The 115,343-nt window shown below is 60.7% G+C and carries 103 protein-coding genes, 1 tRNA gene, 1 pseudogene and 1 riboswitch (2 of these 106 cut by a window edge); of the genes and pseudogenes, 40 read left to right on the top strand and 65 right to left on the bottom strand.

Features of this window, described 5'->3' with window-relative positions; all coding sequences use genetic code 11:
* The 3 genes from V6N02_RS01020 to V6N02_RS01010 all read right to left on the bottom strand — a co-directional run.
* On the bottom strand, positions 1-102 hold the beginning of the coding sequence (locus V6N02_RS01020; RefSeq protein WP_371223411.1) for a hypothetical protein. Its footprint begins 213 nt before the window's first position; 102 of the gene's 315 nt are visible here — the first part of the coding sequence; it begins with the start codon at positions 100-102; the stop codon falls past the left edge of the window.
* On the bottom strand, positions 99-8,411 hold the full coding sequence (locus V6N02_RS01015; RefSeq protein ID WP_371223409.1) for a SpvB/TcaC N-terminal domain-containing protein: 8,313 nt from the start codon (positions 8,409-8,411) through the stop codon (positions 99-101). The genes V6N02_RS01020 and V6N02_RS01015 overlap by 4 nt, the downstream gene beginning before the upstream one ends.
* Before the next feature lie 304 nt (positions 8,412-8,715).
* The gene (locus tag V6N02_RS01010) at positions 8,716-10,404 is read right to left on the bottom strand and encodes a chloride channel protein (RefSeq protein ID WP_371223406.1); all 1,689 of its coding nucleotides are present in this window, start codon (positions 10,402-10,404) and stop codon (positions 8,716-8,718) included.
* Positions 10,405-10,492: 88 nt separating this feature from the next.
* Between V6N02_RS01010 and V6N02_RS01005 the strand changes: the two genes are divergently transcribed.
* Positions 10,493-11,869, top strand: a complete 1,377-nt coding sequence (locus tag V6N02_RS01005; RefSeq protein ID WP_371223404.1) for an FAD-binding oxidoreductase — start codon at positions 10,493-10,495, stop codon at positions 11,867-11,869.
* A 43-nt stretch (positions 11,870-11,912) separates the two neighbouring features.
* Here the strand turns inward: V6N02_RS01005 and recN are convergent, their stop codons facing one another.
* The 16 genes from recN to V6N02_RS00925 form a co-directional block, all read right to left on the bottom strand.
* Positions 11,913-13,562 (bottom strand): DNA repair protein RecN, encoded by a 1,650-nt coding sequence (recN, locus tag V6N02_RS01000; RefSeq protein ID WP_371223402.1) that lies wholly within the window; start codon positions 13,560-13,562, stop codon positions 11,913-11,915.
* 20 nt (positions 13,563-13,582) lie between these two features.
* Complete coding sequence (locus V6N02_RS00995) at positions 13,583-14,545, bottom strand: outer membrane protein assembly factor BamD (protein ID WP_371223400.1); 963 nt, start codon at positions 14,543-14,545, stop codon at positions 13,583-13,585.
* 139 nt (positions 14,546-14,684) lie between these two features.
* The gene (gene lpxC, locus V6N02_RS00990) at positions 14,685-15,605 is read right to left on the bottom strand and encodes a UDP-3-O-acyl-N-acetylglucosamine deacetylase (RefSeq protein WP_371223398.1); all 921 of its coding nucleotides are present in this window, start codon (positions 15,603-15,605) and stop codon (positions 14,685-14,687) included.
* A gap of 228 nt (positions 15,606-15,833) precedes the next feature.
* Positions 15,834-17,468 (bottom strand): cell division protein FtsZ, encoded by a 1,635-nt coding sequence (gene ftsZ, locus V6N02_RS00985; protein WP_371223396.1) that lies wholly within the window; start codon positions 17,466-17,468, stop codon positions 15,834-15,836.
* Between the two features lie 173 nt (positions 17,469-17,641).
* Complete coding sequence (gene ftsA, locus V6N02_RS00980; RefSeq protein WP_371223394.1) at positions 17,642-18,976, bottom strand: cell division protein FtsA; 1,335 nt, start codon at positions 18,974-18,976, stop codon at positions 17,642-17,644.
* Positions 18,973-19,869, bottom strand: coding sequence for a cell division protein FtsQ/DivIB (locus V6N02_RS00975; RefSeq protein ID WP_371223392.1), 897 nt, complete (start codon positions 19,867-19,869; stop codon positions 18,973-18,975). The genes ftsA and V6N02_RS00975 overlap by 4 nt, the downstream gene beginning before the upstream one ends.
* Entirely contained in the window at positions 19,857-20,747 is an 891-nt protein-coding gene (locus V6N02_RS00970; RefSeq protein WP_371223390.1) for a D-alanine--D-alanine ligase, read from the bottom strand. The genes V6N02_RS00975 and V6N02_RS00970 overlap by 13 nt, the downstream gene beginning before the upstream one ends.
* A 97-nt stretch (positions 20,748-20,844) precedes the next feature.
* Entirely contained in the window at positions 20,845-21,768 is a 924-nt protein-coding gene (gene murB / locus V6N02_RS00965; RefSeq protein ID WP_371223388.1) for a UDP-N-acetylmuramate dehydrogenase, read from the bottom strand.
* Positions 21,769-21,778: 10 nt separating this feature from the next.
* Positions 21,779-22,072 carry a hypothetical protein gene (locus tag V6N02_RS00960; RefSeq protein WP_371223386.1) on the bottom strand — a complete coding sequence of 98 codons (294 nt, stop codon included), beginning with the start codon at positions 22,070-22,072 and terminating at the stop codon, positions 21,779-21,781.
* 38 nt (positions 22,073-22,110) lie between these two features.
* On the bottom strand, positions 22,111-22,404 hold the full coding sequence (locus V6N02_RS00955; RefSeq protein WP_371223384.1) for a hypothetical protein: 294 nt from the start codon (positions 22,402-22,404) through the stop codon (positions 22,111-22,113).
* Positions 22,401-22,661, bottom strand: a complete 261-nt coding sequence (locus V6N02_RS00950) for a DUF2484 family protein (RefSeq protein WP_371223382.1) — start codon at positions 22,659-22,661, stop codon at positions 22,401-22,403. Before V6N02_RS00950 ends, V6N02_RS00955 begins: the two co-directional genes overlap by 4 nt.
* On the bottom strand, positions 22,658-22,909 hold the full coding sequence (locus V6N02_RS00945; protein WP_371223379.1) for a DUF2484 family protein: 252 nt from the start codon (positions 22,907-22,909) through the stop codon (positions 22,658-22,660). The genes V6N02_RS00950 and V6N02_RS00945 overlap by 4 nt, the downstream gene beginning before the upstream one ends.
* Positions 22,906-24,309, bottom strand: a complete 1,404-nt coding sequence (gene murC / locus V6N02_RS00940; protein WP_371223377.1) for a UDP-N-acetylmuramate--L-alanine ligase — start codon at positions 24,307-24,309, stop codon at positions 22,906-22,908. Before murC ends, V6N02_RS00945 begins: the two co-directional genes overlap by 4 nt.
* 78 nt (positions 24,310-24,387) lie before the next feature.
* On the bottom strand, positions 24,388-25,452 hold the full coding sequence (locus tag V6N02_RS00935; RefSeq protein ID WP_371223375.1) for a UDP-N-acetylglucosamine--N-acetylmuramyl-(pentapeptide) pyrophosphoryl-undecaprenol N-acetylglucosamine transferase: 1,065 nt from the start codon (positions 25,450-25,452) through the stop codon (positions 24,388-24,390).
* Between the two features lie 50 nt (positions 25,453-25,502).
* Positions 25,503-26,669, bottom strand: coding sequence for a putative lipid II flippase FtsW (gene ftsW, locus V6N02_RS00930; RefSeq protein ID WP_371223372.1), 1,167 nt, complete (start codon positions 26,667-26,669; stop codon positions 25,503-25,505).
* Between the two features lie 105 nt (positions 26,670-26,774).
* A complete protein-coding gene (locus V6N02_RS00925; protein ID WP_371223370.1) occupies positions 26,775-27,299 on the bottom strand; it encodes a redoxin domain-containing protein in 525 nt (174 codons plus the stop codon).
* Between the two features lie 110 nt (positions 27,300-27,409).
* On the opposite strand from V6N02_RS00925, the gene V6N02_RS00920 reads away from it, so the two are divergent.
* Entirely contained in the window at positions 27,410-28,615 is a 1,206-nt protein-coding gene (locus V6N02_RS00920) for a BaiN/RdsA family NAD(P)/FAD-dependent oxidoreductase (protein ID WP_371223368.1), read from the top strand.
* 317 nt (positions 28,616-28,932) lie between these two features.
* On the opposite strand, the gene V6N02_RS00915 is transcribed toward V6N02_RS00920, so the two are convergent.
* Positions 28,933-29,739, bottom strand: coding sequence for a phytanoyl-CoA dioxygenase family protein (locus V6N02_RS00915; protein ID WP_371223366.1), 807 nt, complete (start codon positions 29,737-29,739; stop codon positions 28,933-28,935).
* Positions 29,740-30,178: 439 nt separating this feature from the next.
* Positions 30,179-30,628 (bottom strand): nucleoside deaminase, encoded by a 450-nt coding sequence (locus V6N02_RS00910; RefSeq protein WP_371223364.1) that lies wholly within the window; start codon positions 30,626-30,628, stop codon positions 30,179-30,181.
* Positions 30,629-30,691: 63 nt separating this feature from the next.
* Here V6N02_RS00910 and V6N02_RS00905 point away from each other — a divergent pair, with 63 nt between their 5' ends.
* Positions 30,692-31,525: a pseudouridine synthase gene (locus V6N02_RS00905; protein WP_371223362.1), complete on the top strand. Its 834-nt coding sequence runs from the start codon at positions 30,692-30,694 to the stop codon at positions 31,523-31,525.
* Here the strand turns inward: V6N02_RS00905 and V6N02_RS00900 are convergent.
* Positions 31,522-32,541, bottom strand: coding sequence for a GlxA family transcriptional regulator (locus V6N02_RS00900; RefSeq protein ID WP_371223360.1), 1,020 nt, complete (start codon positions 32,539-32,541; stop codon positions 31,522-31,524). The two genes, V6N02_RS00905 and V6N02_RS00900, sit on opposite strands and share 4 nt — an antisense overlap.
* A gap of 287 nt (positions 32,542-32,828) precedes the next feature.
* On the opposite strand from V6N02_RS00900, the gene V6N02_RS00895 reads away from it, so the two are divergent.
* The 7 genes and pseudogenes from V6N02_RS00895 to V6N02_RS00865 all read left to right on the top strand — a co-directional run bounded on the left by V6N02_RS00895 (position 32,829) and on the right by V6N02_RS00865 (position 39,355).
* The gene (locus V6N02_RS00895) at positions 32,829-33,713 is read left to right on the top strand and encodes a 5-bromo-4-chloroindolyl phosphate hydrolysis family protein (protein WP_371223358.1); all 885 of its coding nucleotides are present in this window, start codon (positions 32,829-32,831) and stop codon (positions 33,711-33,713) included.
* A gap of 17 nt (positions 33,714-33,730) precedes the next feature.
* A complete protein-coding gene (locus tag V6N02_RS00890; RefSeq protein WP_371223356.1) occupies positions 33,731-34,930 on the top strand; it encodes a toxic anion resistance protein in 1,200 nt (399 codons plus the stop codon).
* A gap of 8 nt (positions 34,931-34,938) precedes the next feature.
* A complete protein-coding gene (locus V6N02_RS00885; RefSeq protein ID WP_371223354.1) occupies positions 34,939-35,901 on the top strand; it encodes a DUF2927 domain-containing protein in 963 nt (320 codons plus the stop codon).
* A gap of 20 nt (positions 35,902-35,921) precedes the next feature.
* On the top strand, positions 35,922-37,025 hold the full coding sequence (locus V6N02_RS00880) for an SPFH domain-containing protein (RefSeq protein WP_371223352.1): 1,104 nt from the start codon (positions 35,922-35,924) through the stop codon (positions 37,023-37,025).
* A gap of 21 nt (positions 37,026-37,046) precedes the next feature.
* Positions 37,047-37,526: a protein tyrosine phosphatase family protein gene (locus tag V6N02_RS00875; RefSeq protein WP_371223350.1), complete on the top strand. Its 480-nt coding sequence runs from the start codon at positions 37,047-37,049 to the stop codon at positions 37,524-37,526.
* Between the two features lie 39 nt (positions 37,527-37,565).
* Positions 37,566-38,681 carry a TFIIB-type zinc finger domain-containing protein gene (locus tag V6N02_RS00870; protein ID WP_371223348.1) on the top strand — a complete coding sequence of 372 codons (1,116 nt, stop codon included), beginning with the start codon at positions 37,566-37,568 and terminating at the stop codon, positions 38,679-38,681.
* Positions 38,681-39,355 (top strand): annotated as a pseudogene (locus V6N02_RS00865) (nitroreductase). The gene V6N02_RS00870 and the pseudogene V6N02_RS00865 overlap by 1 nt, the downstream one beginning before the upstream one ends.
* 5 nt (positions 39,356-39,360) lie before the next feature.
* On the opposite strand, the gene V6N02_RS00860 reads toward V6N02_RS00865, so the two are convergent.
* The gene (locus V6N02_RS00860; protein ID WP_371223346.1) at positions 39,361-39,777 is read right to left on the bottom strand and encodes an Hsp20/alpha crystallin family protein; all 417 of its coding nucleotides are present in this window, start codon (positions 39,775-39,777) and stop codon (positions 39,361-39,363) included.
* A gap of 115 nt (positions 39,778-39,892) precedes the next feature.
* Here V6N02_RS00860 and dtd point away from each other — a divergent pair, with 115 nt between their 5' ends.
* Positions 39,893-40,330 (top strand): D-aminoacyl-tRNA deacylase, encoded by a 438-nt coding sequence (gene dtd / locus V6N02_RS00855; RefSeq protein ID WP_371223344.1) that lies wholly within the window; start codon positions 39,893-39,895, stop codon positions 40,328-40,330.
* 75 nt (positions 40,331-40,405) lie between these two features.
* Here dtd and V6N02_RS00850 read toward each other — a convergent pair whose 3' ends face one another.
* The 4 genes from V6N02_RS00850 to V6N02_RS00835 all read right to left on the bottom strand — a co-directional run bounded on the left by V6N02_RS00850 (position 40,406) and on the right by V6N02_RS00835 (position 48,443).
* On the bottom strand, positions 40,406-41,593 hold the full coding sequence (locus tag V6N02_RS00850; RefSeq protein ID WP_371223342.1) for an HlyD family type I secretion periplasmic adaptor subunit: 1,188 nt from the start codon (positions 41,591-41,593) through the stop codon (positions 40,406-40,408).
* 1 nt (position 41,594) lies between these two features.
* Positions 41,595-43,823 carry an ATP-binding cassette domain-containing protein gene (locus V6N02_RS00845; protein ID WP_371223340.1) on the bottom strand — a complete coding sequence of 743 codons (2,229 nt, stop codon included), beginning with the start codon at positions 43,821-43,823 and terminating at the stop codon, positions 41,595-41,597.
* A complete protein-coding gene (locus V6N02_RS00840) occupies positions 43,820-45,145 on the bottom strand; it encodes a TolC family protein (protein ID WP_371223338.1) in 1,326 nt (441 codons plus the stop codon). The genes V6N02_RS00845 and V6N02_RS00840 overlap by 4 nt, the downstream gene beginning before the upstream one ends.
* 79 nt (positions 45,146-45,224) lie before the next feature.
* Entirely contained in the window at positions 45,225-48,443 is a 3,219-nt protein-coding gene (locus V6N02_RS00835) for an Ig-like domain-containing protein (RefSeq protein ID WP_371223336.1), read from the bottom strand.
* 302 nt (positions 48,444-48,745) lie between these two features.
* Here V6N02_RS00835 and argE point away from each other — a divergent pair, with 302 nt between their 5' ends.
* Complete coding sequence (gene argE / locus V6N02_RS00830; protein WP_371223333.1) at positions 48,746-49,903, top strand: acetylornithine deacetylase; 1,158 nt, start codon at positions 48,746-48,748, stop codon at positions 49,901-49,903.
* A gap of 1 nt (position 49,904) precedes the next feature.
* On the opposite strand, the gene trmB is transcribed toward argE, so the two are convergent.
* The 10 genes from trmB to miaB form a co-directional block, all read right to left on the bottom strand.
* Positions 49,905-50,618, bottom strand: coding sequence for a tRNA (guanosine(46)-N7)-methyltransferase TrmB (gene trmB, locus V6N02_RS00825; protein WP_371223331.1), 714 nt, complete (start codon positions 50,616-50,618; stop codon positions 49,905-49,907).
* A 482-nt stretch (positions 50,619-51,100) separates the two neighbouring features.
* The gene (locus V6N02_RS00820; RefSeq protein ID WP_371223329.1) at positions 51,101-52,798 is read right to left on the bottom strand and encodes a pilus assembly protein TadG-related protein; all 1,698 of its coding nucleotides are present in this window, start codon (positions 52,796-52,798) and stop codon (positions 51,101-51,103) included.
* A 335-nt stretch (positions 52,799-53,133) separates the two neighbouring features.
* Positions 53,134-54,309 (bottom strand): methionine adenosyltransferase, encoded by a 1,176-nt coding sequence (metK, locus tag V6N02_RS00815; RefSeq protein ID WP_371223327.1) that lies wholly within the window; start codon positions 54,307-54,309, stop codon positions 53,134-53,136.
* A 4-nt stretch (positions 54,310-54,313) separates the two neighbouring features.
* A riboswitch (SAM-SAH riboswitch) is annotated at positions 54,314-54,361 on the bottom strand.
* 42 nt (positions 54,362-54,403) lie between these two features.
* Positions 54,404-55,915 carry an apolipoprotein N-acyltransferase gene (gene lnt / locus V6N02_RS00810; protein ID WP_371223325.1) on the bottom strand — a complete coding sequence of 504 codons (1,512 nt, stop codon included), beginning with the start codon at positions 55,913-55,915 and terminating at the stop codon, positions 54,404-54,406.
* Positions 55,912-56,823, bottom strand: a complete 912-nt coding sequence (locus V6N02_RS00805; protein ID WP_371223323.1) for a transporter associated domain-containing protein — start codon at positions 56,821-56,823, stop codon at positions 55,912-55,914. The genes lnt and V6N02_RS00805 overlap by 4 nt, the downstream gene beginning before the upstream one ends.
* Before the next feature lie 39 nt (positions 56,824-56,862).
* Positions 56,863-57,348 (bottom strand): rRNA maturation RNase YbeY, encoded by a 486-nt coding sequence (gene ybeY / locus V6N02_RS00800; protein ID WP_371223320.1) that lies wholly within the window; start codon positions 57,346-57,348, stop codon positions 56,863-56,865.
* 330 nt (positions 57,349-57,678) lie between these two features.
* Positions 57,679-58,677, bottom strand: coding sequence for a PhoH family protein (locus tag V6N02_RS00795; protein WP_371223318.1), 999 nt, complete (start codon positions 58,675-58,677; stop codon positions 57,679-57,681).
* A gap of 166 nt (positions 58,678-58,843) precedes the next feature.
* Positions 58,844-59,152: a hypothetical protein gene (locus tag V6N02_RS00790; RefSeq protein ID WP_371223316.1), complete on the bottom strand. Its 309-nt coding sequence runs from the start codon at positions 59,150-59,152 to the stop codon at positions 58,844-58,846.
* A gap of 17 nt (positions 59,153-59,169) precedes the next feature.
* The gene (locus V6N02_RS00785; RefSeq protein ID WP_371224554.1) at positions 59,170-59,670 is read right to left on the bottom strand and encodes an OmpA family protein; all 501 of its coding nucleotides are present in this window, start codon (positions 59,668-59,670) and stop codon (positions 59,170-59,172) included.
* 295 nt (positions 59,671-59,965) lie between these two features.
* Positions 59,966-61,291, bottom strand: a complete 1,326-nt coding sequence (gene miaB / locus V6N02_RS00780) for a tRNA (N6-isopentenyl adenosine(37)-C2)-methylthiotransferase MiaB (RefSeq protein WP_371223314.1) — start codon at positions 61,289-61,291, stop codon at positions 59,966-59,968.
* A 109-nt stretch (positions 61,292-61,400) separates the two neighbouring features.
* Between miaB and V6N02_RS00775 the strand changes: the two genes are divergently transcribed.
* Both V6N02_RS00775 and V6N02_RS00770 read left to right on the top strand, forming a co-directional pair.
* On the top strand, positions 61,401-62,270 hold the full coding sequence (locus V6N02_RS00775) for a glycosyltransferase family 2 protein (RefSeq protein WP_371223312.1): 870 nt from the start codon (positions 61,401-61,403) through the stop codon (positions 62,268-62,270).
* Positions 62,271-62,443: 173 nt separating this feature from the next.
* Entirely contained in the window at positions 62,444-63,343 is a 900-nt protein-coding gene (locus V6N02_RS00770) for a hypothetical protein (RefSeq protein WP_371223310.1), read from the top strand.
* A 100-nt stretch (positions 63,344-63,443) separates the two neighbouring features.
* On the opposite strand, the gene V6N02_RS00765 is transcribed toward V6N02_RS00770, so the two are convergent.
* From V6N02_RS00765 to V6N02_RS00750, 4 genes are all read right to left on the bottom strand, one after another.
* Positions 63,444-63,692, bottom strand: coding sequence for a DnaJ-like cysteine-rich domain-containing protein (locus V6N02_RS00765; RefSeq protein WP_371223308.1), 249 nt, complete (start codon positions 63,690-63,692; stop codon positions 63,444-63,446).
* A 66-nt stretch (positions 63,693-63,758) separates the two neighbouring features.
* On the bottom strand, positions 63,759-64,031 hold the full coding sequence (locus V6N02_RS00760; protein ID WP_371223306.1) for a hypothetical protein: 273 nt from the start codon (positions 64,029-64,031) through the stop codon (positions 63,759-63,761).
* Positions 64,032-64,105: 74 nt separating this feature from the next.
* Positions 64,106-64,897: an enoyl-ACP reductase FabI gene (locus V6N02_RS00755; RefSeq protein WP_371223304.1), complete on the bottom strand. Its 792-nt coding sequence runs from the start codon at positions 64,895-64,897 to the stop codon at positions 64,106-64,108.
* A 6-nt stretch (positions 64,898-64,903) separates the two neighbouring features.
* A complete protein-coding gene (locus V6N02_RS00750) occupies positions 64,904-66,133 on the bottom strand; it encodes a beta-ketoacyl synthase N-terminal-like domain-containing protein (protein WP_371223302.1) in 1,230 nt (409 codons plus the stop codon).
* A 135-nt stretch (positions 66,134-66,268) separates the two neighbouring features.
* On the opposite strand from V6N02_RS00750, the gene V6N02_RS00745 reads away from it, so the two are divergent.
* From V6N02_RS00745 to V6N02_RS00735, 3 genes are read left to right on the top strand one after another with little or no spacing between them, the layout of a single operon-like run.
* Complete coding sequence (locus V6N02_RS00745) at positions 66,269-67,096, top strand: hypothetical protein (RefSeq protein WP_371223300.1); 828 nt, start codon at positions 66,269-66,271, stop codon at positions 67,094-67,096.
* Between the two features lie 15 nt (positions 67,097-67,111).
* Positions 67,112-67,408: a hypothetical protein gene (locus tag V6N02_RS00740; protein ID WP_371223298.1), complete on the top strand. Its 297-nt coding sequence runs from the start codon at positions 67,112-67,114 to the stop codon at positions 67,406-67,408.
* Positions 67,409-67,434: 26 nt separating this feature from the next.
* On the top strand, positions 67,435-68,187 hold the full coding sequence (locus tag V6N02_RS00735) for an SDR family NAD(P)-dependent oxidoreductase (protein ID WP_371223296.1): 753 nt from the start codon (positions 67,435-67,437) through the stop codon (positions 68,185-68,187).
* Between the two features lie 276 nt (positions 68,188-68,463).
* On the opposite strand, the gene V6N02_RS00730 is transcribed toward V6N02_RS00735, so the two are convergent.
* The gene (locus V6N02_RS00730) at positions 68,464-69,690 is read right to left on the bottom strand and encodes an NAD(P)/FAD-dependent oxidoreductase (RefSeq protein WP_371223294.1); all 1,227 of its coding nucleotides are present in this window, start codon (positions 69,688-69,690) and stop codon (positions 68,464-68,466) included.
* A 213-nt stretch (positions 69,691-69,903) separates the two neighbouring features.
* On the bottom strand, positions 69,904-70,413 hold the full coding sequence (gene fabA / locus V6N02_RS00725) for a bifunctional 3-hydroxydecanoyl-ACP dehydratase/trans-2-decenoyl-ACP isomerase (RefSeq protein WP_371223292.1): 510 nt from the start codon (positions 70,411-70,413) through the stop codon (positions 69,904-69,906).
* A 183-nt stretch (positions 70,414-70,596) separates the two neighbouring features.
* On the opposite strand from fabA, the gene irrA reads away from it, so the two are divergent.
* Genes irrA through V6N02_RS00710 form a run of 3 tightly spaced genes read left to right on the top strand, consistent with a single transcriptional unit; the run spans position 70,597 to position 72,832 of the window.
* On the top strand, positions 70,597-71,013 hold the full coding sequence (gene irrA / locus V6N02_RS00720) for an iron response transcriptional regulator IrrA (RefSeq protein WP_371223290.1): 417 nt from the start codon (positions 70,597-70,599) through the stop codon (positions 71,011-71,013).
* A 25-nt stretch (positions 71,014-71,038) separates the two neighbouring features.
* Positions 71,039-71,824, top strand: a complete 786-nt coding sequence (locus V6N02_RS00715) for a phosphodiesterase (RefSeq protein ID WP_371224553.1) — start codon at positions 71,039-71,041, stop codon at positions 71,822-71,824.
* A 21-nt stretch (positions 71,825-71,845) separates the two neighbouring features.
* Positions 71,846-72,832: an NADPH:quinone reductase gene (locus V6N02_RS00710; RefSeq protein ID WP_371223288.1), complete on the top strand. Its 987-nt coding sequence runs from the start codon at positions 71,846-71,848 to the stop codon at positions 72,830-72,832.
* 6 nt (positions 72,833-72,838) lie between these two features.
* Here V6N02_RS00710 and V6N02_RS00705 read toward each other — a convergent pair whose 3' ends face one another.
* A complete protein-coding gene (locus V6N02_RS00705; protein ID WP_371223286.1) occupies positions 72,839-73,267 on the bottom strand; it encodes an FKBP-type peptidyl-prolyl cis-trans isomerase in 429 nt (142 codons plus the stop codon).
* Positions 73,268-73,465: 198 nt separating this feature from the next.
* Here V6N02_RS00705 and V6N02_RS00700 point away from each other — a divergent pair, with 198 nt between their 5' ends.
* From V6N02_RS00700 to V6N02_RS00650, 11 genes are all read left to right on the top strand, one after another.
* The gene (locus V6N02_RS00700; RefSeq protein WP_371223284.1) at positions 73,466-74,149 is read left to right on the top strand and encodes a haloacid dehalogenase type II; all 684 of its coding nucleotides are present in this window, start codon (positions 73,466-73,468) and stop codon (positions 74,147-74,149) included.
* Entirely contained in the window at positions 74,149-74,982 is an 834-nt protein-coding gene (locus V6N02_RS00695; RefSeq protein ID WP_371223282.1) for an alpha/beta fold hydrolase, read from the top strand. The genes V6N02_RS00700 and V6N02_RS00695 overlap by 1 nt, the downstream gene beginning before the upstream one ends.
* The gene (locus V6N02_RS00690) at positions 74,979-75,956 is read left to right on the top strand and encodes a threonine ammonia-lyase (RefSeq protein ID WP_371223280.1); all 978 of its coding nucleotides are present in this window, start codon (positions 74,979-74,981) and stop codon (positions 75,954-75,956) included. Before V6N02_RS00695 ends, V6N02_RS00690 begins: the two co-directional genes overlap by 4 nt.
* Positions 75,957-76,375: 419 nt before the next feature.
* Positions 76,376-77,596 (top strand): endonuclease/exonuclease/phosphatase family protein, encoded by a 1,221-nt coding sequence (locus V6N02_RS00685; protein ID WP_371223278.1) that lies wholly within the window; start codon positions 76,376-76,378, stop codon positions 77,594-77,596.
* Between the two features lie 130 nt (positions 77,597-77,726).
* A complete protein-coding gene (locus V6N02_RS00680; protein ID WP_371223276.1) occupies positions 77,727-78,050 on the top strand; it encodes a 5-aminolevulinate synthase in 324 nt (107 codons plus the stop codon).
* Between the two features lie 21 nt (positions 78,051-78,071).
* Positions 78,072-78,863, top strand: a complete 792-nt coding sequence (gene pcaD, locus V6N02_RS00675; RefSeq protein ID WP_371223274.1) for a 3-oxoadipate enol-lactonase — start codon at positions 78,072-78,074, stop codon at positions 78,861-78,863.
* 87 nt (positions 78,864-78,950) lie between these two features.
* Entirely contained in the window at positions 78,951-79,856 is a 906-nt protein-coding gene (locus V6N02_RS00670) for a DMT family transporter (RefSeq protein WP_371223272.1), read from the top strand.
* 64 nt (positions 79,857-79,920) lie between these two features.
* Positions 79,921-81,141 carry a TCR/Tet family MFS transporter gene (locus V6N02_RS00665; RefSeq protein WP_371223270.1) on the top strand — a complete coding sequence of 407 codons (1,221 nt, stop codon included), beginning with the start codon at positions 79,921-79,923 and terminating at the stop codon, positions 81,139-81,141.
* A gap of 72 nt (positions 81,142-81,213) precedes the next feature.
* On the top strand, positions 81,214-82,299 hold the full coding sequence (locus V6N02_RS00660; RefSeq protein ID WP_371223268.1) for a zinc-binding dehydrogenase: 1,086 nt from the start codon (positions 81,214-81,216) through the stop codon (positions 82,297-82,299).
* Positions 82,300-82,308: 9 nt separating this feature from the next.
* A complete protein-coding gene (locus V6N02_RS00655; RefSeq protein ID WP_371223266.1) occupies positions 82,309-83,745 on the top strand; it encodes an amidase in 1,437 nt (478 codons plus the stop codon).
* A gap of 15 nt (positions 83,746-83,760) precedes the next feature.
* Positions 83,761-84,990 carry a mandelate racemase/muconate lactonizing enzyme family protein gene (locus V6N02_RS00650; RefSeq protein WP_371223264.1) on the top strand — a complete coding sequence of 410 codons (1,230 nt, stop codon included), beginning with the start codon at positions 83,761-83,763 and terminating at the stop codon, positions 84,988-84,990.
* On the opposite strand, the gene V6N02_RS00645 is transcribed toward V6N02_RS00650, so the two are convergent.
* The 4 genes from V6N02_RS00645 to msrB form a co-directional block, all read right to left on the bottom strand.
* Positions 84,963-85,262 carry a hypothetical protein gene (locus V6N02_RS00645; RefSeq protein WP_371223262.1) on the bottom strand — a complete coding sequence of 100 codons (300 nt, stop codon included), beginning with the start codon at positions 85,260-85,262 and terminating at the stop codon, positions 84,963-84,965. The genes V6N02_RS00650 and V6N02_RS00645 overlap by 28 nt on opposite strands.
* A gap of 151 nt (positions 85,263-85,413) precedes the next feature.
* Positions 85,414-85,560 (bottom strand): hypothetical protein, encoded by a 147-nt coding sequence (locus V6N02_RS00640; RefSeq protein WP_371223260.1) that lies wholly within the window; start codon positions 85,558-85,560, stop codon positions 85,414-85,416.
* 286 nt (positions 85,561-85,846) lie between these two features.
* Entirely contained in the window at positions 85,847-86,353 is a 507-nt protein-coding gene (gene msrA, locus V6N02_RS00635) for a peptide-methionine (S)-S-oxide reductase MsrA (RefSeq protein WP_371223258.1), read from the bottom strand.
* Entirely contained in the window at positions 86,350-86,799 is a 450-nt protein-coding gene (gene msrB, locus V6N02_RS00630) for a peptide-methionine (R)-S-oxide reductase MsrB (RefSeq protein ID WP_371223256.1), read from the bottom strand. Before msrB ends, msrA begins: the two co-directional genes overlap by 4 nt.
* Positions 86,800-86,943: 144 nt before the next feature.
* Between msrB and V6N02_RS00625 the strand changes: the two genes are divergently transcribed.
* Positions 86,944-87,462 carry a glutathione peroxidase gene (locus V6N02_RS00625; protein ID WP_371223254.1) on the top strand — a complete coding sequence of 173 codons (519 nt, stop codon included), beginning with the start codon at positions 86,944-86,946 and terminating at the stop codon, positions 87,460-87,462.
* Between the two features lie 363 nt (positions 87,463-87,825).
* On the opposite strand, the gene V6N02_RS00620 is transcribed toward V6N02_RS00625, so the two are convergent.
* From V6N02_RS00620 to V6N02_RS00600, 5 genes are read right to left on the bottom strand one after another with little or no spacing between them, the layout of a single operon-like run.
* Positions 87,826-88,824, bottom strand: coding sequence for a helix-turn-helix domain-containing protein (locus V6N02_RS00620; protein WP_371223252.1), 999 nt, complete (start codon positions 88,822-88,824; stop codon positions 87,826-87,828).
* Between the two features lie 56 nt (positions 88,825-88,880).
* Complete coding sequence (locus V6N02_RS00615) at positions 88,881-89,450, bottom strand: sarcosine oxidase subunit gamma (RefSeq protein WP_371223250.1); 570 nt, start codon at positions 89,448-89,450, stop codon at positions 88,881-88,883.
* Positions 89,443-92,382 carry a sarcosine oxidase subunit alpha family protein gene (locus tag V6N02_RS00610; RefSeq protein ID WP_371223248.1) on the bottom strand — a complete coding sequence of 980 codons (2,940 nt, stop codon included), beginning with the start codon at positions 92,380-92,382 and terminating at the stop codon, positions 89,443-89,445. The genes V6N02_RS00615 and V6N02_RS00610 overlap by 8 nt, the downstream gene beginning before the upstream one ends.
* Positions 92,379-92,666, bottom strand: a complete 288-nt coding sequence (locus tag V6N02_RS00605; RefSeq protein WP_371223246.1) for a sarcosine oxidase subunit delta — start codon at positions 92,664-92,666, stop codon at positions 92,379-92,381. The genes V6N02_RS00610 and V6N02_RS00605 overlap by 4 nt, the downstream gene beginning before the upstream one ends.
* Positions 92,667-92,679: 13 nt before the next feature.
* On the bottom strand, positions 92,680-93,930 hold the full coding sequence (locus V6N02_RS00600) for a sarcosine oxidase subunit beta family protein (RefSeq protein ID WP_371224552.1): 1,251 nt from the start codon (positions 93,928-93,930) through the stop codon (positions 92,680-92,682).
* Positions 93,931-94,020: 90 nt separating this feature from the next.
* Here V6N02_RS00600 and V6N02_RS00595 point away from each other — a divergent pair, with 90 nt between their 5' ends.
* Both V6N02_RS00595 and V6N02_RS00590 read left to right on the top strand, forming a co-directional pair.
* Complete coding sequence (locus tag V6N02_RS00595; protein ID WP_371223244.1) at positions 94,021-94,977, top strand: GlxA family transcriptional regulator; 957 nt, start codon at positions 94,021-94,023, stop codon at positions 94,975-94,977.
* A 9-nt stretch (positions 94,978-94,986) separates the two neighbouring features.
* A complete protein-coding gene (locus V6N02_RS00590) occupies positions 94,987-96,525 on the top strand; it encodes a phospholipase D-like domain-containing protein (RefSeq protein ID WP_371223242.1) in 1,539 nt (512 codons plus the stop codon).
* Here the strand turns inward: V6N02_RS00590 and V6N02_RS00585 are convergent.
* Complete coding sequence (locus V6N02_RS00585; RefSeq protein ID WP_371223240.1) at positions 96,522-97,976, bottom strand: hypothetical protein; 1,455 nt, start codon at positions 97,974-97,976, stop codon at positions 96,522-96,524. The two genes, V6N02_RS00590 and V6N02_RS00585, sit on opposite strands and share 4 nt — an antisense overlap.
* Before the next feature lie 69 nt (positions 97,977-98,045).
* Between V6N02_RS00585 and V6N02_RS00580 the strand changes: the two genes are divergently transcribed.
* The gene (locus V6N02_RS00580) at positions 98,046-98,768 is read left to right on the top strand and encodes a type 1 glutamine amidotransferase (protein ID WP_371223238.1); all 723 of its coding nucleotides are present in this window, start codon (positions 98,046-98,048) and stop codon (positions 98,766-98,768) included.
* A 103-nt stretch (positions 98,769-98,871) separates the two neighbouring features.
* Here the strand turns inward: V6N02_RS00580 and V6N02_RS00575 are convergent, their stop codons facing one another.
* Together V6N02_RS00575 and V6N02_RS00570 are read right to left on the bottom strand one after the other, a co-directional pair.
* Complete coding sequence (locus tag V6N02_RS00575; RefSeq protein ID WP_371223236.1) at positions 98,872-100,470, bottom strand: ABC transporter substrate-binding protein; 1,599 nt, start codon at positions 100,468-100,470, stop codon at positions 98,872-98,874.
* Between the two features lie 143 nt (positions 100,471-100,613).
* Positions 100,614-101,519 carry a LysR substrate-binding domain-containing protein gene (locus V6N02_RS00570; protein WP_371223234.1) on the bottom strand — a complete coding sequence of 302 codons (906 nt, stop codon included), beginning with the start codon at positions 101,517-101,519 and terminating at the stop codon, positions 100,614-100,616.
* A gap of 139 nt (positions 101,520-101,658) precedes the next feature.
* Here V6N02_RS00570 and V6N02_RS00565 point away from each other — a divergent pair, with 139 nt between their 5' ends.
* The 3 genes from V6N02_RS00565 to V6N02_RS00555 are packed head-to-tail and all read left to right on the top strand — an operon-like array spanning position 101,659 to position 104,997.
* A complete protein-coding gene (locus tag V6N02_RS00565; RefSeq protein ID WP_371223232.1) occupies positions 101,659-103,221 on the top strand; it encodes a zinc-binding metallopeptidase family protein in 1,563 nt (520 codons plus the stop codon).
* Between the two features lie 24 nt (positions 103,222-103,245).
* Positions 103,246-104,169, top strand: coding sequence for a dimethylarginine dimethylaminohydrolase family protein (locus tag V6N02_RS00560; RefSeq protein ID WP_371223230.1), 924 nt, complete (start codon positions 103,246-103,248; stop codon positions 104,167-104,169).
* A 33-nt stretch (positions 104,170-104,202) separates the two neighbouring features.
* Entirely contained in the window at positions 104,203-104,997 is a 795-nt protein-coding gene (locus V6N02_RS00555) for a dimethylarginine dimethylaminohydrolase family protein (protein WP_371223228.1), read from the top strand.
* Between the two features lie 8 nt (positions 104,998-105,005).
* Here V6N02_RS00555 and V6N02_RS00550 read toward each other — a convergent pair whose 3' ends face one another.
* The 8 genes from V6N02_RS00550 to V6N02_RS00515 form a co-directional block, all read right to left on the bottom strand.
* Positions 105,006-106,631 carry a choline dehydrogenase gene (locus tag V6N02_RS00550; protein ID WP_371223226.1) on the bottom strand — a complete coding sequence of 542 codons (1,626 nt, stop codon included), beginning with the start codon at positions 106,629-106,631 and terminating at the stop codon, positions 105,006-105,008.
* Between the two features lie 252 nt (positions 106,632-106,883).
* Positions 106,884-107,813, bottom strand: coding sequence for an AEC family transporter (locus V6N02_RS00545; RefSeq protein WP_371223224.1), 930 nt, complete (start codon positions 107,811-107,813; stop codon positions 106,884-106,886).
* A 1-nt stretch (position 107,814) separates the two neighbouring features.
* The gene (locus tag V6N02_RS00540) at positions 107,815-108,612 is read right to left on the bottom strand and encodes an MBL fold metallo-hydrolase (protein ID WP_371223223.1); all 798 of its coding nucleotides are present in this window, start codon (positions 108,610-108,612) and stop codon (positions 107,815-107,817) included.
* Positions 108,609-109,415: a TatD family hydrolase gene (locus tag V6N02_RS00535; RefSeq protein WP_371223221.1), complete on the bottom strand. Its 807-nt coding sequence runs from the start codon at positions 109,413-109,415 to the stop codon at positions 108,609-108,611. Before V6N02_RS00535 ends, V6N02_RS00540 begins: the two co-directional genes overlap by 4 nt.
* Before the next feature lie 4 nt (positions 109,416-109,419).
* Positions 109,420-110,535 (bottom strand): DNA polymerase III subunit delta', encoded by a 1,116-nt coding sequence (locus tag V6N02_RS00530; protein WP_371223219.1) that lies wholly within the window; start codon positions 110,533-110,535, stop codon positions 109,420-109,422.
* Positions 110,532-111,173 (bottom strand): dTMP kinase, encoded by a 642-nt coding sequence (tmk, locus tag V6N02_RS00525; protein ID WP_371223217.1) that lies wholly within the window; start codon positions 111,171-111,173, stop codon positions 110,532-110,534. Before tmk ends, V6N02_RS00530 begins: the two co-directional genes overlap by 4 nt.
* A complete protein-coding gene (locus V6N02_RS00520; protein ID WP_371223215.1) occupies positions 111,170-112,348 on the bottom strand; it encodes a D-alanyl-D-alanine carboxypeptidase family protein in 1,179 nt (392 codons plus the stop codon). Before V6N02_RS00520 ends, tmk begins: the two co-directional genes overlap by 4 nt.
* Before the next feature lie 13 nt (positions 112,349-112,361).
* Complete coding sequence (locus V6N02_RS00515) at positions 112,362-113,240, bottom strand: SPOR domain-containing protein (protein ID WP_371223213.1); 879 nt, start codon at positions 113,238-113,240, stop codon at positions 112,362-112,364.
* Between the two features lie 204 nt (positions 113,241-113,444).
* Between V6N02_RS00515 and V6N02_RS00510 the strand changes: the two genes are divergently transcribed.
* Positions 113,445-113,534, top strand: a tRNA-Ser gene (locus V6N02_RS00510).
* Between the two features lie 301 nt (positions 113,535-113,835).
* On the opposite strand, the gene V6N02_RS00505 is transcribed toward V6N02_RS00510, so the two are convergent.
* A complete protein-coding gene (locus tag V6N02_RS00505) occupies positions 113,836-114,681 on the bottom strand; it encodes a glycosyl hydrolase (RefSeq protein ID WP_371223211.1) in 846 nt (281 codons plus the stop codon).
* A 639-nt stretch (positions 114,682-115,320) separates the two neighbouring features.
* On the opposite strand from V6N02_RS00505, the gene V6N02_RS00500 reads away from it, so the two are divergent.
* On the top strand, positions 115,321-115,343 hold the 5' portion of the coding sequence (locus tag V6N02_RS00500; RefSeq protein WP_371223209.1) for a UDP-glucuronic acid decarboxylase family protein. It continues 1,018 nt past the right edge of the window; only the first 23 of its 1,041 coding nucleotides appear in the window; it begins with the start codon at positions 115,321-115,323; the stop codon falls past the right edge of the window.

Raw genomic sequence — 115,343 nt, 5'->3', positions numbered from 1 at the left:
CATCACTTGGTCGAGCCGGACCAAGCGACCAACGGTGTCGAGGGCGGCCAAACGGGCGGCTTGGGCCGCGTTGCCGAGGGTATCAGGACCCGGGGCGCTCATGGTCCGGATCCACTTTCGGCGGGCTCTTCTTCGCCGCCGGTCAGATAACGGTAGGCCCCGTAAGCCACGCCACCAAGACCCGCCATCCCGGCAGCTGTCCAGCCCATCGCCCTGCGCGCCATGGTCTGGCCGCCCATTTGGAAGTAAAGCATATAGGTTGAATGCAGCGCGTTCATCGGAACCATCGGCAGGGCATGCAAGCGCCCCGACGCCAATCGACCCATTGTATAGGCAGCCATCTCGTCCAACTGGCTGAGGACCGCAAAGACCGGTTGCCCTTTCGGCGTTCTCCAGATCAGTTGTTTGACTGGCCAAGCCACCAGGTTGGTAAAGGCGTGCACGCTTTCATGAACAAGCCCGTCAATCTTGTTTGGCAACCGCGTGGCCGTGTTGGTGATAGCGGATCGCATATAGGGCCAGAACCCAAGAAACTTGCCACCCACTGTTGGCACTGCCGAGGCACCGGGCGTCATCCCATAGAGAAGCCAGCGTCCGACCGAACTGTTGGCCATCGCTGCACGCCAGCCGCCTTTGCCAATCGCCCAGTGGTAGAGGCGGCTCTGAAGCATGTAATCGCCAGCAACCCACCTGAAAACGTTATCTGCATAAATACTCATCTGTCGAGCACCGCGGATCGACAGTTGCCTTAGTCCCTTGACCGACAGGGTTTGGGCGGCTTTACGTCCCAGCGTTGTCAGCGCCCTCATACCAGCCTTCAACGCCAGTTTCAGTCCCGCCTTGATCGCCGCCAATCCGCCCAATGTGACCACGGTCAACACGATGTCCACAACGGTCAACGCCACATAGAGCCCTTGCCCCCAGGCGCCCAGGTTCAGGCTGCCCATGCCGCCGGGGATGCCCCCGGATTCTCCGTTCGCGTCGTCATTGCCGAATTCGAGGTTCCAATACCCGGCATAGCGCACAACCGTGTCCATCACCGTGGCGGGTTGCTGTGCATTGCCGCCTTCGCCACCCGCGCCGCCCTGGCCGGGTTGGGAGTTGCCATTGCCATCGCCCGTGGCCTCGCCCGAACCCGAGCTGCCGCCGCTTTGTGCGCCGCGATTGCCGTTACCGCTGCTACGTTCACCACCGGTGCCATCGTCCGGCCCACCGCCCGGACTGCCCGTGGCGCTGCCGTTCATGCTGCCTTCAAGCGACCCCTCGATGTGGCCGCCTGCGGTGCCGCCTTCCTGGCCTCCGGCCTGACCGCCCGGCGTATTGCCACTGCCGCCTCTGATCCCATCAGGGTTGGTGCCATTGGCATCCGGGTCGGTGCCGGTGCCACTGCCCCGCCCGCCTTTCTTGCCGTCCGGACCGCCGCCCGGCTTGGTGCCTGCGCTCACGCCGGACCCGGTACCACCGGGGCGGGTATGTTCGCCGCCCGAGCCAGCACCGGTTCTGTTTGGATCACCGGCGCCCGCGCCCCGGCCCGTGCCCTGATCCCCCAAACCGCGGGCATTCGGATCGGTAGAGGTGCCGCCACCGCCATCCCCTGTCCCGGTCGAGACGGGGTTGCTGCCAGTGCCGTCCTCGCTGCCTTCATCATCGCCGGTCGTGGTGCCTTCACCATCCGCACCAGTACCCTCGTCCCCGGTGCCGCTTGAGTCGGTCGCGTCCCCTTCACCGGCGCTGTTCGTGGAATCCGTTCCGGTCTCAGTGCCAGTCTCATCGGTCTCCCCGGTCACACTTTGATGAAGAGAGACCTCGGCGTCTTCGTTGTCCTCCTCGGCATCGGGGTCTCCGCCACCGCCTTCCCCCTCCTCTGCGTCGGAACTGTTTGCCACGCTTGCCACTTTCACGTCGTTACCGGCGGCCAGATCGGCTTCGGCCAGGGCGATCATGTCGGGCACGCTGCCCAGATGCACAACGCCGTCATAGTCAATGTAGTAGGTGAAGTTATTGGCCGCATGCAGCGCCTGAAGTTGCGCAAATCGTGTCGGATCGGAGGCCCGTGTTGCATTGATCGCGTCGATCACCTCTTGGGGAACTTCGGACAAAGTCACCCGTGAGGTCTGACCACGCTGGTTGCCGCCGGTGGTTTGTAACCCGGTGGGGTCAAGATACGTGACCGGATTACATTGCGCATAGATGTAAAGGTTGGGACCATCCTCGTCCCCGGCCGGATCAGGTGAAATCCAGCGACAGAGCCAACTAGCATAATACCGCTGTCCGATATGGTGCAAGCCCGTGGCATCATCGCGTTCTCGCCCGATAAACCCGAAGGTTTTCAGCGCCACTTCGCGGGCGTCATCCCCGGCCATAAACGCACGCTGGCCATAGGGCAGGTATTCTTCATAAGAGATGATATTCGCCGTCTCATCCAGCCGCAAAGTCGCCGAGCCAAGATGATCGCCCAGCGTATAGCGCAGGCGCGTTGCCGCGATATTGTCGGTTTCGCGCGCGGTGCTGTCCTGCGTCCAGCGGTAGAGCTCGGCCACATCCGACAGCCCGTCAGACAGGCGCGTGGTAAACCGCTCAAGGATCATCTGATCATCGCGGAAAATGCGGCGGCGCTGGCCACCGGCGAAGTAGGTCACCTCGATCCGCTCGACGATGCCACCCGCCAGCATCCGGCGGGTGATGCGGCGCATCCGGTTGCCCCCGCCGTCATAGACGTAAATCTCGTCATCATCCGGCAGACCCTGGCCCGAGCGATCGATCACCACGGCACGCGCCAGCCGTTGATCATGGCGCCATTCCAGTCGCGCGATATGATCCATCTGCCGCATCTCACCGGCCGCCGCGAAATCGGCCCCGGGATTGGGATAGGCCAAACCATCCGCACCCAGCGCAGGGCGCGAGCGGTTACTGGCCCCATCGACCCAGAAATCCTGCGTGAAATTCGCCGCGCCGCCCATATGGCGCAACTGGGTCAGGTTGCCCGACAGATCATAGGTATATGTTTGGGTGAAACGTTCGGTTGCGCTGCCATCGGACAGGCCAAAACCGGGACGTGGACCCGCAGTGGCGGTGAGCGCAGAATGCGCCCGCCCCTCGCACCCGGTCAGGCGATAGAAGGGATCATAGCTGTAAAAACGCGCCGCATTGACCGCCGGCGCGGTGCGGAAGAAAGCAGATGCCGCACCGCCAGCAGGATCATGGGCCAGGTCTTCACAGGCGGTGATATTGCCCACCGGATCATAGGTATAGCGCAGGTCCTGCAACAGCCGCACGCGCGGACCGGCCGCAGGCCGACGCGCCTCGATCCGGCGCACGAGAAGCGTGTCGGCATCATAGCTGCGTGACAGTTCCACGCCGTTGCCCAGCCGGGCAAATTCACGCTGCCCATGCACCGAGTAACGCGCCGCACCGATCACCTCGGTTTCAGCCACCTGTCCATCCAGAGTGGCAACCGACACCGCGCTCAGATGCCCGCCATCGGTGTATCGGGCACGCACCCGCGAACCATCGGGGCGATCCTCGCTGACCGGGCGGCCAAAGGCATCATGAACCATGCGCGACGTGAAGACATCTCCCTCCAGCGCAACGGCCCCGGACCAATCCGGGATCACCTCGGCATCGGCGATCAACTGCGTGGAGCTGCGCATCGGTTGCCCTGTCGGAAGCGCATCCAGCAGACGATGTTCGCCCGCCTCATCCCGCGTGGTCACCGCCTGTCCCAGAAGGTTGCGCGCCAGAGTGTCGGCATCTGCAGGATCATCGGCATAAGTGATCGTCTCGATACGTTCGGGCCCGCCCCCGGTATCCACATCCACCGCCACGATCCGGTCGGTGGCATCAAACTGTACCATCCGGGTGGTGCCATTGGCCTGGGTCAGTTCAACAGCATTGTCACGTGCGTCAAACAGCGCCTGAGTCTGTGCTGAATCCGCCAGCCATTCAATGATCTTGCGGCCCTTCATGTCATACACATGGCGCGAGGTGTCGACACCGCGTGCGTCAACAACCCGGACCGGATCGCCATAGTGATCAAACACGCTGCGCACCTCACGCAGGCCAGAAGCTCCACCATCCTCGCGCAGCCGCACCTGCGCACCGATACTGTCAAAAATACGCTCAACCGGGGTGCCCGCATGGGGTAAACTGCCCGTCAGCGCGCGCCGCTCTGGATGGGCCGCTGGCAGGATTTCCCGCGACAGCCGCCAGGCGGATTGATCAACCGTGTCATTGGCATCGAAATGCCGCTCGCTCCAGGTGCCAAACTCGGCCCGCTCCATCGCCCCGCCCGGCAACAAGCGACGGATCACCCGGCCAAAGGCGTCAAAGAACTGTTCCGTTACCCGCCCAAAGCTTTGCAGAACGGCATCGGGTTCGTAGTCGGGGCGATCCGAGAAATAGGGCTCAAACGCGCGGATCGGTTCGCCTTTCCGGTTGCGCGCGACCCAGCCGCTGGTGCTCCACCGTACCGCAGCGTCTTGCAAATCCGGCGTACCATCCGGAGCCAACACGATATTACCCGCCCCGTCGCGGTGAATGGCCGGTCCGGCCTCGGTGCGTTGCTTCGCACTCAGCAGTTCGCCGTAGCCATCATGATACAGCAGTTCGACACGCAGATGTCCGTTGGCCTGCGCACCACCCTGCCCGTCATTGGGCAAATCCCCCGCCAGGATCGACAGCTGCACGGGCGGCGCCCCGTCGCGCTCAAACGCCTCAAGATCATAGACCATCACCTGAGAGGCCCCGCCAAGTGCTGCTGCAGGGTCGGCAAGCGCCGCGGCCAGCGTCAGGGCCGGGCCTGCAACAGGCGGATCAAAGCCCCAGGGTTGCTCGGTATCGGTTGCATCCATCACTGTCCCGCCATGGCTTGCGCGCACGGGGATGCCCAACGAATCGAAGACAGTTTCGCTCCACGCGCCGGTCGGGCTTTCGCTACGTCCAATGGCCAGCGCGACATAGTCGATCACACTGCGTGCCACCGCCCCGAAAGGATCGGTCACGGACACGGCAAAAAGATGCGCGTCGTCATAGGCGGCGCTGACCGTCCGGCCATCGGGCAGAATGTGACCCGTGCTGCGGAAGAAACCGGGCGCGCCCAGATAGGTCAGCGTTTCGGTGGCGTGCCACCAATGCCCGTCCTGCAGCCAATGATCCAGCGCCGTCAGTCGCGCGCCAATTCCGGCGCCGTAGTGAGTGGTGGCAAACAGATCCGAGAATACGGCCGTTTCCGCATGATGCAGCCGGGGCGGTTGTGCGATTGTGGCGGGCGCGGCAAAATCCGCCGCCTGCCCTGCTCCGTCGTAATAGATCTGACGGCTCCAGTTGCTGCGCAGGGCGCGGCCAGCCGCCGGAGGGGCCGCGAAGTCGAGCGGGTTGGCAAGCGCGCCATCAATCGCCGCTGATATCTCGTCAAACCGGAACCATCCGCGCGCTGGCGCGGCAAGGCCCGGCAACGCAAACTCCTCCTGTTCGCGCAGCAGGTTCAGAGACAGGACCGCATCGCTGTCCTCGTGATAGAGTGTCTTGCGTTTGATCTCGCAATGCAGGGTGGTCTGTCCTGTGTCCTCAACAGGTTGTCCAGCCCTGCGCGGGTAATGCAGTGTTGCTGCCAGGGTCGCAGCCCCGTGGGCATCGTAGCTCAGGACAAACCCGTGCGACTGGCGCGGATCGTCGGCCACGCCGCCGTAAAGCGCCGCACTGCTTTCGCGATCAAAACAGGCAAGCACCGCGCGCTCTTGCGGGCGGCGCCGGTTGCGCAACAGCGCCGTGGCGGCTGGCGGCTGTTCGATACGCACCGAAAAGCCCGATTGGTTGACCGATTGCGGCACTGACTCGGGACCGTCAGGGCCAACGGCATAAAACTCTTCCCGCACGACACGCCCGCGCAGGCATTTGCGCGCATCCTGAAGCGTTTCAGGATCGGGTACCGGTGCGCCCGGTGCACGCTCAAGCGTGAAAGCAGGCACCTTGATTTCCGCCGGGTCGCCCTGCCAATAACGGGCTTGCTGCGGATCGCCCTGCCCGTGATCGAAAAACCCGCGCGACAGCAAAGGTTCACTGACCGGGACGGCGCTACCGTCTTCCTGCAGGAACTCGGCATTGAGCAGATCCACCTCGCCAAACCCGGCAAAGCTGCGCGTGCGCCCATCATAGGCTCCGTTGCGATAACGCATCTCGGTTTCGTACTGCGCACCATTGATCAGGTCTTCGTTGACGATGCGGTCCACCGTGATCAGATGCGAAGGCAGCAAGGTGTCCCACGCCCGATCCGTCCCCTGATCGCGCAGGTAATGCGCGGCCGAGTGACCATAGTGCAGGCTGTCACGACGGCCCATTCCATTGGTCACCTCACGGATCAACCCCGGTGGCACCGACCCTGAGAGCGCAAGACTTTGCCAGGTGGCAATACGGCCCGAACGCTGTTCGGACCAGACCAGCGCAAGGCGGCCATCGGCCATGATATCGGCAATCTCGACCGTGCTTTGCGTGTCGATCATCGGCAGACCGGACAGCACGCGCGGCGCGCTCCAGCCATTGCCGGCCTGATTGGTCCAGATGCGCAATTCGCCCTCACCCAGCTGGATCAGATCGGCGGCGCCAGAGCCATCCAGATCAGCCAGCAGAATGCGATCAATGGCAAAGCCGCCACCGGTGTCCAGCACCGGCGCATTTTCCATCACCACAGGCGCGCCGAACCGGCCGCCACCATGGCTGGGCCAATAGGCCACCATGCCGCTGCGGATCATCACCTGATCTTGCAAACCGTCCCCGGTCATATCGGCGAAAAGATAATCCGTGGCCGCATCATTGGTCAGTGGCGGACCACCTGCGGGGCCTTGGGCGGCACCTTCGCTCATCCTTGTCCGACGCGCCTCGGCGGCATATCCGGCACTGCCGCGGGATTCATAATAGCGCAGGCCGTCGCCATCACGCATCACCAGATCGGCGCGCCCATCCCCGGTCAGATCAAGCCGCTGCACCCCCGCCAGATTGGACAAGGCGGGCATTTCATCGAACAGGTTAAAGGCGCTCCATTCCCCCTGTTCGCGGTCAAACCGGTAATGACCTGCCCCCTGCCCGGCATAGGCCACGGCGTCCATGTTGCCGTCGCCATCAAAATCCCCGATGGAGATCGCAGCAAGGCTGTGCGCCGGACGACTTTGGACGCAAACCGGCGGGGCAAAGTGGCCTCCTCCCAGGTTGCGTTGAAAAAACCAGCCCGCCGGATCGTCCTGCAAAAGCCCGGGCAACCCTTCGCCATAAAGATCAGCCAACAAAGTTTTCGCGTTGGACACACCACCCGGTGCAGAGGCCTGCAACGGCGCGGGTACGGCGGCGAATGTGTCGGCAATCGAGGGCTGGGTATAGTCAAACCGCAACGGGGGCATCGCGCGGCTGTCGCCGTCGCGCCAGCCGGTTTTGGTGATGCTTTGCAACAACGACCCATCCTGGCGCGCGTCATATTCAAAGCTGATGGTGCGCGTCAGAACCGGTTGCGGACCCAAATCATCGAACTGGTGAAACAACAACGTCCGCCGGCACAGCCGCCAACTGCGCACGTCGAACCCTGCCGAACCGGTCGAGAACGGATCAACCCGCACCGCCCAGTCGCGATCCGGCGCAGGCGTTGGGTCAACGAGGTCATGATCCCCGTAATCCAGCACCAGATGGAACGCCCACTGGCTGCTGGCCGGGTCGAAAGCATCGACATCCTGTGCGGGGTCCGTGTTCACCCAATGCACAGATTTCAGATATCGTTGCGCCAAAGCGTCGCGCCGCGAGCGATCGGCCAGACGCGTTCCGGCTCCGCCGCGCAAATCTTCGGCCTGATACTGATACCAGACCGCATCGCCGCGCGCGTTCACCGTCAGTTCAGGCAGCCATTGATAGATGCGTCTCGGGTCGGTGAGATCGGCGATACGGGCTTGCCCCGCAGGATCGCGCCCATAAACCGTGACAGCATTGGTGGTATCGCGACTGCGCCAATGCACCTGCCCCGTGGCTGTTTCGATCCAACGCTCAAACCGAATGCGGCTGGCATTGTCCTGACCGAGAAACCGTTCGACCCTAAACCCTGGTACGTCACGGGATATCGCCCGCCCGGCCGTATCGCGTTGGGGTATAAGTGCTCCGCCGATCGTACTGGCATAGCCATCGCTCTGATCGTAGCGCGGCAACGCCTCGCTGCTGTCGACGCTGATCACCGGCAGCCCCCTCAGGGCCCAGCCCCGCCCAAACGGACCCTGCATGCGAGAGGACGTGTACATCAGCCCAAGACCCGGCTGCAGATCGTTGCGTCCTGCAGGCAGGTCAAAATCGGCGCTGACTTGTGCAGACCCAGTGAACCGATCCGCCGAGACTTGGTACGACAGCGTCAGGTCAGATGGAGAAAAATTTGAGGAATCAGACATAGGGATCCCGGAAAAGACGTGGCAGAAAAATTGATAGGCGACAAAAAAGAACGAAAATCGAGTTAGAGAAATATGCAACCTAGGGTAGCTAGGCGATTTCCAAACGGTCAATGCGTTTGTTGCGCATCGGTCAATTTCCGCGCAGACGATTTGAGTCTGTTTTTAGAAATCCCATAAACAGGATCAAGCGTTAAAGTGCAAAATAGTAATTAATAATAATATGTTGAATCCCAAAGATTCATCGAAACATCAACGTCCCGCCCACAGGCCAAATCCCGCCGAACCAATCAGTTCACCCCGAAAATCAGCTGTGTTCTTCTTCCGAGACAGCTGCCAGCGCCCGGTTGTAAGTCTTGAGGGCGTCCACATGAAACAACGCACCCCACAGCTCGGGGGGCTGACCTTCACCCGCCAGGGTGACCACCGGTATGAACGGCACCGCCGCGCGATCAAAGATCGGCATCGCGGCCTCAAGCGTGGCGTTTCCATCGATGTAAATGCCGTCCTCAATCAGCTCCCAACAGCGATCTTCATCTGCAGCGCGCGGATCGTCCGGGCCGCGCATCAGCTTGGCTACCCGGAACATCGACAGCACGTAAGCATGCGGCCCTGCGGCCAGTTGCGTGCCCCGGCGATCCAATTGCGCTAGGAAGAACGAGCGTTGCACCATCCGTGACCCCAAGGCCGTCGAGGTGGATACTGCAACCATCACCGCCAACCCGGTCTGCCAGTCGCCGGTCAGTTCGAACACGATCAGCGTGGTGGAAATCGGCGCGCCCAGCACCGCGGCAGACACCGCCCCCATCCCGGCCAGCGCATAAAGTGTGTGCGCGCCTGACACGTCCGGCAGGATCGCCGTGGCAATCAAACCAAAGGCCAGACCGGTCAGAGCGCCCACCATCAGCGAAGGCGAGAACACGCCCCCGCCCATGCGCCCGCCCAATGTAATTGCCACTGCAACCACCTTGAGCGCGGCAAAGACAATTGCCTCATGCAAAAGCAATTCACCGGTCAGCGCCGCGGATGTTGTCTCGTACCCCACCCCGATGATGTGTGGGAACCAGATCGCCAATGCGCCCAACATCAACCCCGCCACAGCCGGGCGCAGCCATCGGGGCAGTTTGGCGCGGATCTGCAGATGGCTGGCGATGTCCTCGGCCAGGAAGATCGAGCGCATCATCGCCGTGGCCACCATGCCGCAGACAAGGCCAAGGATCAGGAAGGCGGGCAGTTCCACGTAAAACTCCAGCGCGCTGGCGGTGGGCAGAACGAATTCTGTCACGTCGCCGAATTCCAAACGGTTGATCACCGTCCCTGCCACGCTGGCGATCACGATGGGGGCAAACGCGTGTACGGCGAAATGGCGTAACACCACCTCAAGCGCAAAGAGCGCCCCCGCAATCGGTGCATTGAACGAGGCAGACACAGCCGCCGCCACAGCGCACCCCATCAGGTCGCGCCCGGTGATCCCATCTGCATTGATCCTGTTGCTGACCCAACTGGAAATCACCCCCGCCATATGCACAACAGGGCCTTCCCGCCCGGATGATCCCCCGGTGCCCAATGTGATCAACGAGGCCAGCGCAGAAGCGACCCCGGCCCGCTTTTCAACACGGCCTTCATGCAAGGCCGCCCCTTCGATCACATCCGCGACCGAGCGGGCGCGCCCATCCGGTGTGAAATGGTGCAATATCAATCCCACCACCAGCCCGCCCAGGGTGGGCACGATCAAAAGCCAGCACCACGGCAGATCGGCCGCCCAGGAATGGATAAGGCTTGTATCCTCCGCTCCGTAAACAACGCCTTGCAACGCATTGATACCTTTTCGGAAAAACAATGCGGCAAATCCGGCAGCGATACCGATCATCAACGCAATCAGCCAGAACTGAAACTGGCTGGGGCCACGCAGCAACAACACCTGCCAGCCATTACGCAAACCGGTCTTGGCGTCCTGCCAAATCTGTGCGCGCATTGATTTTCTCGGCTCGGCCATTCAGGTCCTTTTCACACAAAACAGCGATCTTTTCCAAAGCGGCTGCTTCGCATAGTCTCGCTCCGGTAACAGGAACACAAGGTCACGTATGAGTATTCAAGATGCAATCGCAGAACTTTCTGATCTTCTGGGTACGCGGCTGACGTGCTCGAAGTCTGATCTTGATCTGCACGGGCGCAGCGAAACCCATTTCCCCCTGACCCCGCCGGACGCGGTGGCCTATCCTGAAAGCACCGAGGAAGTGGCGAAACTGGTGCAGATTTGCGCCCGGCACAGCTGTCCGATGGTGGGTTGGGGCGCGGGGACGTCTCTGGAGGGACAGGCACAGGCGATTCATGGCGGAATCAGTGTTGATTTCAGCCGGATGAACCAGATCCTCGGCATTCGTCAGGCTGATATGGACGTAACCCTGCAACCCGGCGTCACCCGCGAGGCACTGAACGAAGACCTGCGCGCCACCGGTCTGTTCTTTCCGGTCGACCCCGGGGCCAATGCGTCGATCGGCGGAATGGTTTCAACCCGGGCCAGCGGGACGACGGCAGTACGCTATGGCACAATGCGCGAAAACGTTCTGGGCCTTGAAGTGGTCACCGCCTCGGGCGAGGTGATCCGTACCGGCACCCGCGCGCGCAAAAGCAGCTCTGGCTATGACCTGACCGGGCTTTTTGTCGGGTCAGAAGGTACTTTGGGCCTGATCACCGAGGTAACCTTGCGCCTGCAGGGGCAACCCGATGCGGTAGCCAGCGCGGTCTGCGCCTTTGACACCGTGCCTGCCGCGGTGGCGGCAGTGATCGACACGATCCAGATGGGCCTGCCCTTGGCGCGGATCGAGTTGATGGACAGTGACAGCGTGGCCGCCGTCAACGCCTATGCAGGCAGCGGAATGCCCGAAACGCCTCATCTGTTGTTGGAGTTTCACGGCTCGCAAGACAGCGTGGCCGAGCAGTCGGAAACCTTTGGTGCCATTGCCGAAGAGCATGGAGGGTCAGATTTCAACTGGGCCACCAGGGCCGAAGACCGCTCTGCGCTTTGGGCGATGCGCCACAACGCCTACCACGCAATCCTGCAGATCCGCCCAGGTGCACGCGCCATTGTCACCGATATCTGCGTCCCCATTTCAGCGCTGGCCGAGGCAATTGATGACACTCGCGCCGATCTGGCCGAGGCTGGTTTGCAAGGACCCATCCTCGGCCATGTGGGTGATGGCAATTTCCATGCTATCCTGTTGATTGATGAGGACAATCCAGAGGAAGTCAAGCGTGCCAAGGCGGCCTCGCACAGAATGGTCGAACGTTCACTGGCGCTGGGTGGAACGGCCACCGGCGAGCACGGGATCGGCATTGGCAAACTGGATTACATGACCGCCGAACATGGTGGGGCCTGGGCTTTGATGGGGACCGTGAAACAGGCGCTTGATCCGGACAATATCATGAACCCCGGCAAGCTGGTGCCGCCGCGCAACTGATTGTTGCAAGTGTTTTCCAAGCGGATCAGACATCGCATTGCAGTTATTCAGCGATCAACGCCTCGGCCGCTGCACGGGCTTCGTCCGTAATCCGGTCACCTGACAACATGCGTGCGATCTCGTCCCGGCGTTCCTCGGCATTCAGCGGCGCGACACTCGACAAGGTTTGCCCCTTCTCCACCCGTTTTTCGACGCGCCAGTGATGTCCGCCCCTAGCTGCCACTTGCGGGGAGTGCGTGACCACAAGCACCTGACCACCTTCTGAAATCTGCGCCAAACGGCGTCCCACCGCATCGGCCGTGGCCCCGCCGACCCCCCGGTCGATCTCGTCGAAGATCAGCGTCAGACCACTTTCGATGCCAGTCAGACAAACTTTGAGGGCCAGAAGAAACCGGCTCAGCTCACCACCCGAGGCGATTTTGTTCAACGGTCCAGCCGGGGCACCGGGATTGGTGGCGACGGTAAAGATCACCTCGTCGCGCCCATCAGGTCCGGGCTGTATCTCGTTGACTTGCGTGGAAAAAACCGCCCGCTCCATCTTTAGCGGAGCCAGTTCGGCCATCATCGCCTTGTCCAGTTTCCTCGCCGCCTTGCGACGCTTCTCGCCAAGCTTTTCAGCGGCCTTGTCATACGCCGCCCGCGCGCCGTCCAGTGCCGCGCGCAGTTGGGCCAGATCGTCAGACCCGTGATCCAATGCGCTCAGTTTCTCGCGCAAACCGTCGGCAAATGCACTCAGATCATCCGGCCCGACGTCATGTTTGCGTGCCAGCGCCCGAATTGCAAACAGGCGTTCTTCGGCCTCTTCCAATTCGTGCGGATTGAAGGTGAGAGACTCCAGCGCCTGCGTCACACCACCAGCCGCCTCATCCAGTTCAACCAACGCCCGGCCCAGGGCCGCTAAAGGCGCATCCAACTGCCCATCTGTTTGATCTGCAACGCTTTCCAGCCAGCGCAGCGCATCCGTCGCCGCCCCTTCGGCACCGTCCGGGCCAAGCGCCTGCGCCGCCTTTGCGATATCCTCGCGGACACGCTCTGCGCCTTGCATCAACCTGCGACGGCTGTCCAACGTGGCCTCCTCACCCGGTTCGGGGGCCAAGGCATCCAATTCACCCACGGCATGGCGCAGAAACTCTTCGTCCGCGCGCATCTTCTCCAACATCGCTTCGGCCTGCTCCAACGCCTTGCGTCGTATTGAAACCTCGCGCCAGGCAGCCCGCACCTGGTGCCGGGCCGTATCCAAACCGCCATAGATATCCAGCAACTCGCGATGCCCCGCCGGGTTCAGCAAACCACGATCATCATGCTGGCCATGCAGTTCGATCAGCGTATCCGACAGGCGCCGCAACACCTCGCCCGAGCAGCGACGATCATTCACCCAAGCAGTCTTGCGCCCATCGCTGGAATTCACCCGCCGCAGCAAAAGCGCGTCATCAATCGGCAATCCGGCCTGTTCCAGAACCTCAAAGGCAGCATGTCCCTCGGGCAAATCAAACTCGGCCATCACCTCGCCCTGATCCGCTCCTTGGCGGACCAGTTCGGCCCGACCTCGCCAGCCCAGAACAAAACCCAGGCTATCCAGCAGGATGGATTTGCCCGCCCCGGTTTCACCGGTCAGAACATTCAACCCGGGCTGAAAATCCAGCTCGAGGTGATCAATGATCAGCATATTTCGGATGTGGAGGCTTCTGAGCACCCTGCCCTCTCAGCCCGCGATCAGAGCCAGCGGCCCTGCACCATCTGCCGGTAAATCTGACGCAGCCAGTTGTCGCCCTGTGCCTGCAAGGTCAGGCCCTGCCCGGTCAGCAGTTTATAGCTGTCCTCGTACCAATCGGTGCTTTGGAAATTGTATCCCAAAATGGCCCCCGCGGTCTGGGCCTCGTCCGTCAGACCAAGCGACAGATAGCTTTCTACCAAGCGGTGAAGCGCCTCGGCGGTATGGGTCGTGGTCTGGAAATCCTCGACCACGACGCGGAACCGGTTGATCGCAGCGGTAAAATGATCCCGCTTGAGATAATAGCGCCCGATCTCCATCTCTTTCGAGGCCAGATGGTCAAACGCCAGATCGAATTTCAGCACTGACGAGCGTGCATATTCGGTATCCGGATAGCGTTCGATCACTTCGCGCAAAGACTGCAGCGCTTGAAAGGTCAGCCCCTGATCGCGTCCGACTTCGTCGATCTGATCATAATAGCTGAGCGCCAGAAGATACTGCGCATAGGCGGCATCTTCATCGGTCGGGTAGAAATCAATGAACCGCTGAGCTGCGCTGCGCGAGTTCTCGTAGTCTTCAGCCTGGTGATAGGCAAAGGCCTGCATGATCACGGCGCGTTTGGCCCATTCGGAATAGGGATAAAGGCGCTCAATCTCGCCGAACACCTGTGCCGCCAGTTCCGGGTTCTTCTGCTCCAGATCATATTCGGCGCGCTCAAAAATCTGCTCGGCCGTGTATTGCTCGTAATCGACGTTGCCCCGCTCAACCGACTGTTGGTTGCCGCAGCCCGCCAAGGCCACACCAAGAACCAACGCCCCGACAAGCGGCGCACGGGATCTGGAAATCAAGGCAAAAGGCAAGGCTGTCTTATCGTCGCAATTCAGATGAACCGGCGCGGCATCTGAATGGCGCGCAGGTTTCACACAAGCTGATCGGCTCAGGTTCAGCGCGAAACGCTTAATCATGCTCGAACTCACCTTCATTGCGGTTTTGCAGGGGGTTACCCTCAGTACTGGTATGGTCCTAGCACAGAAATTTCCGGTGCAAAACGCCTTTGGTGCGATTTCCTGCAAGCATTTTCGAGGGGTGTCCCCGATCCATCGATCAGGCAACGTCAGGGATTTCTTCCCAATGAACATCCGCGCCCGGAAGACGCGCCGTCATATCCGCGTCACACGTCACCAGCTCAAATGCATTCGGCGTCGCGAGTAGCGCCCTCAGCAGGTCGTTGGTCAGGGCATGGCCCGCTCGGAAGCCCTGATAATGACCAAGGATTGGCATTCCAGCCAGACCAAGATCGCCCAAAGCGTCCAGCATCTTGTGACGTACAGCCTCATCCGCATGGCGCAACCCGCCGGGGCTAAGGACATCTTCGCCATCCACCACCACCGCATTTTCCAACGTGCCGCCAAGGGCCAGACCGTTAGCGCGCATCGCATCCACATCCGCCTTACGGCAGAAGGTGCGGCTGTTGCTAAGCTCACGGACAAAGCTGCCGTTCGACATGTTCAGCAGCTTGCGCTGTTCGCCGATGGCTGCATCTTCAAACTCGATCTTGAATTCGATCAGCAGCGTATCATGAGGCACAAAACGGGCCCAGGCCTCGCCCTTTTCAACGCTGACCGGCTTGATCACGCGCAGGGCGGTCAGCGGGGCCGCAAATTTGCGAATACCTTTGGACAGAATACCACGGACAAATGCCGCCGAACTGCCATCGAGGATCGGAACTTCGGGGCCGTCGACTTCAACCGTTGCGTTGTGAATACCACACCCCACCAGGGCTGCCATCACATGCTCAACCGTCGAGATCGAGACATCATGCTCGTTCACCAGTTTCGTGCAAAGCGGTGATTGATGAACTAAATCCCACCGCGCGGGAATCTCACCCTGGCCTGCAGGCACATCGGTGCGGCGAAAAACTATTCCGTGACCGGGCATCGCAGGCAAAATGCGCAGCACGGCCCGCACGCCGGAGTGCAACCCGACGCCGGTAAAGTCTATCTGCGATTGAATCGTTGTCTGCACGAAAGCCCCTCGGCATTGGTCTTTTCTTACCAACGTCTTAACGCCGGTGGGCAAGGTTTAGTTGCCCGCGGCGCAGGGCTCAATTCAATCTTTGTAACGGTCTGAAACATGCCATTTCACAGACGGGCGGATAATTGCCCACCCCTGTTTTACGGGCGGTAACCCCATGATCAAAAACAGAAAAAGCCGCACAAGGCGGCTTTCTCAATCTCACGAAATCGGCGGTTTTCAGTTAGCCTGACGGCGAAGGAATGCCGGGATTTCAATCTGATCTTCTTCGGCATCGGCCGATTCCACCGGTGCCGGTTGCGCCTGTTGGCCGCTTACGGGGGGCTGCTGACGCACCGGACGCGCCGCCGCAGGGGCGTCACCATCGCCTGCGTGACCGGTCATCCGGTTGATCAGCGAGTTGATCCCGAAGCGAGGTTTTTCACCTGCATCCGCAGCGGGTTGTGTCGGCACTGCGGCCGGGGCATCACTCCGGCTCGGCACTTTGCTGACCGCGGCGTTCAAACGCGCCAGCGCTTCCGGCGATGGTGTTCCGGCACCAGGAGCGCGCGGAGCGACGAACCCGTCAAGGTCGTCTTCCCCAGATGCCGCGACAGGCGCAGCTTCTTCTACGCGCGGAGTGTAGGCCGGGGGCGGTACGTCGTCAGATGCAGTTTCAATCTCCGGCTCGGCGCGGCGGACCGTTTCAGGCTCGAAAATGTCTTCCATCTGATCTTCTGCTGCGGCGCGCTCGGCGTCGATTTCACCAAACAGTGACGGCTCGCTGCGTGTTTCAGCGGCGACAGGCTGCGCGGCTTCCTCAGCGGCAGGGGCTTCTTCTTCCACTGTGGAGGGTTGCAGCGGCTGCGCCAGCGAGCGACGCGGCACGGGAATGTCATGCTGTACCTCGGAGGCGTCAATGCCAGTGGCCACAACGCTCACCCGCATGGAACCTTCCATATTGGCGTCCAGAGTCGAGCCGACAATGATGTTGGCGTCCTGATCCACTTCTTCGCGGATCCGGTTGGCGGCTTCGTCCAGCTCGAACAGGGTCAGGTCGTGCCCGCCGGTGATGTTGATCAGAACACCCTTGGCGCCGCGCAGGCTGATTTCGTCCAGAAGCGGGTTGGCGATGGCCTTTTCGGCGGCCTGGATCGCGCGATCTTCGCCCGCATCCTCGCCGGTGCCCATCATGGCCTTGCCCATTTCGTCCATGACGGCGCGCACATCGGCAAAGTCAAGGTTGATCAGACCGGGACGAACCATCAGGTCGGTCACGCCCTTAACCCCTTGATAAAGAACGTCATCTGCCATTGAGAAGGCTTCGGTGAACGTGGTCTTTTCGTTGGCCAGACGGAACAGGTTCTGGTTGGGAATGATGATCAGTGTATCGACCATCTTCTGCAGGGACTCCACACCGTCTTCGGCCTGCTTCATCCGCTTGCCGCCCTCGAATTGGAACGGCTTGGTGACAACACCTACGGTCAGAACGCCAAGCTCACGGGCGGCTTGCGCAATGATCGGCGCAGCCCCGGTACCGGTGCCGCCACCCATACCGGCGGTGATAAAGCACATATGCGCACCCGCCAGATGATCGACGATCTGCTCGATATTTTCCTCGGCTGCGGCGGCGCCAACACTGGCCCGCGCCCCGGCGCCCAACCCTTCGGTCACTTTCACGCCCAGCTGGATGCGGCTTGAGGCGTTGCTTTGCTGCAAGGCCTGCGCATCCGTGTTCGCCACGACGAAATCGACGCCATCCAGCTCTTTTTCGATCATGTTGTTAACCGCGTTGCCACCGGCCCCACCGACACCGAAAACGGTGATCCTCGGCTTGAGCTCTTCGTGACCGGGCATGGTGAGGTTCAATGTCATATCTCTGTCCGCCTGCTGCTAAGCCCACATTCGCGGGCGTTTTCTGCCTAATCCGCCTTAATCTTAACGATTTGGCGTTCCTGCGTCACCATAAAACTGTCATTTTACCACAAAATATGGCAGTTTTTTGGCCTCGATACGCGGTATTTCGCCAATCTGTCCACATATTGCGGTTACCAGTTGTCTTTGAACCATTTAACCGCTCGTTTAAGCGACCGTGCCGGGTAACGATCAACGGGAATCTCGAAGTCCCACCATTCGTCCTGGGGATTCGCTGCGAAACAGCACAACCCCACCGCCGAGGCAAAACCCGCCCCTGTCGCCGCCTGTGGCAACCCATGCACCCGCAAGGGCCGCCCCAGCCGCACTTGTTGCCCCAAAATCTTGCTGGCCAGACCATCAAGGCCCGGTATCTGACTGCCCCCACCGGTCAGCACGATCTGCTGGCTGGGCAAATGATCAAACCCGGCAGCGTCAAGCCGCGCGCGCACCTCTTCAAGGATTTCCTCGACGCGGGGGCGCATGATGCCGATCAACTCGGCCCGGCTGACATTGCGCCGGTCGTGATGCCAGTCGCCCGTGTCGCTTCCGATCTCGATCATCTCGCGGTCGTCCATGCCGGTCGCGACAACGCCGCCGTAAAATGTTTTGATCCGCTCGGCCATTGCGGTGGGAATTTGCAGGCCCATCGAGATGTCCGACGTGACGTGATCCCCGCCAATCCGAACGGAATCGGTATAGATCATGTGTTTTTTCATGAAGATCGAAATCCCGGCGCTGCCCCCGCCCAGATCGATACAGGCAGCCCCCAGTTCCTGTTCATCCTCAACCAGCGCTGCGATACCCGACACATAGGCCGAACTGGCCAGACCGGCGAGTTCCAGATCACAGCGTTTCACACAATGGGCGAGGTTCTGAACGGCGGTGCCATCGACGGTCAGCATATGCAGATCGGTGGACAGCGTCTGGCCGATCTGGCCGCGCGGATCGTTGAGACCGCTGCGATGATCCAGTGCGAAGTTCACCGGTTGCGCATGCAGCACTTCACGCCCATCGCCGTAATCCGGAACATCACAGGCACTGAGCACGCGGCTGACATCCTGCTCGGACACCACCTGCCCTTCCAGATCGACCATCCCGGCAAGCCCATAGCTGCGCGGATCGGCACCCGAGAAACAGGCAATCACATGATCCACCCGAATGTTGGCCATCTTCTGAGCCGCCTGAATGGCGGTGCGGATGGCACGCTCGGTTTCCTGCATCGCCTCGACTTCGCCATAACGCACCCCGCGCGAGCGTGTCGTGGCCGCGCCAATCACCCGGAACCCTGCCTGCCCTGCCATCGCGCCGATGCCATCTGCTTCGGCTAGGCGGTCGGTGCCATCAAAGCGCAGCACCAGACAGGCTATTTTTGAGGTCCCCACATCCAGCACCGCAATCACGCCGCGCTGCATCGCCGCTTCGCGCATCTTTCGCATCGCCCGTTGGGATTCATATAGCTCGATCATTGTTCTTCAGCCTCTGCGCTCAGCTTGATCACCCGCCACCATTCTTCCATGGCCGCCTCGGTCATTCTTATTGTTGGCCTTTCAGCCAGCCGCATATCCACCACCGCCAGATCACGTTCCAGCATGTCCTGCACCTGGTTCAGCACGATCACGCGCTCAAGTGCACGTACCGGGCCGATCTCGGGCAAAAGAATGCGTTGGTCGCGATCCAACACCACGTCCCAACGCCGCTCGCCCATCCGGACAAGACCCTTCACACGTTCGCCCAGCGGGACGGCGGCCTGCAGGATATCCAGCGCCTCGGGCAACACCGCTTCGGCCCCCTCGCCTGCCACGATGGGCAGGTCAGCCCGCTCGGCGCGGGCGGCGATCCAGCGGATCACGACGCCATCGATGTCGACAATGCCCAGCCCGGCGTGACTGCGCCACAAGGCAACCGGCTGCCGTTCGACCACCTCGGCCACCAGAACGCCGCCCTGTCGAATGCGCACCGACGCATCGGCAACGGCGGGCAGGTCTTTGATCACTTTATGGATCAGATCCAGTTCCAGATCGAAGGAACTGGCCGGGAACTTATAGGGGAAGATGTCGCGGATACGCGCCTCGGTGATCTGGCTGGCACCCTCGACCGCCAGAAGCTTGACCGTGAATTCAGGGCGGGACTCGATTTGCTGGCGCATGTCGGCGATGGCCAGAACCAGTTTCTCCTGCCGATCATTATCGGCCAGATACATCGTGCCCAGCACAAAGGCCAGGCACATCGGCACGCCAACTTTCAGCACCTTGCGGAAGATCGGGGTCAGCATCAGCCGCTCAAACCGATACGCCCAACGGGACGGCGCGGGATCAGAGCGCGGCGTTTGCGAAACCTGAGCTTTGTTCACCGGTTGCATGAGGCGTCCTCCACCATCCAGGCACAAAGATCAGGGAAGGACATGCCGCAATGGGCCGCCTGTTCCGGGGCCAGCGACGTGGGCGTCAGGCCGGGCTGTGTATTGGTTTCCAGCAGGATCAACCCGTCAAGGCCGCGAGTTTCATCCCAGCGATAATCGGTTCGGGTCAGACCACGGCACCCCAAGGCATCATGGGCGCACACGGCATACTCCATGCATGCGTCAAAAATTTCGGACGGGATATCGGCCGGAATCTCGTGCCGCGATCCCCCTTCGGCATACTTCGCATGATAATCATACCAGCCATCGGTGATGATATCCGTGACGGTCAGCGCACGATCGCCCAGCACCGTCGTGGTCAGCTCGCGCCCCGGCGCATAGGTTTCCACCATGACCGTCTCAGGCATCTCGCGGGCCAGTTGCGGTGGGCCATTGGGGTTTTTGCCGACGATGTAGACGCCAACGGACGAGCCCTCGTTGAACGGCTTGACCACATAAGGCGGCTCCAGCACATGGGCCGCTTCGACTTCGTCACTGGTGGCAATGACTGAGTGCATGAACGGCAGGCCATGAGCCGCGTAGACATCTTTGGTGCGTTGCTTGTCCATCGTCAGGGACGACGCATAAACACCCGAATGGGTATAGGGGATCTGCAACCATTCCAGCAGACCCTGCACACAGCCATCTTCGCCCCAGCGGCCATGCAGGGCATTGAACACAACATCGGGAGAAATCTCAGCCAGGCGCGCGGGTAGGTCGAGGCCTGCATCGACCTCAACCACCTCATAGCCTGCTTCCCTCAATGCGGCGGCGCATTCCTGACCTGACGAGAGAGACACTTCGCGCTCAGCCGAAGGGCCACCCATAATCACCGCCACTTTCGGGGTTCTTCTGCTCGAACGACCCACCAGTGCCTCAATATGCCTGACCGTTGACCGGTCTGTTGCTTTTAGTTTCGATCCGCCTCACGGATGCTCAAGGGGTTGTTTCGCCAACCCTCATGATTTCCCAGTTTAACTCTATTCCACTGGTTTGGAAAACCTTTTTTCGCACTTCCTCGCCCAAACCTTCCAGATCGGCCGCCGTTGCGTCCCCGGTGTTGATCAGAAAGTTGGAATGCTTCTCGCTCATCTGCGCTCCGCCGCGCCGCGCACCGCGCATTCCGGCGTCATCAATCACCTTCCAGGCCTTGAGATCATGGACATCATCGGCCCTGCCGGTCGAGCTGAACCCGGCGGGGTTGCGAAAGGTGCTGCCGGCGCTGCGGTCCTTCGTGGGTTGGGTTTCATCGCGCTTTTTCAGTTGCGCGTCCATCCGCGCAGACAGCTCGGCGGGGTCGCCCTTCGGCCCTTCCAGAACCGCATGGGTGATCACCCAACCCTCAGGCAGATTGGTTTGACGATACTGAAATTGCAGGTCGTCCGCAGTCAGGGTGACAACTTCCCCGGCCCGCGTCACGGCACCCGCCTCAACAAACACATCCGCCGTATAACTGCCATAACAGCCCGCATTCATACGCACGGCCCCACCAATGGCTCCAGGAATGGTGCGCAGAAAGGTCAGGTCAATCCCCGCCTCCGCCGCCTTGCGGGCCACATGAGCATCCAGCGCAGCAGCCCCGGCGGTGACGCGATTGCCGGCAATCTCGATGCTGTTAAAGCCCCGCCCCATGCGGATCACGACAGCACGCAAGCCGCCATCCCGCACGATCAGGTTACTGCCCACCCCCATCGGGAAAACCGGGACGGACGGGTCAAGATCGCGCAGGAACGCAGCCAGATCGGCCTCGTCCTCGGGCTGAAACAGGTAATCGGCAGGCCCGCCCACGCGCAACCACGTGAGCTCCGATAGCATCCGGTTTGGGATCAGTTTTCCGCGTGGTGTGGGCATCTGTGTCATGACGCCCCTGCTAATCGCGGGGCCCATCAACTGCAAGAGATTTGGCACGCCGCTTGCGCCACCAGCCAATCGCGCGCCCCACAAGCGTGCCCAAGGCCGCCGGGGCCGCCATCAGGATCGCGGCAATTGCATATCCAATTCCGTCCCAGCCCTGCGCCTGTTGGCCCTTCCAGATGGCCCAGACCATCAGAGTCGCAAATCCCAACGCCAGCACTGGCACGGCCCAGCCAATTCCCTGACGCACGGCGAAAAGGCCTGCAATCAGCGGCACAACAAAACACAGGATTGGAATGATAAACTGCATAACGTCAGTTTGCGTGGGGAAGGCCTAGCCTGTCCAGATCAGGAATCCGAGCGCCGCGCCAATGCCCGCGCGCCAAACCATCCCAGAACCGCCCCCAACAGCGCCGGAAAGGCCCCGCCCGTCAGCGCCACGAAGGGGGCAAAGGCCTGCTCCTCGGCACCCGGGCCGACCATGGCCAGACGCACAAGCAAGCCCAGGATAATGACCACAAACGCGCCGAGAGCCCAAAAGCTGGCGCGCGGCGTGGCGTAAAGCCCAAGCACACCACCAGCCAGACCGCCTGCCACCAACGCGCCCAGTGGCGCAAAGGCTATCAATGTGACCATGCTCATCCGCCTTGCTCCTCGCCGAAAAACCGCCGTATCCAGCGGCCCAGATAGATCACAGGCCAACGCAGAACACTCATTCCCGCCGCCAGTACGAGCATGCCAACCCAAGGCCCATTTTCGTACGTGACGTAGCCCAGTAAAGGAATACCAATTGCGATCAGAATATATGCATTACGCCAGTGATTGTCACGACTGGGCAGCATGGCGAGCACATTGGCCACCACCGCCCAAACACAGGCCAAGATCAATGACAGGCTCATTTCGGCACCTCCGGGGTTTGACCCATTGCCCGCAAGGCAAAATAGCGCAGCGGTTTGCGAAACATCGAGATCACGGCCAGCAGGCCCAGTGCAGCAGGCAGCAGGCCGTAGTCACCAGCCAGCAACCAGATCAGCACGCCTGCTCCGATCAGCAGGGCAATGCCCGGCACATATTGAAAACGCAGGGGCAAAAACGCCACCGCGGTCGCCGCCAGGACCCAGGCAATGCATAATCCAATCAGCGTCATGACGCGCCTTTCAACCGGTCCGGCAGGCCCGTGGCCCAGGTACTGATCGAGCCGGCGCCAAGACAGACCACCATATCGCCGGGCCGAGCCTGTTCACGCACCAGCCGTTCAAGGTCCGCTTCATCATGGATCGCACGGGCATGACGATGGCCATGAGCAATCAGCCCGGCCACCAGATCATCACGCGATGCGCCCTCGATCGGCTCTTCGCCCGCGGCAAACACATCTGCAATGGCGACCACATCGGCCTCGTTGAAACAGGTGCAGAAATCTTCGAACAGCGATTGCAGGCGGGTATATCGGTGCGGCTGATGGACGGCGATCACGCGGCCCTCGGTGGCTTGCCGCGCTGCTTTCAGTACGGCGGCAATCTCAACCGGGTGGTGGCCGTAATCGTCGATAATGGTCACGCCGTCCACTTCGCCAACGCGGGTAAAGCGGCGATTCACACCCCCGAATTCGGCCAGTGCTGCGCGGATTTCGTCCAGCTTCATACCCAGATGGCGCGCCACGGCCACAGCACTCAGCGCATTGCTGACGTTATGATCGCCGGGCATCGGCAGGGTGCAGCCCTTAATGATCTTGTCCTCGGCCCGCAGTTCGACATCAAAATGCGCCACGCCGTTCTTGTAGGTCAGGTTGGTGGCGCGCACATCGGCCTGGGCATTAAAGCCGAAAGTTACAACCCGGCGGTCGGTGATCCGGCCCACCAGCGTTTGTACCTCGGGATGATCGGTGCAGCACACGGCCAGACCGTAAAACGGAATGTTGCTGACAAATTCATAGAAGCCCTCGCGCAGCGTGTCGAAATCGCCCCAATGATCCATGTGTTCAGGGTCGATATTGGTGACAATCGCGATGGTGGCGGGCAGCCGGGTAAAGGTGCCATCGGATTCATCCGCCTCAACCACCATCCATTCGCCCTGCCCGACCCGCGCATTCGATCCATAGGCGTGGATGATCCCGCCATTGATCACTGTGGGGTCATAGTTGCCATGATCCAACAACGCCGCCACCATCGTGGTGGTGGTGGTTTTGCCATGAGTGCCGCCCACCGCAATGTTGGATTTCAGGCGCATCAATTCAGCCAGCATCTCGGCACGGTGCAGCACCGGCAGGCCGCGGGTGCGGGCCTCGTCCAGTTCGGGATTGCCCGGCTTGATCGCGGTCGAGATCACCACCACTTCAGCATTCTCAAGGTTCCCGGCCACCTGGCCTTCAAAGATCGTTGCGCCGTTGGCCTCAAGCCGGTCGGTGATTTTTGAGCGTTTGAGGTCCGAACCCTGAACAGTATAGCCATGGTTCAGCAGAACTTCGGCAATGCCCGACATGCCAATACCGCCAATCCCGACGAAATGGATCGGGCCCACATCGCCCGGTAGCTTGGTGGCTGCGTTCATGGGAAGCGCTCCTTCACTGCCAAAATCCCTCATGTCTCGTCGTCCTTTCCGGCGGGCCTTTCTGGGCACGCTCTTGTTTTACGTCTGCTCGTTGCGTTGCGGCGGGTGCCCTGCAAGTGTTGCGACCATATCGGCCAATGTCTGGGGCGCATCCGGTGCGGAAACGCCGAGGGCCGCCTGCGCCATTAGCTGCGCTGCCTCGGGATTGGTCAGAACGCTGGCCATATGCTTTGAAAGCGCGTCGACCTCAAGCCTATTTTCAGGGATCAGGATCGCAGCCTGTGCATCAACCAGCCCACGGGCATTCGCGGTTTGGTGATCTCCCGCAGCTGCGGCATAGGGGATCAGGATCGACGGGCGACCAATCACGCTGATGTCAGCCACCGAGGACGCCCCCGAGCGGCTGATCACCAATTGCGCCTCACTCATCCGGGCGGGCACATCGCGGAAGAACGGCTCAACCTCGGCATTGATACCATGCTCGGTATAAAAAGCCGCCACGCGTTCCCCATCCTCGTCACGGGCCTGGTGCGATACACGGAGATTGCGCAGCAATTCCATCGGGAGGGCGGCAATGGCGGGCGGGACGACATCGCTGAGGATGCGCGCGCCCTGTGAGCCGCCAATCACCAGCACCGACATCGGGTAATCACCCGGCGGGATGTAAGCGGCCCCTGCCCGCTCCAACACAGCGGCGCGCACCGGATTGCCCACATGCACGCCTTCGACGCCATCGGGCAGCGCGGTAGGCCATGTGCCGCAGGCCACATGGTCGACGCGTTTTGAGAAAATCTGGTTCACCCGCCCCAGCACACCGTTTTGTTCATGTACCATCCGCGGTTTGCGCAACAGCCAGGCCGCGCCCAGCGCCGGTATCGTCGGATAGCCGCCAAAACCGACCACCACGTCCGGCTTGTCGCGCATCATCCGCAAGGTCGCACCGATCACGCCACCCAGCACTCGAAACGGTACCAACAGCTTGGTCAAAGCCCCGCCACGCGCGAATGTAGCACTGGCGATTTGCTCAACAGCCACCGAATGGGGGAATCCGCCTGTATAACGCGCCCCGCGCGCATCCGTGCTCAGCTTCACCTTCCAGCCCCGGCGCAACATCACCTCGGCCAGCGACTGGGCTGGAAACATGTGTCCCCCCGTCCCGCCAGCCGCGATAATAAGAAGAGGCTGTTTCTGGCTCACCGCACATGCCCCCGCAGAATATCCCGGATTTCCCCCTGTGGACGTGAGCGGGTGAAGGCAAACAGCATCCCCACCGCGATGCCCCCCGCGATCAGGGACGACCCGCCATAGCTGACGAATGGCAGGGTCATACCTTTGGCGGGCAACAACCTTACGGCCACACCCATGTTGATCATCGCCTGCACACCGAACATGGCAATCAACCCGGTGCCTGCAAGGCGGATAAACGTGTCACGTTCCTTCATCAGGCGCAAAAGCGAGCGCACGACGATGATGGCGTAAAGCGCGATGATGCACAGGACCAGAACCAGCCCGTATTCCTCAGCGGCCACGGCAATGATGAAATCGGTATGGGCATCCGGCAGCGACCACTTGACCTCACCCTCGCCCACACCAACACCAAAGAACCCGCCTTCGCGAATGGCGTTGGTGGCAAAGCCGAGCTGTGTGGTGGGGTCGACATCGGGCGACAGAAAACCATCTATCCGGCGCGCGAAATGTTCAGAATTGGCATAGGCAAAGCTGCCCGCCAGCAGAACCAGCCCCGCCATGATCAACAACAGGATGATCGGCGCACCGGCCACAAAATACATCACGCCCCAGCCGAACAGCACCAGACAAGCCTGTCCAAAATCGGGCTGCATGGCGAGGAAGGTCACGATCACCACGGCCAGCAAAAACGACCAGCTGATACCCGGCGGGCCGTTCACATCCTGACTGGCCGCCATCATCCAGGCCGCCACGACGACAAAACCGGGCTTGAGAAACTCGGACGGCTGGACCGACGCAAAGCCAAGCGAATACCACCGCACCGCGCCTTTGCCGAAATCGGTGCCAAAGAAAGGCAACAAAATCAGGGCAACAAACGCAGCCAGAAAACCGACAACCGCCAGTCTGCGCACCAATTGCGGACTCATCATCGAGGTCAGGAACATGGTGGTCAGCGCGAGGCCGCCAAAAAACGCCTGCCGTTGCACGTAATGAAAGGGATCAAACCCGTTCTTTTCCGCCAGGGGGGGTGAGGCCGCCAGCCCCAGCAAAATGCCGATGCCAAACAGCATCAAAACGCACGATACCGACCATTTGTCGATTGTGCGCCACCACTTGGGCAAAATGGGTTCCCCGTCCCGTGCCGGGACCGCCCCATAGACCATCTCTGTCATCGTAACCGCCGATTACTGCCTCAAATATCGCCCCTTTTCGGGGTCTATTGGCGCACCATAGCAGGTCCGGGGCGCTCTGGGAAGCACTCAGACGAGGGGCGGCAATCAGCCCTGCCAGGTGCCACGGATCGGGTAGTCATTGGCACGGATCCAGTCCAACCCACCGGCCAATGCCGCCAGATCAGGCCGCGCGAAGGGCGCATTGGAGATATCGACCAGTTGCAGTTCACCTTTTTCATTCACAATGAACAGACCGGGTTCCGGGAACGGCCGATCGGTTTCCTGCGGGCTGCGCGGATGCGAAATGTAAAGGCCAAGCGCCTGCATCTGATCTGTGCTGAGGTCGTACCCCACAGGGACAGAGACGCCAACTTCTTCGGCAAGGGCCCGCGCCTTCTCTTCCGGATCGCCCGACACAACCACGGTGTCGATCCCGTTGGCCGAAAGTTGTGGTGCAACCTCCTCCAGTGTCTTGAGATACTTTTTGCACAAGGGGCAATGCAGTCCGCGATAGACGATCACCATTTGCCAGTCGTGATCGCCTTGCGGTGCACCCAATTTCAGCGTTCCACCGCCCAGACGGCCCACGGTTTGTTTGGGAAAATCCTCTCCTGCGATGGGTGCCTGCATCAGTTTTGCTCCGAATAAAAATGCCCGTTCAGTCATGACGCGGCCTTGGCACCACCGCAATGCCCTCACAGAAACTTGACCCTGACCGGCCCATGCGGCATGGCCCCCTAATGCAAGTGAACACACTTATCCTTGGGGCCGGAGCGGCCGGTATGATGTGCGCGGCCCATGCCGGGCCGGGCGTGTTGGTGATTGATCATGCCAAGGCCCCGGGCGAGAAAATCCGCATCTCGGGCGGCGGGCGGTGTAACTTCACCAACATGTATGCGGGGCCTGAGAATTTCATTTCCGGCAATCCGCATTTCTGCAAATCCGCGCTCAGCCGCTATACCCAATGGGATTTCATCGACCTGTTGGCGCGCAATGGCATCACCTGGCACGAGAAAACGCTGGGACAGCTGTTTTGCGACGGCAAGTCAGGCCAGATCATTGCCCTGTTGCGCGCCGAAATGGAGTGTGCCGAGGCCGAACTGTGGCTTGAAACCTCTTTGGCCGACCTCTTCCATGACGGCACGCATTTTACGGCCATTCTGGAGCGAAACGGCAAACGCACCGCTGTCACAGCGCGACACTTGGTCGTGGCCACAGGGGGCAAATCCATTCCCAAGATGGGTGCCACCGGGCTGGCCTATGACATTGCCCGCCAGTTTGGTCATGTTGTGCGAGAGACGCGCCCTGCCCTTGTGCCTTTCACCTTTTCCGATCAACGTTTTGCGTCCATCTCGGGCACCGCCGCCCCGGCGCGGGTGTCAAATGCGAAGGCCAGTTTTGACGAGGCGGTGCTGTTCACCCATCGCGGATTGTCCGGGCCCGCGATCCTGCAAATCTCCAGCTATTGGCAGGAAGGTGAAGCGATTACGATTGACCTCGATCCGGATGGCACTTTGCTGAACGCCCTGCGCGATCAACGACAGACCTCGGGGCGCAAACACCTGTCCTCCGAACTGGCGCGGCACCTGCCCGCGCGACTGGTCGAGCATCTGAGCGCCGACATCCCGATGCACAGCAAGCTGGCCGATCATTCTGATGCCAAGCTGGCCGAGACTGTCGCGGCACTGCGTCACTGGTCGCTGACCCCCAGCGGATCAGAGGGCTATCGCACCGCCGAGGTTACGCTCGGCGGGATCGACACTGACGGGTTGTCCTCGAAAACCATGATGTCCAACACCGTGCCGGGACTCTATTTCATCGGCGAAGGTGTTGATGTCACCGGCTGGCTGGGCGGGTACAATTTCCAATGGGCATGGTCCTCGGGCTGGGCCGCCGGGCAAGCGATCCAGATGGCTGCAAACACCGGGGCGCATCAACTGTCCTAAGCCAATAAGAACGGGAGGCTGCTTTGAACCCGAAGCGCCATGGTTCAGCGAGTCAAACGCCACAGTTGGTAGAGCGCTACACCAGAGGTGAACACCGCCAGAGACAGCGATGCTACTCCTGACTGTTCCAAATGGACAACTCCGGAATCGCTGTCAAAACATCGACCTAACTCATTGAAACAGTTTTTTCTTTTGAAATAGAGGTCGTAATACGCAAAGAGGAACAGAGCCGAAAAGCCCGAAGACACAACAAGGACTGTTTTTCTGAGCCAGTTTTTCATCGTCCCAATCTACCACCATCAGGGCACTGCTTTGAACTAAAAACCAGACTGGAGAAGCACCGGGAATTCAGCCGCCTCCAGCGGGTCGCCATGTTTCAGGGCCACGTTCTCAAAGGGAGGCGAGCTGATAATCCCATCGCGACGCGCAAAGGTTGCGTCATCGCCTACCAATCGCAGGGAAAACGCGCGGCGCTGTGCCGACGGCGAGTTGTTCGCGGGTGCGCCATGGACCGTGCGATAGTCAAACGCCACCGCATCCCCCGGCTCCAGCGCCCAGCCGAGGATGTCATAATCGTCGCGATGGCCATCAATATCAGGCAGTTCCTCAAGCCCGTCATTTTCGTTCAACGCGGTACCATCAAAGCGTTGCGGGCGATAAAACTTGCCCCACTTATGCGACCCGGCCACAAACTCCAGCGTGCGGTCACGCGGCACCACGTCCAGAGGAATCCAGATGCTGACGGTCTGCGTGGCGTCGATACAGTAATAGGGCAGATCCTGATGCCAGGGTGTGGGCATACCGGTTTTGGCGGTCTTGACGATGACATGCTCATGAAACAGCCGTACCGAGGTACTGCCCATCAGCTCCGCCCCGATTTCGGCAGCCGGTGAGTTGAAAATGAAATCGCGATAGGCGTCGATCCGGTCCCAATTGCAATAATCCGACAGGAACCGCCCCCCTTCATCGGTCTTGTAATCCCGCGCATTGGGGGCCGGGTGCGCCATGTTGTAATCCACCCCGTCGCGCAGCGTGCCGATCCAGTCAGCAAACACACCTTTCAGAACGGTGGCCCCGTGCTGGTGAAATTCCTGAACAGTCTGGTGGCTCAGATGAGATGTCATGGGGGCCTCCGAGTGTTTCCGTCTAAACGTCATCCGGAGTGTCCACCTCAGCTCCAGAAATTGCAAATGTTAATACTGGCATCACAAGGCCACGCCAGCTTTCCCTGGTCAGGCTCACGAGGTGTCTCGGTATATATAACTTTGTGGGACGAAGCTGGCCTTTCCTCCGCGCGGAATCAAGGCCGCAGGCCACCGCGCGATCGCCAGACCGCCCGCAAGGGCTGGCGATTTGGTGAGGAAGGCGCATCGCTCTGATCTTTTAAGGACTTGGCTGCCATAAAGTGCACAGCAGAGATGTTGGATCGCCATCCTGCGGTCTGGCCATCGCGCAGCTTAGGTCAATGATCGCAAAGGACTCAAAGCCGTCACCTGAGACAGTAACTTGATCTGCAGCTTTCAAGCCTAAACTGGCAATTGGGCCACGGAGTCGATGGCAGGATTAGCGCAGCGCTTCAAAAAAACCTTTCAACAGCTTTTCCGCATCATCCGCCGCGATCCCATCATAGACCTCGGGCACATGGTGGCACTGGGAGTGCGAAAACACCCGCGCGCCGTGGGCCACGCCGCCGGATTTGGGATCGGCGGCGCCATAATAGAGCCGCGCGATCCGGGCACTGGCGATGGCCGTGGCGCACATCGCGCAGGGTTCCAGCGTGACATAAAGGTCATACCCGGGCAGCCGTTCGCTCGCCAATGCGGCACAGGCCTCGCGGATCACCAGCACCTCGGCATGCGCCGTCGGATCGCTTAACTCGCGCGTTCTGTTGCCTGCCTTCGCCACGATCTGCCCTTCGGGTGAGACCAGAACAGCCCCCACCGGCACCTCGCCGCGATCCGCAGCGGCGCGCGCCTGCTCCAGCGCAGCCTGCATATGGCTTTTGAACGTCATGGCCGGTCTTTGCCCGCTCATCACCGCTTTCGCAAGGGCGCTGATTGCGCTATGCGGCGCGGTATGAGTGAAAAAACCCCTCCTGGCGATCGGATCGCCAAGGTGATTGCCCGCGCGGGCGTGGCCAGTCGGCGCGAGGCCGAACGGATGATCGAAGCCGGGCGCGTCAGCGTGAATGGCACCGTGATCGACCGCGCGGCCCTGAACGTGACTGCGGCGGATAAGATCACGGTCGATGGCCGCGATCTGGCCGCGCCCGAACCAGCGCGCCTGTGGCTCTATCACAAGCCCACGGGGCTGGTGACCACCAACCGCGATGAAAAAGGTCGCACCACGATTTTTGAAGACCTGCCTGAGGATTTACCGCGCGTGATGAGTGTCGGGCGGCTGGACATCAATTCCGAAGGCTTGTTGCTGCTGACCAATGACGGCGGGTTGAAACGGCGACTTGAATTGCCCTCGACAGGCTGGGTGCGCAAATACCGCGTGCGGGTGAATGGCCGCCCTGCGGATGACACGTTTGAGCCGTTGCGCTCCGGGCTGACCCTGGATGGCGAGAAATTTCAACCGATGGTCGTCACCCTGGATCGTCAGAAAGGTGCAAACGCCTGGGCGACCGTGGCCATCCGCGAAGGCAAGAACCGCGAAATCCGCCGCGCGATGGAGGCGGTCGGGATGGTCGTGAACCGGCTGATCCGGGTGTCCTATGGGCCGTTTCAATTGGGACAGCTGAAGCCCGGCGAGGTGCAGGAAATCCGCCCCCGCGTGCTGCGCGATCAACTGGGGCTGGAAGCGCCAGACACCGCGCCAGCAGCCGGAAAGCCCGGTAAGAAGCCAACCCGCAAGCCCGGTGGCAAGCCGGGTCCGCGCAAAGTGACCCGACGTACGCGGCGCTAACCCCCGGCCAGCGCGGTCCAGCTTTTGCGATAGGCCCCCGGTGCGCGCCCATAACGTTTGCGAAACCGGTGCGAGAGCTGCGATGAACTGGCAAACCCGGTCGCAGCGGCGATCTCGGCCACGCTGAGGCTGGTTTCATTCAACAAGGCATGGGCCCGCGACACCCGCAAATCCATATAGAACTGGACCGGCGATTGCCCGACATGTTGTCGGAACAGGCGCTCCAACTGGCGGCGCGAGATATCAGTGCGCGCGGCGACCTCGTCGATATCAGCCGGGGTTTCCAATGTCTCGCTCATGAATTGGATCGCGGCCAGAAGATGGGGGTTGCGACTGGACAGCGCGCGGGAATGGGCGCTGCGTTGAGCCGTGTCAGGCGCGCCACTGCGTTGATGCAGACACATATCGGCGACGATCGCGGCCATCTCGGCCCCATGATCACCCTCAATCAGCGATAGCATCATATCGGTGGCCGCCGAGCCGCCCCCACAGGTCAGCAACCCGTCATCGTTCTCAAACAGCCGCCCCGTCGGGGGCAGGTCGAGATATTGTTCGACAAAGGCGGGCTGATTTTCCCAGTGAAGAGTGAACCTGCGCCCCTTCAGCATTCCGGCGCGGGCCAGGGCAAAGGCCCCGGTGCAGATACCACCCACCCGGCCGCCAAACGCCTTCTGGCGGCTGACCCAGGCCGCTATCCGCGCTGAATTATGCCGGGCAGGTTCGACCCCGGAGCAGACAAAGGCCCGCGCATCACGGGGCACATCCGACAAACCTGCATCAGGGGTCAGCGTGACACCGCAGGAACACCGCACCGGCGCACCATCCTCGGTCATCAAGTACCAGCGATAAAGCTCTTTGCCCGCGACCTGATTGGCGATCCTGAGCGGTTCAAGCGCCGCGCTGAACGCCAGCAAGGTCAGGCGCGGCACCAGCAGGAAATAGAAATCCCGGGGCGGGCCGTCATAGTCCACCCGCAAACTGGCCGCGCCACGCGGAACAAAATCATGATTTGTCATGTGAAGGTCGTATCAGAGCGATATCGCCCCTGTACAGGGATCGGTGCGCAGAGATCTCAGGGAGCGCGTTCGGGCCGCAAAAAACGGGCAAGAGCGCGCGATTTTGCGCTGTGAGCCTTTGCGCGCGATCTTCCCCCTAGTATGCCGCTCCGGCATCGCCTAAGTTTACAGAGGTTTAACAACGGGCCGATGGGAGGCCTTCATGTCCGAGACAGGTCTTCAAAAACTGGCATTTTTCGTGCTGGTCCTGCTGATCCTATTCGTATCGATCGCGGGGGGCGTCTGAGATGGCGCAACGTTTTGGAGGCAAGTTCAGCCCTGATGGGCAGGGTCCTGCAGATCAGGGCAGCTATCGTGGTGCTGTGCGCACCCGTGCCGGGGGCCGCGTCAATCTTCTGTTTCTTGCGCCCCTGCCCCTGATCTGGCGCGCCTTTACCGGCGGGCCAAGCGATCTGCTGCTGAACCTGATTGCCTTGGGCGTTTTGCTGTTGGCCGCATGGCTGACCCGCGAGGGCATTCAAGCGCAAGAGGCCTATGAGGCGCGCAAGGTGGCGCGCCGCCCGGGGTTGCCGCGCAAGATGCTGGCCTCTCTGCTGACCGGCATTGGTCTGGCCGTGGCCGGGTTTGCCGCCAGCGGTGGGCTGGTCGAGCCAATGATTTACGGCATTCTTGGTACCGTGCTGCACAGTTTTGCCTTCGGCTTTGACCCGCTGAAGGACAAGGGCATGGACGGAGTGGACCAGTTCCAGACCGACCGCGTGGCGCGGGCCGTGGACAAGGCGGAAAGCTATCTCACCGCGATGTCCGATGCGATCAAACGTGCGGGTGACCGGCAGGTTGAGGCGCGCGTGGAACGGTTTCAAAGCTCGGTGCGCGATATGCTGCGCACGGTCGAGGATGATCCGCGCGACCTGACCGCGGCCAAGAAATTCCTGTCGGTCTATTTGATGGGTGCGCGCGATGCGACCTCCAAGTTTGCCGATGTCTATGCGCGCAGCCGCGATGCGGGCGCGCGTTCAGATTACATGATGTTGCTGACCGATCTTGAGGAAAATTTTGTCGCCAAGACCCGGTCGCTTATGGACAATTCAAACACGGATTTAGAGGTGGAAATCAGCGTGCTGCGGGACCGCCTGCAGCGCGAAGGTGTGCGCCTGGACAATAACGCTTAACGTAAAGAGGACCCCCCATGTCAGACACTATCCGTCAAAAAGCCGAGGCTGCGCTTGCAGAAGTCGAAGAGGTCAGCGCCGCGATCCTGCCCGAGCCGGTCGATGCCAATGCCATCGTACCACTGGCTGAGGCCGACGCGCCCGTGGGGGCCGAGATCACCAAGCGCATGGCCGAAATCGACATGGGTGACACGCAGTCTATCGTCTCGTTCGGGTCCGCCGCGCAGGCCGAGTTGCAAGAGATTTCGCAATCCATGCTGCAAGGGGTGCGCAACAAGGATGTTGGGCCTGCGGGCGATTCTTTACGCAATATTGTCACCACGATCCGGGGCTTCTCCGTCTCCGAACTGGACGTGCGCCGCGAACGGACATGGTGGGAAAAGCTGTTGGGACGCGCAGCCCCCTTCGCCAAGTTCACCGCCAAGTTCGAAACCATTCAGGGCCAGATCGACAAGATCACCGACGACCTGCTGGGGCATGAGCATGTGCTGCTGAAAGACATCAAATCGCTGGACCTGCTCTATGAGAAAACACTGCAGTTCTATGACGAGCTGGCGCTCTATATCGCGGCGGGCGAAGAGAAACTGAACGTGCTCGACACCAAGGATATCCCTGCCAAAGAGGCCGAAGTGCAGGCCGCGCCCGAGGGCGACCAGGTGATGAAAGCGCAGGAATTGCGAGATCTGCGCGCCGCGCGCGACGATCTGGAACGCCGGGTGCATGACCTGAAACTGACCCGCCAGGTGACCATGCAATCTCTGCCCTCGATCCGGCTGGTGCAGGAAAACGACAAGTCGCTGGTCACCAAGATCAACTCGACCCTCGTCAACACCGTCCCGCTCTGGGAAACCCAATTGGCACAGGCCGTGACCATTCAACGTTCGGCCCAGGCCGCTGCCGCAGTGCGCGATGCCAATGACCTGACCAACGAGCTGCTGACCGCCAATGCCGAGAACCTGCGCGAAAGCAACAAGATGATCCGCGAGGAAATGGAACGCGGCGTGTTCGATATCGAAGCCGTCAAGCAGGCCAATGCCGACCTGATCGGCACCATCGAGGAAAGCCTGCAGATCGCCGACGAGGGCAAGGCCCGCCGTGCGGCTGCCGAGGAAGAGCTGAAGAAGATGGAAAAAGAGCTGCGCGACACGCTGGCCTCGGCCAAGGCGCGCAAGGATGGCGTGGGCGACAATGTCGGCACCGCCGCTTCGGCAAGCTGAGTGCAAGAGTGACTGGGCCACATCTGGCAAAACGGATTGGAGCGGGGCTGGCTGTGCTGGCCCTGACCGCCTGCGACGCCCTGCCACCTCAAAGTTCGGCCAAGCCCCAATCCCGCCCTGCAGGGCTGGCGGCACCCGCCGCAATGCCTGCCCCCGTAGCCCAGTCGCCCAAAAGCCGGGAATTGGCGGTCTATTACGCCCGTGTGCAATCGGATCTCTTGAATCGCGGGCTGCTGCGGGTAGACGGAGGTGGCGTCGACACGCCTTACGGTGTGCGCGAACTGGCCCGGAATTTCGAACGCATCGCCTTTTACGACGAATACAGACAGACGGGTGGTTTTGAACGCGCCGACGGCCCCGCCGGGGGCCTGCGCAAATGGACCAAGCCGGTCCGCATGGTGGTAGAGTTCGGTGCCTCCGTCCCGCAGGGCCAACGCCAGCCCGATGCAACCGTGGTAACGCAATATGCCAACCGTCTGGCGCGGATCACCAACCATCCCATTTCCGTCAACCCGACCAACCCGAATTTCCACGTTCTGATCGTGGGCGAGGATGACCGCGCCCGCCTGCTTGAGCGTATCCGCGAGATTGAACCCGGCGTGGATGCCGCCACGTTACAGATGATCCGCACCCTGCCCCGCTCGATCCATTGCGTGGTTGCCGCCTTCGCGGCGCGCGCCGACGGCAATGTCTATAACCGCGCGATTGCCGTGATCCGGGCCGAACACCCCGATCTGACGCGCAAGGCCTGCATCCATGAAGAACTGGCCCAGGGGCTTGGCCTGGCCAATGACAGCCCGCGTGCGCGCCCCTCGATCTTCAACGATGACGATGAATTCGCGTTGCTGACCTCGCATGACGAGGAACTGCTGCGCCTGCTTTACAACCCCGCCCTGACCCCCGGCATGAGCGCCGAGGCGGCCCGCCCCATTGTCCAGCAGTTGCTGGCCGGGCGGATGGGCCCCAGCTGATGTCAAAGGAGACCTGAACCATGGGTATTTTCGATTTTCTGAGTGGTGAGTTCATCGACGTGATCCACTGGGTGGATGACAGCCGTGACACCATGGTCTGGCGGTTTGAACGCGAGGGCCACGAGATCAAATACGGCGCCAAGCTGACCGTGCGCGAAGGTCAGGCCGCCGTGTTCGTGCACGAGGGGCAGTTGGCGGATGTGTTCACGCCCGGTCTTTACATGCTTGAGACCAACAACATGCCGATCATGACCACCCTGCAGCATTGGGATCATGGATTCAAAAGCCCCTTCAAATCCGAGATCTACTACGTCAACACCACGCGCTTCAACGATCTGAAATGGGGCACCAAGAACCCGATCATGCTGCGCGACCCCGAGTTCGGGCCGACCCGCATTCGCGCCTTTGGCACCTATTCGGTGCGGGTGAATGACCCGGCGCGCTTCCTGTCGGAAATCGTCGGCACCGACGGCGAATTCACCATGGACGAGATCAGCTATCAGATCCGCAACATCATCGTGCAAAGCTTTAGCCGCATCATCGCGGGTGCGGGCATTCCGGTTCTGGACATGGCCGCGAACACTGGCGATCTGGGCAAGCTGGTGGCGGCCGAGATTTCCAAAGTGGTCGCGGAATACGGCCTGATGATCCCGGAATTTTACATTGAAAACATATCCCTACCGCCCGCAGTTGAAGAGGCGCTGGACAAGCGCACCTCGATGGGGCTGGCCGGGGATCTGGGCAAATTCACCCAGTATTCCGCCGCCGAGGCGATGACCTCGGCCGCCTCCAACCCCAACGGGGGTGGCGGTATGGGTGCCGGCCTTGGCATGGGAATGGGCATGGCGATGGCCAACCAGATGACCCAGCAACAAGGGCCTTGGGGCGGCGCCCCTGCCGCAGCGCCGCCGCCACCGGTCGAACATGTCTGGCACATCGCCGAGAATGGCGAGACACACGGTCCTTACTCAAAAGCCGCCCTTGGCCGTATGGCAGCCGATGGCAAACTGACCCGCGACACCCATGTCTGGACTGCGGGGCAGGATGGCTGGATGTCTGCCGGAGATGTGCAAGAGCTGGCCCAATTGTTCACCATTCTGCCACCCCCGCCACCCGGCACCTGACACGCTGGATCAACTGCCACAATGACTCAGGATTTCAATGACATATTGAACTGGCGACAAATCAGCGACCGCGTCAGCCTTTCAGGCCAACCCAGCGCCGAACAGCTGGCGCGATTGGCGCAGGCTGGCGTGACCTGCGTCATCAACCTCGGCCCCCATGACAATGATGGTGCGTTGGAGGATGAGCCCGGCACGGTGACGGACCTGGGCATGGAGTACGTCTATATTCCCGTGGATTTCGACGCTCCGACCGAGGCGGACTATCTGGCGTTCTGCAAGGCAATGAAGGCCCATGCGGATGACCGCGTCCATGTCCATTGCATCTACAATGCCCGCGTTTCGGCTTTCATGCTGCGATACGCCCGCGACCATCACGGCGATACCATCGCAGCCGAAGCCTTGATGGAAGGTATCTGGCGTCCCGGCGGGGTCTGGGCAACATTCATCGGGCGGCAGGCAGATGCGACCTTGCCCAATCGGTACGCTGGCTATGAATACTGAGCTGGGCCTGATTTCCGCCGCATCGACAGGATCACTCGCGTGACAGAAACCGACATCGTCTCTCCGCTCGAAGAACACCGCTTTCCATGCGACAATTGCGGGGCCGATTTTCGGTTTGACCCGGAAGCGGGCAAACTGATCTGCGATCATTGCGGCAACGCAGAGGAGATTGCCGAGGTTGGCCCGTGGAAAGGTGCGATCTCGGAACTGGATTTCCGTCAGGCGATCCAGCAGCAACTGCCCGAGCAGGAGATCGAAGAAACCCGGGTGCTGAACTGCCCCAATTGCGCCGCGCAGGTCGAGTTTGACGCCGCCACCCATGCCGCCGAGTGCCCGTTCTGCGCCACGCCCGTGGTCACTGATACCGGCACGCACCGTCATATCAAACCCAAGGCACTGCTGCCCTTCGCGCTGGATGAAGGTGCTGCACGGCAAGCGATGAACACCTGGCTGGGCCGGTTGTGGTTTGCCCCCAATGGTCTGCAGGAATACGCGCGTAAAGGGCGGAAAATGCAGGGGATTTATGTGCCTTACTGGACTTTCGATGCGGATACGAAGTCCAGCTATTCGGGTGAGCGCGGCACGGTTTACTATGAAACCCGCTCGGTCATGCGCAATGGCAAGCGGGTCAATCAACGGGTGCAGAAAATCCGCTGGCGTGGGGTCACGGGGCGCGTCGCGCGGTGGTTTGACGATGTGCTGGTGCTGGCCTCACGATCCCTGCCCAAACGCTTTACCGATGCGCTGGAGCCCTGGGATTTATCCGAGCTGGAACCCTATAATCCTGAATTCCTCGCCGGGTTCCGCGCAGAAGGCTACACCGTGGAACTGGACGAGGGCTTTCAGGAGGCGCGCGCCCATATGGACCGGGTCATTCGCCGTGATGTGAAGTTCGACATTGGCGGGGACCGCCAGCGCATCCACGATGTTCAGACCCAGATCAGCGATGTGACCTTCAAACATGTGCTGCTGCCGGTTTGGCTGGCCGCCTACAAGTATCGTGGCGAAACCTATCGTTTCGTCGTCAACGGCCGCACCGGACGAGTGCAGGGCGAACGCCCCTATTCGGCCATCAAAATCGCCATTGCGGTCATTATCGTCGCGATCATCGCGGCCGGTATCGGCTATCTTTATGCCACGGGGGAAATGAGTTGATGCCAGACATCTTCCCGGCCCTCAGCACAATGCTGAACGCGCGGTACTCCTGTCGCGCCTTTCTTCCCGATCCGGTGCCGGAAGAAACGATCCAGAAAGTCATCCAAACCGCTGGCCGCGCGCCCTCCTGATGCAACGCACAGCCCTGGAAAGTGACCGTCACAAAAGGCGACGAGACCGCACGGTTCAGCGCGGCGCTGCTGGACGCCGTGAACACCACGGCCCCGGCCCCCGATCTACCCTGGCCCGAACGCTATACCGGCGCGCATCAGGAACGGCGGCGCATCTGCGGCTATCAGCTTTACGAAGCGGTGGGCATTGCCCGTGACGATCACGCGGCGCGCGCCAAGCAGAGCATGCGCAATTTCGAGTTCTTCGATGCCCCGCATGTGGCCATCATCCATTCCGGGGCTGAACTTGGGCCATACGGCGCGATGGATTGCGGCGTGTTCGTCACGGCCTTCATGCTTGCCGCGACTGCCCTTGGGGTAGGCTCCATCGCGCAAGCTTCGGTCGCGGCCTATCCGGACCTCATTCGCAGGCATTTCAACCTGTCCGAGGATCGCCTGATCCTCTGCGCCATCTCGTTTGGCTATGCCGATGCCACACACCCGGCCAATGCATTCCGTACCGCGCGGGCCGAGCTTGGGGACATATTTGACCCGCGCGGCTAAGCCCCTCAGCCCTTGGTGATCTTCACCTTCGTCGCCTCAGGGACCTCGGGTGTCCGGCGTGGCACTGACAGCATCAGAACGCCATCCTTAAGATGGCCCTCAATCTTGTCCCCCTGGGCATCGGCCGGCAGCCGAAATGACCGGCTGAACGATCCGAACTGGCGTTCCGAAAAGAACCATGTCTCGCCCTTTTCTTCCCGTTGGCTGGATTTCTCGCCTTTGACCGTCACGACCCCTTCGTTGACGGACACATCAATATCCTTCTCCTCGACTCCCGGCAGTTCTATCGAGATCCGGTAGGCCGCGTCATTCGCCGAGGCATCCGAGGCCGGGGCCAGCCAATCGGCGACGCGACTGCCGAAGTTGCGAAACGGTTCGTAGAAAGACGGCCACAGGCCTGCTGTATGTGATTTTTCAACCATGAGAGCTTTCTCCTTTCCATTGACAAGGGCACCTAGCCTGCCGGATGTGAAGGGGTCGCACATTGACGCCGGTCATGGCAGAATTCCGGTGGTCTGGTAAAATCAGGGGGGTTCTATGCGTGCCGTTTTGCAAAGAGTCAGTCACGCGTCGGTCAGCGTGGACAACAATGTCGTTGGCGAGACCGGCCCAGGCCTTTTGATCCTGGTTTGCGCCATGCAGGGCGACGTCGATGAAGACGCCGAACGACTGGCCACCAAGATCGCTAAGCTGCGCATTTTCAAGGACGAGGCGGGCAAGATGAACCGCTCGGTCGTGGATATCGGCGCCTCGGCCCTGGTGGTCAGCCAGTTCACCCTGGCCGCCGACACCTCGCGCGGCAATCGCCCCGGTTTCTCCACCGCCGCAGCACCGGATGAAGGCAAGCGGCTGTATCTCTATTTCGCCCATCGTCTGCGCGAGGAAAACGTTCCGGTTCAGACCGGTCAGTTTGGCGCTGATATGGCCGTCAGCCTGACCAATGACGGCCCGGTAACGATCTGGATGGAAAGTTAGCGCCCCACCTTCATCTTGCCCAAAATACTCACGCCGAAGGCATAGAAAACTCGCACGATTTTTCTTTAACCCCGCTTAGGGTTCGCGGAACGCTTCCTGACTTTTGTAAAGCGGCTTCAGCAGATATTGCAGCACGGTTTTCTCGCCTGTGTGCAACTCGACCTGCGCCTGCATGCCGGGGCGGATTTCCACCCGTTCCTGGCGTGGGGTCAGGTTGCTCATATCCACTTTCAGCGTTACTTTGTAATGCGGATCGCCATCGGGATCGCGGGCACGTTCATCCTCAAACGTGTCGGCGGATATGAAATCCACCACCCCCTTGAGCGACCCGTAAATCGTGTAATCATAAGCGGTGAGTTTGATCGTTGCTTCCTGCCCGTGACGGATATTGGCGATGTGTTCGGGGGCCACGCGGGCCTCGACAAACAGCTCTTCATCCAACGGAATGATCTCAAGGATCTCTTCACCGGGGCGCACAACGCCACCGATTGTGGTGACGGATAGGTTGTTGACGATGCCCCGCATCGGGCTGACCAGAACGGTGCGGTTCAACTGATCCTGTGACCCTTTCAGGTTCTGCTTCAGCGTCGCCAGTTCCTTCAGCGTGTCGGAGTATTCCTGCGCGCGCTCAAGCTCGGTCTGGGTGACAATCTCGTCATAGCGTTTGCGCGCATCGGCATCGGCCTTGCGGGCGCGGGTCACTTCGATCTTCGCGACGATCTTTTTCTCAAGCAGATTTTCCAGCAGGCGACGTTCCTCGGCGGCCTGGTCCAGAACCTGTTTGGCCCCTTCGGTGCGCTTGACGTAATCGGCCTGCCGCGCGCGCAGCAGCGTCTTTTCCGAGGCGATGATCTCGGGGCTGCGCGCGGCCAAATCGACGGGAATGGTGAAATCGAACTGGCCAGCCAGTTCGGCCTCAAGCCGCAACCGGCGGATTTCATGGGCGTTTATCTGATCGCGCAGATCTTCGACCGAGGATTTGAACTGTGTGCCATGCAGACGGGCCAGCGTGGTGCCCCGTTCAACGATATCCCCCTCCTGCACCATCAGCTCGGTCAGGATGCCGCCTTCAAGGTTCTGGATGATCTGCGGGCGCGACGAGGAAATGAACGACCCGTTGGCGCGCACGATCTCATCAACCCAGGCAAAGGCCGCCCAGAGAAGAAACAGGAACACCGTTGCCGTGCACATCCAGATGGTCAGGCTGGGACCGCGCAGGCGCGCATGCAGTTGCGCGTTCAGATTGGTGGTGCCCACAGCCATCTTATGATCCTCCCTTCCCGGCCTGCGCCAGATGCGCCAACACCTTGTCGCGCGGGCCATCCACGGCCATGCGGCCCGATTGCAAGATCAGCGTGCGGCTGGTCAGGGACAGGATCGGCACGCGGTGGGTTGCAATCATCGCGGTGCGCCCGTCCAGCCATTTTTCCAGACGACTGACCAGCGTGCTTTCCAGCGTCTGATCCAACGCCGCGGTGGGTTCGTCCAGCAGGCATATCTTGGGGTCCTGCAGCCACAGCCGCGCCCAGCCGATGGATTGGCGCTGTCCTTGCGACAACCCCTGCCCGCCATCGAGGATCTCCAGATCCAGCCCCTTAGGGTGGTTTTTCACGAACTGGCCCAACCCGGCAAAATCCAGCGCCTGCATCAGGCGATCATCATTGCGTTCCAGCAAGGTCAGGTTCAGGTTCTCGCGCAATGTCCCTGTGAACAGGCGCACATCCTGCCCCAGATAGCCGATCATCCGGCGCAGGTCGCGCGGTTCGATCTGGCCCATATCCGTGCCATCGATCAGGATACGGCCCTTGGTGGGCGCATAAAGCCCCGACAGGATTTTCAGGAAGGTCGATTTGCCCGACCCGTTGGTGCCCAGCACCGCAATCTTCTGACCGGGCTGGATGCTCAGCGCAGGCACATCCAGCGTCGGCGCGCCTTCATCCGAATACCCAAACTGCACCTCGCGCAGCTCATACCCGCCCTCAAGGCGTTCACGGCGCAGATAGCTGCGATCCTCGGCGGCGTCCTGCGGGGCCTCGGCAATGCTGTCCAGCCCATCCAGCGCAGATTTCACATTCCCCCAGCGCGCCATCGTGCCCGCCAATTGCGTCAGCGGGGCCAGCGTACGGCTGGTCAGGATGCCCACGGCGATGATCGAGCCGACGGTGAATTCCCCGGCAAAGACCAGATAGGTGCCCATGATCACCGCCGCCACATAGGTGGCCTGCTGCACGCCCTGGCTCCAGAAGGTGAGGACCGAGGCGAGTTGGCGTTGCTCGGAGGATTTCATCGCTGAAAGGGTGTTCAGCTCGCTCCATGCGCGGCGAATGCGATCTTCGGCGCGCTGGGTTTTGACCGTATCAAGCTCAAAAATCGCCTCGTGCAACAGGCGCGAGGACCGCGCCGAAGCGCCTTGGGTTTCCTGCGTCAGGCGGATCATCCTTTTTTGCAAAAGAAAGCCTGGGATCACCATCAGGATGCCACCCAGGATCAACACCCAGACGACATTGCCCGCGATCGAGGCCACAAGGGCAAGAAACACGAAAATGAACGGGATATCGGCCAGCGAGCCGATGGTGGAGGCGGTGAAAAACTCACGCACCGAGCCGAATTCGCGCATCGCCGCAAAGAGGTTGCTGGGCGCTTTGCCCGCCATTTCCGAGCGCATGCCAAGAATGCGGTTCATCAAAAGGGTCTGCACCTTGAACTCGATCTGCCGCCCGGCCCCGTCCATCAGTCGGGCGCGGGCCAGTTTCAAACCGGCCTCCATGATCAGGGCCAGACAGGCCCCGGCGGCAAGCACCCACAGGGTGGCTTCGGATTGATGCGGGATCACGCGGTCATAGACCTGCAGGGAAAACAGCGCGACCGCCACGGCCAGAAGGTTGGCCACGAAAGAGCCCAGAGCAATCTCGCCAAACTGGCGGCGGAACTGATCGAACTGCCCCCAGAACCAATGTGGTTTTGTGTCCGGGCCGGCATGAGCCTTGGCCAGCTTTTGCAACGGTGCCTCGGCGCGCACGATGATGCCGGTGAAATAGGGTTCAAATTCATCCAGAGGGATGGTCGCGCGATTGTCCGTGCAAGTCTGATCATAGATGATCAGGCTGCCGCGCTCCTGTTCGAGAACCAGCACGAATTGCCCGCTGGTCATCTGCGCCAGCGCAGGCCAGTCATGCCCCATACAATGCGAAATGCTTTGCACTTCGGTCAGCAGGCCCACCGCGGCCAGCCCGTTGGCCAATGCCTGTGGTTGCGGTTGATCGCCTGCGCCATCACTGGCCACCATCGGTTCCAGAATATCGCGGGCCAGTATTTCGACCCCGAGGATCGAGGCAAAGGTTGCGCCCAGCTCAGCACGGGCCTCGGCGCGTTCGCCAAAACGGGTTTTGGGCTTTTCGGCCGCTGCCGGGGGCGGCGCATCTGCATTGGAAACCGCGCGCAATGCGCCGGTCGTGCCGCCTGTCACCTTGAATGTGATGGGCGGTTTGCTCAAATCTGGCTCCCATCTGCAAGGAGGCCAAGCACCTGTGCCATTTCAAGCCGGGTCAGAGCGAGTTCATATTTCAGCCCCACCGCAGCGGTCTGGCGGGCGGCAAAGGTTTCATAGACGCCAACCACATCCATCACCTGCCGCTGACCCCCATCATATTGCTGCTGGAACAGGTCCAGATTGGCCTTGGCTTGCGCGGTCAAAGTGTTTGCCTCGCCCACCTGCCGGGCCAGCGCGCTATGGCGCTGCTCAAGGCGACGCAACTGCCGGTCCGTGTCTTCCTGGGTTTGGGCCACGCGGCGGCTGGCCGCCTCTTTCTCGGCTTCAATCGCCTTGATGCTGGAACCGGTGCCCAGACCCAACAATTCATCGGTGCCCACGTTCACGCCAAGGCCCGACCCATCGTCGCCCAACGCGCCGCTGGCCTTGACGCCGGGCAGAAAGCCCGCGCGCGCGATCTTGGCCTCGGCAATGTCGCGGGTCATTTCGGCCTCAGCCAGCATGACATCCAAGGGCTGTGCTGCATCGGCGCTGATCTGGATATCGGTCAGGCCGTCGACCATGTTCAGTGGCTCGACCGACATGGCGTTCAGCTCGGCCAATGCGGTCGATGCGGCCTCTTGCTGCGCGGCAAGGGTGGCGCGGATCTCGGCCAATTTTGAGCGGATGATGTTAAGATCGGACATATCCGACACGCCCCCTTCGACGCGTTCGTTCATGATCCACTCAAAATGCTGCATGTCCTTTAGCGTCCGCCCTTCAAGCGCGACCCGTTCCCGGGCCTCGGCGGCAGCAAGGTACAGGCCAAGGGCAGTCAGAACCCGTTGATTGGTGTCATCGGCCAGAAGGACGGCGGCCGCTTCGACATCGGCGGCGGCAAAGGCGCGCTCGGCCTTTTTGCGGCCGTTATCAAACAGCACCTGTTCCACCAGAATCTGGGTAACAACATCGCTGAGGCTGCTCAGGCTGATCCGGGGGCCGATCTGGGGTAGCCAGTTTTTGGAGGCCGCTTTCGCCCGTAGACGGGCGGATTGCAAATCGGCCTCGGCGGCGCGGGAATTGGCCGCCAGCACCGGCTGGGCCACGCGGTCAAAGGCGCTGCCTACTGGAAGAACCGAGCGGCGGGCCTGAAGGGCCGTGATGATCTGTGAATTCGCGGCCTCTTTCTGCCGCGCTGTGGCCTCGGCCGAGGCCGCTGCGTCGGGGGATTTGGCCAGAAACCTGGACACCTCTCCTCCGCCCTCGCCGGTGCCTATGCACCCACCAAGGGTCAGGCTTGCCACACACACGACAAGCGCCCCTTTCGTTGTTACCCTCTGCCCCATACACACGCCCCTTGAACGGTAGCTTTTTATAAAACGTCAGGCTGCGCGGCGAGGTACCCAACCGCGCAGCCGGTATTTTTTAGACGACGACGTTGATCTCGTCATCGACCACAACCGTGGCCCCATCCCCTAAGGTGTAGACGTTGAAGACCTCACCTTCGATACTGGTCGTGCCCGAGGCGCTGGCCCCGGTGATCGTAACCGTATCGTCCGATCCCCCCCGCACCAGAAGCTGGTCGCCGTTCTCAGACAGATCCCGCAGTTGCTGTTCCGTGATGGTCAACTCGCGCTGATCGCCCAGACGCAGGTCGATCTCGTCAATGTTGAACCCGGTCAGGCTGATGCTGCCCACGTCCACCGCTGTTGTCGCGGTTTCATCCAGCACCACATAGGTACTTGAGGCGTTTCCGGCATCATCCGTGTGGGTAACCACCAGTTCGGATCCATCCGGTATCGGTTCCGCGTTGCCTGACGCATCAAGGAAGAAATAGTTGGTTTCTCCCAGGAAGGCGTTGTTCATCGCATGAACGTCCAGTTCGGTGGCATTGCCGCTGCCGTCGACCTGATGGATCGACACGGCGTCATCGGTGCTGTCGGTCGTGACATTGCGATACCCGCCGGTGGATTCACGGAACGCACCAACCACGTCCGGGCTGTCGGGAGCGACCAGATCAACGGTCAGTTGCTCACTCAGCGACCCGGCATTCAGCGCGGTCGAATTGCCCGCGGCATCCGTGGCGTGGATGATCATCTCGTCTGTTGACTCACCCACCGGAATATCACCGGCAGGGATATCGACGGACCAGTTGCCAGCCCCGTCCACTGTGGCGTTGTAGGTCTTGCCAAACACCGCCACCGTGACACTCGATCCGGCCTCAACCTGCCCGGCCACCTGCACGCCATCGGCGGCCTCGGCGGCGTTGATCACGTTGTCCCCTTCAATCGGGCCATCCAAGGACAATTCGTTGATGAAGGTGTCGATTTCGATCGTGTCGGTCAGGGTTTCGGTATTGCCCGCCGGGTCGGTGACATTGACCACCAGATTGCCGGTCCGCTCGCCGCCTGAAATCTCGCCCGCTGCAAAATCAGCGGTCCAGTTGCCATTTGCATCGACGCTGGCCTGATGGGTCACGCCGTCCAAAGTGACACTGACGGTCGAGCCTTGTTCAACCGTGCCGGTGATCTGGAAGCCCGCCCCGGCCACGTCATTGTTGATCACGTCGGACCCATCCGTCGCCGTGGCCACATCATAAGGATTGGTGGCCAGGTTCAGCACCTCGGTATCCACATTCACCGTGCCGCTGACGTCGATGCTGTTGCCCGCCGCGTCGGTGGTCATGGCCGTCACGGCCGGGGTATGCGTACCCGGCGTGATCTCGGCATTGGTGTAGGTGGTGGTCCAGAAACCTGCGCCATTTGCCTGCGTGGTGTGGCTGACACCATCCAGCGTGACAATGACGATAGCATTGGGATCGGCGGTGCCGGTGACAGCCACACCCGCGGCGGCCTCGGCCTCGTTAATGGTGCCGTCCCCGCCGATTGCGCCTGCGTTCAGAGTCAGGCTGCCTGCATCGGTATCCACCGACACCGATTGGCTGAGGGTTTCGACATTGCCCGCCGGATCGGTCGTTGTGGCGGTCATCGTGGCTGTATAGGTGCCCTGCTGAATCTGGGCGCCGGTGAAATTCGCGGTCCAGCTGCCATCGGCACCCACAACCGCATTCACGGTTTGCCCGTTCATCTCAAGAACAACGGTCGAGCCGGGTTCGGTCGTGCCGCTGACGCTAAAGCCGCCCTGGGCTTCGGCGGCATTGATCACGCCATCGGCACCGCCTGTCTCACCCTGCATGGTGAAATTCTGCACCTGGGTGTCTACCTGCACCGTGCCAGTCGTGCTGCTGGGGTTGCCAGCGGCATCGACAGTGGTCGCGGTAATGGTGGCGTCATATTCACCGCCCGGCAGGGTGCCGGCTGCGAATTGAGCTGTCCATGTGCCGTCCTGCCCCACAACGACCTGCTGCGAGACCCCTTGGATTTCCACGGTAACCGTGGCGCCCGGTTCGGAGGTGCCGGTTATGGCAAACCCGTCCGAGTTCTCGACGAAGTTGATCACACCGTCGGTTTCAATCGTGCTGGTGTTGATCGCCAGATCATGGGGGATCGTGTCGATCTGCATCTGATCGGTGACCGTAGTTGTATTGCCATAGCTGTCGGTGGAGACCACGGTGACGCCGGTTGTATACTCGCCAATGGGCAATTCGCCCCCCGCATAGGTTACAGACCAGGTGCCGTTGTCGCCCACGGTGGTTTCATGGCTGACGCCTTCGATGGTCACGACAACCGAGGCTCCGACTTCGCCTGTGCCTGACACTTGAATGCCAGCATCGTATTCTTCGGCATTGATGATTTCATCAACCGAAACCGTGCCTTCGGTCACCGATGTGTCCGGGCCAACAGTATCAATGATGATTTCGGGGCCGGTCAGATTGGTCTCGGTGCCATCAGGTTCGGTAACCACGGCCGTGACGGTGTATTCGCCATCTGTCGGGAAGGTTTCGCCTGTAAAGCTGGTCTCCCAATTACCATCCTCATCCGAGGTCGTTTCGACGGTTTCATCGCCAATCGTGACCACGACAACCGAGTCAGGCTCGGCTGTACCGGTGATGGTCAGAGTTTCCGTGGTCGGATCGACATCATCACCACCGATAACAATCGGGCCGGGTTCATTGATCGTCGGCTCGATCGGGGTGTTCGGCGTTCCGCCACCATCGCCATCTTCATCGTCATCAAGCACCGTGGCAACGCCAACCCCTGCGGCCCCAACACCAAGTGCACCCAGCAATCCGCTGCCGCCCAAAATGCCTGCGCCCAGCATGCTGACATCTTCTTCTGCCCCATTGGCAACGGCGACATCGGTACCATCAAGGAAAATCAGATCTTCTGCCGGGCTCCATTTGCCCCACTGTTCGGTCGGGCCGTATTGCGCATAGACCGCGCCATCGCTGGCCTCGACCAATGTCACCTCGTTCAGATACCCATCGGCGCTGATGAAAAGCCTGCTCTCGGCGACACCGTCTGCTCCGAAAAATCCATCGAGGATGATCACGCGCCCATCGGCCAGCACGATTTCAAGATTGCTGCCTTCCCGGTTGTAAGACCGGATATCGGACTGCCTCAGATTTAGGGAGATTTCCTGATTTACGCCGGCGTCTATAACATGGACATTCTTGTCTGCCGGAACTGAACTCACTTGCGAACTGCCCGCACTTGTACGGACAACGAAATCGATCGCTTTCATAACACCACCACTCTACCTCAGTGACACCACTTTGCGCGGTGCCTTTTGTTGATTTATGCTTCACGGATACGCGGTTTTGACCACTACGGCTAGATATTTTTTTTCAGAAATCACAAAATGCGCCGCCGATGCGCAAATTTGGGGTGCAAATCCCATTTACATGTAGTTTCACCCTTCAAGCACCGGATAATCCGAGTCTTTTTTGCAACAGGCAGGGGATCGCCGCGCCTTTCTCTGGGCTTGACCTAAGGGAGATTGACGCTCAGTCTTGACCGAATTCAACGCGTGCGAAAGGCTCCTCGATGGCCTCATATCTGGACGACACTGTTTCCCTTCTGGGCGAGCTGATTGCCTACCCCACGGTCTCGACCGACAGCAATCTCGAGATGATATCCCACCTCGCCAACCGGCTTGAGGAAAGCGGCGCGCGGGTGGATCTTTTTCACGACAGCACCGGGGCCAAGGCCAATCTTTTTGCCACGCTGGGCCCCGATGCCGATGGTGGCATTGTCCTGTCAGGCCACAGCGATGTGGTGCCGGTGGTCGATCAGGTCTGGTCAAGTGATCCTTTTGAAATGGCGGAGCGTGAAAATCGGCTTTACGGGCGCGGAAGCTGTGACATGAAGGGGTTTATCGCTGCCGCGGTGGCGATGGCGCCAACCTATGCAGCGGTGGTGCGGGATCGCCCGCTGCATTTCGCCTTTACCTATGACGAAGAAACCGGCTGTTTCGGCGCACGTGATCTGATCGACAGCCTGCGCGCGCGAGACATCCAACCCGGCGTGGCCATTATTGGCGAACCGACATCAATGCGCATCATCGAAGGGCACAAAGGGTGTTACGAATATTCCACGCATTTTCATGGCCTTGCCGGGCACGGCTCATCCCCCGATCACGGGGTGAACGCAGTTGAATATGCCGCGCGCTACATCAATCGCCTGCTGGAACTGAAGGACGATCTGCGCGCCCGTGCCCCCGCCGACAGCCGGTTCGAACCACCATGGACCACGATCAGCACAGGTGCCTTGCATGGGGGCGTGGCTCATAATGTCATCGCCAGCGCAGCCCAATTGGATTGGGAAATGCGCCCGGTGCAAGCCACGGATGCGGATTTTGTGAAGGGTGAGCTGCAGCGATACTGCGAGGACGTCCTGCTGCCCGCCATGCGTGCGGTGCATCCTGAGGCCGGGATTGAAACCGAAGTTATTGGAGAGATTCAGGGGCTTACACCTGCAAGTGAAAGTGAAGCCAAGGATATCCTGATGGAACTGACCGGGGCCAACGGAGCGGATGTTGTTGCCTTTGGCACCGAGGCCGGGATTTTTCAGGACTATGGGTTGTCCGCCGTGATTTGCGGCCCCGGCTCGATCGAGCAGGCGCATAAGGCGGATGAACATGTCGAGATTTCGCAGTTACGCCAATGCCTTGAGATGCTGGAGCGGCTGGCGCAGAAGCTATAAGTCAAAGACGGCGAAACGTGAGGTAGTGCGGGGTGCGGCCTTCGCGGAGGGCTTTCTGTTCGTAGCGTGTAGAAATCCAGTCATCCCATGGCTGGCGCCAGTCGGAAGGACCTTCACAAAGCCATTCAAACCCATGTTTTGGAACCATTTCCAGTGTTTGGCGCACATAGTCCGGGATGTCGGTCGCGACCCGGAAAATCGCCCCCGGTTTTAGCACTTTCGCCAAGGGTTCAAGATGTTCGGGCGTTACGAACCGGCGGCGGTGATGGCGCTTTTTGGGCCATGGATCAGGGTATAAAAGAAAGGCCTTCGAGATGCTTTGGTCGGGTAAAACATCAAATAAATCACGCACATCGCCAGGATGGATGGCGATGTTCTGCACCTCGGCCTGGCGCAGTTTGCCCAGCAGCATCGCGACGCCGTTGATGTAGGGCTCACAGCCGATAATCCCGATATCGGTGTTCTGCGCGGCCTGGTAGACCATGTGTTCGCCGCCCCCGAAACCGATCTCAAGCCAGATATCGCGATCCGGGAAAAGCTTTTGTAAATCAATAGGATTGCGCTCGGGGTTCACGTCCCAATCGACGGCGCCGGGGGCGTATTGCGCGAGGTCTTCTTCCAGATACGCCTCTTGCGAGGCGCGCAGATGCTTGCCCTTGTAACGGCCATAGAAATTGCGCCAGGGGGCGCCGGAGGGATGGGTTTTGTCGCTCATGCGCGCTCTATGGACCGGAACCAGCGGGGGGATCAATGGGAAAGCTGCGAAACCGGGTTTTGCACAATTTGGGGTAAGTTTTGAGCGGCGAAAACCCAATTTGTACATTTGTGCGGTCCCGATACCGCCGCGTTTTCGACGAGGGCGCCACGGCCTGACTACGGATTTTCGCCCTATCGCAAATCTGCATCCCAAGACCGCACCCAAACGCCTTCGGGCTAGTCACCGCCCGCGGTCGCTCTGCGGGCAAGGCTGAACGTCCATTCAAGAGCGCCAATGTCCTCCAGCCATTGAACGCCCCGCCCCTAAAGCTGTGCTACGGCCCGCCAGAGCGGAGCTTCAATGTGGAGGCAAACTCTGACAAGTCTTGCTGGCGGGTTGTCGGGACCAAGCGATCACTCAAAAATCCTTAGAATGATGTTTTGTCATTCATGACATTTCCGGGCGGTGCGCGATCAATCCCAAGGAAGGCAACGCTTGGGTCACTGGGTGAGCCGCAAGCTTTGCAGGTTGGATGCGATAGATCCAAAGGCGTCCGAGATGTTCACACCAGAAGCGGCGTAATAGTTCAGGGTCGAACTTGCGCAATTGCGCAGCTTGGTTTCGGCAGTGCCGTTCTCAGGGACTTCAAAGCCGATTGTGTAGACTGTCACGCCCTGGCCCTTGGTGGATGTGCAGATGTTGCTCATATGGGTATTCTTGATCGACCCACTCTCGGCTTCTGACCCGACATAGTCGTTCCAGGGACCGTAGTCGCCCGTAATATCCCCGTAGTATTCCGGGGTCATATAGCCCCAGGCCTCTTCCCAATCGAGGCGTCTGTCAGTGACCTCCAACAAGGGATTTCCATCACCTGCGTTCACTCGGGCGTCGAACTCGGCTTGGTTCAGCCAGATGTCTTCGTCAATCGAGTAATAGTTCTCATCGTCGCGCAGATAGAACAGGGTTTCTGCGGGACCCGAGGGAACATATGATCCATTATCGAGCGCCATATCCTGTGACACAAGCTCGTAGAGGTCCGAATTGGGGCCACGATACGGTCCGTTCTGGTCGAAATAGTAGGACGAGGTATTCGCACCGTCCCCCATCATCACGATGATCTTTTTCGTGTCCGGCTCGGTGTAAAGCGCAGGGACATTTGTTAGTGATGCATCCACAACACCCTGGGCAATCAGCGACGTCGCCACTGGCTGGAACGTCGGGTCCAGCAGGGCAGCGCCCCATTTCATGCCGATATGGCCGGACGTATTGCCACCGGCACTCAGCAGATCAATGCGATCATGCAGCGCCTGTTCACTCATCGAAAAGGCCATGATCTCGGCATAATCGTCGCGGAAGCACGATCTCCAGCCCGAGCTGTGGAAATTATCAAACCCGCCATAGACAGACGTGTAAATCTGTTGCTGATACTTTGGGCCAGCCAACGGATCGAGGATCGGATCAATGTAGGATTGCTGATAGTCAGCAGCCTCGAACCGGAGGCAGTTTGAAAAGTCATGCGTGTCATCAATGTTGCCGATCATCGCATTGTAGATCGGTTGGCCCGGCGATGTTGTCCAGCTGAACGGAACAATTGAAATCACTGTGGCGCCCGGGTCGGATGTCGTAATAAGCGTGGTTACGAATTCCTTGGCTGCGACTTTCAGATTGGCCAGTTTGGCACCGGACATTGAGCCTGACACGTCAAGGACCAGAGATACTTCCAGCTTGGGTGTACGCACTTCGGCGGTCGCACCACCGGCGGCTGTCAGTGTATTCACGCCCATCAGTTTCATCAGGTAGGTGTTGAGTGTGACATCGGCCGTCGCCCTTACCCGGCGCGAGTTGAGTGTCGCGATAATATCGTCATCGCTCAAATCGTTCAGGTAATCGCCCTTGCCGCTTTTGACAAAGAAGTCCTCGACGATGGTTTTGATTTCTTCATCGGTGGCACCGGCTGGAGCACCGGCCCCGGCCAGCACAGCGCCGTCCAGCACTGTCTGTATCTCGGTCCGCTCCATTTCGTGGCGCATCAGGTCGATGCTGATACCGCCCATGGTCAGCATCAGGAGGAAGGTAAAGAAAGCAATGATCGCCATGCCCCCGTCTTCCTGATCGCGGAACGCCCTGGCATGGGCTGTGCATGTAGGCCGCCCCAATCGGGCCATCCATTGCAGTTTTGATTTGAGCAGTTGCGCCATGTCATCCCCTAGCTGGACGCAGCCGCGTCCAAAACAAGCACTTTCGTTCGTGTCAATTTAGGTACTTATTTAAGGCCAAAATGTGGCATAACTAACTAATAATTAACGATAAAGTTTCCAAACCGGGAACTATCCCAGGGGTTTAGGTTGTATTGGTTTGGATTCGTTGACAATCTCACGTGTTGACCAGATTCGCCGCCACAGTTTGAACACGAAGTGATTCACCACATTCAAAGTGTCTGGTTTCCGCTTGCCGGTGTGCCGACTTTTGAGCGTATCCCAATAAAAAAGCCCCGCCGGTGAGGCAGGGCTTTGGGCATGTTCTTATGGGGGGATCAGACGGCTTTTTTCAGTGCATCCGCCAGATCGGTTTTTTCCCAGCTGAAGCCGCCATCGGCCGACGGCTCGCGACCGAAATGGCCGTAGGCTGCGGTGCGCTGGTAGATCGGCCTGTTGAGCTGCAGATGCTCGCGGATGCCGCGGGGGGTGAGATCCATCGAGGCGGCCACGGCCTTTTCGATATCCGCCGGGGCGACCTCGCCGGTGCCGTGGGTGTCGGCGTAGATCGACAGCGGTTTGGCAACGCCGATGGCGTAGGAGAGCTGAATGGTGCAACGCTCGGCCATGCCGGCGGCGACCACGTTCTTCGCCAGATAGCGCGCGGCGTAGGCGGCTGAGCGGTCCACCTTGGTGGGGTCTTTGCCCGAGAACGCGCCGCCGCCATGAGGGGCTGCACCACCATAGGTGTCGACGATGATCTTGCGCCCGGTCAGCCCTGCGTCGCCATCGGGGCCGCCGATCATGAATTCACCGGTCGGGTTGACGTGCCATTCGGTGTCGGGGGAAATCCAGCCCTCGGGCAGGACCTCGCGAATGTAGGGTTCGACCAGCGCGCGCACATCGTCGGAGGTCATTTTCTCAAGGTGCTGGGTGGAGAGCACAATGGAGCTGACGCCGACGGGTTTCGCGCCCTCATAGATCACCGAGAGCTGTGATTTGGCATCCGGGCCCAGTGCAGGCTCGGCACCGGATTTGCGGACCTCGGCGAGGCGGCGCAGGATGGCGTGACTGTACTGGATCGGGGCGGGCATCAGCGCGTCGGTTTCGGTCGTGGCATAGCCGAACATGATGCCCTGATCCCCTGCCCCTTCATCGCCACGTTCGCCGGTGACGCCCTGGGCGATATGGGCGGATTGTTCGTGCAGAAGGTTGGTCACTTCACAGTGTTGCCAGTGGAATTTTTCCTGGGTGTAGCCGATATCCTTGATGCAGGCGCGGGCGATATCATCGATGTGATCCATGAATTCGTGCAGCTTGTCCTGATCGGTCAGGCCAACTTCACCACCGATGACAACGCGGTTGGTGGTGGCGAAGGTTTCGGCGGCGACACGCGCCAGCGGGTCTTCGGCCAGGAAGGCATCGAGGACGGCATCGGAAATGCGGTCACAGACCTTATCCGGGTGCCCCTCGGAGACGGATTCCGAGGTGAAAGTGTAGTTATTACGTGCCATGAAGTGCTCCATTAAATGTCACCGTCACGTCAGGAAGCCGTTGTGACGGGTTGAGGATGGGTACGCCCGGCAAAGCCGCGCGTCAATCGCAAAGTCAGGCCCGGCGGCGGGCCGTAGCAATCGCGCCACCAAGCCCCAGAAGCAGCAGGATCAGGATCGGCCCATCGCCGGTGCGTGCATAGAGGGTGGGTGGCAAGGGAGGCGGCAGCCGGGCATCGAGATACCCGGCCTCGCCCAGCGGTAATGCGGCGCGCACATGGCCTTGCCCGTCGATCATCGCCGAGATGCCGGTATTGGCCACCCGGATCATCGGCAGGCCCTGTTCCACGCTGCGCAGGCGGGCTTGCGCGAAGTGCTGATAGGGGCCGGAAAGCTGGCCGAACCACGCATCATTGGTGATCAGGAGCATGAAGTCGGCCCGCTCGGGGGCCGAGGCCACATCATAGGGGAACACCCCTTCATAACAGATCAGCGGGAGGGCCTTGCCCAAGGCCGCGACGTCGATGATCTCGGCGCCGGGGCCTGCGGTATAGCCATTGCCATCCTCGGCCGCCAAGCCGCGCAGGCCAAAGCGTTTGAGGTAGTTTCCGAAGGGCAGGTATTCGCCGAATGGTACGAGATGATGTTTGTCATAAAGCGCCTCGATCTGGCCCTGCGGGTCGGTCAGCACCAGCGAGTTGTAAAGCCTGAGCCCCTCAAGACGCTGCGCACCCAGAACCACCGGCACACCGCCTGCGGCCTGTGCAATGCTTTCCAGCGTCGGCTTGGCGTTGTTGAGCAGCGCCGGGATGGCGGTTTCGGGCCACACAACAAGGTCGGGGCGCGGCAGGGCGGCGCTGTAGTCGATCTGGCGCTGGAAGAAGACCGGGATCATTTCGGGATCCCATTTCTCGTGCTGGGCCGCATTGGGTTGGATCAGGCGGATGGTGGGCGCGTCCTCAGGGATCGGAGCCAAGGGGGCAAGCGCACCGCCTGCGAAGAACCCGGCCACGCCTGCAGCCACGAGGCCCCCCCCCGACAGCCAGCGCCGGGTCGCGAGTTGCCAGACGCCGATGGCCAGGGTGAAGGTGATCACGCATAAGCCCAATGCGCCTGCAAAAGCGGCCCATTGCATCATGCCTGTCCCGATCCAGATATGGCCCGGTTGTGCCCATGGGAAGCCGGTAAACACCACGCCCCTTGCGGCTTCCACCAGAGTCAGAGACGCCACGAAACCGACGCCTGAGCGGCCCGCCCACCGGGCCAGTGCAAACCCCGCCAACCAGAACAGCGCCAGGCCGCCGCCCAAGAACAGCAGGGCGAAGGGTGCCATCCACCCATAACGAGGGGCATCGACCAAGAATGGCTCGACGATCCAATGCAGAGCGACAATGAAATAGCCGGTGCCAAAGGCCCAGCCGAGCCACGCGGCGCGGCGCTCACCCGTGCTGGCCTGCAACAGCCCGAACGCGGCGGCGAAGGCCAGCAGGCTCAGCGGCCACCACCCCAAAGGTGCCTGCCCCAGCGCAGCAATCCCGCCGATGCCAACGGCGGCAAGGCCCAGGGTGCGGGCGCGGGCCGCTGCGATGTTCTCGATGATCCGAACCGGGGGGGAGACCCCGGTCATGTCTTGGTGAAACCGGGCAGACGCACGCGCAGGCGCTTGATCCGGCGCGGATCGGCCTCGAGCACCTCGATCTCGGTGCCGCCGGGATGTTCCACCACCTCACCGCGCACCGGCACCCGGCCCAGCAGTACGAAGACCAGACCGCCCAGCGTGTCGATTTCTTCTTCATCGACCTCGTCATCGTCGGTCAGAGACAGGCCAATCGCCGCCTCGAAATCCTTCAGGGGGGTCTTGGCCATCGCGATGTAACAGCCGGGCTTCTCCTGCGTCCAGAAATGCCCCTCGTCCACGTCATGTTCGTCTTCGATCTCACCCACGACGGTTTCGACCACGTCTTCGATGGTCAGCAGCCCATCGACACCGCCATATTCGTCAATCACCAGCGCCATATGCCGCCGGTCGCTTTGCATTTTTTGCAGCAGCACGCCGATGGACATGGAGGGCGGCACGAACAACAGCGGGCGCAGCATGTTTTTCAGCGAGAACCGCCCACCTGTGCCGTTGAACCCGTGCTTAAGGGCGAAATCCTTGAGGTGGGCGATGCCGATGGGACTATCCAGCGTGCCCTCATAGACCGGAAGGCGGGTCTTGCCGCTGTCGCGAAACACCTTGACCAGGTCGGCCTTGGAGATATCCGACGGCACGGCCACGATATCGGCTTTGGGTATCGAGACATCTTCCACGACCATACGGGCCAGATTGCCCATGCCATGGGTTTGCGTCTTGCCATTGCCCGCGACATGTTCGGTCAGCGGCGTCTCGGTTGGGGTGTCGTCGTCGCCAGAGCCAAACGCGCCAAAAATACGGCTCAGGAAGCTGCCCTGCTCTTCACCAGTGTCACTGTTGTCTTGCCTCGTTGGCTGCGCGCTTTGCGCTGCACTAGAGGATCCGTCGGTACTGTCGCCCATTACCCTGTCCAAAAATCCGGGGCCACCGCCCCTAAAAACCTAATATGGGTCAGGAAGACCCAGTTTGCCAAGTATCTCGACCTCGGTTGCCTCCATCAAAGTGGCATCTTGGTCACGGATATGGTCATAGCCCAAGAGGTGCAGAATGCCATGCACAAGCAGGTGAGTGGCGTGATCGGGCAAAGCTTTGCCGGCCTCGGCGGCCTCTTTCGCGCAGGTGTCATAGGCAATGGCGATATCGCCCAGTTCGGGATCATCCCCCTTGGGCGGCACGGGGCGCGCGCCCGGCTGTGTGGCCCCACGCTCGGCCGAGGGCCATGACAGCACGTTGGTCGGCGTCGGCTTGCCCCGGAATTCGGCGTTGAGCGTAGCAATCCGGGCGTCATCGCAGGCGAGGAAGGTGATGTCCCATTCGGACGGGGTGAGATTGAGATGGCGCAATGTGGCCGTGGCCGCGCGTTCGGCCAGGGTGGGCAGGTCTATTGCCTGCCAGCGGTCGTCGTCGATCAGGGTTTCTGTGGTCATGGCCTCCCTTAGCGCAGCGATGGAGAGGGGGGAAGTGGTGCCGGTCACTTGGACGGGACGTTCGCTTTGCGCCCGAAGCGTTCGTCACGGCTGCACGCCCAGCCGGTTAACAGCCGCGCAGCGGCCCGGCCATCGTCAGCCCCTCCCTTGGGCTGGCGATTTATCTGACGCAGGCGCTGCTTTCATTCTGTGGATGTGCTTTGCGACTATAAAGTGCCTCAAAGCAAATGGTGGGTCGCCACCCCAGGGGCTGACGTTGGCCTCCGGCGGCTGGTGCATGGCGAACGTCCGCTACGTCCCGTTTAACGGACATCTCACCGGGCTTGCGCGCTATTTCGGATCGTCGGCGTCATAGGCCTCGATGATCGCGGCGACCAGCGGGTGGCGCACGACGTCCTTGGAGGTGAAGTAGTTGAAGCTGATCGACGGGATCGACTGCAACAGCCGTTCGGCATCGCGCAGGCCCGATTGCACGCCGCGTGGCAGGTCGATCTGGGTGCGGTCGCCCGTGATCACCATGCGGCTGCCCTCGCCCAGACGGGTGAGGAACATCTTCATCTGCATCGAGGTGGCGTTCTGGGCTTCGTCCAGCACGACAAAAGCATTGGCCAAGGTGCGCCCCCGCATGAAGGCCAGCGGAGCGATTTCGATGCGTTTTTCCTCGATCAGCTTGGTGACCTGCTTGGAGGGCAGGAAATCGTTCAGCGCGTCGTAAAGCGGCTGCATGTAGGGATCGACCTTGTCCTTCATGTCGCCGGGCAGATAGCCCAGCTTCTCGCCCGCCTCGACCGCCGGGCGGCTGAGGATAATACGATCCACATGGCCTTCGATGAACATGCTGACGCCCACGGCCACGGCCAGATAGGTCTTACCCGTCCCTGCCGGGCCGATGCCAAAGGCCAGTTCATTGTTAAACAGCGAGGATACATAGGCTTTTTGCGCATCTGTGCGCGGTTCGACCAGTTTCTTGCGGGTCTTGATCTCGATCTTGCCGCCCTTGAACATCTCAAGCTGATCGCCGTCGCGCGCGCCGGTGTCTTCATCCGAGCCGCCCATGCGCAATTCGCGGTCCACATCGGCATGTTCGACCGGCTTGCCGGATTCCAGCCGTTGATACAGTGCCTCAAGCACCTCGACCGCCTCGGTCTGTGCCGCTTCCTCACCGACCACGGCCAGTTGGTTGCCCCGGCGCATGATCTGAACGCTCAGTTTTTGTTCAATCTCGGCCAGGTTGCGATCAAACTCGCCGCATAAATCAATCAACAGCCGGTTGTCCGGAAACTCGATAACCCGTTCCTGAAGCATGTCAGAGCCGGTGGGGGGTGGCATCACGTTGGTGACCAATCCTGTCTCCGTTTTTGAGAAGTTCTGAGACAACCGTGCCCAGTGGCGCAGGCAGGTGCAAGGGGGGTGCGTTCATTTTCATGAATCTGACACGAAAACAGCCGCGGGCCAGTGACCCGCGGCTGGTATGTTTGTACAAAGCGCAATCGGATCAGATCGGATCGCCGATGATCGACGTGGAACCACCTTTAAAATCACCTGTTACGGTGGTCGGAGGTGCCGTGCCCGAGCAGACCGGCTTGCCATATTTATCAAGCCGTGCCGACAGATAGCCTTCGACACCGTCGTCGATGATCCAGTGGTCACAGCCATTGGGATCAATCCAGACACCGGCTTTCAACTGGCTGAGGTGCTTCTTGTCGAAAAGATTGCGATCGACCGATTTGTCAGGGCCCGCAGTCGAGCAGGCAGAGACGGCGACGGCAGCGGAAAGGGCCAGGATCGTTTTACCAAATTTCATGTTCACGCTCCTTAGCTTCAGCGAATGCAGATGATTTCGACGCGACGGTTTTTCTGCATACCTGCAGCCGTCCCGTTGGACGCGACCGGCATCCGTTCACCATAGCCACGAATATCCGCGATGCGGGCGCCACTGGACTGTGCCACGCGGGCGACCGAGTTGGCACGGCGCAGGGACAGGTTCATGTTGTACTGATCCGAGGCGCGGCTGTCGGTATGGCCGGTGATGATGTAGGACGTGGCACCTGCCTGCTGGAAGAACTGCATCAGGCGCTGTTTTCCGGCCGCGTTGATCCGCGCGCTGTCTGTCGCAAACAGCTGATCCGAGTTCATCACACCACAGACATCTCCGCGGCGGCACACCGGAATCCCCTGACGGTTGGTGTGGGGCGTCATATAGCCCTCGACGCCGTCATCCATCACCCAGTGCTCACACCCGTCCGGATCGACCCAGATGGTTGGTATATATTGTTCTCCGCTGGCGCTTTGCGCTTGTGCAGCGCCCGCCGATATCATCATGCCCAACGCGGCAACAGCAACAGTGCCAAACACGCCGAGACCCGTCAAAGACCTATGTTTCGTCACAGCCCTCGTCCTTCTCACTTAAATTCCCCCGGAAGGCAGCCCCCAAAATCCAGCCACCCGACTACACAATTACCCCGTGACCTTACCAAGTTTGGTCACGATGTGAAGCAGTATTGACAAGATATTGTGTCTGATTGCGAAACAATGCATAGGCTGCCACAATATTGCCCTAATTCACGACACGTTTTCCGAGCCGGAACCGGGTTTTATCGTGCGAAGCTGAGGTCGCCTAAAAACCCAGCACCCGGCCAGAAAGCGAATTGGTGCCGCTTTCGAGAATTTCGACCGACGCGATCTGACCGACCTCCAGGCTGGAATCAGCCACGTAGACGGCATGCAGATACTCGGATTTGCCCACCATCTGCCCGTCCAGCCGCCCGGGTTTTTCAAACAGCACCTTCACCGTGCGCCCCACCATCGACTCCTGCACCTCGCGCTGCTGACGGGTGATCAGCGCTTGCAGGCGCTGCAGGCGGTCGGATTTCACATCCTCGTCCACCTGATCGCGCTCGGCCGCGGGGGTGCCGGGGCGGGTGGAATACTTGAACGAATAGGCATAGCCGTATTTGACCTCTTCGATCAGGTCGAGCGTGGCCTGAAAATCTTCCTCAGTCTCTTCCGGGAAGCCGACGATAAAATCACCCGACAGCAGGAGATCGGGGCGCGCGGCGCGGATACGGTCGATCAGGAGCAGATAGCTTTCGGCAGTGTGGCTGCGGTTCATCCGCTTGAGGATTTTATCGCTGCCCGATTGCACCGGAAGATGCAGATAGGGCATCAGCTTGTCACAAGTGCCATGCGCCTCGATCAGGTCGTCGCTCATGTCGTTGGGATGTGACGTGGTAAAGCGGATACGCTCAAGCCCGTCGACATCGTTCAACGCCCAGATCAACTGTGCCAGCGACCAGTCACCGCCCTGCCCCGCGCCGTGATAGGCATTCACGTTCTGCCCCAGCAAGGTGATTTCACGCACCCCGCGTTCCACCAGATCGCGGGCCTCTTCGATGATACGGTCCGCCGGGCGGGAAACCTCGGCCCCGCGGGTATAGGGCACCACGCAGAAGGCACAGAATTTGTCACACCCTTCCTGCACGGTCAGGAAGGCGGTGGGCCCGCGTTTCGCCTTGGGGCGGTGGCGCAGGGTGTCAAACTTGTCCTCGGCCGGGAAATCCGTGTCGAGGGCTTTGACGCCTTCTTGCGTTTTGGCCTCCATCTCGGGCAGGCGATGATAGCTTTGCGGGCCGACCACCAGATCGACCAGGGGCTGACGGCGCATGATTTCCTCGCCCTCGGCCTGGGCCACGCAGCCCGCCACGCCGATTTTCAGGTCTGGCTTTTCGTCCTTCAGCACGCGAAAGCGGCCCAGCTCGGAATAGACTTTTTCGGCAGCCTTTTCGCGGATGTGACAGGTGTTCAGCAGGATCATGTCGGCATCATCGGGCGTCGCGGTTTCCACGTACCCTGCCCCGCCCAGCGCCTCGGCCATGCGTTCGCTGTCATAGACGTTCATCTGACATCCATATGTCTTGATGTATAGCTTCTTGGGGTCTGCCATGATCCGTGCCATTCGCCATTGGTTGAGGCCGCCTGACTACATCAGAACCGGGGCATCTTGCAATGGCGCGCCGGATCGGTGAATCTGCGAAAAAGAAACGAGGAATGCGATGCAGTACAGCAGCTTGAGCGATTTCATGAGCCGCGGTCGCGATGCGCTGGCCAAGGGGCCGATCGCGTTGATCTTTGTCGAGGATGAGGTCGAGATCGATTCGACCGTCCGGCACCATCTGGACGCCAAGTTCAAATCGGTGATCGTATTGATGCCCGAGGCGTTTGATCTGGCCAGCGATGTGGCCGATGCGGTGCACCGGGTAACGTACGACATGGCCCGCGGGGATACCTTGGTTGACGGGGTCAACGCGATGATCAAGGCCGCGCCCGGGCAATGGTTTTATTACTGCTATAACGCCGAGTACCTGTTTTTCCCGTTCTGCGAAGTGCGCACCATCGGCGAAATGCTGGCCTTTCATCACGAGGAACGGCGCGATGCGATGCTCGCCTATGTGATTGATCTGTACGCCGGTGATCTGGACGCCCATCCCAGCGCCGTGTCGCTGGAGGATGCGCATCTGGACCGCTCGGGCTATTACGCGTTGGCGCGCAACGATCCCGACAATCACAACCACCCGAAAGAACGTCAGCTGAATTTCTATGGCGGCCTGCGCTGGCGCTATGAGGAAAGCATCCCGGCCAAGCGGCGCAAGATTGACCGCATCCCGCTGTTCCGCGCCGCGCCCGAGCTGGAACTGCGCGATGATCACACCTTTTCGGACGAAGAATACAACACTTATGCCTGTCCGTGGCACAACAACCTGACCTCGGCCATCGTGTCGTTCCGCACCGCCAAGGCGTTGAAGCGCAACCCCGGGTCGACCTTCGATATCCACACCTTCAAGTGGCACAATTCCACCCGGTTCGAATGGCATTCGCGCCAGTTGATGGATTTGGGGCTGATCGAGCCGGGGCAGTGGTTTTAAGCTGATCGGGACGTGCCGCCTTGGATGTTGAATATACCGAGCGACGTCGCCCCCGGTCGACGCAGGAAAATCAGTATAAAAATAGGTTGGCCCAATTGGAAGAAACTGAAAGATACTACTCACAAAAACTGTTTAGATTTTGAGCCAACGGGGCAATTTCGAAAGTGGCGTAGATGAGAAATTTCTCCATTCTTGGACTTGTAGTTCTGGCGGCCACTTATCCCGGAACGGCGCAAGCCTTCGGTGCAAGCTTTTATTGGTATAGTTGTGGAACGGCTTGCCTCACGGATCGCATTCAGAATTTCGAGGACGTGTTACTCAAAGCACAAGTGTTTAATACCGCGTTGTTTTTTCTATCGGCATTCCTGTTGGGCCTTTTGGTACGATATGGTGGCTGGCAAGTGGGTTACACGCGGAAGATTTTAGCAGGCGTCTTATACCTGGCTCCTTTTCTTTACGGGTACTGGTGGCCCTTTACGCAAAGCCATTTTCTTTCTACCGGGCAGGCGATGTTGGCCTTAACAGTTACATGCCTCGTCTATTTGATGTGTATTGCGGCAATGAGCGCGCCGATCCGGTGTCGAATAAAGCCAATTGAAATCGCCTTTGCGTCTATTGATAGGCCCGAAGACAGGCCATTGACCATTCCCTGGTTAATTTCTTCGGTCGTCGCGATGTGGTTGGTGTTGATAGTCTGGCAGTATAGCGGCTCTTTTCAGCTGCATTACGTGATGCTGGCTTTGTTTATCTCCGGCGTAGGTGATGCACTTGCCGAACCAGTAGGTCTGAGGTTCGGGCGGCATAAGTACTCAACAAGAGCGATTGGGACAAAAAAGCTCTACACGCGTAGTTTAGAAGGCAGCGCATGCGTCTTTTTCAGCGCGGTGTTTGGAGTCTTGTGGGTTCACAATACGACTTATGGCTTCACTTCAGATTCAGAGTTCTTTCTGGCTTTGGTACTCTTTCCTGTGGTTGCGACCTTCGCCGAGGCCAAGTCACCGCACACCTGGGACCAACCGTTTATCGTCGGTTGTTGCGGCTTAACCGCAAGTGCTATTTCTTCGATAAGCTGAAAAACATGCCTGCTTTTGGTTCGGAGCGGATAGACAAACGCTGTAGAATAGGCTGTCAAGGCGCTTCAGAAAAGAACGACAGCACTTGTATGCCCGCGACCTAGAGCATTCCAATTCCGTTGCAGTGGCGGCAGCGCAGGGTCTTCTTGCCGATACAGCCGACACAGGGGACGAACCGCGCGCGGCCATTGACATCGCGGCCGTTGACGACCTCACCCTTGCCAAGGCAGACCTGACAGGGTGCCATACCGGTGCCCATGCACAGATGGCAGCGCCGCTTGATCGGTTCAACCTTTGTCTTGCGCGTGTAATGCGGGCCGGTGCTGCGATGATCCCAAGAATTGTCCATACATCTCCTTACACGCCAATCAAGGCGTTGGCAGGTCGCCAGCGCGGTAGAATCAAGGCGATGGGTTTACCCATCATTCGCCAGCTTTTCATAGCCCTCTTGCAGATCAGCCAGCACGTCGCTCAGGGCTTCGTTCTGGTCAATATAATGCATTGCGATCCCCACAACGCGCTGCATGCCATCATGCACCGGCGGGGCGAGGCGTTTTTCCTGCCAGATTGCCGTGAGGCAAAGCCCGGCCAGAACATAGGTCAGCAACCGGGTCCAGCCGCGCAGCTTGGTGCGGCGTTTTTTCTGTCGCTCTTCAGGGGCGATAAACTGTGCGGCGCGATGTGTCATAAGAATGACATCGCACAGGCCATGGGCAGCATTATGGCGAAATCCCGGCGATTGCCGGACCAGTTAACAGCAGCTTAAAGGCTTTCGGCCTGGGGCATTCCCAGCACGTGATACCCACCATCCACGCGGATGATTTCACCCGTGGTACAGGCCCCGGCCTCGGAGGTGAGGTATACGGCCGTTCCCCCCACCGCCTCAAGCGTCGCATTGGCGCGCAACGGCGTGTTTTCCTCGGTATGGCGGAAGGTGCGGCGCGCGCCGCCGATGGCCGCGCCTGCCAGCGTCTTCATCGGACCCGGCGAGATCGCGTTGACCCGGATGCCATCGGGGCCCAGATCATTGGCCAGATAGCGGGTGGCTGCCTCAAGCGCGGCCTTGGCCACACCCATGACATTGTAATTGGGTACAACCCGGTTTGAGCCTTGATAGGTCAGCGTCAGCAAGGTGCCGCCATCGGCTTTCATCAACGGGTAAGCCCGGCGCGCCACCTCGATAAAGGAATAAGCCGAGATATCCATCGAATGTTTGAAATTGGCGCGGCTGGTGTTCAGGAACCGTCCCGACAGTTCGGACTTGTCGGAATAGGCAATGGCGTGGACCACGAAATCGATGGTCGGCCAGCGATTGGCAAGGGCATCGAAGGCCGCGTCCAGCGACGCGTCGTCGGTGACATCCACATCCACCATGAAATCCGACCCGACAGACTCGGCCAGGGGTTCCAACCGTTTGCCAAAGGCTTCGCCCTGATAGGTAAAGGCCAGTTCGGCACCAGCTTCGGACATGGCTTTGGCGATGCCCCAGGCGATCGAGCGTTCATTGGCCACACCCATGATCAGGCCGCGTTTGCCGTGCAGTGACATACTCATATGCGTTTATCCAGTATACTTGCTCAGCAGCATCGAACCATTCGTGCCGCCAAAGCCAAAAGAATTGGTCATCACCGTATCAAGGCCTGCATTGTCCACGCGGGTCGTGGCAATCTCGGCCGCGTCCAGCGCCGGATCCAGCGTTTCGACATTGATCGAGGGGATGATGAAATCGTCCTGCAGGGCCAGAAGGCAATAGATCGCCTCCTGTGCGCCGGTGGCGCCTTGCGAATGGCCGGTCATGGACTTGGTCGAGCTGATCGGCGGGGTGTTGCCCTGGCCGAAGATGCGGCGCACCGCTTCGACCTCGCCCACATCGCCCACCGGGGTCGAGGTGCCATGGGCGTTGATATAGCTGACCTTGCGGCCCTCGGGCAGCGTACGCAGAGCCCCGCGCATCGCCCGTTCGCCGCCTTCACCGGAGGGGGCGACCATATCGGCCCCGTCCGAGGTGGCGGCAAAGCCGGTCACTTCGGCATAGATTTTCGCGCCGCGGGCCAGCGCACGATCAAGGCTTTCCAGCACGACAATCGCCCCACCGCCCGAAATCACGAACCCGTCGCGATCCGCATCAAAGGCGCGGCTGGCGCGGTCTGGCGTGTCGTTATACTTGCTGCTCATCGCGCCCATGGCGTCGAACAGGCAGGAGAGGGTCCAGTCCAGCTCTTCGCCGCCCCCGGCAAACATCACATCCTGATTGCCCAGCGCCACCTGCCCTGCCGCCATGCCGATGCAATGCAGCGAGGTGGAACAGGCCGAGGTGATCGAGAAATTCATGCCCTTGATCTGATAGGCCGTGGCAAGGTTGGCACTGACTGTCGAGGACATGCATTTGGGCACCGCAAAGGGGCCGATCCGTTTGGTCGCCCCGGTTTTCAGCACCACCTGATGGGCGGCCAGCATCGCGCTGGTGGAAGGCCCGCCGGACCCTGCAATCAGCCCGGTCATCGGGTCGATCACGTCGGCCTCTTCCAGTCCCGCATCGGCAATCGCCTGCCCCATGGCAATATGCGCATAGGCCGAACCGGGGCCCATGAAGCGCAGGGTGCGTTTGTCGACATGCTCGGACACATCAAGGTCGATGCCCCCGGCGATCTGACTGCGAAAGCCATGCTCTTTCATGTCTTCATTGGCTGTGATGCCGGAGCGGCCTGCCTTAAGCGCGGCCAGTACTTCCTCGGCATTGTTGCCAATGCTTGAGACGATCCCCAGACCTGTGACGACGACTCGGCGCATGCGCGCAATCCTCCATTAGCTTGATATCTGTTTACGGCAGGCCGGTACGGGGGGGCAAGCAGTTAGCGGATGCAGTGATTGTTTAACGCTACACCCCAGCCTGGAACCAGGGCGGAGCCGCAGGGCCAATGTGAAATGCCCGCTGTGAGCCCTTCATTGGTCCTGAAAAATCCTCTAAACCGCCTTATTTGGAATGGCTATTTGATGCACTTCACCGGCTTGGGAACGGTTGGTCAAAACAAGAGTTTGCACGAGGCTATCATGAGAGAAATCGTAAAAGTATTTTTAGTTGCGGTGATATTTTTAAGCGGTGCTGCTGCCGAGGTGTCGTCGCAGGAACAGACGGCAACGGCCAGCAGCCAAAATGTCATCAAAGAATCGTTTGATGGGGAAGACCCGTCTCTCATGCTGGGTGGGCAGATTGATCTGCGAAGCAACAGTGCGTCCTGGCAAATCTACGTGGCTGACGGCAAACTCCTGATGGAGAACCGAAAAGACCCTCAGAGCCTTCAGTACAACGATATTGCCTGGGTCAGATTTCCAGAATCTGAAGTTATCACTTCTACCGAGAACCTGGTGATTTCCGCCATTGTCGAAGCGAACAATATTGGAAATGGAGGCGTGGGAATTCTTGTTGGCAGTGGGAAAGCAGGAACCTACCTGGTGTTTTCCGTAGATGGGCAAGGCAGCTTCCATATCTTAAAAAAGGACGGTCGAAAGCTCAGATCTATGCATAGCGCAAAACACGCGGCTATTGCTGTTGGAGCGCCTAACCAATTGACCTTTGAGGTGCGCGGCGCGCATGTCGTGTTTTTCGCCAACGGGACAGAGATCATTCAGGTTCCCTATATGAAAAGAATGGCCAGCACCCTTCAGTCTAAAGGCCAGGCTGGCATTGGCCTTGCGGCATTTGGCATCGGCAAATTTGTTTTCGAAAGCGTCGAAATCACGAAGGCCAATTGAACGACAGACTTCCACATGAACAAGGATGTGGCAGACACACAAGGACGTCGGCCAGGCTACTTTGCCCGCAAAGATCGGCGTCTTCCTGTCTTGGAACATGGAACGGTCGTGGGTGTTTTTTTTGGCGACATCCCGGCGGAAGGGATGCAGTTAAATGGCCGCTATGGGCGTTCCGCGTTCACCATCAATGCGGGACATCGTGTCGCTTCGCTTCGTGAAAATGGCTTCACAAGTTTTGGCACCTGTGATCTGTGGTTCCTAATCATTCGGCCGGATCACGATGGTAGGGCGGCGGACTGGTTTTATGGATAATTTGTTTTTAAGGGTCTCGGAAACACATGATTACATTTGATTTTTCAGGCCGTGTGGCCGTTGTTACCGGTGCTGGCGGCGGGATGGGTCAACAGATCGCCAACATGATCCTTAATGCTGGCGGATCAGTCATCATGATCGACCTGAAGCCCGAACCTGACGACCTGGGCGGCACTGCTGATCAGCGCCTTTACGTTCAGGGCGACGTGACGGACCACGTTTTCGTGGACACCACGATTGCAGCCGGTGTTAAACGGTTCGGGCGTATCGATTATCTTGCAAACGTGGCCGGTGTTCTTTGGTTTGACCGGGATGCCTCACTGCTGGACATGGATATGGATGTCTGGGATCGGGTGTTCGACATCAATCTTAAATCGATGGTGCACATGGCCCGCGCCACAGTTCCGCATATGCGCAAGGCTGGTGGGGGGGCGATGGTTCATTTTTCGACCACACAATGTCTGCGCGGTGACCCTAAACCCCAAGATGCATATTCAACCGCCAAGGCGGGCGTTGGTGCATTGTCAAAATCACTTGCGATGCAACTCGCCGCAGACAGTATTCGCTCGAATGCGATATATCCCGGCCTCACGTTGACGCCGTTGCAAGATCGATGGGATACAGCTGAAAAAATTGATGATGTGGCGCAATGCGTGCCGCTAGGTCGCATCGGCACGCCAAACGAACTCGCGTCAGCAGCCGTCTTTTTGCTGTCAGAGGGCGCGTCCTACATCACAGGCATTGACCTGATCGTCGATGGAGGTTTGCTTTTGAAGTGACAGGCACCGGGGATGAGAGGTCTGATGCCGCACGGGGTAGAACCCTGCGCCGAGGAATGGCGTCCCTAAGCAACCGTTCACGCATCGCGCGGCGAAAGAGGAAAAAGAGCCCTTTTATACAAAAACGAAGGCGTCGCGATTTGACCAGCGCATAAACATGGTGACTTCCCCTTTTTGATCCATAGCGGTCATGACCCTCCATTCCATATATGATGGTGATAAGATTTCTGCTCCAGATTTACGCCTCATCGAATGGGCACTCGAAACAGATTTACGTCAGACGTCTTTGCGTGACTTTGAAGCCCTGGCAGCGGCACACCGTTCTCGGAAAGGTTCACCAAATGGGTCAACATATCCAAATCGATCAGGCCGGAAAGGGCTAACATCAAAAGCAGGCTGCCGCCCCAACACCAGATCGGCAATTGCATCACCCATCCCGGCTGACAGGGTGATTCCGGAACCACAGGCCCCAGCCGCAGCATAAAAGCCAGACACGCCGGGAACAGGCCCCAGAATGATTTCTCCATCCGGAGTGTAGGATGACAACCCGCACATGTAACTGGAGAATTGAGCGTTCTCAATTGCCGGAAAGAAGGCTCCCAGACCTTCGTAAGCATCCGCAAGAATATCCCAGTGTTCCTCTCCTCTTGTCGGCGAAAAGACGGCGGGGTCATCGGGTAATTCACGGGCGTCGAAAGTGGCGGAAAGCGGTTCCTGTACACCAAGAATCAATCCGCCGACTTCGGGGCGCGTATAAGCGGCAACATCGGGAAGGATCGTTACCGGATGTTCTCCTCCATATGTCTCTGAAGGCTCTGTAAACCAATAATGACTCCGCACCGGTGCCATGGGTAACGGAAAACCGACTTGTTGCGAGAACACCGCTGCCCAGGCGCCACAGGCATCAACAACGGTGCCACACGCAATTTGGCCGGTATCGGTTACGACACCCACAACCTTGCTGTTGCGCATCACAACATCCCGCACATGTGTGCGTGGGCGCACCACGGCGCCACGCGCGCGCGCAGCCCTGATATAGAACATGGCCAAGAGATAAGGATCGATATACCCGTCAGTGGGCAGGAAAGCCGTTTTGAGAACAGTGCTGGTATCCAGCCACGGAACCATCATACCGACCTCTGTTGCACTCGGCCATTCAACGGGAATATCCCATTTCGATGCATCGCGCGTCATGGCGTCCAGTTCTGCCACGCGATCTTCAGACGCCGCGATACGAAGGCTACCAACCTTGTGATACCCCGCTTTCTCTCCCAGCTCTTCTTCGAGTACGGGTATGGTATCAACAGTCAGTTTCGCCAAAGGCGTTTTGGACCATTTGGTAGACGATTGCAGAACCAATCCGGCTGCCCGGCTCGACGCTGCGCTAGCCAAGTCGTTACGTTCCAACAGTAAGGTTTTTCCAGCGCCCTTGCATGCCAGGTGATAGGCGATTGAGGCACCGACGACGCCACCTCCGACAACTACGTGATCAAATGTTTCCAAGAAGACCCCACACGGGAGAAATGATCGGCGATTCCGTCTTCGCGACACTATACGCAGGAACGTAATCTGTCAGTATGAGAAACCGTCGGCAGCCCGCTCCTGGCACTTACCGGAAATCCAAGGCTTATGATGAACTTCTGATTTGCTATCGACCACGAACATTCAGCAGCCAACGGCATGCGGCCGAACTGTCCTGCAAGGCGGACGTTTCGCTCAACTCTCGCTCAGCGCGACTTTCATGTCTTTGACTTCATAGATCACTTCGCCGTCCGCTTCGACGATGCCGTCGGCGACGCCCATGGTCAGGCGGCGGGTCTGGATCGCCTTGGTGAAATCAATCTTGTAGGTCAGCATTTTGCGATCCGGGCGCACCATGCCTTTTAGCTTCACCTCGCCCACGCCCAGCGCATAGCCGCGCCCCTGCCAGCCGCGCCAGCCAAGGTTGAAGCCGGTCAGTTGCCACAGCCCATCAAGGCCCAGACAGCCGGGCATGATCGGGTTGCCCGGGAAATGGCATTCAAAGAACCAAAGGTCGGGGGTGATGTCGAACTCGGCCAGCACATGGCCCTTGCCATGCGCCCCGCCATCGCCGGAAATATCCGTGATACGATCCATCATCAGCATGGGAGGTTCGGGCAATTGCGCATTGCCGGGACCAAAAAGCTCGCCACGGGCGCATTTCAGCAGATCGTCGCGATCAAAGCTGCTTGGATAGTCGGCCATGCGGATGGCTCCTTATTTGCCAGTCGGTCCTGTCCGAGCGACCTCTAGCATCCGCGTATTGCCGCTTGCAAGCCCGCCCCTGAGCACAGTGGCATTGCTGCATCGCAACATGACGTGCAAAAAGAATTGTCAATCTGCCCTCTCACGCCCTATATTGTCAGGAGGAAAACGGGAAAGACGATCATGACGCCGCAAGCTACATCACGTGGAACCGACTGGCTGACCGATGCCGGATTGCGCCCGACGCGCCAACGCGTCGCGCTGGCGACATTGCTGGTGGGGGACGGGCAAGACCGCCACGTCACCGCCGAAAGCCTGTTCTCCTCGGCCAAGGACATGGGCGAAAGCGTGTCGCTGGCCACGGTCTACAACACGCTGCGCGCCTTTTGCGAGGCCGGGATTTTGCAGGAAGTCACGGTGGATGGCTCAAAAAGCTATTTTGATACCAACACCCATGACCATCCCCATTTCTACTGGGAAGACGAACATAAGCTGACCGATGCGCCTGCCGACCAGTTGGAAATTTCCCGCGTGCCCGATGCGCCTGAGGGTGCAGAAATCGCCAGCGTTGACGTGGTGATCCGCCTGCGCCGGAAATGAGCCCCGCCGTGGGGACGCGGCACGGATCATCTGGCTGAGCGACCTTCATTATGACGAAAGCCCGGTTTTGGGCCATGATCCCGTTGCCCGGGTCGAGGCGGCGATTGACTATGTGAATGGGTATTATCCGGGCGCCGATCTGTGCGTGATCAGTGGTGATCTGGTCGAGACCGCCTCGGACGCCTCTTACACATCCGTGATCAAACGTCTGAACCGGCTGGCCATGCCCTGGGTTGGGGTGCCCGGCAATCATGACCGGCGCGCTTTGTTCCTGAAGCATGTCCCGCAAAGTGGCACCGCGATGCCGGATTTTGCGCAATGGGCGATTGACCTGCCGGGGCTGCGGGTGATTGGCCTTGATACGCTGGTCGAGGACAAGGATCACGGGTGGTTGTGCGAGGCCCGGCTGGATTGGCTGAGGGCGCAGTTGCAGGCTGGGGATGACACCCCGACCATCCTGTTTCAGCACCACCCGCCTGTCGATCTGGGCCTGCCGATGCTGGACCCGGATCGTTTGCACAATGGCGACGCGCTTCTCAGCCTCTTGGCGGAGTGCCCGGCGGTGAAGCAGCTGTGTTTTGGCCATGTGCATCGCCCTGTGTCTGGCGTTGCGGGTGGGCTGGCTTATACCGGGCTGCGCGCGGCGCTTTATCAGGCGCCGCCGCCGGTTCCGGCCTGGGACTGGAGCACGTTCAAACCGGTGCTTGAGGCCCCGGAACTGGGTGTTGTAACCTGCCGTGCGGATCATATTGGTATTCAGACCTTGCCGTTCTGTGACGCCGCCCTTGGGGTTGCATCGGGGCGGATTTGAGCCAGCCGAAAGGAACAAACTATGCGCGCAATCAGCTATGACACATTCGGCCCGGCCAGCGAGGTTCTGGAGCTGGGTGATTTGCCCACTCCGACGGCTGAGGCGGGCGAGGTTCTGGTGCGCCTTGCGCGCTCGGGCGTGAACCCGTCGGATGCCAAGGCCCGTGCAGGGGCGCGCCCGGGCGTGACGAAACCTGCCTTCCCGCGCATCATTCCGCACTCGGACGGGGCTGGTGTGATCGAGGCGGTGGGCGCTGGCGTTGACGCGGCCCGCGTGGGCGAACGTGTCTGGGTCTGGAATGGCCAGTGGCAGCGCGCTTTTGGTACCGCAGCCGAGTATATCGCCCTGCCTGCCGAACAGGCGGTGCCTTTGCCCGATGATGTGTCCTTGGATCACGGCGCGACGCTGGGCATTCCGGGATTGACGGCGGCCCATACGGTGTTTGGCGGCGGGGATGTTGCGGGCAAGACCCTGCTGATTTCCGGCGGCGCAGGCGCGGTGGGCCATAACGCGGTGCAACTGGCCAAATGGGGCGGGGCCACGGTGATTGCCACCTGTTCGGCGGGGGCGTCCGAGCGCGTGCGTGCCGCCGGGGCCGATCATGTGCTGGATTACACCAGCCCCGATCTGGCGGCGGATATTCTGGAGGCCTCGGTCGGCGGGGTTGACCGCGCGGTCGAGGTGGAGTTTGGCGCAAATGCCGCCATGCTGGCCGAGGTGCTGCGCCCGGGCGGCACGGTGGCCGCCTATGGCTCGGGCAAGGAGATGACGCCCACCCTGCCCTTCGGCCCCTATCTGTTCAAGGCGATCACCATCGACATCACTCTGATTTATCTGCTGGAGACGGCCAAGCGTGACACCGCCATTGCCCTGCTGCACGGGGCGCTGCAAAGCGGCGGGCTGACCCCGGCAATCCACGCGCAGTTCGATCTTGCCGACTGCGCCAAGGCGCATGATGCGGTGATGGCCCCGGGGCGCACCGGGGCGGTTCTGTTGGATATTGCCTAGGCGCGATCAGCCGATCGAGATCAGTTCGATATCAAAGGTCAGGTCCTGGCCGGCCAACGGATGATTGGCGTCCAGTGTGACCTGCTCCTCGGTCACCTCGACCACGGTGACGGGCATCACCTGTCCTTCGGGCGACTGCAATTGCAGCTGTGTGCCGATATCCAGCGGGATGTCCGCCGGAATTTCACCGCGCGGCACGGGCTGGCGATTGCCCGGATCAATCGGACCATAGGCCTGATCCACGGGCACCTCGACGGTTTTCTTGTCACCCACGGCCATGCCCGGAAGCGCCACATCGAGGCCGGGAATGATCTGACCAGACCCAACGGTGAATTCCAAAGGATCGCGGCCATCCGAGCTGTCAAACACCTCGCCATTTTTCAACGTGCCGGTGTAATGAATGCGCACGGTGTCGCCCGCGTTAACCTGTGTCATGAAAGGTCCGATCCTGAGAGTATGTGAATGGCAAGGCCGGGCCATGTGGCGCGGGTGCTTGTGTGGGGGCTGCAACGGTAAAGAGGTGGGTGCGGGATTGCAAACCGGTTGCCGGATCGGCCCTTTGTCACCCGTACAATTCCCCCCTTCCCCCCTTGCGCGCGCCGTGCCACTCTGTGCCGGATTTCGGAGGGTTTCATGCCAATCACTACCTGTATTTTCGATGCTTATGGCACGTTGTTCGACGTTGCCGCCGCCGCCCGGATTGCCGCCGCTGAACCGGAGCGCGAGGCCTTCGCCAAGGCCTGGCCACAGATCGCCGCCCATTGGCGCGCCAAGCAATTGCAATACACCTGGCTGCGCGCGGTGATGGATCAGCACTGCGACTTCTGGGATGTCACGCAGGATGGGCTGGACTGGGCGCTGGAGGCCGAAGGGCTGGGCGATGATCCCGAGCTGCGCGAGCGCTTGTTACAGCTGTATTGGGAATTGGAAGCCTATCCCGAGGTTCCCGCCATGCTGGCGGCCCTCAAGGCCAAGGGGATGAACACCGCGATCCTGTCCAATGGCTCGCCCCCGATGCTGGAGGGGGCGGTGACATCGGCGGGGATTGGCGATGTGCTGGACGACGTTCTATCGGTGGAAAGCGTGGGCATCTTCAAGCCTGCGGATGTGGTCTATGATCTGGTCTGCGGGCGGTTTGGCTGTGTGCGCGACGAGGTGTTGTTTGTGTCCTCCAACGGCTGGGATGCCGCCGCTGCGGCGGGCTATGGGTTTACCACGGCCTGGGTCAATCGCGCGGGCGAGCCGATGGACCGCCTGCCTGCCAAACCCGGCACGGTGCTGTCCGACCTGACCGGCATCCCGGAGCTGGCCGCCTGATGCCCAAGTTTGAAACCTCTGATGGCGTCACGCTGCATTACGAGGATCAGGGCAGCGGCCCTGCCGTATTGTGCCTGGCGGGCCTGACCCGGAATGTGACCGATTTCACTTATCTGGTGCCGCATCTGCCCAATCATCGTGTGATCCGCATGGATTATCGCGGGCGGGGGCAATCGGACTATCCGGACGATTACATGAGCTACAATATCATCCGCGAAGGGCAGGATGCGATTGAGTTGCTGGATCATCTGGGCTTGGACAAGGTCACCCTGATCGGCACCTCGCGGGGCGGGTTGATCGCCATGCTGTTGTCGGTGACCGATCACGAGCGGCTGAACGGTGTAGTGCTGAACGATATCGGCCCCGAGGTGACGGCCGCGGGGATCGAGCGGATCATGGATTACGTCGGTAAAGAGCCGCCGTTTGACGATCTGGATGCTGCCGCCGTGGCGTTGCAGGCCGGTCATGCCGAGGGGTTTCCCGATGTGCCCCTGTCGCGCTGGCGCGAGCAGGCGGAGTTCATGTGGACCAACAAACCCGGTGGCGGTGTGGGCCTGCGCTATGACGCCCGGCTGCGCGATGCGTTGATCGGACAGGCGGGTGTGGGCGAGGCCCCGGACCTTTGGCAATTGTTTGACGGGCTTGAGGGGCTGCCGCTGGCGGTGATCCGGGGCGAGAACTCGGATTTGTTCTCTGCCGAAACGCTGGAGAAGATGCAGGCCCGCAATCCGGCGATGACCGTGGCGGCCGTGCCAAATCGCGGCCATGTGCCCTTTCTGGATGAACCCGAAGCCCTTGGTGCGATCCGTGCCGTTCTGGAGCAAGTGACATGAATATCGAGATGATCCGCGCCGCGGCCACCCGGCTGAAGGGGCATGCTCGGCGCACGCCGCTGCTGTCTTCGCCCTTTCTGGATGAGATCGCCGGGCGGCGCGTGTTGGTGAAACCAGAATGCCTGCAACATACCGGCAGTTTCAAGTATCGCGGTGGGCGTTCTGCGGTGTCGGCATTGGACAGTGATGTACGAGCGAAGGGAGTGCTGGCGTTTTCCTCGGGCAATCACGCACAAGGCGTGGCCTTGGCGGCGCGGGAATTCGGCACCTCGGCGGTGATCATCATGCCCGCCGATGCGCCGCAGATGAAGATCGACAACACACGTGCCCTAGGCGCCGAGGTGGTGCTGTATGACCGGGCCAATGGCGAAAGCCGCGAGGCGTTGGGCGAGGCCCTGCAGGCCGAACGTGGCCTGACCCTGATCAAGCCTTATGACGAACCGCAGGTGATTGCCGGGCAAGGCACGACCGGCTTGGAAATTGCCGCGCAGGCCGCCGAAGTAGGCGTGGAGAGCGGCGAGGTTCTGGTCTGTTGCGGCGGTGGCGGGCTGACCAGCGGGATCGCCCTTGCGTTGGAGGCTGACGCCCCGGGCCTGCGCGTGCGGCCATGTGAGCCGGAAGGGTTTGACGATGCCACCCGGTCGCTCGCCTCGGGCCATATCGAGACGAATAACGCGCAGTCGGGCAATATCTGTGACGCCATCCTGACCCCTGCCCCGGGACAGATCACCTTTCCAATCATGCAACGGCTGTGTGGTCCGGGATTGGTTGTCAGCGAGGACGAGGCGCTGCAGGCGATGGCGATGGCCTTTCAGCGGCTGAAAGTGGTGTCCGAACCGGGAGGAGCCGTGGCGCTGGCCGCCGCGCTGTTCCGGGCGGATCAGATCGAAGGCGATGCGGTGATCTGTACTATATCGGGTGGGAATGTGGATCCGGAGATGTTCCGGAAAGCGTTGGAACGGTTCGGGGCGTGAGCGCGACGCCCCAGCACTCCGGTGGTGACGGATTGTTCGGCCTCCGAACGTCCGCTTTGGAGTCCTAAGAGGCCCTCGCTGCTACGCGCCCAGCCGATTAACAGCCGCGCAGCGGCCCGGCCATCGTCAGCCCCTCCCTTGGGCTGGCGATTTGTCTGGCCAAGGCGCTGCGCTCGTTCTGTGGATGTGTTTTGCAACCATAAAGCGCCCCGAAGCAAATGGTGGGTCGCCACCCCAGGGGCTGACGCTGTCCTGCGATAGCTGGTACGCGGCGAAGGAATGCTTTGTCCCGCATCACCGTCGATCAGTTGTCACGTACATTCGGTGTGGCGTTGGCAAAGTCTTCCCATCCGGTCTAGGCTTTTCCAAAGCTCCGATTGCTGCGAGTCAGCCCCCAGATATCTTACAGGACCACACCCATGACCGAGTTCACGATTGCCAGTTTCAACGTCAAAAACCTGATCGGGCCGGATAAGGAATACTACGAATTCCAGACCTACACGCCCGAGGAATACGCCTGGAAAGAAGACTGGCTGGCCGATCAATTGCTCAGCATGAATGCCGATGTGGTGGGGTTTCAGGAGATTTTCGAAGAAGACGCCCTTCAGGCCGTCATTGCCGAGGCCGATGCGCGGGCCAATACGCTGAACGCGGCCACGATCCCCGATAAATCCAAGCGCTATCATCGCAAGGTGATTTTCCGCAAACTCTCGGTCGAACCCTATACCGATGCAGCCCTCGCCTTTGCGCCCAACGCGGCGGATGAGGGGATACCTGGCAAACGGCGCCCCGGGGTGGCCGTGTTGTCGCGTCTGGGCTTTGCCGGCGCCCCCGAGATCATCCAGAACCTCGCGACGCCTGTAACCATACCGTTTCAGCCCCTGCGTGGGATGCATGGCGACAAGGATGCGGGTCAATACGTCCTGCGCCGTCTGTCGCGCCCGATCCTGAAGGTGCGTATCCCGGTCGGCGATCAGGTGATCACCGTTTTCAATTGCCACCTGAAATCCAAGCTGGGTGAGCATTTCAAACCGGACGGGGCCGAATATGCCCCCGAAGAAGACCTGACGCGGTATGACCCTGTCGGGCGCGCTTTGGGATCGCTGCGTTCAGCAGTGCGGCGGATGGCCGAGGCCTGGGTATTGCGGCGTGAAATCGTCAAGGAATTACAGGCGGGCAACCCGGTCATGGCGATGGGGGATTTCAATGATGGCGAACATGCGGTGAGTTCGGAAATCATCGCCGGGGAGACGCCATTCAAGAATTACCAATGGATGCTGCGGCATGATGCCAAGGAATACTCGGATCGCTATTCCGCCGAAGAAAACCTGCAGATCAAGGAAGACATCGCCCGCATGCGCCTGCATTCGGCGGAAAAACTGTTCGTGCGGAAAAGCTTGCGCGACATGGTTTACACCTCGGCCTTTGGCGGCGTGTTTGAAAGCATCGACCAGATCTTCATGTCCCGCCATTTCCACCCTGATCACGAAGGCCGCATCGGCGAGATGAGCTATTTCAGCGTGTTCAATGACCATCTGACCGATGGGTCCCATGCCGAGGCGCCCTATAACAAGCTGGCCTCGGATCACGGGCAGATCATGGCCCATATCCGCCTATCTGGCGGGGGCAGGAAATCCTGACTTAGGCGGCGCACGAAAATCTGTTACCTTCACTGCCATTGAAAGACCAAAGACCTTTTGACTGACCTTTTGTGAGAGTGGCGGCATTTTAGAAGGTAAGATTTTGTGCCCTGTACCGCCCAAGACCGTAATGGACTTATTAGACACGCGCCTGATGATTTTGGCGCTTATGGCCGCCATGGGATACGGGCTGGCCACGATTGGAATGAAACTGGCTTCGGGCCACTGGACCATGCTGGCCGGAGGGCTGATCCTGCTGGGCTTTTTCGCCGCGATGCAGTCTGAAATCATATTGATGCGCGGCGTCGAGCTGGGGGTGCTGTACCTCGTCATCATCGCCGCCGAGACGTTGATCGTTCTGGGCTATGCATTTGCCATCGGCGAAGGACTTTCCCTGCGCGAAAGCTTTGGCGCGCTGCTGATCTTTGCCGGGATTGCGGTGGTGATGGAGTGACACCGCTGCTATGGCTGGGCGATGACGCGCTTTACTGCAGAGAGCGGCCTTGCCCTAAGCTATCGTGACAGCGGACCAGCCGATGGACCCGTGCTGGTGCTGGCCCATGGGTTGGGCATGGACCTGCGGATCTGGGATCCGGTGGTGCCGCTGATGCCCGAGGGCTTGCGAATTGTGCGCTATGATATGCGCGGGCATGGGGGCTCGGACACGCTGGCGCCGCCTTACAAAATGGGCGCGCTGGTGCGCGATGCCGAAGCCCTGTTGGATCACCTTGCCGTGCGCGACTGTGTGTTTCTGGGGTTGGCCATGGGCGGGATGGTAGCCCAAGGGCTGGCGGTGAAGCGGATGGATATGATCCGCGCGCTGATCCTGTCCAACACCACCTCGAAAAGCGGGCCGCCCAAGGCATGGCACGAGCGCGCCGACGCCGCGCTGAGCGGCGGGATGGAGGCCGTGGTCGAGCCGGTTCTGGCGCGCTGGTTTTCCAAAGCCTTTCTGACCTCGGAGGCCGCCGATCCATGGCGTGACATGTTGCTGAGCCAAAACCCCCGCGGCTATGCCGGGGGATGCGCTGCCATCGCGGGGACGGATTTTTACACGCCCACCAGCGGGTTACGCCTGCCCTGCCTGGGGCTGGCCGGGTCCGAGGATCGCGCGATCCCGCCTGATCTGGTGCGTGAAACCGTTGATCTGATTCCCGGATCGCAGTTTGAACTACTGCGCCGCGCGGGCCATCTGCCTTGCGTCGATCAGCCAGAGGCTTTTGCCCGGGCGGTGAGCCGTTTTCTGCACGAGATTGGCCATCTCTGACACGAACTCGCCACAGGCACGCGAAAACGACCCGTGCCGTCGCAAAGCAGGCAGCAGCCAGTCACAGCCACCCCCTAGGGTAAAAGGATGTCCGACACAGCCCTTCCCGATATCCGGCGTGGCTATGCCATGGCGCTGATGGTGACCAGTTCGATCCTGATCAGCTTTGGCGGGCTGTTCATCCGGCTGATGGAAGAGGCGGATGTCTGGCAAATCATGGCCTATCGGTCGGCCGCGTTGATCCTCGTGGTGGGGCTGATCATGGGGGTCCGGTTTGGCCGCGCGACCCCCGCCACGGTGCGTGCCATCGGGCGGCCGGGCCTTCTGGCCGGGGTTCTGATGGCCGGGGCCACGTTCAGCTTTCTGCAATCGATCACCAATACCAGCGTGGCCAACACGCTTTTCATGCTCAGCGGCATCCCCTTTTTCACCGCCGCGCTGGCGCGGGTGATCCTGAAAGAGCCGCTGACGCGAAACACCCTGATCACGATGATCTGCGCCTCGGTGGGAATCGCGGTGATGGTGGCGGGCGGCATCGGGGCGGGTTCGCTTTACGGCAATCTGATGGGGCTGGTCACGGCGCTTTGCTTTTCCGGCTACGCGATCATCGTGCGCCGCCATCGCGGGGTGGAAATGCAGCCCGTCCTTCTGGTGGCGGGCTGTCTGGTTCTGGCCGTGTCGCTGATCGTGACATGGCATGATCTGGTGATCCCGCTGCACGATATTTTCCTCTGTTTCCTGCTGGGCGGTGTGCTGTCGGGCGGGGCCAACCTGATGTTCATTATTGCCGCGCGGCATATCGCGGCGGCGGAATTGACGATCTTCATGCTGCTGGAATTTGCCCTTGGCCCGCTCTGGGTGTGGCTGGTGTTGAACGAGGTGCCGCGCGCAGCGACACTGATCGGTGGGGCCATCGTGATCGGCGCGGTCGGGCTGCGCGCGCTGACCGAGCTGCGGCGAACGCAACGTCGCCCCCCAACTGTCCCCTTGTGACCCCTTGCAACCGGGTCACGCCCGGATAGGGTGCGGTAAGGGCGCGGTGCCCGCCGGAGCGTCCATGCGTCTGAACCTGCCCACCACTTTTGTCCTGCTGACGATCATGATCGACGCCATGGGCATCGGGCTGATCATGCCGGTGATGCCGGACCTCATTCAGGAGGTTCAGGGCGCGGGCCTGTCCAACGCGGCGATCTGGGGCGGGATCCTGACCACCACCTACGCGGTGATGCAGTTCGTGTTCGGACCCATTATCGGCAACCTGTCGGACCGGTTCGGGCGTCGGCCAATCCTGCTGATTTCGCTGTTCGTCATGGCCGCCGATTACATCGTCATGGCGCTGGCAGGCAGCATCTGGCTGCTTTTGGTGGGTCGGATCGTGGGCGGGATCACCGCCGCCACCCATTCCACCGCGTCGGCCTTCATGGCCGACACATTGCCGCCAGAAAAACGCGGTCAGGGGTTTGGCATGGTCAGCGCCGCTTTTGGCCTTGGATTCGTACTGGGGCCGTTGATCGGTGGCATCCTTGGCGATCTGGGCACGCGCGCGCCGTTTTATGCCGCCGCGGCTTTGGCCGGGGCCAATTTTCTTTTCGGCCTGCTGATCCTGCCCGAGACGGTGACGGATGAAAACCGACGCCCCTTCCGCTGGCGCCGTGCCAACCCGCTGGGAGCTTTCGCCAATGTCAGCGCCCTGCCCGGGCTGGGACGGATGCTGATCGTGTTCTTCCTCTACCAGGTCAGTTTCAACGTCTACCCGGTGATCTGGTCCTATTACACGACCGCGCAGTTCGGCTGGGACAGCTCGATGATCGGGGTTTCATTGGCTGCTTTCGGGATCTCGATGGCGATTGTACAGGGTGGCCTGATCCGATTGGCCCTGTCGAAGCTGGGCGAGAGGCGCACGGTGTTCCTGGGTTTCGTGTTTGGCATTGTCAGCTTTATCCTGTTGGCCATCGTCACCAGCGGCTGGTTAGCTTTGGTCCTGACCCCCATCGCGGCGATGGCGGCAATGGCGGCCCCGGCGATCCAGGCGCTGATGTCACGCGAGACCGCCGCCGATGCCCAAGGCGAATTGCAGGGTGTGATCGCGTCGGTTTCGGCATTGGCGATGATCGTCTCGCCCCTTTTGATGACCCGGGTTTTTGCCTATTTCACGGCGGATGATGCACCCATCTTCCTGCCTGGCGCGCCCTTTCTGGCCTCGCTTCTGCTGCTCTTTGTCGGCATCGCGCTGTTTCTGACCCAGAACCACAAGCAGACCTCCAAAAGCGCCCCCTGACGCCGTTTTCGCGCTTGAACCCTTTGAAGAATCGCTGTCAGGCTGGACACAAATCGAACGAGGGACCCAGTCATGACCACGATCAAAGCCGCCGTCTGCCATGCTTTTGGCACCCCTCTGTCTGTCGAACCTGTCGAACTGCGTGCCCCGCAAATGGGCGAAATCGAAGTCGATCTGCACGCCGTCGCGATCTGCCATTCCGACATCACGTTTGCCGATGGCGGCTGGGGCGGGTCGTTGCCTGCTGTCTATGGCCATGAGGCGGCCGGAAAGGTCAGCGCGCTTGGTGAGGGGGTCACAGGGCTTTCGGTTGGCGATCCCGTGGTGGTCACCCTGATCCGCGCCTGCGGGCATTGCCCCAGCTGTGGTGAAGGCCGCCCGACTGGGTGCGAGACACCCTATGACGGCGATGCCGGGCCGCTGAGCATGCCCGATGGCGGCAAGCTGCATCAGGCCATGGCCTGTGGTGCCTTTGCCGAAAAGGTGGTGGTGGATCAATCGCAAGCAGTGCGCATTCCCGAGGATATGGCCATGGATGCGGCCAGCCTGCTGGCCTGTGGTGTGATCACCGGCGTGGGCGCGGTGGTCAATGCCGCGGGGTTGCGCGCCGGACAGGATGTCGTGGTGATCGGTGCCGGAGGCGTGGGCCTGAATGCCATTCAAGGGGCACGGATCGCTGGCGCGCGGCGCATCGTGGCCGTGGACATGAGCGAGGAAAAACTGGACGTGGCGCGCCAGTTCGGGGCTACCGATGGGGTGTTGGGCAGCGAAGACAAACCTTGGCGTGCCGCCAAGGCGGCCATGGGGCGCGGGGCGGATGCCGTTCTGGTCACCGTGGGCGCAGCGGCGGCTTATGATCAGGCGCCGCGCTATCTGGCCGGGGGCGGCAAGGTGATCATGGTCGGGATGCCAGCCACGGGCGCGGAATCGCGTTACGAGGCGGCCAATTTCGCCGCCGTCAGCCAGTCCATGGTGGGCTCCAAGATGGGCAATGTGGTGATCAAGCGCGACATCCCGTGGATGGTCGACATGTATGGTCAGGGGCGGCTGAAGCTGGACGAGTTGATCTCGAACCGCTGGAGCCTTGAGCAGATCAACGAGGCGATTGCCGACACCAAGACCGGTTCGGCCCGGCGCAACGTGATCATGCTGAAATAGGCGCAGGTGATGAGCGCCCCCGAGCTTTGCACTCTCAGCGCCGCACAGGTACTGGACCGGTTCAAAACCCGGGCGCTGTCGCCGGTGGACTATCTGGACGCGCTGATCGCGCGCACCGAGGCGGTGAACCCGGTGGTCAATGCCTATACAGAAACCTACTTTGACGCCGCGCGCGATCAGGCCAAACAGGCCGAGGCGCGCTATGGCGATGGCAGCGCGCGTGCCCTTGAAGGGCTGCCCGTGGCGGTGAAGGACGTGCATAGCTGGGCGGGCAAGCATACAACGCAGGGGTCTTTCGCACTGGGGCATGCGCCGGATACCACGACCGATCCGATCCTTGAACGGTTGGGCGGTGCCGGTGCGATTTTTCATGCCCGCACCACCACGCCTGAATTCTGCATGTCCGGGTCCTGTCATTCCAAGCGTTTTGGCATCACCCGCAATCCGCACAATCCTGAGTACGCGCCCGGAGGGTCCTCGGGCGGGTCCGCCGCCGCGCTGGCCGCCGGGATGACCCCGCTGGCCACCGGCACCGATATTGGCGGGTCGATCCGCATTCCCGCCTCGGCCTGTGGACTGGTGGGGTTCAAACCGCCCCATGGGCGCAACCCGGATGGGCCGCCCTTCAATTTTGACCGCTTTAATCATTGCGGCGTTCTGAGCCGCAGCGTGGGCGACACGGCGCTGGCCCAGAACATCATCTCTGGCTCGCATCCGCGCGATCACGACAGCCTGCGAGACCGGGTGGTGATCCCCGAGAGCTTTAAACCGCGCCCCTTGAAAATCGGCTGGTCGATGGATTTGGGCTATGTGCCGATTGATGCGGATGTGCGGGCGAACACGCTGGCCGCGCTGGAGGTTTTCCGCAATCAGGGCTGCACGGTTGAGCCTGTTGAGATCAACTGGAGCGACCAAACGGTGGACGCCGCACTGAGCTGGTATTCGGCGATGCACTATGGCCGTCAGGTGCTGTGGCTGCGGGATACCTATGGCGATCAGATGACCGATTATGCCATTGCCGCCGCCGGGGCCGCTGAGGAACTGGCACCGGATGCCGTGGCCCGGTCATGGCAGGTACAGCACGGCATGTACCAGACCATCGGTGCGCTGCATGAGACATATGACATTCTGATCTGTCCCACACTGGCAGTGGGGTCGGTGCGGGCCGATCACGATGTGTTTGACGACGGTTTCCGCGTGGATGGTCAGGTCACCGATCCCGATTTCGGCTGGGCCCTGACCCATCATTTCAACATGCTGTCCAATTGCCCGGTTATGTCCGTGCCATCCGGGCGGGACCGGCATGGCGTGCCCACCGGGGTTCAGATCATCGGGCGCACCTTTGATGATCTGACGGTGTTTCACGCCGCGACGATGTATGAAGCCGCCGTGCCCGAGCACTTCCTACCAACCGCTGGCCTGCCCGATATCGGCCAAACGATTTAGAACAGGGAACACCCTATGCACCTCAAAGACCTTGATATCATCGTCACAGCGCCCCCGGCCCCCGGCTGGGGCGGGCGCAGCTGGATCCTGGTCAAACTGACCACGGACAATGGAATTGTTGGCTGGGGCGAGTGTTATGCGTCGTCCGTCGGCCCCGAGGCGATGCGTGGTGTGATCGAGGATGTGTTTGCCCGGCATATGGAGGGCGAAAACCCCGAGAATATCGAGCTGATGTTCCGCCGTGCCTATTCCAGCGGGTTCACGCAGCGCCCCGATCTGACCGTGATGGGCGCGTTTTCGGGGCTTGAGATTGCCTGCTGGGATATCCTTGGCAAAGCGCGCGAGCGGCCAGTCTGGGCGTTGTTAGGCGGCAAGATGAACGAGAAGGTGCGCGCCTATACCTATCTTTACCCCCTGCCCCATCACGATATTTCCGAGTTCTGGACCTCGCCCGAAATGGCGGCTGAATCCGCGCTGGATTGCGTCAATCGCGGCTATACGGCGATCAAGTTTGACCCGGCGGGCCCCTACACCCTGCGTGGTGGGCATATGCCGGCGATGAGCGATATCAGCATCTCGGTCGCCTATTGCAAGGCGATCCGCGAGGCGGTGGGCGACAAGGCCGACCTGTTGTTCGGCACCCATGGGCAGTTCACCACCGCCGGGGCGATCCGGCTGGGCAAGGCGCTGGAACCCTATAGCCCGCTGTGGTTTGAAGAACCCATTCCACCCGACGCCGTGGGTGAAATGGCCAAAGTAGCCAGCGCGGTTTCTATCCCCGTGGCGACGGGGGAACGGCTGTGCACCAAGGCCGAGTTTGCCCCGGTGCTGCGCCAAGGGGCGGCGACGATCCTGCAACCGGCCCTTGGGCGCGCCGGGGGCATCTGGGAGATGAAGAAGGTCGCCGCCATCGCCGAGGTCTATAACGCGCAGATGGCACCGCATCTGTATGCCGGGCCGGTGGAATGGGCGGCCAATATCCATCTGGCCACCTCGATCCCCAATATCCTGATGTGCGAATGTATCGAAACGCCGTTCCATGACGCATTGATCACCCGCTCGATCCGGGTGGAAGACGGGTTCATCAAGGCACCCGAGGCCCCGGGGTTGGGTATCGAGGTGGACGAGGACCTCGCCCGCGCGCACCCGTTCAAGGGCACCGGGCTGCATCTGGAAATGCAGGAGGGGCCTTGCGATTACGCCAATGGCAACGCGTTTCAGGGAGGCGCGCCAGCGGAGGAGTGACGGAGGAACCGCCCGACACCGGCGCCAAGCCGGAACTGATCGCCCGGCGCCACCGTGCGCACGAAATTGTCTGCCCAATCGCCCGCGGCCCGGATGATAAAGCGGCGTGAGATGTCATCAGCCCCTGCGATGGTAAAGGGAGGCGCCTCGGCACGCGCGCGATTGCGGGCGAAAAACCCCAGCCAGCGATGCATGGCATAGGATTTGTCGGGCCCGCCCATGATCCGGTCCACGATGCGCCAGCGCCCCCCAAGGATATTGGCCAGTGGCACAAAGGGGGGTCACGAGGGCGATATGGAGCAGCACAAAAACACTTGCACTGATCAGGGATTTCACAGGCATCTGAGGATCCGGTTTTGACGAAAGCGACAGGGCGCGGCAGACATCAACGCCGCGCTCAACCGGCATAGGGCTTGGGACAAATCAGCTGTCCGGATCGGTATCGTCGGTTTCACCCGGGTCATCGCTGGGGTCATCATCCGTTAACGTGGCCAGGATGTCCCCGCTTTCAGGATCGAGGTGAAACTCTGCTTCTTCCCCGGCTTCGGTCACGACCTCAATGTCGATCACGACATCCCCGTACCAGCGTTCCGGTGCGATTTTGGCGATGGTGCCGGGCTGCTTCTCCAGGGCGATGGCTCATGGTGAAATTCCTCTTGGTCTCAGCCATCTTGCGCGAGACTTACAATTTTTCTTGTTCGGAGCCGTCTTCGGCGGAGCGGAGACGTTCCGCCAGGACATTTCAAGGCGCCACAGCGATGGGTTGATTTTCTTGCTTTGTCAGGTCGCTATGGCGATGCCCGCAACACCGGGATGCATGTCTGCAACAATAGTCTGCGCCGCGAAAAGGTACCGCCTATTCCGCGGCATCCCGGCGGGGCAGTCTCCAGTCGGGCCGGATGAAGTGGCAGGTATAGCCCTGCGGGAACCGCTCAAGATAATCCTGATGCTCGGGCTCGGCCTCCCAGAAGTCACCGACGGGCTCAACCTCGGTCACCACTTTGCCGGGCCAGAGGCCGCTGGCATTCACATCGGCAATCGTGTCTTCGGCCACGGCCTTCTGATCCTCGTCGACATAATAGATGGCCGACCGATAGGACATGCCCGTGTCATTGCCCTGCCGGTTCAGCGTGCTGGGGTCGTGGATCTGAAAGAAGAACTCCAACAGCTGACGAAAGCTGATCTTGGCGGGGTCAAACATGATTTCGATCCCCTCGGCATGGGTGCCGTGGTGGCGATAGGTGGCGTTGGGCACATCGCCCCCGGTATAGCCCACACGGGTGGAAATCACGCCGGGCAGCTTGCGGATCAGATCCTGCATCCCCCAGAAACATCCTCCGGCTAAAACAGCACGTTCGCTCATCTCACATCCTCCACTTGGTTCAGGTAGTCGCCATAGCCTTGCGATTCCATATCGTCGCGATGGACAAACCGCAGGCTGGCGGAATTGATGCAATAGCGCAGACCACCACGATCCTGCGGGCCGTCCGGAAAGACATGGCCCAGATGGCTGTCGCCATGGGCGGAACGCACTTCGGTGCGGATCATCCCGTGGGTGGTGTCGCGCAATTCATTCATGTTGGCCGGCTCGATCGGCTTGGTGAAACTGGGCCAGCCACAGCCGCTTTCATATTTGTCCGCACTGGCAAATAACGGCTCGCCCGAGACGATATCGACATAGATGCCGGGCTCTTTGTTGTCCAGAAGCGCACCTGTGCCGGGGCGTTCGGTGCCGTTTTGCTGGGTGACGCGGTATTCCTCGGGGCTGAGGCGGGCAATAGCGTCGGGGTCTTTGGTGTATGCGGTCACTGGGGTGCCTCCTTTGGAACGACTCTCTTGATACCATGAAATGGGGTGGATCGGCGAAATTCAAAGCATTGTTACATCGCGCTCAACCTTGGGTGATCCGACGCTGCGGTCGGCCCGTATAATCCCCATATGAAAGGAAGAGCCATGCGCCATCTGCTTGCAGTCGTTTTCACCCTTCTTGCGACGCCCCTCTGGGCCATCACGCTGGATGCGCCGTTTGAGAATATCGACGGCGGCACGCTGAGGCTGTCAGACTGGCAGGGCCAGCCGATCCTTGTGGTCAACACCGCCTCGCGCTGTGGCTTTACGGATCAATATGCCGGGCTGCAAAAGCTCTATGATACCTATCGCGATCAGGGCTTGGTGGTTCTGGCCGTGCCATCGGATGATTTCCGGCAGGAACTGTCCAGCAACGAAGAGGTCAAGGAGTTTTGCGAGATCCAGTTCGGGCTGGACCTGCCGATGACCGGGATCACCCCGGTTCTGGGGGCCGCGGCGCATCCGTTTTATCGCTCGGTCAAGGCCGATAACGGATTCGCGCCCGCATGGAATTTCAACAAGGTGCTGATCAGCCCCGAGGGCGAGGTGGTGGCCACTTACGGTTCACGCACCAAGCCGACCTCCGGCAAGATCACTGGGCACATTGAGGAACTGTTGAACTAGGGCTGGACGGCTAACAGCGGCGAAAGCGCTTAGCATCAATAACAAAGTGCGGAAAAAGCCTTCACTCGGTTCGCAGCGATGCCCTCAGAACACCCCATTGCGATCAGTCCACCACTCCAGCCCGGAATCAAGGCGCAGCCGCCGGGCCAGCGCCAGACCGCCCCGCCGGGCTGGCGCTTTGGCGAGGCTGGGTGCGCGTTGGATAGGATATGCGGATTTTGCAGGCATAAAGTGCACCACATGAGCGTTCGGGCGCCATCCCACGGTCCGGCACTGTCCCGGCTGACGTCAAACAGGCGCGACGTTTCACGCGACCATACAGCGCCCGGACATGCCCGCCGGGTGCCACCCAACGCCGTGCGCTCAGTTCGGACGCATCCCGCCATAGGCATGGCGGCGCACCTGTTCGGGGGCTTCGCCGTATTTGGTGATGAACCACTTCTTCATCAGGGTCACGTTCGAGAACCCGCAGGCCACTGAAATCTCGTTCATCGGCATCGCCGTCTGCGCCATCAGGCTGCGCGCGCGGTCCAGCCGCAGATCGCGGTACACTTTCAGCGGGGTCTGATGCAGCAATTCGCGAAACCCGCGTTCCAGTTTGCGGGGCGAGACATCCAGAAGCCCGGCAATCTGCCCCACGCTCAGCGTGTCTTCCAGATGATCCAGCATGATGCTCAGCGCCTCGCCGATCACCACATCCCCCCGCGCCATGCGGGTATAGCGCCAATGCTCGCCCGCCATATTGGCACTGTCCGGCTCGCTCAGGCCCAGATAGTTTGACAGGGCGGAGCGGATAAACTCGCCATCGCGCGCACCCACCAGTTCGACAATCATCCGAATGGCCGAAGCCGGGCTGATCGCGCTGCTGAGCGCCTTGTGATGACAGGTGGCCCCTTCATGCAGGTCCAGCCCCGCGGCGGTCTCCACCACGCCGGGACGGAAATTGGGATGCACCGACAGCCGCTTGGTGCCCAGCACGCCCGCGCCCAAGGGCACAAATACCGCCGCGCCGACAACACAGACCCGGGCGGCGTTGCGGATACAGGCCCTCAGATCACGCAGTCGGGCCGAGGTTGGCTGCCAGGGGTTTTCCGTGCCACCAATCAGCACCAGGGTCTGATCCGGCCCACAGACGGGCCCGTCCAGCGCATCCAGGCTGTCCTCGCCGCGCAGATGCGACCAGCGATACACCTCGTCGCCAATCAGCCGATTGGCCGAGCGCAGCACGTCGATACAGGCCTCGGCGGCAAAACCCACCTCATCCCCCTGGCTCAGAAACACGAAATCTCCCGACAGGCTGCGCTTGCAGGCGATGGGCGGCGCGAATGTGGATCGCGATGGTTCAAGGTTTTCAAGATACATCTTTCTGGTGTCCTCTCCCTTAAATCTCGCGGGTCCCTGAATCCGCTTGGTTTTGTTTAGCTGACATTGGTGATCGACGTTTCCAACGCGTGCAGGAAACTGCCCGCCGAGGAGGAGGCCGACAGCAACAGCCACCCCTCTGGGTCTGTTCTCAGAATGATGACGCCGAGATGCTCCATCATGGTGCGGGCCACATCATTCACGGCAAAGGCATTGTCATGCAGATCCAGCGGGCAAATCCGTTCCAGCGCGCGCACGGCCCCGGTGCCGCTGATCTCAAGCGCGCACCACACATCGGTCTGATCCGTGGTATAGGCCGCACCCTTCAGCTTGCCCGCCACAACGCGTTCCGCATCGGGCGTGGTATGGGTGAACATCACCAACGCCTGATCGCTGGCCATCCGCAGCAATGTGGCATCGCCCTTGGCCGTGGCACAGGATTTGCCCACCTCGGGCAGATCGCTGCCATAGGCCGCTTTGATTGCCTTCATGGCTGCGGCCTCTCCGCCCAGAGGCAGGGCGATTGACACCAGCGCCAGATCGGCGGGCGCGCTCAGGGTGATATCCCCGAACGACTTCTCGTACCCGGCCAGGGGCGGGCGGCTTTCCAATACGTAATCAGGCACGTTGGCGTCCTCCCTCGGGATCAATGAAATGGGCCGAGCAGATTTCGACCTCCATTTCCGTGTCATGCACCGGGCTGACCGCGCGGACGATTTCGCCGATGCGGGCATCGCCCGATTTGATGAACCCCAGACCGATGGAATGGCCAAGGCCGGGCGAATAGGCGACCGATGTCATCCAACCCTGATCATTGGCCATATTCGCCTCATCCCCCTTGGTGATGAAATGTGACCCGGCGATCAGTTTTACGCTTGGATCGACCGGTTTGAACCCGACCAGCTTGATGGCATCCTCACGGACCATCTCGGGGCGTTGGGACAGGACATTGCCGATGCATTCCTTGGTCTGGGAAACCATGCGGCCCATGCCCAGATTATGCGCGGTGGTCTGCCCGTTCAGCTCGTTCCCCGCCGCGTGGCCCTTTTCGATGCGCATCACGCCAAGGGCTTCGGTTCCATACGGTACCGCATCGAATTCCTTGCCCGCCTCCATCAGCACCGACATCATCGAACTGCCAAACCGTGCAGGTACCGCGATTTCATAGGCCAATTCGCCCGAGAAGCTGATGCGGAACAACCGCCCCGGCGTGCCGCCACAGACGGTGACCTCGCTGCAGGCCATGAAGGGAAACGCCTCGTTCGACAAGTCTGTGCCCTTATCCACCACCTTGCTCAGCAGCTTGCGGGCATTCGGTCCGGCCACGGCAAATTGCGCCCAGCCATCGGTGGTTGAAATCAGGTGCACATCCATATTCGGCCACAGGCATTGCCGTGCAAATTCCAACCGGCGGAAGACCAGCACCGCATTGGCGGTGGTCGTGGTCATCACGAAATGGTTCTCGGACATGCGCGCGGTGGTGCCGTCGTCATAGCAGATGCCATCCTCGCGCAACATCAGGCCATAGCGCACCTTGCCCACGGCCAGCTTGGCAAAGCCGTTGGCGTACACCTTGTTCAGAAACGCGGCGGCATCCTTGCCCTGCACGTCGATCTTGCCCAGCGTGGTCACGTCGCAGATGCCCACCGATGCGCGGGTCATTTCCACTTCGCGGTCCACGGAGTCGCGCCAGCCCTTCTCGCCGGGGCGTGCAAACCATTGCGCCCGCAGCCAGTTGCCCACCTCGACAAATGTCGCGCCATTGGCCTTGGCCCATTCGTGGCTGGGCGTCAGGCGGTAGGGGCGGAAATCCTTGCCCCGTGCCCGGCCGCCCAGGGCGCCAAGCGGGATCGGCGTGTAAGGCGGGCGGAAGATCGTGGTGCCCACTTCGGGAATGGTTTTGCCCGCGGCCTCGGCCAGAATGGCAAGGCCCGAGATATTGCTGGTCTTGCCCTGATCCGTCGCCATGCCCATCGTGGTATAGCGCTTGAGCAGTTCGACCGAGCGGAACCCCTCGGTATTGGCCAGCTTCACATCCTTGACTGTCACATCGTTTTGCAGATCGACCCAGGCGCGCTTGTCGCTTTCTTTCACATGCCAGAAGGCGGCGCAGTCGCGTGCCTCATCCTCGGCCTGGGGCACATTCTTGCGGGCCACCTTGATGCCAAGGTCCTTCAACTGCGCAGCGGCCTGCGCATGTCCCTCGGCCAGTGCGGCTGCCAGCGTCATACTGCCATTCGCAGCCCCGGCCACGGCCATGCCGACGGGCAACGCCCCACCGGGGACAAACGCGGCCAGATCATCGCGCCATTCCGGACGGCCACGCTGATGACAGGTCAGATGCACATTCGGGTTCCACCCGCCCGACACGGCCAGACAATCCACATCGACCATCTGGTTGTCGGTCAGGGTGATCCGGGTCAGGCCCTTGCGGCCCGCCGTATCGCGCACACCGACGCCCTGCATATAGCGCGCGCCGGGAATGTCGATCAGGGGCCGCTGGTCCCGGCTGTCGATCACGGCGGCAATCTCGACGCCCTTGGCGTGCAGATCGGCCGCAGTGCGCCATCCATCGTCGTTATTGGTGAAGATGCCCACCTTCTGCCCCGGTGTGGTACCAAAGCGGTTCACATAGGTCCGCACGGCCCCGGCCAGCATCACGCCGGGCCGGTCATTGTTGCCAAAGGCAATGGGCCGCTCGGTCGAGCCTGCCGCCAGAACCGCGCGCTTGGAATAGATGCGCCACAGGATTTGACGCGGTTTGCCTGCCGGTGAGGCCAGATGATCGGTGCAGCGTTCCAGCGCACCATAGGTGCCGTGATCATACGCGCCATACACCGTCGTGCGTGTCATCAGCCGCACATTGTCCATCGCGGTCAACTCGGCCACGGCCTGTACGGCCCAGTCGGACCCGGCCATGCCGCCCAGTTCGTAGGTTTCGGCATTGAGCCGCCCGCCGGGCGCGAAATCTTCGTCCGCCAGGATCACGCGTGCGCCGGAACGTCCTGCCGTCAGCGCCGCCTGCAGCCCTGCAGGTCCGGCCCCGATGACCAACAGATCGCAGTGCAGGAAGCCCTTGTCGTAGCTGTCGGGGTCTTCCTTCATCGACAGCCGTCCAAGCCCCGCCGAGGCGCGGATCATCGGCTCATAAAGCTTTTCCCAGAAGGCTTTCGGCCACATGAAGGTCTTGTAATAGAACCCGGCGCTCAGAAAGGGTGACGCGAAATCAGTGATCGCCATCAGATCGTATTCCAGCGACCCGCGATGGTTCTGACTGGTCGCGCTTAGCCCGTCAAACAGCTCGGTCACGGTCGCCCGCGTGTTGGGTTCCTGATGCGCGCCGCTGCGCAGTTGCACCAGCGCGTTCGGTTCTTCCGAGCCTGACGAGAAAATCCCGCGCGGGCGGTGATATTTGAACGAGCGCCCGACCAGCTTCTGCCCGTTTGCAATCAACGCCGAGGCCAGCGTGTCGCCGGGATGGCCCTGCATCGCCTTGCCATTGAAGGTAAAGTTGAACGTCGTGCTGCGATCAATCAGACCGCCTTCAATCCGGCTCATGTGTCACGCCCCCGTGCCCGCGCCACATCCCGGGCGATTTCTACATCTGTGATCTCATGGGTCAGGGTGTTGCGCGTGACCACCAGCCACGACCGATCCCCCTGCTCATGATACCAAAGCTCTTTGTGTTCACCGGCCGGGTTGTCCCGCAGATACCCATAGTCGTGGAACTGCTGCATGGCGTCCTCAGCCTGCCAATCAGGCCGGTCGATCATGCTGGCATCGCCCAGATAGATGAACTCCGCCGCATCGCGGGGACCAAGCAAGGGGTGATTGATGATCATCGCTTCTTCCTCCTCAATGCAGGTTGGGCTGGTTGCCCTGACCTTTTTCGTCGATCAGGTTGCCGGTCATGAACCGGTCCAGGCGCATCTGGCTGGCCACCGGGTGAGGGGCGTCCTTGGCCAGCAAATGGGCATAGCAGTACCCGCTGGCCGGTGTCGCCTTGAAGCCGCCGTAACACCAGCCGCCGTTGAAATAGAGCCCCTCGATATGGGTCTTGTCGATGAAGGGCGTGCCGTCCATCGACATGTCCATCACCCCGCCCCAGGACCGCAGCAGACGCGCACGGCCAATCATCGGCATGATCGCCATGCCGCCCTCGGCCACGTCCTCGACCACCGGCAGATTGCCGCGCTGGGCGTAGGTGTTATAGCCGTCGATGTCGCCGCCAAACACAAGGCCGCCCTTATCAGACTGGCTGACATAAAAATGGCCCGCGCCAAAGGTGATCACCCCAGGGAGAACGGGTTTCAATCCTTCAGAGACAAAGGCCTGAAGCACATGAGATTCAATCGGCAGACGCATTCCCGCCAAGGCCGCCACTCGGCCTGACGAACCTGCCACACACATCGCAACCTTCCTCGCCCGGATCGGCCCGCGTGTTGTTTCGACACCCCGGCATGTGCCGTTTTGGATGTCGAATCCCGTGACTTCACAGTTCTGGATAATATCGACGCCGCGGCTGTCCGCGCCACGCGCATAGCCCCAGGCCACCGCGTCGTGCCGCGCCGTGCCACCGCGGCGCTGAAACAGCCCGCCCTTGATCGGAAAGCGCGCATTGTCGAAATCAAGGAACGGCAATTCGGCGCGCAGCTGCGCCTCGTCCACCAGCTCGGCATCGGCGCCCGACAGGAACATCGCATTGCCGCGTCGCACAAAGGCATCGCGCTGCGCATCCGAGTGGATCAGGTTCAGGATCGAGCGCTGCGAGACCATCGAATTGTAATTCGTGTCCTGCTCAAGATTTTCCCACAGCTTCATCGACATTTCATAGAAAGGCTGATTGCCGGGCAGCAGGTAGTTTGACCGGATGATCGTGGTGTTCCGCCCGATATTGCCCGAGCCCAGCCAGCCTTTTTCGACGACCGCGATATTGGTCATGCCGAATTCTTTGGCAAGGTAATAGGCCGCGGCCAGCCCGTGCCCGCCGCCGCCAATGATCACGATATCATATTCCGGTTTCGGATCAGGTTCGCGCCAGGCAGGCCCCCAACCCTTGTTGCCGGTCAGGCCTTGCAAGAATACTTTGAAGCCGGAATAGCGCATGACACAAACGTCCCCAAAAAGCGGTGTTCCCGAACCATCGCGCGTCATTTCCGAATCGACTTTTCCAAAATAGCCGGATACGTATATGAAATGGACGAAATTGGTACAGAGGCGAAAACACGCCGGATTGGCGTTCTGCTGATCGACGGGTTTGCGATGATGTCTTATGCCTCGCTGGTCGAGCCGATGCGTGCGGCCAACCTTCTGGCACGGCGTACGCTTTATGACATTGCCCATGTGGGCGTCAACGATCAGGCAATTGCCAGTTCCGGCGCGGCGTCGGTGATGCCCGATGCGCGGGTCGGGGCCAATCTCAAGCTCGACACATTGTTTGTTGTCGCCGGTGGCGATCCCACCGGGTTTTCCGACACAGCCGCCTTTGCGTGGCTGGTGCGGATGGCGCGCGCCGGCGTGCAGATTGGCGGGGTTTCAGGCGGACCGATTATTCTGGCGCTGGCCGGGTTGATGGGCGGACGGCGCATGACCGTGCATTGGGAACATGCGGGGGCTTTGGCCGAAATCTCGCCGCATCTGTTGCTGGACCGCTCGCTTTACGTGATTGACCGCGACCGTGTCACCTGTGCGGGGGGCACCGCGCCGATGGATCTGATGCATGATCTGATCACCCGCCATCACGGCGCGCCCTTTGCGCGGCTGGTCAGCGATTGGTTCATGCACACCGAAATCCGCCCCTCGGTCGGTCCGCAACGCAGCAGCCTTGTGCAGCGTGTCGGCTCAACCAATGCCGCGATCCTCGATGCGGTGCGCGCAATGGAGGCGCATGTGGCCGACCCTCTTGCCCTTGATGATCTGGCCCAGATTGCCGGTGTCTCGCCGCGCCAGCTGAACCGGCTTTTCACCGAGAAGCTGGGCCGTTCCACCATGCGCTATTACCGCGAATTGCGGCTGGACAAGGCGCAAAGCCTGCTGCGCAACTCGCCCCTTTCGCTGACCGAAATCGCGCTGGCCTCGGGCTTTGCCTCGTCCTCGCATTTCAGCCGCGCCTATGCCGACAGCTTTGGCCAACCACCCTCGGCCTACCGTTAGGATGACACCATGAAGCATTTTCTGCGCTTCCTTTTGAAACTCACCCTGGTGCTAGCCATTGCGATCCTGATCGCCCGGTTCGTGTTTTCCCTGCCCGATATCTCGGACCGCGCCGACAGCTTGTCGATCCCGTCCAATCCCGACACGGCGCTGGGGCAGTTGATGGCCGATACCGCCGAGCAGCGCCCGGGCCTGTCCGGTGTGATCCCTCTGCAGGATGGCAATGACGCTCTGGCCAGCCGCCTGATGCTGGCGGACGTCGCCGAGGCCTCGATCGATCTGCAATATTACATCTGGCATGACGACACGTCGGGGATGTTGCTGATGGATGCGCTCTATCGCGCCGCCCAACGGGGCGTCCGGGTGCGGATGCTGCTTGATGACAACGGTGTGCCCGGGCTTGACCCCCATATGGCCGCCCTCAATGCACAGCCGAATTTTGAAATCCGCCTGTTCAATCCGTCCACCATCAGAACGCCGAAAATGGCGGGCTATACATTTGATTTCTTCCGCATGAACCGCCGGATGCACAACAAGTCTTTCGTGGTGGATGGCGCCGCCGCCATCATCGGCGGGCGCAATGTGGGGGACGAGTATTTTCAGGTCGGCGAGGATCAGTTCTATGTCGATATGGATGCGCTTGCCACTGGCGCGATCATTCCCGAAACGGCGAAAGTGTTCGATGCCTATTGGAACAGCGCCTCGGTTTTTGAGGTGGAACGCATCATTTCGGGCGCGGGTGATCTGGCGGGCTTTATGGCCCGCGTGGAAAACATCAAGGCAGGCGACGCCGCTAGGGCGTTTATCGACAAGGCACAAAGCAGCGCCGCGCGCTATGCCGAGCAGGCAGCGGCAATCGAATGGACCAATGTGCAACTGGTCGCCGATGACCCGGTGAAAGGGCAAGGTATCGCCAGCCGTGATCAATTGATGATCTCACGTCTTACCGACACTCTCGGTGGGGTCGAAGGCCGGCTTGACCTGGTCTCGGCCTATTTCGTCCCCGGTCGGGCCGGCACCGACGCGTTGTCCGCGCTTGCGCAAAACGGGCGCGACGTGCGGGTCCTGACCAATGCGCTGAACACCACCGATGTGCTGCTGGTCCATGCAGGCTATATCAAGTACCGCCGCGACTTGCTGGCAGCGGGGGTTGAGCTGTTCGAGTTGAAGTTGCGCGGCACCGCGCCCCAGCCTCAAACCCCCATCGGTCTGTCGGGGGCCAGCCTGCATGCCAAAACGCTGGCGGTGGATGGCAAACGTGTCTTCATAGGCTCGTTCAATTTCGATCCGCGCTCGGCCATGCTGAATTGCGAGATGGGGTTCCTGATCAACAGCCCCACATTGGCCTCTCAACTGCACGCCGGATTCGACGGCCCCGTGGATCTGGTCAGCTATCGACCCGCCTTGACCCCCGAAGAGAAAATGATCTGGCAGGAATCGCTGCCCGAGGGCGACCCGGTGATTTATCAGGAAGAACCGGGTGCGACGTGGTTCCAACAGATCGCCATTGTAATCATTGGCCTGCTGCCAGTGGAGTGGATGCTTTAATCTGCGCAGACCGGCGCATCGGCCGCCGCGCGGGCGTCAAGATAATGCAGATACCCCGACAGCGCGAGAGCCCGCGCCCCCGCGCCTTCCAACGCGGCGATGCCATCCAGATACGCGCCCATTGCCGCCTCGGACAGGGCGCAGTCTGACAGGTTTTCCCGGGCCATGCCGATCCGCAGGCGCAGCAGGTCATAGGCCTTGTACTTTGAGCTTTCCAGCAAGGGGATGGCCTTGTCCGCGGCCTCTTGCGCCAGGGCCTCGGGCCAGAGCGTAAGGATCGGATCAATCGCAAACCCGGCGTAATCGGGTGCATTGAGATGGTCATCCGGGTTAAACTCAGCCGTGAACCAGTGCAGCACCGTGACCGGATCAAGATTGGACGCGGCCTCGACACTGGGGGCCAGAATATCACTCAGCCGGGCTTGCACCTCGTCCTTGCTGATCGCGATCTCCTGATCCGCATCCACCGAAATCACCACCTGCGCCCTTGGCAAAATCCGCTCGGCCAGCGTGGCGGCCTCTGCCTCCTGACCCTCGCGGTGAAGCGCGCGGATCACCGGGGCCAGCCCATCGTCATTCACTGCTTTCACGATCCGCTGAACAACAAAGGCCCCGTCCTGCCCACGCGCTTTTTGCCGCTCAAGGTCCTTGGCAACCCAAGTGAACATATCCTCAACCGCCGCCAATGCGGCCTCGCTGCCTTCGCAAGCCACCACGGCCCGCATCGGAAAGGCGAACCGTTCGGACGAGGTGATGCGGGTGCGCAGCATGTCGGCCAGCGTGACCTTGGCCAGGGCCATGCCGTCCTGGCTGTCGTTACATATTTCACCCGCGATGCGGAACAGATGGGTGCTGGGATTGAAGTAAGAGGCAGCGGGTGGATTATGCGCATCCAGATAGGCCTCAAGCCGGGCCAGATCGTTGCGCGCCATCCACGCAATGGTGCGGTAAAGCCCATCAATCGCGATCGCGGCAAAGGCCGCGCCCTTTTCAATCGCCAGATCGGCAACGCCTTCGGGATCGGTTTTCAGCAAGGCCGCCACCAATGCGGGCGCGTAATAGTCTATCGGCAGGTTCCCCGCGACACTGGGATCATCCAGCAGATCGGCCAGCCATTGCACCTCGGCATCACTGGAAATCGACTGGCTCAGGGCGACATTCATGTAATAGATCACCCGGTCCCCATCCGGTTTTGCCAGATAGGCGTCCAGTATCGGCTGGCGCTCAACCTCATCCAGATGCGGCCAGAGCGCGCCAAACACCTTGCCGAAACTGTTGACCGATGCGTCTTCGGCCAACGGCCTCAGATCCTCAAGCGCCGTTTGGGTCAAACAGGCGCGATCCAGCGGCTCACAGGGGTGACCCTTGTCAAACAACCACCCCAATTGCGCCTGCGCCGGGGCCGCGCCCAAGCCGATCGCCATCACCAAACCCGTCACATAACGTCGCATTCGCGTCCCCGCCTTGCCAGTGCCCCTCGCCACAGCCTAGGCTGCGGCAAACATCCTGCGGAGATCACCATGCATATCCTTGTTCTGCAACATGAACGTGTCGAACATCCCGGCATCTTTCGCGAATTCCTGCGCGAAGACGGTCACACATGGACCCCGATTGAACTGGACGAGGGCGAGGCGCTGCCTGACAGTATGGATGGCTTTGACGCGCTTTGGGTCATGGGCGGGCCGATGGACACCTGGCAGGAAGACGCGCATCCGTGGCTTGTCGCCGAAAAGGCCTTCATCAGAGAAGCCGTCGAAGAGCGCGGCGTGCCCTATCTGGGCCTCTGTCTGGGGCATCAATTGCTGGCCGAGGCGCTGGGTGGCAAGGTTGGCCCTTCCAAAACCCCCGAGATCGGCGTGCTGGATGTCTACCTGACCGAGGCCGGGGCATCGGGCGTGTTCTTTGACGGGCTGCCCGAGACATTCGACTGCCTGCAGTGGCATTCCGCCGAGGTGAAGGAACTGCCCGTGGGGGCGCAGGTATTGGCCACCTCGCCCGATTGCGCCGTGCAGGCGATGAAATGGGGCACGCGAGCCTTTTCGACCCAGTTTCATGTCGAGATCGAAACCGACACCGTGCAGAACTGGAACAACATCCCCGAATATGCCGGTGCGCTGGACAAGGCGATCGGCAAAGGCGCGGTGGATGCCCTTGAAGCCAGATGTGCCGAGCGGATGGAGGCCTTCAACGACATGGCCGAACGGCTTTACATCAACTGGCTGCAGGCAACGGCAAAGACGTAAGGTGCTTTCCTTGCATCGCTAGATCGCATTCAACAAACCTGAAAGGGCAGATCGTGATTGATCCGCCCTTTGAATTGATTGAACAGCTTTCCGGCTGGTGCCCCTAAGCGAACCACCACCGCTCGATGCAGCGTTCACCATCCATGTCCCAGTTTGATCCGATCTGCGCGGGCGTTACCACGTTGTCGCGGGTGCCAAAGACATAAGAGGCAAACATCGGCGCGACCAGTCCGCCATCATTGCTCAGGATTTCCTGCATTTCGTAATACATCACCCGTCGCTTGTCGTCGTCCAGCTCGGCGCGCGCCTTGATCAGCAATTCGTCAAACCGGGCATTGGACCACCGCGTGCCATTCCACGGCACACCGCTTTGATAAGCAGTCGAGAACATCTGATCTTCAACCGGGCGTCCGCCCCAATAGACGGCCACAAACGGTTTCACGTTCCAGACATCGGTCCAATAACCATCGTTGGGCTCGCGGATGGCCTTGATGTTGATCCCCGCTTTGGCCGCCGAGGCCTGATAAAGAACGGCGGCATCCACCGCACCGGCAAAGGCCGCGTCCGCTGCCGAAAGATCAATATCAATCGAGTCGAGGCCGGCTTCCTTCATATGAAACTTCGCCTTATCCGGATCGTACTCGCGCTGCGGCAGGTCCTTGTTGAAATAGCGCTGGCCCTGACCAATCGGGTGGTCATTGCCCACGACGCCATAGCCGAACAGAATCTTGTCGACCATTTCCTGACGATCAATCGCGTATTTCAGCGCCATGCGCAGATTGACGTCCGTGTAAGGGTCTGAGGTACACATCATCTCGAAGGTGAAATGCTGCGTGCCCGGGATCGAATGCACCGTGATGCCGGGAACCGCCTTGATCCGCTCTACGGTTTTCAGGTCAATCCGGTCAATCGCATCCAGATCGCCCGCCACCATCGCCGAGGTGCGCGCATTGGCATCGGTGATGGCCAGCAACTCGGCTGAGTCAAAGAAGGCGCGGTTGTCCAGATCCCAATGATCGTCATTGCGCGACAGATCGGCCCGTACGCCGGGATCGAAATTGTCCAGCTTATAGGCACCGCAGCCAATACCGGTGGTCCAATCGACCTTGCCATCTTCGGACATGCCGATCGGGATGTGATAATCGCTCAGCGTGAAGGGGAAGTCGGCATTGCCGGACTCAAGTTCAAAGACCACACCGGAGGCACCATCGGCCTTGATATCGGTGACAGCCGAGACCAGCGGCTTGGCCGCCGAGGTCGAATCCTCGCCCCGGTGATGGTTGATCGAGGCGATCACATCCTCGGGCGAGACCGCCTTGCCGTTGTGGAAGGCCACGCCGGGGCGCAGCTTGAAGCTCCAGGTTTTGCCATCTGCCGAGGCTTCCCAGCTTTCGGCGATGCCCGCGGACAGGCTGCCGTCCGGGGCAACCTCGGTCATGTAGCCGTGGAAGGACTGCAGCAGGTTGACCATATACCCGTTTTCCGCGGTGCCTGGGTTCATCGTATCGGTGGTTTGGCCATGCCCCTTGCCGATCCGAATGGTGCCGCCGCGATTGGGCGTGGCCGCACGCGCCTGCCCGGCCATGATGCTGGCTGCCGAAACGGTTGCCCCCGAGGCCAGCAAGGCCTGCATGAAGCGGCGTCTGCTGATACCGCCAGTGGCGAACCTTGCTTTCAGTCTATCGATATCAAAACTATTCATCTCGCTCTCCCATGTCGCTCCGACGCATGGCAACAGTCAGGCGACCGCGACGTCGGTTCCCGGTCGTTCACGGGGGCAGCGTATGAAAGGACAGCGGGTTGCGACAATGGAATTTTTCTTGCCAAACCGACAAATGAAATTTGTCAACGGGTCGGGGTTTTGCTCTTGGGAGTGTCCATCTCGGCCAGTATCCAGTTCTTGAAGGCCACCACGCTTGAAAGGTCCTGCTTGGCCGGTGGGATGGACAGAAAATAGGATTTCCCGGGATCAACCGCCAGATCGAAGGGGCGCATCAGATGCCCCGCCGCCATCGCATCGCCGCAGATGAACTCATCGCCCATGGCGATTCCCTGCCCGTTGATCGCGGCGGAATGGACCAGGGTGACATCAGCATAGACAATACCGCTGCTGGCCATGCTGGCAGGCACCCCGACCTGGCGTAGCCAGTTTGTCCAGTCCGTGTGATCTCCCAGATGCAGTAAATCACAGCGCAGCACATCTTCGGGCGTTTTGAGACCCCCCATGCGATTCAACAGCGCAGGGCTGGCCAATGGGGTGAATTCAACCTCACGCAACACCTCGACAGCGCCCTGACCTTGTGACGGGTCGCCGAAGGCCACAAAAACATCGACATCAGGCGTGCTGACGTCATCAAGGGCAGCAGGCAGGACGACCGACAAAGACAGATCGGGGCACATCGCCCGAAACCGGGCGATCTTGGTGTTCAGCCAATTGGCCCCAAACCCCGGCGTGCAGCTAATGATCAACTGCCCCGACAGCCCGCCGCCGGAATGGCGTGCCGCCGAGCGGCTGATGGTCGACAACGCCTCGCGCACATCATTGGCATAGGCTTTGCCCCGGCTGGTCAGCTCGATGCCTGTCCCCACCCGGTTGAACAGCACGAAGTCCAGCTCGCGTTCCAGCAGGCGCAATTGATGACTGACCGCGCTGCGGGTCAGGTTCAGTTCTTCCGCCGCCTTCCACACCACCCCATGGCGTGAAAAACTTTCCAGCGCGCGCAGCGCCTGCGTTGTGGGAAGACGCGCCATTGAAAACCCTTTCCCGGCCTCACCAGCCCAAGTCTTTCGCAGAACGCGGCAAAGGTGAAGGAAATTTTCCAAGCGCAGAAAAATGTTTCACTTACCCATCCCGCCGCGCAATGTCTAAATGCAAGGCAAGGAGGATGCGATGGCGCTGTCACATGCACAATCAGATGCGCTGGCCGTGGTCGATGCCAGACTGCCGGAGTTGTCCGAGTGGTGCGCGACGATTTTTGAGTTTGGCGAAACCGCCTGGCGCGAGTATCGCTCGGCCGAGTGGTACGTGGCCCGCCTGCGCGCCGAGGGCTTCACGGTCGAGGAAGGCTCGGGGGGGATGCCCACCGCCTTTTGCGCTGAATGGTCAAACGGCGATGGCCCGGTCATTGGCATGTACGCCGAATACGATGCGGTGCCGGGCAATTGTCAGGCCGCCAGTAAGCGCCGCGAGCCGCGTGCCGGGCTGGGCTATCAGGCGGGCGGGCATACCGATCCGCATTCCGGCCTTGGCATCAGCACGCTGGGCGGGTTGCTTGCCACCAAGGCTGCAATGGAAAAGCACGGGATCAAGGGTGGGCTGCGCTACACTGGTGAGCCTGCCGAAAAAGTGCGGGGCTCCAAACCCATTCACGCCGCCAAAGGCTATTACGATGGGCTGGCGGGGATGCTGTCCTTCCATCCGTTCTACATGCTGCCAATGTGCAATACCGTGCGCTGGGACACGCATTGCGGTGCTGCCTATTCGATGATCTATCGCTTCATCTGTGACGCGCCGGAACTTTGGGGTGCTTCCGACAATGCCCCGATCCCGCAAAGCCATTCCGACGTGCGCGCGCCCGGTGCCAATGATGCGCTGATGACCATGTACCAATCCTCCAAGGCCTTGCGCGAGGCGATGTTGCCGCATCAGGGCGGTTGGTCCGTGTCCGAGGCCATCCTGACGGCCGGGCAAGCCACCGCTGATAACCTGCCCGCCGGGCTGGCCGAGATCCAATACATGATGCGCGTGCCGACGCTTGAGATGGCCGAACGGATCACCACCGCACTGGACCGCAACGCCGAGGCCGCGGCCGCCATGACCGGCTGTCGGGTCGAGCGTCACTGGGTCTGCAAATCCCGCCCCGGTCTGGCCAACCATGCCATGGCCGATGTGGTCTGGGAGGCGCTGCAGGACGTTGGCGCGCCGGTCTGGGACGAGGCCGCCATGGGGGTTGCGCGAGAGATTCAAAGCAACCTTGGGATGGAGCCGATGGACGCCCCCTTCATCGACGAACTCTCGCAACTGGTACCCCCGCAAGAGGCCGAGGCGACCCTGCGCCAAGACCTTCCGCCAAGTCAGATCAATTCCACCTCGGATGATTACACCGATATGTGCTGGCACGCCCCGACCGCGCGGTTCTATATCGCGCGTCCGGCCTTGCGCGGCGGCCCTTATCCGGCCTGGGTGATGAATGCGCTGGGCGGTATCCCGGCCACGATTGACCCGATGATCCGCACCGCGGCCAAGGTTCTGGCCGCCTCGGCCCTGCGGCTGTTGGAAGACCCCGCCGCACGATTTACCGCGATGGACGAATTCAAACGCAGAACGTCAGGTGACCAGATGATCCCGCCGCTTTGCGATTACGACCCGCCCATCCATTTCAGATGGCCCGAATATGTTACAACGCCCCGGGGCCGCGACTGGTGGATTCCCGCCGGTCTGCCCGGCGCATGACACGAACAGGAAAGGACACCCAAAATGGCGCTTGATAAATCACCCGATGCGTTCACCCTGAAACGCCGCAACCCTGCTGGCGGTACTGCGCCCCTGACCCGCTGGGGGTTCAAAAACGAAACCGACCCGCTGACCGATGTGCTGCTGGGCTCGCCTGCGCATCTGTTTCACCGCGCCACCTCCAGCCTGTCGCGCAAACATCTGCGCGAGGCCCCCTGCAACATTCAGACCGCCCAGGCCCAGCATGCCGAACTGGTCGATGCCTATCGCCATTTCAACGTCAATATCCACATGCTTGAGGCCGAGCCGGAACTGACCATGCAGGTCTATTCCCGCGACAGTTCCTGCATGACGCCCTATGGCGCCTTCATCACCGCCATGTCGCAATGGTGGCGCCGGGGTGAAAATTACGCCGCCATCCGCGCCTATGAAAAACTGGGCATCCCGATCTATGACATGGTTACCGCCGGCACGTTTGAGGGTGGTGATTTCAACGTGATCGAAGAGGGCTGTGTGCTGATCGGCTGTGGCGAGGCCCGCACCAACGAGGCCGGTGCCAAACAGGTGGCCAGCTGGTTCGAGGCCGAGGGCTGGGAAGTGCGCCTTGCCTATATCGACGAGTACTATGTGCATATCGATCTGATGGTCGTGCCGGTGGCCGAGAAGCTGACGGCAGTTTGCCTCGCCTGCACGGAACCCGCGATTGTCGAGTGGTTGAAAGCCAAGGGTCACGAGATCATCGACGTGCCCTTCCCCGATACGATGGCACTGGGCTGTAACATGATGTCCCTGGGCAATGACAAGGTGATCGCGCCCAGTTCATCGACCGTGCTGATCGAACAGCTGCGCGCCCGTGGCTTTGAAGTGGCCGCCGTGGACACGGCCGAGATTTCCAAGACCGGGGGCGGCATCCACTGCATGGCGCAGGCGCTGCGCCGTCAGGCCTAGAAGCAACGACAGATCATGAAAACGGACCAGAGAATGACCGCCAAATCACATAGCTTCACCCATGCCATCACCCGCAAGCCCAGCGCCAGCATCGTCAACGGGTTGCGCGAAACCGATACGGGCGCACCGGATCTGGACGTTTTCCTGCAGCATCATGCGGATTACATAGCCGCCTTGGAGTCCACCGGTGCAGAGGTCGTCACGCTGGAGGCGCTGGAAGAGTATCCCGATTCCGTCTTTGTTGAAGACGCCGCCCTCTGCCTGCAAGAGGCCGCCATCAGGATGCGCCCCGGCGCGCCCAGCCGGTTGGGTGAGGCCGCCGAGATCGTGCCAGCGCTGGAAGATTTATACGACACCGTCCTGTCCATCGACGGCCCCGGCTTTATCGAGGGGGGCGACATTCTGGTGACCGAGCGCGAAATCCTGGTAGGCACGTCGGCGCGCACCGATAAGGCAGGGATTGCCGAACTGACCCGCCTCGTGGCCCCGTTGGGCTATGCGGTGCGCGAGGTCGAAACGCCGGAAGGGGTTTTGCATTTCAAGACCGATTGCTCGCTTCTGGATGGCGAGACCATTCTGGCGACCAAACGCCTCGCTGCCTCGGGATGCTTTGAAGGTTACCGCGTCATCCATACCGCTGACGGGGAAGAGGCCGCTGCGAACGCGATCCGCTTTAACGACCTTGTGATCATGGCCGCCAGGTTTCCCAAAACACGTGACCGGCTGGTCGATGCCGGATATCAGGTGCGCGAAGTCGGCAATTCAGAAGCGGCCAAGCTGGATGGTGGCATGTCTTGCCTGTCGCTGCGCTTCTCGCCGCAGCCCTGAACGCACCGCTATTCTTCAAACGCGAGGGGTACGAATTCGGGTGTTTTCTGATCGCGCCCGGCAATGAAATCGGCGGCGCGCGCGGCCATCATCTGGGTTGGAGCGTTCAGATTGGCCGAGGTGATCCGTGGCATTACGCTGGCATCCACCACGCGCAGCCCCTCAACGCCATGCACGCGGAACTCGGGATCGACGACGCACTCCGCCCCTTCACCCATCCGACAGCTGCCGCAGGGATGAAATTCGGTGGTGACCGCGGTTCTGATCCAATCGGCGATCTCGGCATCTGTGCGCACATCCGGGCCGGGGATCAACTCGGCACCGCGCAAGCCCTCAAAAGCCGGTTGACGGAACAGGTCGCGCGCTTTGTGCACGCCTTCCACCAACTCACGCAGATCATCCGGATCGCTGAGATAGTCAAACGCCATCTTCGGCTTGTCCTGCGGGTTGCCCGAGGCCAGCGTGATCCGTCCCCGGCTGCGTGGGCGCTGTTGATCCACATGCAGAGAAAAGCCCTGCATCAGTGAGATATCGTTGCCTTTGTATTCAAAGCCGACCGGGCCGAAATGGTATTGTATATTAGGATAGGCAACATCCGCATTGCCCCTGATCAGCCCGCCAGCCTCCCATATGTTCGAGGCGGCGATGCCACCTCGCGTAAACACCCACTGCACCCCCGCCGCCAGCTTGTTGAGGGGCCGGTCAACGCGGTGGATGGGGAACTGTTTCTTGCATTCATACTGCAGGATGACGCTGGTGTGATCCATCAGATTGCGCCCCACGCCCTCCAGAGGGGTCTGCACCTTGATCCCGTGCAGCGCCAAATGATCGGCAGGCCCGATCCCGGACAGCATCAACGTCTGGGGCGAATTGATGGCCCCGCCTGACAGCAACACTTCGCCCGCCTCGGCCCTCTGGCTTTCAGCGTTCTTCAAATACTCAACTGCCACGGCGCGGCCTCGATCTACGACGACCCTTTGCACCATCGCCCGGGTGATCAAGGTGACGTTCCCGCGCTTCAGGGCCGGGCGCAGATGCGCCACCGCGGCACTGCAGCGCCGTCCGTTCCACTTGGTGGCGTCATAGCGCGCCACGCCTTCGGGGTTGTACCCGTTCAAGTCGTCCGAGTGCCCTTGCCCGGCCTGTCTGCCCGCCTCGATAAACGCGTCATAAAGCGGGTTGTCATAATGCCCGCGCGTCACGCCCAGCGGGCCGCTGTCCCCGCGATAGGCATCCCCACCCCGGTCATAGCTTTCCCCGGCGCGGAAATAGGGCAGGCAATCGGCATAACGCCAATGCCCCATGCCGGGGGCCTGTGCCCAGCCGTCATAGTCCAGCGGGTGCCCGCGCATATAGACCATCGAGTTGATCGAGGACGACCCGCCAACCACCTTGCCGCGCGGCATCGGCACCTGCCGGTCGTTCAACTCGGCCTCGGGATCGGTCTCGTAATTCCAGTTCAGCTTGGGATCACGCCAGGCGCGATAGACGCCAGCCGGGATATGGATCATCAGGTCGCGATCCATCGGCCCGGCCTCAAGGATCAGGATGCGCTTGCTCGTGTCCTCGCCCAGCCGGTTGGCCAGGGTACACCCGGCCGAGCCCGCGCCGATGATGATATAGTCAAAGTCCATGCCACTCAGATTCTACATACGGGGAGTGAATGCAAGCCGGACGGCCACCGGAGAGATTTTTGGCTGAGCGGCGCGGCGCGGACACTGTCCTGCGCGGACTAAAGGCCGCAGGCGGCCAGATCGCCAGCTCGCCCGCAAGGGCTGGCGAAATGGTCAGGCTTGGCGCAACGCATGGATCTTGTGCGGCTTGCATAATCGCAACTCGGGACTCAAGGCAGACACAGGGCAAATGCATCATTACCCCTTTCCAGATTAGGGCAACAGCCCCAGCCACACCCAGACCGTGCCGATCGACAGCGCCGTGGCGATCAGCACGCTTGAGGCCGCCACGCGGCGGGCCTGTCCGTACATATTGGCGAAGATATAGCTGTTGATGCCCGGCGCCATGGCGGCGGTCAGAACGGCCGAGCGGGTGGCCGGAACCGACAGGTCGAACGCCGCGCCGAGGCTGCTGGTGATGGTGGGATGCACCACCAGCGCGATCAGGCAGACATAAAGGACCACGCGCAAATCCCCTTCCGGGCGATAGCGTGCCAGCACCCCGCCCATGCCGAAAATCGCCGCGGGCAGGGCTGCGCGCACCATCAGATCCAACGCGTCATTCAGCACACCGGGCAGCGGCACGCCCGAGAAATTCACCAGAAACCCGAGACCGATTCCAAGGATCAGCGCATTGGAAAACATCGCTTTCAGAACCGTCTGCGCCACCTTGCCACCGGGCTGTCCGCGGGCGCGGACCACTTCCATCACCGTGATGCCCAGCCCGTAACAGAACGGAGAATGCAGGGCGATGATAGCAAAGTTAGCCTCTAACGCATCCGCCCCGTAGGCGCTCTCGGTCAGGGCCAGGCCCAAAAGAACCGAGTTGGAAAACAGGCAGCAGAAGCCGATGGCCACGGCCTCTTCCAAGGTGCGGCCAAAGATCAGCCGCGCACCAAAAAAGCCAAGCCAGAAGCAGGTGAAGGAACCGGTGTAAAAACTGAGCAGAAGTTGCCATTCAAACACCTGCGCCAGATCCAGCCGGGCGATGGCGACGAACAGCATGCAGGGAATGGCGAAATTCTGGGTGAATTTCATCAGCCCGTCGACGCCCGCGTCGGAAAACCATCCGCGCCAGACCGCCAGATAGCCAAAGCCGATCACCACGAAGACCGGCAGGATGACATCCAGCAACGCCTGCATGTCAGAGCGTGTAGGTCAGGGTCATCATGTCATAGGCTGGCGTGATGAAGTCGGGGGTCTCGTCGACAAGTGTCTGATAATCCATATCAATATGCATGTTGGTCAGGATGCCTCGGCGCGGGGCGGCGCGGTGCAACCATTCCAGCGTCTGTTCCAGATGCGCATGGGTCGGATGGGGGGTGCGGCGCAGGGCATCGCAGATCCAGGTGTCCAGCCCCTCAAGCACCGGCCAGACATCCTCGGGGATCGAGGCCACGTCGGGCAGATACGCCAGATCGCCCACCCGGAACCCCAGCGCCTCGATCGAGCCGTGATTCACCTCGAACGGGCGCAGGGTCACCGGCCCGCCTGCCCCGTCGATCGTCAGATCACCCTTGATCGTGTGCATGTCCAGAATGGGCGGATAGGGCGAGCCTTCGGGTTGCACGAACGCATAGCCAAAGCGCGACAGCAGGGCGTTTTGCGTATCACCGTCTGCCCAGACAGGCAGCCGTTGTTTCATATTGAAAACGATCATCCGCAGATCATCCAGCCCATGGACATGATCGGCATGAGAATGAGTAAAGACCACCGCGTCCAGCGCGCCCACCCCGGCATCCAGCAATTGCGCGCGCAGATCGGGCGAGGCGTCAATCAGGATGCGGGTGGTGCCCCCCTCTCCTTCCTGCTCAATCAGCATGGAACAGCGACGACGGTGATTGCGCGGGTTTTCGGGGTCGCAATCGCCCCAATGCCCGCCAAGGCGCGGCACCCCTCCGGACGACCCACAGCCGAGGATGGTGAAGCGACGTTCGGTCATGCGGCCTCACGATATTGCGCGGCTTTCCAGAACAACCGGTCGAAATTCACCTGCGTCTGGGCGGCGAAGGCGGCCCAGTCCATGCCCATGGTTTCGGCCCCCACCTGCGCAGTGTGCAGGGTATAGGCGGGTTCGTTGCGCTTGCCACGATAGGGCGGCGGGGCAAGGTAAGGCGCATCGGTTTCCACCAGAATGCGATCCACCGGCGCGGCTGCAAAAATCTCGCGCAGCTCGGTCGAGCGGGGGAAAGCAGCAATGCCCGACATCGACAGATAGAAGCTAAGATCAAGCGCAGCCTGCGCCAGCTCGGCGGAGGAGGAAAAGCAATGCATTACGCAGGTATAGGCCCCGGCGTGGTATTCTTCGGTCAGGATACGGGCCATATCGTCATCCGCCGCGCGGGCATGGATGATCAGCGGCAGGCCGGTCTGGCGTGCGGCCTCGATATGAATGCGCAGCGATTCTTTTTGAATATCCGCGCTTTCCGAGGTGTAGTGGTAATCCAAGCCCGTTTCGCCAATACCGACGAATTTGGGGTGTTTGGCCAGCTTGAGCAGATCATCCAGTGTCGCCAAAGGTTCGTCCGCCGCACTCATCGGGTGGGTGCCGGCGGCGTAGAAGACGGGCGCGTAGGCCTCGGCGATGGCGCGCACCTGCGGTTCAAGGCGCAGCCTGGTGCAGATCGTGACCATGCGGGTGACACCGGCCTCAAGCGCGCGGGCGATCAACGCATCACGGTCTTCCTCGAAATCCGGGAAATCCAGATGGCAGTGGCTGTCGGTGATCTGGATTTCGGTGGTCATGTGCTTACGCCGTTTGCTGCATCCTGAACACCATATCTAAGACGAGCGCGGCAGGGTCAAGGTTGACCGCCCTCCCATGGCGCATGCGCGCGCCGATCTCTTGGGCGCACGCCGCCCATGCGCGGCCCTTTTCCGGCGTGGGGGCAAGACGCTGAAACGTCTTGCCCTCGTGCGGTGCGGCCTCCGCCGGGGGGTGGCCAGTGGCCCCGCTGCGTGCCAGACGGGCCAGCGCCACATCGGTCAGATGCAAGAGCAGATCAAGCCGCTCTTCCCCGCCGCGCGTGGCCGCCTGTTCGGCCAGTTTCAGGGCACGCGGGCGATCCAGTTGCGGCAGCGACCCGAGCAGCCCGATGATTTCTCCGTAAAGAGCCAACCCATCCAGCGTGATCAGACGCACCGCTTCGCCCACCGATCCGGCAGACAACTCAGCCAGCGCCTCGGGGTTGGGACCGGGGTCGATACCGGCCTGCGCAAGGGCTGCGGCCATGTCATCGGGCGATAGCGAGGCCAGACGCAACTCGCGACAGCGCGAGCGGATCGTGGGTAACAGCCGCGCCGGTTGATGACTGATCAGCAAAAGCGTGGTGCGGGCGGGCGGTTCCTCCAGCATTTTCAGCAAAGCGTTGGCGGCCTGCACGTTCATTTCATCCGCGGCGTCGATGATCACCACCCGGCGGCCCCCATCAGCGGCAGAGAGCTGTAGGAACTTGTTGAGATCGCGCACATCCTCGGCCACGATCATATCGCGCAGACGGCCGGTTTTCTCGTTCACCGACCGGGTGATGTGATAAAGCCCCGGCTCGGACCGCGCGGCGATGCGATGCGCGACGGGATGATCAGGACTGATATCCAGCGTGTCGGGCTTGGGCAGCGCGTCGCCGAACAGGCTGTCCCCCTCCTCCGGCGGTGTGGCCAACAGAAACCGCGCAATGCGCCAGGCCAGCGTTGCCTTGCCCACGCCGCGCGGGCCGGTGATCAGCCAGCCATGGTGCAGGCGACCGGCATTGTAAACCTTGAGGAACCCCGCCTCGACAGCACCTTGCCCGAACAGTTGAACCGTATCACGAGGGTGCGGCGCACCCGGTGCGCGGTCGGGTTCGGGGGGCAGATCGTCACTCATGACAGGCGATCCAAAACCGCTGCTTTGACGTCGGCGGCGACATCGGCCACCGCGCGATTGCCGTCGATCACGATAAAGCGGTTGGCAAATTCGCGCGCCAGATCAAGAAAGCCTGCACGCATCCGGGTTTGCAGATCGGCCCCGAAGGATTCAAACCTCTCCTCGCCGGTGCCCCGTGCCAGGGCGCGGCTGAGCCCCATATCCGGGTCCATGTCGATCAGGATGGTCAGGTCCGGTTCGCGCCCGATCATCAGCGCATGCAGTTGGTCGACCTTGACGCGCAGATCGCCCCGGCTGAGGCCCTGATACATCCGTGTGGAATCGGCAAACCGGTCGCAGATCACAACCTGTCCGGCCTCTAGCGCGGGATTTATCGTGCGTTCAAGATGGTCCCGCCGCGCGGCTGTGAACAGCAGTAACTCGGTCTCGGCGGACCAGCGATCCGGCTCGCCTTCTAGCACCAGTTTGCGAATGTCTTCGGCCCCATCCGAGCCGCCCGGCTCGCGGGTCAGCAGCACCTTGTGTCCTGCCTCCTCAAGCGCCTCGGCCAACAGGCGGGCTTGTGTGGATTTACCGGACCCGTCAATGCCTTCAAAGCTGATGAACCAGCCCGGCTGCGGGGTCTCACTGGTGGTCAAAGCGCGCCCTCGGGCCCCTGTTGCAAACGTGTCAGCAGAAGGGACGAGACGGTTTTCATACGTGGCAGAAATCCCCCTTTTGCCACGTCTTCGGTAGCCACAAGAGGCACACGGATTTCCGGCAGGCCTTCGGGGGCAAAGACCAGTTCGCCCAGTTCATCGCCCGTGGCAATGGGTGTGCGCAGAGGACCGTCATAGATCACATCGGCCTTCAGCGCCTCGGTGCTGAGCACCGGGATCAGCGTGTCGATATCCGTCGCCGGGGCCAGCCCGACAGTATCCGCTGCGCCCATCCAGACATCGGCGCGGGCAATTTCGGTTCCGGCTTTGATCAGTTCTTTCTGGGTGAATTGGCGAAAGGCCCAGTTGACGATCGCCTCAGCCTCTTGCGCGCGCGCCTGGGCGCTGTCCAGCCCCGAGATCACGAAAATCACCCGGCGATCCCCCTGTTTGGCAGACCCAACCAGCCCATACCCGGCCTCCTGCGTGTGGCCGGTTTTCAGCCCGTCCGCCCCGATACCCAGCGTCAAAAGCGGATTGCGGTTGCGGGTGTTTTGCGGGGCGCGCCCGTCAAAGGCAAACTCGGTTTCGGCGAACATCGGGTAGTATTCGGGAAACTCTTCGATCAGTAGCCGGGCCAGCAGCGCGAGGTCCCGCATGCTCATCAAGTGCCCCGAGGCAGGCCAGCCGGAGGCGTTCTTGAAGGTCGAACTGGTCATGCCCAACTGTTGCGCGCGCTGGGTCATGAAGGCGGCAAAACCTGCTTCGGTCCCGTTCGGGCTGAGCGCCTCGCCCAGAACAACGCAGGCGTCATTTCCCGACAGCACGATAATGCCGCGAATGAGATCTATCACCGAGACCCGGTCGGTGGTGTCCAGGAACATGGTTGAGCCGCCATAGCTCATCGCACGTTGGGAGACGGGCAGTTTTTCATCCAGAGACAGGCGCCCTTCGCGCACGGCTTCGAACGTGACATACAGCGTCATCAGCTTGGACATCGAGGCCGGGGCCATCGGCGTATCGGCATTTTTTTCCAGCAACACGGTCCCCGTCGTGACATCAATCACAAACGCCGCCTTGGCACGAGTTTCAAACGCTTGCGCCGGCAGGGCGAGCACAAGGCCCGCCACGATCAGCGCAAGAACCGGAAGCAGTGAACGCAAGAGTCTGAACATGGCAACCTGACGATCAGTTGGTGACAGCATAGGCATCGTCAAAGCCGATACCCTTGATTTTCTTCAGCAATGCAGCGCGCTCGGAACTTGTCGAGGCGGGACCGACAATGACCCGCCAGAAGGTCTTGCCCGAGGCGCTTTGTTTCTTGACCGTGGGCACCATCCCGGCCTGCCGCATGGCGGTGGCGGTGTTGTTGGCGTTTTGCTCAACACTGAAAATCCCGATCTGGATGAACGGTTTGCTCAGCGACGAGGTCTGCACGGCGGGGGCCGGCGCGGGGCTTGGTGCCGTGGCAGCAACGGTGGTGGCTTCAGCCTCGTCGATGGCAGCGGCAGCATCGGCAACCGGGTCCAGCGTTGTCGCCTCGATCGTATCTGGCGCGGCCAGCTCGGCGGTGGCCTCATCGACTTCGGCCACAGGTTCGGGCGCTTCTTCGCGGCGCAAGGCGGTGACGTTCAGTTCGGCCGGAGCGCCGGCCAGCATACCAAGGGCAGCTGCCGCATCGGACGAGACCTGAAGTTCGGGACCCGGATTTTCACGCTCGCGACGGAACAGTGCCCCGATCACGAACTTGGAATTGGCGGTGTTGCGAATGATCACCCGCTCGGGCTCTTTCACATCCGGATGCGCCACCCAGACACCGCCCAGCGACGGGCGACCGTCCCAAAGGCCCTGGTCGGTCACCTGGAACACATCCGGTGCCTCGACATCGCGTTCGACCAGCCGGGTGGACGTACTGCTTGGCGCAACGGCGCCTTCCTCGGATTGGGGTTGTGCCTGGAACGGGTTGAATGTTGCCCCCTCCTCACAGCCTGCCAAAACGGTAAATCCTGCGGTGATCAAAGCGGCGCGTTGCCAGCCTGATCGCGTGCCTGTCTTAAGAAAATTCATGCCGTGCCCCTTGCCATGAACCGCGCGATTTGGCGCGGCGCCCCGGTTTTCCGGGATTTGCTGCTTGCTCCCACGGGACATGCCCGCGAGCGCACGATAGCGCCATGCAGGCTGCAAGAAAAGAGTCCAGACAGGGTTTCGGCGGATTTCCCCAGAAAAAGCAGGCTTTCAGAATCAATTTTGGGTGTTTAGGGAAGGATTGTCGGAGGAGTGGCAGAGTGGTCGAATGCACCGGTCTTGAAAACCGACGTAGGTGAAAGTCTACCGTGGGTTCGAATCCCACCTCCTCCGCCAGCATCCCAATTCTCGAAAAACATGCGTGGTTTGCCAGGTAATTAGCATGCTATTTCAAAGTGATACGCTCCGTCACATGTTTCGGCGCCACGCTGCATTACCCCGGCATCACGATAACCAAACCGACACCTGACATGGCCCGGCGATGAATTTCAGCCGGTTGTCCAACATACCAAGGCGCATCACACTCATCCCGTGATCAGATCTTTCGACAGATGTCTGCGGCCAGAGCACTGTCCTTGCAGAGAAAGAGCGAGCTGACCTCGACCTCGGCCCTGTCGCGGGCGCAAACTCACCCGATCTAGTTGTTCGAGGCCACGTTCACACCTGAAATCCGGCTGAGAGTGCGGTCGAACGCCTGCCCGACAGGGGTGGGCGTCAGGTTGTCTTCGACGAGGTTGATCTTTGGCACGCGCCCATTCCACGGATAGGGATTGGCCGCAAACCACGCATAGCGTTCCACGAATGGCAGTTTTTCCATCATGATCATCGAGTTCTGGATGAACCTGGCATTCTGCGCATAGGACACCGCATGCGGACGACGCCAGTCAATCTGCGCAAATTCCGTTACCCAGATCGGCCTTCGATACTCGCGGTGGACGGCTTGCAACCACCTTCGAAACTCGCCGACATCTCCGGTGTTCGAATAATAATGGACAGCCATAAAATCAACGCGGAGGCCTCTTTTCTCCACCTGGTTCATAAACCGGCGCTGCCACGAATGCCGGCCCATGGTCTGGCCTTGGGTGGTGGCCGGACTGCCAAGCCGCAAACCGTGTCTTTCAAGCCTGGGCCATAGCCGCACGGCCTGTTCGACCGACATGCCCGCCTGATGGGATCCGGACTGTCCATCCGGTTCGTTAAAGCCCAGCAAAGCGCGCACAGGCAAATCCGATCTGATGCGCTTGTTCACATCCTTGGCCCCGTGGATCATCGGCACGAATTCAACATCGCGCCGGGTGCGTGAACGGGAATGGATCTGGTCGGTACGCCAGTTATAGTACCATCCAAGCGATGGAGCGTCCTCGATCCATCCAATGATGGTTTGCTTGGAGTTTTCCCACGCACCGATCCCGGCCTTCTGCGCTGCTGCGGGGCCGGCGATCATGACTGACAGGGCGAGAATAACTGGCAAAAGTCTGTTCATGGTAACCTCGTCTGGGAGGACAAGGTTTGCCGCCGGTGATGGCGAAACGAGGGCCAAACAGAGGTTATTTTGGCGTAATTGCGATTGGATTGGCGCGGGTCGCCGGAGTCATGGTTTTGAGGTGGTGGATTCGCCGATCAATCGGGCGGTGCGTTCAGCGGTCCGTTTGTGGAGGCTAGACGCAGACAAACATGCCGAAAAAGTCTGGATTGGTTGATCTGTGCAAGCGCAACCGCCTGATATGTAAAGAATTGCCACAAGGCCGCGACCAATGCGCGTGCGCGCTGACCAGCGTCGACTGCCGCAGAAACCAAAGAATCGAATTCCGCGGATTGTTGTCATTTCGTGCAAAATGAAGCTGATCTTGCGCCATTAAGGGGCGGAAAAACCCCTATAGATTGTATTTTGGCGCAGTTTTCCTGGAATTTTCTGGAAATTGTTGACGAAACAGGTGATTTGCGCGTTACTAAATGGATTAAGTATTGGTTCATATTGATAGATTTAGACACGCTCTCAGAACACGGGGATAACCTCGGACAGCGTAGATATTGTGAGACGTATGCCGGGTTAACTGGGTAACCTGGTCACGCAATATCTTTCAGAGCAGGCGCATTGTGTGTCCATCTCGGTGGGGGGAAGATGCACTATTTCGGTAACGGGGC

It is taken from the genome of Roseovarius conchicola, assembly GCF_041403425.1.
Lineage (GTDB): Bacteria > Pseudomonadota > Alphaproteobacteria > Rhodobacterales > Rhodobacteraceae > Roseovarius > Roseovarius conchicola.
The sequence above is the reverse complement of the archived record's forward strand: the minus strand, read 5'-3'. Positions and strand labels throughout refer to the sequence as shown.

Excerpts from the sequence above, each read along its gene's own strand:
- V6N02_RS00820 (WP_371223329.1), bottom strand. The coding sequence starts at position 52,798 with ATGGCGCAACTGCTCAAATCAAAACTGCAATGGATGGCCCGATTGGGG.
- ftsZ (WP_371223396.1), bottom strand. The coding sequence starts at position 17,468 with ATGACATTGAACCTCACCATGCCCGGTCACGAAGAGCTCAAGCCGAGG.
- dtd (WP_371223344.1), top strand. The coding sequence starts at position 39,893 with ATGCGTGCCGTTTTGCAAAGAGTCAGTCACGCGTCGGTCAGCGTGGAC.
- V6N02_RS00705 (WP_371223286.1), bottom strand. The coding sequence starts at position 73,267 with ATGACACAGGTTAACGCGGGCGACACCGTGCGCATTCATTACACCGGC.
- V6N02_RS00840 (WP_371223338.1), bottom strand. The coding sequence starts at position 45,145 with ATGGGGCAGAGGGTAACAACGAAAGGGGCGCTTGTCGTGTGTGTGGCA.
- V6N02_RS00880 (WP_371223352.1), top strand. The coding sequence starts at position 35,922 with ATGGGTATTTTCGATTTTCTGAGTGGTGAGTTCATCGACGTGATCCAC.
- V6N02_RS00650 (WP_371223264.1), top strand. The coding sequence starts at position 83,761 with ATGCACCTCAAAGACCTTGATATCATCGTCACAGCGCCCCCGGCCCCC.
- V6N02_RS00905 (WP_371223362.1), top strand. The coding sequence starts at position 30,692 with ATGAGTGAAAAAACCCCTCCTGGCGATCGGATCGCCAAGGTGATTGCC.
- V6N02_RS00585 (WP_371223240.1), bottom strand. The coding sequence starts at position 97,976 with ATGCGACGTTATGTGACGGGTTTGGTGATGGCGATCGGCTTGGGCGCG.
- V6N02_RS01005 (WP_371223404.1), top strand. The coding sequence starts at position 10,493 with ATGAGTATTCAAGATGCAATCGCAGAACTTTCTGATCTTCTGGGTACG.
- V6N02_RS00795 (WP_371223318.1), bottom strand. The coding sequence starts at position 58,677 with ATGCCACCCCCCACCGGCTCTGACATGCTTCAGGAACGGGTTATCGAG.
- trmB (WP_371223331.1), bottom strand. The coding sequence starts at position 50,618 with ATGAGCGACAAAACCCATCCCTCCGGCGCCCCCTGGCGCAATTTCTAT.
- miaB (WP_371223314.1), bottom strand. The coding sequence starts at position 61,291 with ATGGCAGACCCCAAGAAGCTATACATCAAGACATATGGATGTCAGATG.
- V6N02_RS00570 (WP_371223234.1), bottom strand. The coding sequence starts at position 101,519 with ATGGCGCGTCTTCCCACAACGCAGGCGCTGCGCGCGCTGGAAAGTTTT.
- V6N02_RS00555 (WP_371223228.1), top strand. The coding sequence starts at position 104,203 with ATGACCGCCAAATCACATAGCTTCACCCATGCCATCACCCGCAAGCCC.
- V6N02_RS00515 (WP_371223213.1), bottom strand. The coding sequence starts at position 113,240 with ATGAATTTTCTTAAGACAGGCACGCGATCAGGCTGGCAACGCGCCGCT.
- V6N02_RS00660 (WP_371223268.1), top strand. The coding sequence starts at position 81,214 with ATGACCACGATCAAAGCCGCCGTCTGCCATGCTTTTGGCACCCCTCTG.
- V6N02_RS00685 (WP_371223278.1), top strand. The coding sequence starts at position 76,376 with ATGACCGAGTTCACGATTGCCAGTTTCAACGTCAAAAACCTGATCGGG.
- V6N02_RS00875 (WP_371223350.1), top strand. The coding sequence starts at position 37,047 with ATGACTCAGGATTTCAATGACATATTGAACTGGCGACAAATCAGCGAC.
- V6N02_RS00960 (WP_371223386.1), bottom strand. The coding sequence starts at position 22,072 with ATGCAGTTTATCATTCCAATCCTGTGTTTTGTTGTGCCGCTGATTGCA.
- murC (WP_371223377.1), bottom strand. The coding sequence starts at position 24,309 with ATGAACGCAGCCACCAAGCTACCGGGCGATGTGGGCCCGATCCATTTC.
- V6N02_RS00610 (WP_371223248.1), bottom strand. The coding sequence starts at position 92,382 with ATGAGCCGGATTGAAGGCGGTCTGATTGATCGCAGCACGACGTTCAAC.
- V6N02_RS00575 (WP_371223236.1), bottom strand. The coding sequence starts at position 100,470 with ATGAATAGTTTTGATATCGATAGACTGAAAGCAAGGTTCGCCACTGGC.
- V6N02_RS00835 (WP_371223336.1), bottom strand. The coding sequence starts at position 48,443 with ATGAAAGCGATCGATTTCGTTGTCCGTACAAGTGCGGGCAGTTCGCAA.
- V6N02_RS00680 (WP_371223276.1), top strand. The coding sequence starts at position 77,727 with ATGGACTTATTAGACACGCGCCTGATGATTTTGGCGCTTATGGCCGCC.
- V6N02_RS00590 (WP_371223242.1), top strand. The coding sequence starts at position 94,987 with ATGAAGCATTTTCTGCGCTTCCTTTTGAAACTCACCCTGGTGCTAGCC.
- V6N02_RS00710 (WP_371223288.1), top strand. The coding sequence starts at position 71,846 with ATGCGCGCAATCAGCTATGACACATTCGGCCCGGCCAGCGAGGTTCTG.
- V6N02_RS00900 (WP_371223360.1), bottom strand. The coding sequence starts at position 32,541 with ATGACAAATCATGATTTTGTTCCGCGTGGCGCGGCCAGTTTGCGGGTG.
- V6N02_RS00595 (WP_371223244.1), top strand. The coding sequence starts at position 94,021 with ATGGACGAAATTGGTACAGAGGCGAAAACACGCCGGATTGGCGTTCTG.
- V6N02_RS00950 (WP_371223382.1), bottom strand. The coding sequence starts at position 22,661 with ATGAGCCTGTCATTGATCTTGGCCTGTGTTTGGGCGGTGGTGGCCAAT.
- lnt (WP_371223325.1), bottom strand. The coding sequence starts at position 55,915 with ATGACCGGGGTCTCCCCCCCGGTTCGGATCATCGAGAACATCGCAGCG.
- V6N02_RS00520 (WP_371223215.1), bottom strand. The coding sequence starts at position 112,348 with ATGTTCAGACTCTTGCGTTCACTGCTTCCGGTTCTTGCGCTGATCGTG.
- V6N02_RS00995 (WP_371223400.1), bottom strand. The coding sequence starts at position 14,545 with ATGATTAAGCGTTTCGCGCTGAACCTGAGCCGATCAGCTTGTGTGAAA.
- V6N02_RS00665 (WP_371223270.1), top strand. The coding sequence starts at position 79,921 with ATGCGTCTGAACCTGCCCACCACTTTTGTCCTGCTGACGATCATGATC.
- V6N02_RS00625 (WP_371223254.1), top strand. The coding sequence starts at position 86,944 with ATGCGCCATCTGCTTGCAGTCGTTTTCACCCTTCTTGCGACGCCCCTC.
- V6N02_RS00655 (WP_371223266.1), top strand. The coding sequence starts at position 82,309 with ATGAGCGCCCCCGAGCTTTGCACTCTCAGCGCCGCACAGGTACTGGAC.
- V6N02_RS00850 (WP_371223342.1), bottom strand. The coding sequence starts at position 41,593 with ATGGCTGTGGGCACCACCAATCTGAACGCGCAACTGCATGCGCGCCTG.
- V6N02_RS00740 (WP_371223298.1), top strand. The coding sequence starts at position 67,112 with ATGAACAAGGATGTGGCAGACACACAAGGACGTCGGCCAGGCTACTTT.
- V6N02_RS00750 (WP_371223302.1), bottom strand. The coding sequence starts at position 66,133 with ATGCGCCGAGTCGTCGTCACAGGTCTGGGGATCGTCTCAAGCATTGGC.
- murB (WP_371223388.1), bottom strand. The coding sequence starts at position 21,768 with ATGACACAGATGCCCACACCACGCGGAAAACTGATCCCAAACCGGATG.
- pcaD (WP_371223274.1), top strand. The coding sequence starts at position 78,072 with ATGACGCGCTTTACTGCAGAGAGCGGCCTTGCCCTAAGCTATCGTGAC.
- V6N02_RS00935 (WP_371223375.1), bottom strand. The coding sequence starts at position 25,452 with ATGTTTCCAGCCCAGTCGCTGGCCGAGGTGATGTTGCGCCGGGGCTGG.
- V6N02_RS00745 (WP_371223300.1), top strand. The coding sequence starts at position 66,269 with ATGCCCGCTGTGAGCCCTTCATTGGTCCTGAAAAATCCTCTAAACCGC.
- V6N02_RS00760 (WP_371223306.1), bottom strand. The coding sequence starts at position 64,031 with ATGACACATCGCGCCGCACAGTTTATCGCCCCTGAAGAGCGACAGAAA.
- V6N02_RS00895 (WP_371223358.1), top strand. The coding sequence starts at position 32,829 with ATGGCGCAACGTTTTGGAGGCAAGTTCAGCCCTGATGGGCAGGGTCCT.
- V6N02_RS00945 (WP_371223379.1), bottom strand. The coding sequence starts at position 22,909 with ATGACGCTGATTGGATTATGCATTGCCTGGGTCCTGGCGGCGACCGCG.
- ftsW (WP_371223372.1), bottom strand. The coding sequence starts at position 26,669 with ATGACAGAGATGGTCTATGGGGCGGTCCCGGCACGGGACGGGGAACCC.
- V6N02_RS00755 (WP_371223304.1), bottom strand. The coding sequence starts at position 64,897 with ATGAGTATGTCACTGCACGGCAAACGCGGCCTGATCATGGGTGTGGCC.
- V6N02_RS00805 (WP_371223323.1), bottom strand. The coding sequence starts at position 56,823 with ATGGGCGACAGTACCGACGGATCCTCTAGTGCAGCGCAAAGCGCGCAG.
- V6N02_RS00545 (WP_371223224.1), bottom strand. The coding sequence starts at position 107,813 with ATGCAGGCGTTGCTGGATGTCATCCTGCCGGTCTTCGTGGTGATCGGC.
- V6N02_RS01010 (WP_371223406.1), bottom strand. The coding sequence starts at position 10,404 with ATGGCCGAGCCGAGAAAATCAATGCGCGCACAGATTTGGCAGGACGCC.
- V6N02_RS00605 (WP_371223246.1), bottom strand. The coding sequence starts at position 92,666 with ATGATCATCAATCACCCCTTGCTTGGTCCCCGCGATGCGGCGGAGTTC.
- ybeY (WP_371223320.1), bottom strand. The coding sequence starts at position 57,348 with ATGACCACAGAAACCCTGATCGACGACGACCGCTGGCAGGCAATAGAC.
- V6N02_RS00700 (WP_371223284.1), top strand. The coding sequence starts at position 73,466 with ATGCCAATCACTACCTGTATTTTCGATGCTTATGGCACGTTGTTCGAC.
- msrA (WP_371223258.1), bottom strand. The coding sequence starts at position 86,353 with ATGAGCGAACGTGCTGTTTTAGCCGGAGGATGTTTCTGGGGGATGCAG.
- V6N02_RS00785 (WP_371224554.1), bottom strand. The coding sequence starts at position 59,670 with ATGATGATATCGGCGGGCGCTGCACAAGCGCAAAGCGCCAGCGGAGAA.
- V6N02_RS00915 (WP_371223366.1), bottom strand. The coding sequence starts at position 29,739 with ATGACATCTCATCTGAGCCACCAGACTGTTCAGGAATTTCACCAGCAC.
- V6N02_RS00600 (WP_371224552.1), bottom strand. The coding sequence starts at position 93,930 with ATGCGCTATTCCGGCTTCAAAGTATTCTTGCAAGGCCTGACCGGCAAC.
- V6N02_RS00910 (WP_371223364.1), bottom strand. The coding sequence starts at position 30,628 with ATGACGTTCAAAAGCCATATGCAGGCTGCGCTGGAGCAGGCGCGCGCC.
- V6N02_RS00690 (WP_371223280.1), top strand. The coding sequence starts at position 74,979 with ATGAATATCGAGATGATCCGCGCCGCGGCCACCCGGCTGAAGGGGCAT.
- fabA (WP_371223292.1), bottom strand. The coding sequence starts at position 70,413 with ATGGCCGACTATCCAAGCAGCTTTGATCGCGACGATCTGCTGAAATGC.
- V6N02_RS00540 (WP_371223223.1), bottom strand. The coding sequence starts at position 108,612 with ATGACCGAACGTCGCTTCACCATCCTCGGCTGTGGGTCGTCCGGAGGG.
- V6N02_RS00955 (WP_371223384.1), bottom strand. The coding sequence starts at position 22,404 with ATGAGCATGGTCACATTGATAGCCTTTGCGCCACTGGGCGCGTTGGTG.
- V6N02_RS00790 (WP_371223316.1), bottom strand. The coding sequence starts at position 59,152 with ATGAAATTTGGTAAAACGATCCTGGCCCTTTCCGCTGCCGTCGCCGTC.
- metK (WP_371223327.1), bottom strand. The coding sequence starts at position 54,309 with ATGGCACGTAATAACTACACTTTCACCTCGGAATCCGTCTCCGAGGGG.
- V6N02_RS00975 (WP_371223392.1), bottom strand. The coding sequence starts at position 19,869 with ATGCAACCGGTGAACAAAGCTCAGGTTTCGCAAACGCCGCGCTCTGAT.
- ftsA (WP_371223394.1), bottom strand. The coding sequence starts at position 18,976 with ATGATCGAGCTATATGAATCCCAACGGGCGATGCGAAAGATGCGCGAA.
- V6N02_RS00920 (WP_371223368.1), top strand. The coding sequence starts at position 27,410 with ATGCAAGTGAACACACTTATCCTTGGGGCCGGAGCGGCCGGTATGATG.
- V6N02_RS00670 (WP_371223272.1), top strand. The coding sequence starts at position 78,951 with ATGTCCGACACAGCCCTTCCCGATATCCGGCGTGGCTATGCCATGGCG.
- V6N02_RS00505 (WP_371223211.1), bottom strand. The coding sequence starts at position 114,681 with ATGAACAGACTTTTGCCAGTTATTCTCGCCCTGTCAGTCATGATCGCC.
- V6N02_RS00550 (WP_371223226.1), bottom strand. The coding sequence starts at position 106,631 with ATGGACTTTGACTATATCATCATCGGCGCGGGCTCGGCCGGGTGTACC.
- V6N02_RS00765 (WP_371223308.1), bottom strand. The coding sequence starts at position 63,692 with ATGGACAATTCTTGGGATCATCGCAGCACCGGCCCGCATTACACGCGC.
- V6N02_RS00925 (WP_371223370.1), bottom strand. The coding sequence starts at position 27,299 with ATGCAGGCACCCATCGCAGGAGAGGATTTTCCCAAACAAACCGTGGGC.
- V6N02_RS00530 (WP_371223219.1), bottom strand. The coding sequence starts at position 110,535 with ATGAGTGACGATCTGCCCCCCGAACCCGACCGCGCACCGGGTGCGCCG.
- V6N02_RS00620 (WP_371223252.1), bottom strand. The coding sequence starts at position 88,824 with ATGTATCTTGAAAACCTTGAACCATCGCGATCCACATTCGCGCCGCCC.
- argE (WP_371223333.1), top strand. The coding sequence starts at position 48,746 with ATGGCCTCATATCTGGACGACACTGTTTCCCTTCTGGGCGAGCTGATT.
- V6N02_RS00775 (WP_371223312.1), top strand. The coding sequence starts at position 61,401 with ATGCAGTACAGCAGCTTGAGCGATTTCATGAGCCGCGGTCGCGATGCG.
- V6N02_RS00535 (WP_371223221.1), bottom strand. The coding sequence starts at position 109,415 with ATGACCACCGAAATCCAGATCACCGACAGCCACTGCCATCTGGATTTC.
- V6N02_RS00695 (WP_371223282.1), top strand. The coding sequence starts at position 74,149 with ATGCCCAAGTTTGAAACCTCTGATGGCGTCACGCTGCATTACGAGGAT.
- V6N02_RS01015 (WP_371223409.1), bottom strand. The coding sequence starts at position 8,411 with ATGTCTGATTCCTCAAATTTTTCTCCATCTGACCTGACGCTGTCGTAC.
- V6N02_RS00565 (WP_371223232.1), top strand. The coding sequence starts at position 101,659 with ATGGCGCTGTCACATGCACAATCAGATGCGCTGGCCGTGGTCGATGCC.
- V6N02_RS00560 (WP_371223230.1), top strand. The coding sequence starts at position 103,246 with ATGGCGCTTGATAAATCACCCGATGCGTTCACCCTGAAACGCCGCAAC.
- V6N02_RS00890 (WP_371223356.1), top strand. The coding sequence starts at position 33,731 with ATGTCAGACACTATCCGTCAAAAAGCCGAGGCTGCGCTTGCAGAAGTC.
- V6N02_RS00735 (WP_371223296.1), top strand. The coding sequence starts at position 67,435 with ATGATTACATTTGATTTTTCAGGCCGTGTGGCCGTTGTTACCGGTGCT.
- V6N02_RS00580 (WP_371223238.1), top strand. The coding sequence starts at position 98,046 with ATGCATATCCTTGTTCTGCAACATGAACGTGTCGAACATCCCGGCATC.
- irrA (WP_371223290.1), top strand. The coding sequence starts at position 70,597 with ATGACGCCGCAAGCTACATCACGTGGAACCGACTGGCTGACCGATGCC.
- V6N02_RS00770 (WP_371223310.1), top strand. The coding sequence starts at position 62,444 with ATGAGAAATTTCTCCATTCTTGGACTTGTAGTTCTGGCGGCCACTTAT.
- V6N02_RS00860 (WP_371223346.1), bottom strand. The coding sequence starts at position 39,777 with ATGGTTGAAAAATCACATACAGCAGGCCTGTGGCCGTCTTTCTACGAA.